This window comes from Streptomyces sp. NPDC002232, from assembly GCF_042890295.1.
In the GTDB taxonomy this organism is placed as follows: Bacteria; Actinomycetota; Actinomycetes; order Streptomycetales; family Streptomycetaceae; genus Streptomyces.
In genome coordinates this window covers 1,306,951-1,415,495 of sequence record NZ_JBIARV010000001.1, presented here as the reverse complement: position 1 = coordinate 1,415,495, position 108,545 = coordinate 1,306,951, and the positions used below count along the sequence as shown (strand labels likewise).

Here is a 108,545-nt window from a genome sequence, read left to right as displayed (position 1 = left end):
GACGCGGTGGCCGCCGTGTCCGCGCCCGCCCGCTGGTACTACCGGGGGACGGCCCCGATGCGCCGCCTCCACTGGGTCGTCACCCGGCCGGCGGGCCGCCTCGTCGGGCGGTACGGCTTCGGCACCCGGATCGACAGCGGGACCTGGGACCCGGTCCCGCTGTCCCCGGTGGAGGCGGTGCCGCTGATCGCGCCGACCCCGCTGCTGATCGTGCACGGCGACCGGGACGCGTACTTCCCGCTCGACCACCCGCGCGCGCTGGCCGCCGCGGGCGACGCGGAGCTGTGGCTGGAGCGGGGCATGGGCCACGCCGAGAACGCCGCCGACGAGGAGCTGCTCGCCCGGCTGGGGGACTGGCTCACGCGCGGATAGCCCATCATGGGGGGCGGCGCGCAGACGAACGAAGGGAGCGCCGCTATGGCAGCGGGAACCATCCGCTACTGGGCCGCGGCCAAGGCCGCCGCCGGTGTCGCCGAGGAGCCGTACACCGCGGGGACCCTGGCCGAGGCCCTCGACGCGGTCCGCGCGGAGCACCCGGGCGAGCTCGTCCAGGTGCTGAAGCGGTGCTCGTTCCTGGTCGACGGTGACCCCGTCGGGACCCGGAGCCATGAGACGGTACGGCTTGCCGAGGGCGGCACGGTCGAGGTGCTCCCCCCGTTCGCAGGAGGGTGACCCCCACAGCATGAGCAACGACCAGTACCACGGCGGGCAGCCGTACGACCCGTACGCGAACGGGCAGCAGAACCCCGCCGACGTCACGCAGACGTGGGAGGGGCAGACCTGGGACACCACGTACCAGCCGGCCGTGTCGTACGACCAGGTCCAGGCGGCCCGGGCGGCCGGGCCCCAGGAGCCGCACCCGCGGCCGTACGAGCAGCAGGCGTACGGACAGGCCCCGGAGCAGCCGCCGGAGGGGCAGGCGTACGGACACCAGCCCCCCGGGCAGCAGATGTACGGGCAGCAGCCCTACGCCGGGCAGGGGTACGGGCAGCAGCCGCCGTACGAGCAGCAGCCGCCGTACGAGCAGCAGCCGCCCTACGCGCAGCAGGCGTACGCCTCGCAGGGGGCGCCCGCCGCGTACTACGAGGAGCCGGCCGCCGAGCCCGCACCCGAGCCGGCCGCCGCCCCCGTGCCCCCGGCCGCCGCCGCCCCCGCGGCCCCGGCCGGGGAGGGGCCCGCCTACTCCTCGCCCACCACCTCCGGGAACACCCGCATCACCGACGCCCAGCGCGCCCGCGCCGAGGGCCGGTCGCCGATCATCGCGCCGGGCATGCGGCCCGCCGCCCTGACCGCCGTCCTGGGCCTGCTCCTCGCGGGCGGTGCCTCCCTCGGCCCGTACGGGCTGCTCGTCCCGCTCGTCCTGCTCCAGGGCCTCACCGCCGCCGGCTGGTTCCGGCTCAACGGCATGTGGCCCGCCCGGCAGGGCATCGCCCTCGCCTTCCTCGGCGGCCTGGTCTCCGACGCCGCGCTCCTCGCCGTCGGCCGGGAGCACGCGGCCGCCGCGATCCTCGGCACGCTCGGCGTCTGGGTGCTGCTCTGCCTGGTCCTCCAGCTGCGCAGCCACGCCGACCCCGACGAGCGCATGTACGGCCTGATGGCCACCATCGCCGCCGCGGCCCTGACGGTCGTCGCCACCGGGCACCTGGGCGCCGAACCGGACGCCGTGGTCGTCGGCGGGGCCGCCGTCGCCGCCGCCGTCCTCGCACGGGCGCTGCCGCTGCCCGGACCGGTCTCCGCGGTCGCCGCGCTGCTCGCCTCGGCGGGCGCCGGGATCGCCGCCGGCGGCGTCACCGACCTGGGCTCCTCCGGGGCGCTGCTCGGCCTCGGCGCCGGCGTCTGCGCCCTGATCGGCCTGCGGGTGGCCAGCTACGACTACCCGTCGCGCTTCGTCCACATGACCGCGGGCGTCGCGCTGCCGCTCACCGCCGCCGCACCCGCCGTCTACCTGCTGGGCCGCGCACTGGCCTGACCGGCGGTCCCTCCCGCCGCGGGAACCAACCGGCCCTCCGACACGTCGATCTTCGTGTCGGGGGGCCGGAACTGTTACAGAAGGCAAAACGGGGGGACGCTCAGCCCATGCGAGCACTGCGGATTCTGTTGATCTTGGCCGTCGTGCTGGGCGGGATCCTCGTCGGGATCGACCGGCTGGCCGTGTCGTACGCCGAGTCGGAGGCGTCGAGCCGGGTCAAGCTGTCGGGCACGCGCGCCGACGCGATCGACGTCGACATCAAGGGCTTCCCCTTCCTGACCCAGGTGGCGGACAAGCGCTTCGACGAGGTCGACGTGAAGGCGACCGGCGTCCGGGCCTCGGCGGGCGACAAGGACATCCGGGTCGGCGAGCTGACCATGGCCCTGCGGGACGTGACCGTCACCGGCGACTGGGCGGGCGCGAAGGCCGGCTCCGCGCGCGGCACGGCCCTCATCTCGTACCCGGACCTCACCGCCGCCTCCGACCGGGGCGCCACCGTCGCCTACGGCGGCGACGGCAAGGTGAAGGTCACCGGCAGCGTGAAGATCCTGGGCCGCAGTCTGACCCGCTCGGTGCTCTCCACGGTGACCGTCGTGGACGGCGACACCCTCAAGGTCCGCGCCGACGAGGTGCCGGGCGAGGGCATTCCGGGCGTGGAGGACCTGGTCCGCGAGCGGACCGACTTCCAGCGGTCGATCGGCAGGATCGCCGGCATGAAGGTGGAGAAGGTCGAGCCGCGCCCGGACGGCCTGGCGGTCACGGTGACCGGAAGCGACGTCGTCCTGGCCGGGTGACGGGGCCCGGGGACGGGTACGGGGGCCTGAGGGCCCCCGTTTTTCATATGCTGAGACATCGGCGTCCGATCCGCAGAAGACGAAGCGGACACCGGGGTGCGGAGGCGTCCGGAGCCGACGCGCACCGTGATCACGTCTCGTATCTCGGACGATCGCGTCTCAAAATACGACACACCGGTGACACGGCCGCCTGTCCGTCCCTACGATCGAGGGCATGAAGCGACAGGCGGATCTCACGAAGCGGCGGGCAGTCGACCTGTGCCGCGTCGCCGCCATGCTCTGTCGCCCGGTCTGAGCGGGACGCCCACTCCCGTATCCCGCAGGCCCTTCGACCGAGGTCGGGGCCGCCCTGTGCAGAGCCGTACGCACGTCCACCGTCCGTACGCACGCGACGACGCGTACCGGCCGCACGCACCGCACCACCGCAGCACGCCCCCGCACACTGCCCCGGAGGAGAACAGCATGGCTCGCAGCGACGTCCTGGTCGACGCGGACTGGGTCGAGGCCAACCTCGACAACCCGCAGGTCGCCATCGTCGAGGTCGACGAGGACACCTCGGCGTACGAGAAGAACCACATCCGCAACGCCATCCGGATCGACTGGACCCAGGACCTGCAGGACCCGGTCCGCCGCGACTTCATCGACCAGGAGGGCTTCGAGAAGCTCCTGTCGGCCAAGGGCATCGGCAACGACACCACGGTCGTCCTCTACGGCGGCAACAACAACTGGTTCGCCTCCTACGCGTACTGGTACTTCAAGCTCTACGGCCACCAGGACGTCAAGCTCCTCGACGGCGGCCGCAAGAAGTGGGAGCTCGACTCCCGCGACCTCGTCGTCGAGGTGCCGGCCCGCCCGGCCACGGAGTACAAGGCCAAGGCCCAGGACTCCTCGATCCGCGCCTTCCGCGACGACGTCGTGTCCGCGATCGGCGCCCAGAACCTGGTCGACGTCCGCTCGCCCGACGAGTTCTCCGGCAAGCTGCTCGCCCCGGCGCACCTCCCGCAGGAGCAGTCGCAGCGCCCCGGCCACGTGCCGAGCGCCCGCAACATCCCGTGGTCGAAGAACGCCAACGACGACGGCACGTTCAAGTCGGACGACGAGCTCAAGGCCCTCTACGAGGACGAGCAGGTCGACCTGGCGAAGGACACCATCGCCTACTGCCGCATCGGCGAGCGCTCCGCGCTGACCTGGTTCGTCCTGCACGAGCTGCTCGAGGTCCCGAACGTCAAGAACTACGACGGCTCCTGGACCGAGTACGGCTCCCTCGTCGGCGTGCCGATCGAGCTCGGCGCCAACAAGTAACTCCCCGGATCCCTCCCCTTCTCCGGACCCCTCGACCGTAAGGACAGAACGACATGTGTGGAGCGCAGCCCGGCGGCCCCGACGCCTCGACGATCAAGCCCGGTGAGACCACCATCCAGGGCTTCGTGACCAAGGACGGCGAGCCCGTCACCGGTTACGTCCGCCTCCTGGACTCGACCGGCGAGTTCACGGCCGAGGTCCCGACCTCCGCCACCGGTCAGTTCCGTTTCTACGCGGCCGAGGGCACCTGGACGGTCCGCGCCCTGGTTCCCGGCGGCACCGCCGACCGCAAGGTCGTGGCCCAGAAGGGCGGCCTGGCCGAGGTCGCCATCGCCGTCTGATCCGACGGCACCCGAACGGCCGGAGGGCCGTGCCTCCTGGGGGGTTGGACGCCTATTCCAGGACTTGAGGCACGGCCCTCCGGTCTGTCCGCGTGCGGCTTCCGGTCGTACGCTGGAGGGGTGTACGCACGACGTCGCCACGTCTACTTCTGGATGATGGGCGCCTGCCTGCTGCTCTTCGTGGGCGCCTGGGCCGTCGTGCGGCTCTTCTCGATGCCGGTCGCCGTCGGCATGTGCGTCGTCGCCATGGTCATCCCCCCGGTCGCCGCGATGGTCGCGAACCGCCGGGGCCCGGACGACCGCTGGTGGGACGATCCGTCCGGCGACCAGAAGTCGGACGAGTGGTGGGACGAACTCGACGGCAAGAAGCGCCGGGAGCGGTGAATCGGTAGCCGCGAGCGGTGAATCGGTAGCCGGTAGCCGGGACGGTGGATCAGTAGACGAGGGCCTGCGTCCCGTCGGTCATCGCCTCCTGGACGAAGACCTGGGCGCCGGCGATCCGGACGCCCTCCAGGACGTCCCCCTCCGTGATCTCCCGGCGTGCCGCGCACTGCGTGCAGAGCGTGACGCGGCCGGCCGCCAGGATCGAATCGATCAGGTCCGGCAGCGGCGCCGCGTGCGGGAGGTCGAACTCGGCCGCGCGGCCCGGCAGCGCGAACCACGAGGACTCGCCGGTCAGCCAGAGCGAGACCTCGACGCCGCTGGCGACGGCGACGGCGGCCACCGTGAAGGCCTGGGAGCAGCGTTCGGGGGCGTCGGCCCCGGCGGTCACCTTGATCACGAGCTTCTTCGCCATATGCCGAACTGTAATGCGAGCCGGCGCAACTCCCCGCGCCCCTCACGTGTCAGCTGTGTGCGCGGGTGACGGAATCCGCGCTTCAGGTCTCGTGGGGGGACTCTTGAGCATCGAAGAAAGTATCCGAAACACGGATACATCAGAACCGCCAGGGGCGGAGCCGGCTCCGGAAGCCGCACCTCCGGTCCGGCAGCCGCGCCGTGTGCTCCGCACCGTCGGGCTCCTCGCCGTCGCCGCCGTCCTCGGCCTCGTCGGCGGCACCGCCGTGGGCTACGGCATCCATGCCGACCGCGAACCCACCGCGCTCCCGCCGCTGAACCAGCCCGGCCTCGCCTACCCGGCGAAGCCGCTCGCGGTGGTCACCCAGACCCGGAAGGGCGGGACGCTCACGGTGCCCTTCCAGCAGACCGTCGCGCTCCAGGCGCAGCTGCTCGGCTGAGCCCTCGGCGATCTTCGGGAGACCCACCTCACCGAGTGGGCCGGACCCCCGCCCACTAAGCTGGGGTCCGGCCCGTTCCGCCTTCACCGCTCAGTCGAGGAGCACCCCGTGATCGTTTTCTTCGAAACCCTCCTGGTCCTGGTCGCCGTCGGCGTGATCGCCTTCGCCGGTCTGACCGTGAAGAAGCTGTACCAGGGCCAGCGGTAACCACTTCTAGAGAACGCCAGAGCTGCTCATGATCGAGATCCCGTCCGACCTCAACCCGGACCTCGTCCCCCTCGCGTTCCTGCTCGGTACGTGGGAGGGCGCGGGCGTCTCCGACTTCCCCGGCGCCGAGAAGTGCAACTTCGGCCAGTCCGTGACGTTCAGCCACGACGGCCGGGACTTCCTCGAGTACCACTCGCACTCCTGGGTCCTCGACAACGACGGCAACAAGGTCCGTCCGCTGGAGAGCGAGAGCGGCTACTGGCGGATCGACAAGGACCGCAAGGTCGAGATCGTCATGGTCCGCGACCAGGGCATCGTCGAGATCTGGTACGGCGAGCTCGCCGACCAGAAGCCGCAGATCGACCTCGCGACGGACGCCGTCGCCCGCACCGCCGCCTCGGGCGCGTACAGCGGCGGCAAGCGCCTCTACGGCTACGTGAAGAGCGACCTGATGTGGGTGGGCGAGAAGGCGACCCCCGAGGTCCCGCTCCGTCCGTACATGTCGGCGCACCTGAAGAAGGTCGTGACGCCGGAGGAGGTCGCGGAGATGGCCCGCAACCTTCCCGACATGCCGGACGACGGCATCGCCTTCTTCCGCTAGACACTCCGGGTGCCCGCCGCGTCCTCATACACTGGGGGCGTGGTGAGCACCGACTGGAAGAGCGACCTGCGGCAGCGCGGCTATCGGCTGACGCCGCAGCGCCAGCTTGTCCTGGAGGCCGTGGACGCGCTGGAGCACGCGACTCCGGACGACATCCTCGGCGAGGTCCGCAGGACGGCCTCCGGGGTGAACATCTCCACCGTGTACCGGACCCTGGAGCTCCTGGAGGAGCTCGGGCTCGTCAGTCACGCGCATCTGGGGCACGGGGCCCCGACCTATCACCTGGCCGACCGGCACCACCATCTGCACCTGGTGTGCCGGGACTGCTCCGAGGTGATCGAGGCGGACGTCGAGGTGGCCGCGGAGTTCACCGGGAAGCTCCGTGAGACCTTCGGGTTCGAGACGGACATGAAGCACTTCGCGATCTTCGGCCGCTGCCGGGACTGCTCGAACAAGGACGCGGCCGGCGGGTCGTAGGCTTTCTCCATGAAGAGCCCTCTGTTGTCCCTGCCCGGCGCCGTCCCCGCCGAAGGCCGCGACGAAGGCGTCGCCGCGCACTACGGCGATCTCTTCCGCGAGCAGCGCGCCCTCTCGGAGGGCGACGGTTTCGTCGACCTCTCGCACCGGGGCGTGATCGCCGTCTCCGGTGCCGACCGGCTGAGCTGGCTGCACCTGCTCGTCACCCAGCACATGACGGACCTGCCGCCCGGGCGGGCCACCGAGGCGCTGATCCTCTCCGCGAACGGGCACATCGAGCACGCCCTGTACCTCGTCGACGACGGCGAGACGGTGTGGGCGCACGTCGAGCCGGGGACGCGCGAGGAGCTGCTGACGTACCTGGAGTCGATGAAGTTCTTCTACCGGGTGGAGGTCGCCGACCGTACGGCGGACCTCGCGGTCGTCCACCTCCCGGCCGGCTCCATCGCCGAGGTGCCCGAGGGCGCGGTCGTCCGGGAGACCCCGCACGGCCGGGACCTGTTCCTGCCGCGCGCCGCTCTGGAGTCCTTCGCGGCCTCGCACGGTCCGGCCGCGGGGATCCTCGCGTACGAGGCGCTGCGCGTCGAGGCGCACCGGCCGCGGCTGGGCTTCGAGACCGACCACCGGACGATCCCGCACGAGGTCGGCCTCATCGGCAGTGCCGTCCACCTCCAGAAGGGCTGCTACCGGGGCCAGGAGACCGTCGCCCGGGTGCAGAACCTGGGGAAGCCGCCGCGCCGCCTGGTCTTCCTGCACCTGGACGGCAGCGAGGTGCTGCTGCCGGGCCACGGGACCCCGCTGCGGCTCGCGGCCGACGGGGAGGAGGGCCGCCAGCTGGGCTTCGTGACGACGGCGGTCCGCCACCACGAGCTGGGGCCGATCGCCCTGGCGCTGGTCAAGCGGAACGTGCCGGTGGACGCGCCGCTGATCGCCGGGACGACGGCCGCCGCGCAGGAGACGGTCGTCGAGCCGTAGGGCTACACGTCCAGGAGCACCGTGAACGGGCCGTGGTTCGTGAGCGAGACGCGCATGTCCGCTCCGAAGCGGCCCGTCTCCACGTGGGCGCCCAGCAGGCGGAGCTGGGTGACGACCTCGTCGACCAGGGGTTCGGCGACGGGGCCGGGCGCCGCGGCGTTCCAGGTGGGGCGGCGGCCCTTGCGGGCGTCTCCGTAGAGGGTGAACTGGGAGATGACGAGCAGCGGCGCGTTCACGTCGGAGCAGGACTTCTCGTCCTCCAGTACCCGGACGGACCAGAGTTTTCTGGCCAATCGGGCGGCCTTCTCCGGGGTGTCGTCGTGGGTCACCCCGACCAGGACGCACAGCCCCTCGCCGCTGATCTCGCCGACCGTCTCCCCTGCGACGACGACACGCGCGCCGTCGACCCTCTGCACCACTGCTCGCATGCGCACCAACCTACCCAGCGGGCCCGGGGCCGAAGGACGAGGGGCCGAACGGGTGCAGAGCGCCTGCACGTGCACGGGCAGGAGTGGCACCATGCGTGTGAGGCGGTGCGGTTCCGCACCGGTCGAGGGGACGATTCTCATGAGTGCACCTGGCACCGGGCCGACGCCGTCCGGCCCCGTACCGCTGATCCGCTCCGGAGCCCGGGGCGGAGGACCGGGCCAAGGGCCCGTGACGCGCCCACCCGTGCAGCGGAGCGCCGAGCCGGCGGACCGCGCGCAGCCCGATCTCGGCGCGCTGCGGCTGCCCGAACTGCGCGCGCTGCGCCGGGACGCGCAGAGCGACGAGGCCGACCTGAGCTACGTACGCCGGATGCTCCAGGGCCGGATCGACATCCTGCGCGCCGAGCTGGCGCGGCGGACCGACCCGGAGGCCCCGGTCCTGGACCGGCTCTCCGAGATCCTCGCCGACGTGCCCTCGCGGCACCGCACGTCGGCGCGGCACGTGACGCTGTCGACGCCGCGCGGCGAGGAGTACCGGCGGCTCGCGACCGAGATGCTGTCGGAGGTCGAGCTGTCGGACCTGACGGCCCGCACGGACGACGAGCTGCACGCGGCGATGGGGCGGCTGGCCGGGTACGAGCAGCAGGTCTCGCGCCGCCGCCAGCACCTCCAGCGGACCGCCGACGATTGCAGCGCGGAGATCGCCCGCCGCTACCGGGAGGGTGAGGCACAGGTCGACGACCTGCTCGCCTGAGCCGCCGGAAACCCGCGTGCGGGGCGCCGGGGGCCGTGCGTAGGGTCGGGGAATGGGTGTCGACGTGCGTACGGTGACGGAGTCCGAGTTCCGCGACTGGCAGGTCGCGCTGCGCACCGGCTTCCTCCGGACGCCGGTCGTCTCCGACGCGGAGCTCGCCGACCGGCTGGCGCACGCGGACCTCGCGCGGACCCTCGGCGCCTTCGACCGGGACCGGGTGGTCGCCACCTTCCGGTCCTTCCGGCAGGAGGTCAGCACGGTCGGCGGCGGGAGTCTCGTCGCGGACGCGATCACCCAGGTGACGGTCGCGCCGACGCACCGCAGGCGCGGGCTGCTCAGCCGGATGATGTCCGCCGACCTCGCCGCCGCGAAGGAGCGGGGCGACGCGATCGCGACGCTGATCGCCGCCGAGTACCCGATCTACGGGCGGTTCGGCTTCGGCCCGGCCAGCTGGGCCGCCGAGTGGAGCGTCGACGTGCGGCGGGCCGGTCTCGACCCGCGCCGCTCGGGCCGCCCGGAGGACGGCGGCCGGATCGATCTGACGGACGCCGAGGAGATCCGCGGGATCGGCCCCGCGCTGCACCGCCGGCTCGCCGGTGTCCGCGCCGGGGTCACCCACCGCGAACAGCGGGACTGGGAGCGGGGCACCGGCCTCGGCCACCAGAGCGATCCGTGGCGGGAGCCCTACTACGCGGTGTACCGGTCGGCGTCCGGTGAGGTCGAGGGGTACGCCGCGTACGGCGCGGACGACAAGTGGGACGACGCGAAGCAGCCGCTGAACACGGCGACGGTGCGGGACCTGATCGCCGTCACGCCGGCGGCCGAGCGCGCCCTGTGGCACTACCTCTGCTCGGTCGACTGGATCGCCACCGTCCGCTCCGGCTACCGGGCGCCCGACGATCCGCTGCCGCTGCTCCTGCCCGATCCGAGGGCGGCCAGGACGCTGACGTACGTGGACATGCTGTGGGTCCGGGTGCTGGACGTGGTCCGGGTCCTGGAGGGCCGCACCTATCCGGTGGAGGACGGTCTCGTCCTGGAGATCCGGGACGCGGACGGGCTCGCGGGCGGGCGGTTCCGGCTCGACGCCTCCCCGGCGGGCGCGTCCTGCGCGCGTACCACCGCGTCGGCCGACCTCGCCTTCGACGTCGCCGAGGCGGGCACGCTCGCGTTCGGCGACGAGTCGGCGGTGCGGCTGGCCCGGCTCGGGCGGGTCGAGGAGCTGACGCCGGGGGCGGCGGCCCGCGCGGACCTGCTCTTCCGCACGCCGCTGCGGCCGTTCTCGCCGGACATCTTCTGACCGGTCGGGCCGGACCCGGCTGCCAGGCGGGCCGCACGCGTCGCTGTGCGGACCCTGCGCGTCACTAGGATGTTCGCCGCTACTGGTGGAAGGGAAGGCCTCATGGACCGGGACGACGTGGAGCCGGGGTACGTGAAGCCCGAGTACCCGACGGGGCTGCGCGAGCGGAAGAAGGAGCGCACCCGGCAGGCGCTGTCGGACGCCGCCATCGCGCTGTTCCTGGCGAAGGGCTTCGACGGGGTGTCCGTCGCGGAGGTGGCCGCCGCCGCCGAGGTGTCGAAGCCGACGCTCTTCCGGTACTTCCCCGCCAAGGAGGACCTGGTCCTGCACCGGTTCGCCGACCACGAGGGCGAGTCCGCGCGCGTGGTGGAGGCCGGGAAGGTCTACGGCACGCCGCCGCTCGACGCGCTGTACGAGCACCTGGTCGAGGGGCTGGAGCGGCGCGACCCGGTCACCGGGCTCTGCGACGTGCCGGCGGTCCTGGCGTACCACCGGCTCCTGTACGGGACGCCGGCCCTGCTCGCCCGCGTCCACGGCTTCCAGATGAACTCCGAGGCGGCCCTCGCCGAGGTGCTCGGCGGGGACCCGCTGACCGCGCGGCTCGCGGCCGGGCAGATCACGGCCGTGCTCCGGATCCTCGCGGACGACAACGTGGCGCGCCTGGCGGCCGGGGATCCGGTCGAGGAGGTCGCGCGGGACGCGACGGCCGCGGCGGAGGGGGCGTTCCGCTCGCTGCGGCAGGGGCTGCCGTACTGAGGGGGCGGGTTCGGGTCCGTACTGAGGGAGCGGCCGTACTGAGGGAGCGGGGTCCTCTCTCGTGACTCAAGTAAAAAATGTAACCCGGTAACGTTTCCGCTAGGGTGGGCGGAATGACGTCACCGGACCTCGAGCTCGCCCGTGAACGCTCCCACCACGACGCCTGCCGCGCCGCCCTGACCCGCATGACGGAGGACGTGGCCGGCCAGGTCGTCACCGGCGAGGACGTGGCCGCGTCCGGCGCCGACGCCGAGGCGCTCGGCCGCCACCTGCGCAGCCGCATCAAGGAGATGCGCGAACAGCCGCCCGGACCGCTCTTCTTCGGGCGCCTCGACCGCGAGGACGGTCAGGTCCACCACATCGGCCGCCGCCGGATCGCCGAGCACCCGGCCGCCCCGCCGCTCGTCGTCGACTGGCGCGCGCCCGTCTCCCGCGCCTACTACCAGGCCGGCGCGCACGACCCCCAGGGCGTCCTGCGCCGCCGCCGCTTCGGCTGGGCCCCGAACAGCGCGGGCGCGACCGAGGACCTGACCGCCCTGGAGGACGAGCGCCTCGCCGACGGCTCCACCGGCACCGTCAGCGCCCTCCTCGCCGGCGAGATCGAGCGCCCCCGGGTGGGCCCCATGCGGGACATCGCCGCCACCATCCAGCCCGAGCAGGACGACCTCGTGCGCTCCGGGCCCACCACCTCCCTGTGCGTGCAGGGCGCCCCCGGCACCGGCAAGACCGCGGTGGGCCTGCACCGGGCCGCGTACCTGCTCTACACGCATCCGCAGCGCATCCGCCGCTCCGGCCTCCTCGTCCTCGGCCCCCACCGGGCCTTCCTCTCGTACATCGCCGAGGTGCTGCCCTCGCTCGGCGAGACCGGCATCCGGCAGGCCACCCTCGACGACGAGATCGCCCGCCAACCGGTCCGGGCCGAGGACGGCGAGGAGGCGGCCCGGATCAAGCACGACGTCCGGATGGCGGGGGTGCTGCACCGGGCCCTGTACGGCAGGGTCGACCCGGCCCCCGCAGAGGACCTCGCGGTCCGTGACGGCTCCAGCCACTGGCGGCTCCCGGCGACGGAGCTCGCCGCGATCGTCGCGGCGGTACGGGACGAGGCGCCGCCCTACGCGACCGGCCGCGAGCGGGTCCGCGCCCGGGTCGTCCGGGCCCTCCAGCTCCGCGCCGAGCGCCGCGCGGGGCCGCTGGGCGCGGCCTGGGCGCGGCGGACCGAGCGGGCGAGGGCGGTGACGGCCTTCCTCGACGCGTGCTGGCCGAAGGCCGCTCCCGAGGAGGTCCTCGCGGAGGTCCTGACGGACCCGGCGGCCTTCGCCACGGAGACGGAAGCGGAAGCGGCGGCGGGCCCGGGGGTCCCGGGCCTGACCGGGGCCGAGGCCGCCGCGATCCGCTGGACCAGGCCGCCGCGCTCCCACCGCTCCGCCCGCTGGACCGCCGCCGACCTCGTCCTCCTCGACGAGCTCGCGGGCCTGATCGAACGGCCCGAGGGCTACGGGCACGTCGTCGTCGACGAGGCCCAGGACCTCTCGCCCATGCAGTGCCGGGCCGTCGCCCGCCGCACCGCCTTCGGTTCGCTCACCGTCCTCGGGGACCTCGCCCAGGGCACCACCCCCTGGGCCGCCCGCGACTGGGGCGAGCAGCTGGCCCACCTGGGCAAGCCCGGGACGCCCGTCGTGCCGCTCACCCTCGGCTACCGCGTCCCGGCGGCCGTCGTGGACCTCGCCAACCGGCTGCTGCCCGAGCTCGGGGCCGACGTGCCCCCGGGGCGCTCGGTCCGCCGGGACGGCGAGGTGACGGTCCACCGCACGGCGGACCTGGCCGCCGGGGTCCGCGCGGCCGTGCGGGCCGCGCTCGCGGCGGAGGGCTCGGTGGGGGTCGTCACGGCCGACCACCTCGTCGACCGGGTGGCCGGGATGGCCGCCGAGGCCGGGGCGGTCGACGGGGGCGGGAGGCGGGTGACCGTGCTGCCCGCGTCGGTCGTCAAGGGCCTGGAGTTCGACCACGTGGTGGTGGTCGAACCGGCCGCGATCGTGGCGGCCGAGCCGCGCGGCGCGAACCGGCTCTACGTGGTGCTCACGCGGGCGGTGTCGCGGCTCGCCCTGGTGCACACGGAGCGGCTGCCGGAGTGCCTGGAGCCCCGTACAGGGCGGTGAGTTCGGCGCCGGTGCGGGCCAGTGCGGCGCGCGCCGAGGGCGGGTCGAGCAGCTCCACGCGGGCGCCGAGCCCGGCGAGGCGGGCGGCGATCACCTCGGGGGAGGGGCCGTCGGCCTCGAAGGCCGTCCAGCCGTCCGGGGTCCGCTCCCCGTACCGTACGCGGCCGCCGAGCAGGCCCTCCAGGACGGATCCGGTGTCCGGGGCGGCCCGGCCCCGGACCGTCGCGGCGACCATCCGGTCCTCCATGCGGGCGGCGAGCGCGCGCCAGGCGGTGGTGAGGTCGAAGCCCTCGGGGCGTACGGCGGCGGCGCCGGTCTCGGCGACCGAGGTGACGCGGCCGACGCGGAAGACGCGCAGGCCGTCCGCCGTGTCCGCGAGGAGGTAGCGGACCCCGGACTTCGCGGCGATCCCGAGGGGCTGGACGGTCCGCTCGCGCGGGGCGCGGCCGGGCCGGGCGTACCCGATGCGCAGCTCCCTCCGGTCGACCACGGCCCGCTGGAGCGCGGCGAGCCGGGCCTCCTCGGGCTCCGTGCCCGTCCAGTCGGCGCCGTCGACGGTCCCGGCGCCGGCGGCGGCCTCGGCGTCCGCGCGCAGCGGGGCGGGGAGGGCCCGGACGAGCTTGCGGAGCGCGGTGCGGGTCTCCGGTCTGGCGTCGGCGTCCGGCCCGGTGAGGAGGAACAGCGCGCGGATCTCGGGGGCGGTGAGCCCGGTGAGGTCGGTACGGGCTCCGCCGACGAGCGACCAGCCGCCGCCCTGCGAGTACACCGGGATCCCGGCGGCCGCGAGCGCTTCGAGGTCCCGGCGCGCGGTGCGCTCGGACACGCCCAGTTCGGCGGCGAGTTCGGCGGCGGTGACGCGCCGCCGCGTGCTCTGGAGGAAGAGCAGGGCGGCGACGAGTCGGTCGGCTCTCATGCCGCCATTGTCAGCTGCCGGGGCCGGGCGGCGGCGGGCCGCAGGACGGTGAGGGCGACGGTCAGGGCGACCAGGAGGAGTCCGGCGCCGACGCCGAAGGCGAGGTGGTAGCCGCCGGTCAGCGCCTCGGGCGCGGGCCTTCCGGCGGCCGTGAGGGTCTCGGTGCGGGCGGCGGCCAGGGTGGCGAGGACCGCGACGCCGAGGGCCATGCCGATCTGCTGGGTGGTGTTGAAGAGCCCGGAGGCCAGGCCCGCGTCCGCCTCGCGCGCGCCGGACATGGCGAGTCCGGTGAGGGCGGGGAGCGCGAGGCCGAAACCGGCGGCGAGCAGCATCACCGGGAGCAGATCGGTGGCGTACGAGGCGTGGACGGGGACGCGGACCAGCAGGCCGAGGACGCCGGTGAGCAGGACGAGACCGGTGAGCAGGACGTTCCGCTCGCCGAAGCGGGCGATGAGGGGGGCCGAGGCGCCGAGAGAGACGGCGCCGATGACGAGCGCGGCGGGGAGCATCGCGAGGCCGGTCTCGGCGGCCCCGTAGCCGAGGACCTTCTGGAGGTAGAGGGCGACGAGGACCTGGAAGGAGAAGAGCGCGGCGACCATCAGCATCTGGACGGCGTTCGCTCCGGCGACGCTGCGGGAGCGGAGGATCCGCAGCGGCATGAGCGGGTGGGCGGCCTTCGCCTGGCGGAGCAGGAAGCCGGCCAGGAGGGCGACGGCGAGGGCCCCGAGGCCGAGGGTGTGCGCCGAACCGGCCCCGTGCTCCTCGATCGTGACGACGGCGTAGATCCCGGTCATGAGTCCGGCGGTCACCAGCAGCGCCCCGGCGACGTCGGCGCCGGCCCGCAGGCCGAGGCCGCGGTCGGCGGGGAGGGCGCGGACGGCGACGAGCAGGGCGGCGACGCCGATGGGGAGATTGACGAAGAAGATCCAGTTCCAGGCGAGGGCGTCGGTGAGGACGCCGCCGAGGACCTGGCCGAGGGAGGCGCCGGCGGCGCCGGTGAAGCTGAAGACGGCGATGGCGCGGGCCCGGGCGCGGGGCTCGGTGAAGAGGGTCACCAGGATGCCGAGGCCGACGGCGGAGGACATCGCGCTGCCGACGCCCTGGAGGAAGCGGGCGGCGATGAGGACGGCGGGCGTGGTGGCGAGGCCGGCGAGGAGCGAGGCGGCGGTGAAGACCCCGGTGCCCGCGAGGAACATCCGCCTGCGGCCGAGGAGGTCGCCGAGCCGTCCGGCGAGGAGGAGGAGCGAGCCGAAGGCGATCAGGTAGGCGTTGACGACCCAGCTGAGTCCGGCGGGGGTGAAGCCGAGGTCCGCCTGGACGGCGGGCAGGGCGACGGTGACGATGCTGCCGTCGAGGACCGTCATGAGCATGCCGGTGGCGAGGACGCCGAGGGCGAGGCGGGGGCGGGTGGGCGCGGGCATGGGGACCACTCCTGTTCGTCGGAGGCGACAGGAGTGACGCTAGCAGAAGGTTTTGTTGCAGACTATTTTTTACGGGAGTAGTTCTGCCTCATCCGCGCTGCCGGGCCCGGCGGGCGGGCGTCGGGCTCTCGACGGCGGTCGCGAGATGACCGGCGGCCAGCCGCTCCAGGGCGCGCAGCAGGGCGGTGCGCTCCTGGTCGGGAAGGGCGGCCAGGGCGCTCTCGTGGACGCCGTCGACGATCTCCTGGCTCCGCCGGGCGACCGCCGCGCCCGCCTCGGTCACGGCGATGATCCGCGCCCTGCGGTCGGTGGTGGACGGCCTGCGCTCGGCGAGCCCGGCCTTCTCCAGGGCGTCGACGGTCACCACCATCGTGGTCTTGTCCATGTCCCCGATCTCGGCGAGCTGCGCCTGCGTCCGCTCCTCCTCCAGGGCGTGCACCAGGACGCAGTGCATCCGCGCGGTGAGCCCGATCTCCCCGAGGGCGGCGGCCATGCGGGTGCGCAGCACGTGACTGGTGTGATCGAGAAGAAAGGAGAGGTCGGGTTCGGTGCGGGTGGGCGCCATGGCTGTCATGTCCGCCAGGGTAAGCGGGGGTAGGTCCGTGGCGGATGGTCGGGAAGCGGACGGGTGCGCTGGGCGGGTGGCCGGGTCGGGCCCGTGGGCGGCGCGGCCGGCTCGCCCTCGGTGCGGTGCGGTGCGGTGCGGCCTGGGTCGGGCCCGCGGGTCCCGGGGCCTGGGCCTGCTGCCCCGTCCCGCCCGGGTGCGGTGCGGTGCGGTGCGGTGCGAGTCGGGCGCGCACGCCCGCACGGGCCCGTGCACCGTGGGGCCGCGCCCGCCCGTACGGGGCCTCCGCGCTGTGGGTCCGTGCGCCCGGTACGGGCCTGCGCCCGCGCCCGCCGTCCGCGTGGGCCTGCGCCCGCGCCCGCCCTCCCGTGCGGGCCTGTGCTCGCGCCCGTGTGGGCCTGCACCCCGCCCCCGTGTGGGGCCCGTCGCCCGCTGCCCGTGTGGGCAATCGTCCCGCTGGGGCGGGACGGGTGGGCACACGGGACGGCGCCCTTTCGCGGCGCCTCCGCGTTCTGCGCCCTGGCCCGCACCGCCATGTGCTGCACCTGTCGGTGCAGGTCCGGGCGCGGGAGCCTCTGGCGCCGGCAGGGCGCCGTTCCGTTGTGCCCACCCGTTCCGCCCTTGCGGAACGCCTGCCCACAACGGCCGGCGGGGGCGCGGGCCCACAACGGCCGGGCGCGGGCCCACGGCTGCCGGGCGCTACAAGCCCCTCGTGCCGTCGATCCGTTCGCGCAGCAGATCCGCGTGGCCGTTGTGCCGCGCGTACTCCTCGATCATGTGGACAAGCACCCACCGCAGCGACACCCGCCCCCGCCACTCGTCCTCGCCCGTGACGTCGAGGTCCGGCGCCTCGGCCGTGAAGCGGTCGGAGTGGGCCACCGCCGCCCGCCACGCCTCCCAGGCCTCCTCGACGGCCCCGGGCCCGGCCGTGGCGTCCTCGAAGTCGCCGTCCGGGGAGTCCGGGGAGGAGAAGAGGGGGCGTACGTCCTCGCCGGCGAGGACCTCGCGGAACCAGTGGCGCTCGACGTCGGCCAGGTGGCGGACGAGGCCGAGCAGCGAGAGGGTCGAGGGCTCCGCCGACCGCAGCGCCAACTCCTGCTCCAGCCCGGCGCACTTGAGCTCGAGCGTCGCCCGCTGGTCCGCCAGGAAACCGGCGAGCAGGGGCCGTTCGGCCCCGGTGGCCGGTCCGGCGAAGCGCCCCGGGCCCGGGGCCGCCGGCTCGTCCAGGACGTCCGATCGCCTGCGAGGAGCCGTCGTCTCGGCGTCCCGCTCGTCAACTGCCATGGTTAGCTCCCCTGTTGGACCTTCGGCTCCATGCTGGCACGGCGGCGCCCCCTGCCCCGGGCGACGGGGAGGGGGCGGGCCCGGAGGGGGCGTCAGGACTTGGGCTGGGCGAAGCGGATCATGTTGCCGGACGGGTCGCGGAAGGCGCAGTCGCGGACGCCGTAGTGCTGGTCGACCGGCTCCTGGAGCACGTCGCCGCCGGCCGCCCGGACGCGCTCGAAGGTGGCGTCGACGTCCTCGGTCGCGAAGATCACGCCGCGCAGCAGCCCCTTGGCGAGCAGGTCCTTGACGGCCTGCCGGTCGGCCTCCGAGGCGCTGGGGTCGGGGAGCGGGGTCTCCAGTACGACCGCCACGTCGGGCTGCTCGGGGGACCCGAGGGTCACCCAGCGCATCCCCTCGTAGCCGACGTCGTTGCGGACCTGGAGGCCGAGCGCGTCCCGGTAGAAACCGAGCGCCGCGTCGGCGTCGTCGACGGTGATGAAGCACTGCGAGAGCTTGATGTCGTTCATGTCCTCGACGCTACGGCGAGGTGCCCGTTCCCGCTTCTCCGATCCTGACCGCTTGCGCGGGGGCGCCGTTCCTCACCGGCCGGGTCAGCACCTTGGCGACGCAGGCGGGCATCGCGGCGCCCTCCTCGTGGCCGCCGTCGCCGTGGCCCCGGGCGCGGTAGGCGCTGGGCGTCTCGCCGACGAGCTCGGTGAAGCGCGAGCTGAAGGAGCCGAGCGAGGTGCAGCCCACCTCGAAGCAGACCTCGGTCACGCTCAGGTCTCCCCGGCGGAGCAGTGCCTTCGCACGCTCGACGCGGCGGGTCATCAGATAGCTGTACGGCGTCTCGCCGAACGCGGTGCGGAAGCTGCGGGCGAAGTGGCCCGTGGACATCAGGGCGACCCTGGCGAGGGCCGGGACGTCCAGGGGCGACGCGTAGTCGCGGTCCATCGTGTCCCGCGCGCGGCGCAGTCTCTTCAGGTCCTCCAGGTCCATGCCGCCCAGCATGGCACGTGGGGCCGTGGCGCGGGCCGGTCGTGACAGAGGGCGCGATGTCGGCTCGCGCCCCCGCCCACTTCTGGCGAAGTTCCCCCGTGACCGCTGACGGGATCGATGGACGGGATCAGTCAGCGGGACCTACGCCGGATCAGCCCGTGTGCAGGTCGGATCCGAGATGCCTGACCAGCTCGAACGCCTCGCGCCGGAGCGAGACGAGCGAGTCGATGGTCCGGTCGTCCGCGCTGCGCCAGCGGCTCTGCGCGATGCGCCACGAGGCCAGGAAGACCCCGACGCGCATGTGCGTGACGAGGCTCTCCGGGGTGCCGTTGGCGACGACCCGGTCCAGGATCGTGCACTCCATCTCGACGCAGTGGTCGAAGCTGTGCTTGGCCAGGGCCATGCTCCCCGCCGCGAGGTCGAGGGACGCGGCGAAGTCGTCGGCCCACTGCTCGCCGGCCGTCGACAGGACGTGCTCCAGGGGAGCGTTGAGGTCCTCCATGGTCGAGGCGTCGTCGGGCAGTTCCTCCAGGTAGCGGTGCCAGAGCTCGACCTCGGGGGCGAGGAACACCGACTGCTTCTCCGGGAAGTACCGGAAGAAGGTGCTGGTGCCGACACGCGCGAGCTGACAGATCTGGGCGACGGTCGTCGCGTCGTATCCGGACTGCGCGCCGAGCTCCCGCGCCGATCGCACTATCTGCTGTTTGACCTCGGCTTTCTTGATGTCACGCAGGTTCTCCACTGGGGGCTTCTGAGGGGGTTTATTCACCATGGCAGCGACCGTAACAGCACCCAAGTGGAATTGACCCCCACTAGGCAGCAGATCCTGAGTGGGTGTATAACTCATCTGGAAGTCACTTCCACTTGGGAGTTGCTCCGGTCGGTGGGGACGGGGAGGGGCGAAGACGTGGGCGGCAACCGCATGTGGGCCTTGGTGGCCGATGGCGAGGGCGGGATCGCGCCCGCCGAAGTCGATCGCCCGGCCGTCGAGGCGGGGCAGGTCCTCGTCTCCGTGCGGGCCTCCTCGGCGAACTTCGGCGAGGTCACCGACATCCTGCCGAGCGCCCCCCGAGGGGCCGTGCCCGGCTGGGAAGCCGTCGGCACGGTGCTGGAGACCGGGCGGTCCGTCTCGCGGTTACGGCCCGGCGACCTGGTCGCCACGCTCGGCGACTGGGGCGGCTGGGCCGAGTACCGGGCGGTGGACGAGCGTCTCGCCTTCCGCCTCCCGCTGCACAGCTCGCCGACGTCGATGGCCGTCGTCGGAGTCGCCGGCGGCACCGCGATCCGGGTCATCCGCCGACTGGGGTCGACGCTCGGCGCCCGCGTGATGGTGACCGGCGCCGCCTCCGCCGTGGGGGTCTTCGCCGTACAGCTGCTCGTGATGGCCGGCGCGCACGTGGTCGCCGTGGACCGCAGGGCGGAGCGGCACGCCCGCCACCGCGAGCTGGGCGCCGGGGAAGTGTTCACCACGCCCCAGGAGAACCGCGAGCCGGTCGAGGCGGTGATCGACACCGTCGGGGGCGAGGTCCTCGTCCAGGCGTTCCGGCAGCTGAGGGCCAACGGCCGGCTGATCGCGGTCGGTCACACCGCACGCGAGTGCGAGAGGTTCGAGCCGGGCGACTTCGAGGGCGACGAGGGCCGGTACGGCCGCGTCATCGAGACCATGCACCTGCTCCAGGGCGATCCGCGGCGCTCGCTGGTCGACGACATCGAGTGGCTCGCCCGGATGGTCGACCGAGGGGGCGTCCTGACCCCCGAGATCCTCGTCCAGGAGAAATCTTCTTTCGCGTCAACGGTGACGCTGACACCCAGACCGAACGGATGGATCAAGACCGTCTTCAAGGTCGGATAGCACCACACCAGCACCCCTTGGGCGGCATGGCCGGCACGTTCGGCTGCCTAAAAGCATCAATGGAGGCACCAGTGGAAACCAAGCTCAGCGAAGAAACGATCAAGCGCGTCACGCTGGAGATCGTCGTCGACGAACTCGAACTCGACGTCGAGCCGGACGAGGTGGACATGAACGCCAACCTCATAGAGGAGTACGAGGCCGACTCCCTCGGCCTGATACAGGTCCTCGCGCGGGTGAACAAGGAACTGGCGATCCGCCTGCCGCGCGAGGAGGTCGGCGACCTGCGGACCGTCGACGAGATGGTCCGGCGGATCATCCAGCTCCGCACCGACGAGGAGACCTCCGATGAGGCCTAGTGCGCGGCGCGTGGTCGTCACCGGAATCGGCTGCGTCAGCAGCATCGGAACCGGCGTCGAGGAATTCACCGAGGGAATCAAACAGGGCCGGAGCGGGATCTCGGAGATCCGCTCCTTCGACAGCGGCGACTTCGACCGCCACCTGGGCGGCGAGGTCCACGACTTCGAGCCCGGCGGGATCGTCGAGACGATCGCCCCGGCCGAGTGGGGCAGGACCGCGCAGATCGCGGCCGCCGCGGCCCGGCTCGCGTTACGGGACTCCGGGATCGAGCTGACCGACGACCTGCGGTCGGCGACCGGAGCCATCATCGGGACGACCAACGGCGAGGCGCCCACGGTCGACACCCTGACCGGCCAGTGGCTGGACCGGGGACCCGGCCTCATGGACGCCGACCTGGTCAGCCTGCTCCCCGCGGGCAACATCGCCGCCGCCGTCTCGGTCGAACTGGGCCTCCACGGCGAGACGATGACGATCCCCACGGCCTGCTCGGCGGCCAACTACGCGATCGGGAGCGCCGGGGACAAGATCGCCTCGGGCGAGGCGGACGTCATGTTCGCCGGCGGCGCCGACAGCGTGAACCGCTTCACCCACGCCGGGTTCCTCAGCCTCGGAGCCATCTCCGACGGGGTCGGCAGGCCCTTCGACCGGAACCGCACCGGCATCGTCACCGCCGAGGGCGGCGCGGTCCTCATGCTGGAGGAACTGGAGCACGCCACCCGCAGGGGCGCCCACATCTACGCCGAGCTCCTCGGATACGGCCTCTCCTGCGACGCCCACCACATCGTGCACCCGGACGCCGACAGCATCGCCGACTGCATCCGCCGGGCCCACGCCCACTCCGGGATCGACGCGGGCAGCGTCGACTACATCTCCGCGCACGGCACGGGCACGCCGACCAACGACGTCACCGAAGTCACCGCCACCCGGAGCGTCTTCGGCGCCGCGCACCCGCCGATGAGCTCCATCAAGTCGATGCTCGGGCACACCATGGGCGCGGCGAGCGGATTCGGCGCGATCGCCTGCTGCAAGGCGATCGAGGACTCCTTCCTGCCGCCCACGATCAATCTGGAGGAGGCCGATCCCGACCTCGGCCCCGACATGGACTTCGTCCCCCGGGAAGCGCGTGCCGCCCGGGTGCGGGTCGCCCAGAACCACGGTTTCGCGTTCGGCGGGAACAACGCGATCACGATCTTCGGCGCCGTCGCGGACCAGCCCGTGCCCGCCCTGGCAGGGGAGGCGCAGTGACGACCCGAACCGCAGTGACGACCCGGACCGCAGTGACGACCCGGACCCATGAACCGCGGATCACGGACATCTCCGTGCTGTCCGTCGCGGGGCTCGGCCTGGAGACCGTGCGGGAGCGCCTGGGCGCCTCCCCGTCCGAGGACCTTCCGCTGAACGAGCCGCCGCGGGCCGACGCCGCCGACTACGTCGGGATTCCCGGCTCGGTCTCGGCCGTTCCGTCCTTCGACATCACCGACTTCGTGCCCAAGAAGGGCACGAAGAACATCGACCGCACCACCGCCCTGGGCCTCGCGGCCAGCGCCCGGCTCAAGCGGACCCTGACCGAGAGCGCCGGGATCACCGACGACTCCTGGCTGTCCACCGGTGTCGCGATGGGCAGCATGGTCGGCAGTCTCCGCAGCAGCATCGAGCTGGACTCCCGGGTGATCGAGGGGGCCGGCATCGATCTGATCAACCCGGCCCAGTTCCCCAACACCACGATGAACTGCTGCGCGGCGCAGGTCGCGATCTGGCACCGCTTCCGCGGCCCGAACTCGACGCTCGCCAACGGCTCCCTGAGTGCCGTCTCGGCGCTCCAGTACGCGTCCCGGCTGATCGACCGGGGCCACGGGCAGCGGATGCTGGTCGGCGGGGTCGAGGAGCTGTCCCCGCACACCGCCTGGGGCATCCGGTCCAAGAAGATCGTGCACGACACCGTGCCCGTCGCCGAGGCCGCCGCCGTGTTCGCGCTGGAGCCCGACGGGCTCAGCGACGCGCCCGCCCTCGCGACCGTCGCCGCCTGCGCGGTGGGCTTCGCCCCCGTACGGACGGACGCCGGATACGCCGAGGCCCTGCGCCGCGTCACCGCCGGCGTGCTCCGGCGGGCCGGGGTGGACGACACCGCCGTCGGCCTCGTCCTGCCCGGTGCCGAGGGAACGGTCCTCGCGGAGGCCGAGCAGGCCGCCCTCGCCGGGTTCGCCGCCCCCCGCGTCGACGTCCGCGCGGCGTTCGGCGAGTGCGGAAGCGCCCTGGGCGCCCTCCAGGTCGCCGCCGCCCTCGCGGCCGGACGCCCCGGAGACACCGCGCTGATCACCGGCATCGACATCTCCGGTGCCGTCGGCGCAGCCGTGCTGCGGATCGGGGCCGCGGCATGAGCGCCCGGATCCTGATCGTCGGCGCCGGCCCGGCCGGTCTCGCCGCGGCCGTCTCCTTACGGCTCCAGGGCGTGCCGGTGACGGTGGTCGACAAGTCCGCCGCCCCGCACACCCACCCGAAGGCCGTGGTCCTGTGGCCGCGCGCCCTGGAGATCTTCGAGCGGCTCGGCGTCGCCGAAGGGCTGCTGGCCGCGGGCCACCCGCTCACCGGCCAGCACTACCACTCCAACGGCACCCGGGTCGCCAGCATGACCTTCCGCCGGCTCCGGCACACCAAGTACACGTACGCCCTGGCCATTCCGCAGCACGCCACGGAGCGCGTCCTGCGGGACCGGCTCGCCGAACTCGGCGGTTCGGTCCGCGCCCACACGGAGCTGACCGGTCTGCGGCAGGACGCGGGGACGGTGACCGTGACCCTCGCCGACCTGGGCACCGGGACCACGGGCGACGAGACGTACGACTGGGTGATCGGCGCGGACGGCGTCCACAGCTCCGTCCGCGCCGCCGCCGGGATCGACTTCGAGGGCCAGACGTACGAGCAGACGTTCCTGCTCTCGGACGGCCCCTGCGAGACCGGGCTCGCCACCGACTCCGCGCACTACTTCATGACCGACACCGGTGTGCTCGTCATGGTGCCGCTGCCGGACCGCCAGTGGCGCGCGTTCATCAGCGCGCCCCGCGACATCCCGGAGGGCGAGGAGCTCGTCGACACGGTGGCCCGCGTGGTGGACCAGCGGTCGCCGGTCCCCGTGCGGTTCCTCGACGGACACAAGGCCGGCCGGTTCCGGATCCACCGCAAGGCGGCGGAACGGGTCTGGCAGGACCGGGTGTTCCTCGTCGGGGACGCGGCGCACGCGCACAGTCCGGCGGGCGCGCAGGGCATCAACACCGGTGTGGAGGACGCGACCGGCCTCGCCTGGCGTCTCGGCACGATCGGCCGGACCCCGGTGTCCGCCGCGGAGACGGACCGCCTCTTCACCCAGTGGGCGGACGAGCGCCACCAGGTCGTCGAGAACGTCCTGCGCGACACCGACCTCCAGACCCGGCTGTGGGGGGTGCGCGGACTGCGCCGCCGCCTGCGGGACGTCGTGCTGTACGGGGCCGAGCGCACCGGACTGCTGGACCGCGTGGTCATCCCCCGGCAGACCCAGATCACCCAGCGGTACGAACCGGCCCCCGGGCAGGCGCGTCCGAAGGCCGTCGGGGTCCTGCGCAGCCACGCCCGGCTGCCCAACGTGGAGATCCCCACCGGCGGCGGCGGGACCCGTCTGCACGACCTGCTGCCGACGACCGGGCCGATCACCCTGGAGTTCGACCCCGCCGGCGCCTCGGGCCGCCCCACGGAGGTGCGGCACGCCGCCGCCGTCGGCGGGACCGGATCCGGCACCGTCTCGCTCACCGGTCCCGCGCTGAAGTCCGCGCTGGGCATCAGCCGCCGCGTCACCTGTGTCGTACGCCCCGACGGGATCGTGGCCGCCTTCCTACCCGACACCGCTCCCGGCAGGGGGGAGAGCACCTCATGACCACGGCTGTCGAACGCACCTCGCGCGAGCTGGTGCACCGCGCCCACCCGAGGGAGATCCTGGTCTCCCCGCCGAGCTGGGACGCCGAGCACCGCTACCAGACCACGACGGTCACCACCGACATCAGCACCTACTACCTGGACCACCACGGCCGGCACCGGCTCGACCTGCTGCTGATGACCGAGGCGTGCCGGCAGGCGGCGATCAGCGCGGCCCACCGGTTCGAGGGCCTTCCGCTGGGCGTCGCGGCGTTCTTCAACTCGATCGACGTCCGGCTGAGCGACGTCGACGTGCTGCTGAACTCCACCGGCGAGCTGGTCATCACCACCTCCATGGACGAGATGCGGCTGCGCGGCGACGGCTCGCCGAAGCAGATCGTCTACTCGCAGGAGGCCGTCGTCGACGGCTCCGACCGGCCGGTGCTGCACGCGCGGATGGCCGTCCAGGGCGTGGCCCAGGGCCGGTACCCGGACCTGCGCGCCTACCAGCGCAACGGCTCCGCCGCGCCGACCACCGCCGCGCTGCGGGCCACCTTCCGGCGCCACCGCGACATGGCCGAACCCGAGCGGGTCGGCCGTACCCAGACCGCCAACGTCGTCCTCGCCGGTCTGCGGGGGACCGGCGAGGGCGCCACCGCGATCCTGGACGCGGACCTGGCCAACGCCAGCCTCTTCGACCACGACTACGACCACTACCCCGCGATGGTGCTCATCGAGGCGGGCCGGCAGCTCGCCCTGGCGTGCACGGACCGGGCGGTCGACTGGATCATCAGCGGCTGCCGCGCCGAGTTCCCCGGCTTCGCCGAGCTCGACACCCAGACGGCGCTCGTCGCCCGGCGGTACGGCGACAACGTCGAGGTGCAGGCCCGGCAGGACGACTCCGTCGTCACCCGCATGTGGTTCGAGCTGACGAAGATGGCGAGGCCGTCGTGACGGGCCTCGCGATCTGGAGCGACTTCCGCGGCGTGTTCACCCCTCCCCTCGCCGAAGGGGTCCGGCGGTTCTGCGAGGGGCGGGAGTTCACCCCCGCGCAGATCCTCCGGTGCCTGCGCTCCATCGGCGAGCGGCACGGCTGCCCGGACGGCATGGCCGTCCTCGACTCCGGCGTCCTCGACGAGCGCCGCTGGACCGGCGAGATCGAGCGGGAGCTGCTCGACCGCTTCGGCATCGCCACCGACCTGTCCGACTTCGGCCCGCGCTGGTGGAGCGACCGGCGGGTCGACGAGGCCTGGGTGGCGGCGCTGCGGGAGTGGCGGGCGGCGGGCGCCTTCGTGGGGCTCATGTCCAACATGCCCGCCGAGTGGAGCGGCCATCTGGGTTCCTTCCCGTCCGTCGCCGACGCCTTCGACGCGGCGCTGCTCTCCTGCGACGTGGGGACCCGCAAGCCCGAGGGGGAGATGTTCCGTCTCGCCGAGGCCCGCTCGGGCCTCGCCCCCCGGTTCAACGTCCTCGTCGACGACCTGCCCGAGAACGTCGAGGGCGCCCGGCGGGCCGGCTGGAGCGGTGTGCTCTCCGGCGGGGACGCGACGCAATCCGCGATCGCGCACATCGACTCGATGGTGCGCGACGCCACAGCGAAGAGTGAGGAAGTGGCGCGATGAGCTCGCGATCGGCATTTGTCACCGGGGCCAACCGCGGGATCGGTGAGGCCATCGCCAGGGACCTGGCCAAGCGCGGCTACCGCGTCGTGGGCACCTACCGCAGCACCCGTCCCGAGGTGGACGGCGTCTCGTTCGTCCACTGCGACGTCCGCGACCCCGCGTCGGTGGCCGCCGCGGTCCGCGAGGCCCGGGAGGAGCTCGGCGAGATCGACGTCATCGTCAGCAGCGCGGGCATCACCCAGGACGGGCTGCTGATGTCCCAGGCCCCCGACGACGTGGCCGGCGTCCTCGACACCAACCTGACGGGCGCCTTCAACGTCGTCCGCGAGGCCGTGTCCGACATGGTCGCCAACAAGTGGGGACGGATCGTGTTCGTCTCCTCGGTCATGGGGATGTGGGGCTCGCCGGGACAGACCAGCTACTCCGCCTCCAAGAGCGGCCTGATCGGCCTGACCCGCTCCCTCGCCTGGGAGCTGGGCCGGGCGAAGATCACCGCCAACGCGGTCCTCCCCGGCCTCATCGAGACCGAGATGATCGCCGGCCTGACGGACAAGCGGCGCGACCAGGTCGTCTCCCAGACGCCGCTGCGCCGCACCGGCACGCCCGAGGAGGTCGCCGCCCTGGTCGGCTTCCTGATCTCCGACGAGGCCGCCTTCATCACCGGCGCCTCGATCCCCATCGGCGGCGGCATCGGCATGGGTCTCTGACCCTCCCGCCCTCCCGCGGCACCCCCGCACGCCCCGCCCGCAGCACCCCCGAACCCGTACCCAGCGAAGGGACACCCTGTCATGACCACAGCCCGGACGACCTCGTACTACCCCTGGCGCGAGGAGTACGTGACCCTGCCGGTCACCGCCGGACCCGGCACCGACGCCCGGATCGGCCTGCTGAAGATCGGCGACCCCGACGCCTCCACCGTGATCCTCTTCCTCGGCGGCAAGGAGGGCGCGGCCGCCGGTTTCACCGCCCTCGGCCGGACCGTCGCCGCGGTCGCGCCCGGCGTGCAGTTCTGGGCGATGGACCGTCGCGAGACGTTCCTCACCGACACCTCCCAGGCCGACGCGCCCCTCGAAGAGGCCGTCTCCTACTACCTCGAGGGCCGCTACCAGGGCCCCGACGCGGCGCACCTCGCCGACTACGCCGAGTGGGGCCTGGAGGTCCTCGTCGAGGACCTCCGGGTCGCGGTCGCGGCCGCCGCCGAGGGCGGGCGCAAGGTCCTGCTCGGCGGGCACTCCGTGGGCGCCGCCGAGGTCGTGCACTACGCGGCCTGGGACTTCGACGGCGTCGCCGGCCACCGCGGCGTCGACGGCCTGGTCCTGGTCGACGGAGGCGCGCTGAACGCCTTCCGCGGCGCGGGCATGGAGTTCGGCATCGACCTCGACACCGCGCGCGGCTGGCTCGCCGGCATCCGCGCGGGCGGCGTCTTCGAGACGGACACCTCGACCTCGGCCACCCTCGGCTTCGACGGGCCGCCGGAGTCCGCCGCGCTCTTCTACAAGCTGGCGTCGCGCGCCCTCCTGGAGCAGCCCACCGCCGTGTCGCCGCTCGCGGCCCATCTGCCCGACCGCTACCCGGTGCCGTCCTCGCCGACCAACCACGAGGTCTTCGCCGCCCTGGTCAACCTGGGCAACGCCAAGCCGGGATACGGGGTGACCGCCGGCCGCTTCGAGAACGGCGACTGGGTGCAGGACGGCCCGACCCGCCTCGGCACCGTCGCGCACGCCCACTCCCTGGGCGCGGGCGCCTTCCAGTGGCGCACCCTGAGCCGCACGCTGCTCGACCTCATCGCCGCGGACCCGCTGCGGCAGAGCGAGATCACCGAGCTCCTCGGCCTGCGCAACACGCACGCCGCGGAGATCGACCTCCCGGTCCTGGCCTACGCCTCCGCGTTCACCGACGGCTCCTCGTTGGAGGCCGCGAAGGAACTGGCCGAGCTGTCGGCGATCAGCCGCCTCGACCTCGTCGAGGACAAGGCGCTGAGCCACCACGACGTGCTCTTCGCCGATCTGCCCGCCAACTCCCTCGTGCGCGCCCTCGCCTCCTTCGCGAGCTCGCTCGCCGCGTAAGCCCACCCGTCACAGACAGGGAGCTCCACAGTGACCAGCACGGAGTCCGTCCTCCACACGGGCACCGACGACACCCGCGCACCCGGCACCCCCTCGTGGCTGGTGCTCGCGGTCGCGGCGGTGGCGGTCGTCATCGTCCCCCTGGGCGTCAGCGGTACGCCGCTGCTGCTGCCCGGGATCGGCACCGACCTCGGCGGCGGCCTGGCCCCGCTCCAATGGGTGGTCAACGCCTACAACGTGGCCGCGGCGAGCACCATGCTCGCCACCGGCGTGCTCGCCGACCAGTACGGAAGGCGCCGGGTCTTCCGGGTCGGCGCCGGCCTCTACCTGGTGTCGCTGCTGGTCACCGTCCTGGCGCAGGACACCCTCGTCATCGACGTGGCCAGGGCCGCCGCCGGGATCGGCGCCGGTGCCATCGTCACGTCGATGACGGCCATCGTGGCCAACGCCTTCGACGGCCCCGCCCGGGCCAAGGCCTTCGGCCTCGTCGGCGTCGTCATCGGCGCGGGCCTCGCCCTCGGCCCCACCATCAGCGGCGTGATCGCCCAACTCCTGAACTGGCGGGCCGTGTTCGGCTTCCACGCCGTGATCGTGGCGCTGGGCCTGCTCGGTTCGCTCGCCCTGCGGGAGTCCCGCAACCAGGGCGGCAGCCGGTTCGACTTCGCCGGTGCGGGCCTGTTCACCGTCGCGCTGCTGCTGCTCACGATCGGCACGATCGAGGGCCCGCAGTCGGGGTGGGCCGCCGGGACCACGATCGCCCTGTTCGCGGGTGCGGTGCTGGCCTTCGCCCTGTTCGTCGTCCACGAGCGGCGCACGGGCAACCCGATGTTCGAGATGAGCCTGTTCGCCGACCGCCAGTTCCTGACGGTGAACCTGGTCAACATCGAGTTCGCGTTCGGCTTCATCGGCCTGCTCCTGCTGCTCCCCGCCTTCCTCCTCAGCGTGGGCGGCCTGGGGAACGGCGCGGCCGGTCTGCGGATCCTGCTGCTGACCGTACCGATCTTCCTGGTGCCGATGGTGTCCGGCAGGCTGAGCGCCGCGGGGGTGCCGCTGCGGCTGATCCTGGCCGGAGGCCTCGCGCTGATCGGCGCCGGGGCGTTCGGCCTGACCTTCGCCGAGGGCGACAGCGCCCTGTGGGTGCTCGCGGTCCCGCTGATCGTCACCGGCGCCGGGGTCGGGGTGCTGAACGGGGTCATGGACGGTGCGGCGGTCGGCTCCGTGCCGAACGCCTCGGCCGGCATGGCGGCGGGGATGTTCAACACCATCCGGCTCGCCGCGGAGTCCCTCGCCTCCGTGGTCGTGGTCGCGCTGGTCGCGTCCTTCGTCCACACCCGGCTCGCGGACGCCTCCCTGCCCGCGGGCCTGGACGCCGCCCGCGCGGCCGACGAGCTCGCCGCGGGCGACGTCGGGCAGCTCTTCGCCCAGTACCCGGACCAGGCCCACACCCTGGCCTCGGCCCACGCCTCGGCGTTCCACCAGGTCATGTGGGTCTCCGTGGTGCTCGCCGCGGTGTCCGTGGTGGCCGTGCTCGTCCTGCTCCGCCGGGACGGCAAGCGGTGACGGCCGCCCGGCAGATGCCGCTGAGCGCGGTGGACGCGGTCGAGGCGAAGGACGGCGGCTGCGTCGCCCGCAAGCGGGTGCGCGCCGACGACCCGTACCTCGAAGGGCACTTCCCCACGCTGACGGTGTACCCGGGAGTGTTCCTGATCGAGGGCGTGCAGCAGATGCTCGAACTGCACCTGGACGGCGAGCTCGGAGGGATCGAGCTGGTGTCCGTCGAGTCGGCCCGGTTCAGTCTCCCGGTCCTGGCCGGGGACGAGGTGCGGTTCGACACGACGATCACCGGTGACCGCCCCCTGCTGTCCACGTCGACGCAGTGCACCGTCGGCGGCCGGCGGTGCGCCCGGATCGCGGCGACCTGGCGGTGGGCGGCGTGACCGGCCGACCGGACCGGGGTCCGGACGTCCATCCGGACCCGGCCGACCTGCTGCCGTACGGGCATCCGGCGCTCCACGTCGACCGGATCCTGGACCACCGGCCCGGCGCGCTGACGGCCGTGAAGGCCGTGTCGGGGCACGAGCTCGGCGGCCACGCCGGATCGGCGCGGCCCGCCCGGCTCCCCTCGACGCTCGTCCTCGAGTCCTTCCTGCAGGCGTGCGGCCTGCTGGCCGCGCTCGACGCCGGGGACGGCGGGCCGGGGCGGCTGCTCGTGTTCGGTTCGGCGCGCAACCTGCGCTTCGAGGGCGCGGTGCGGGCCGGCGAGCTCCTCGTGCACGAGGTGGAGCGGGGCGACACGGACGGGGACACCACGGTGTTCTCCGGGGTCTCCCGGACCGGAGACGGACGGCTCGTGCTCACCGTGGAGCGCGCGATCACCCTGAGCCGCCCCGCGGACGCGCTCGCCCCGGCGGGCAGCGGCGACTGACCTCCTCCGAAGAAAGCGAGACGTCATGTACGACTACGTGATCACCGTGCCGGGACAGGGGGCGCACCGCCCAGGCATGCTCGACTCCTGGCTGGACGGCTCGCCGCGCGCGGCGGACCTGCTCGCCGCGTGGTCGGAGGCCGCCGGGCTCGACCTGGCGGCGGCCAGCCGCGACGCCGCGGCGATGAGCGACACGGCGGTCGCGCAGCCGCTGATCACCGCGGCGGCGCTGCTGTCGCTCGACCGGCTGCGCGACCGGCTCGGCGCGGCCCCCGGCCGGGTGCTGTACGCCGGGCACTCCGTCGGCGAGCTGGCGGCCGCCGCGGGCGCCGGGTACCTCTCCCCGGAGACGGCGGTCGCCCTGGCCCGGGCCCGGGGCAGGGCCATGTCGGCGGCGTGTGCGGACGCCCCGACGGGGATGCTGGCGTGCATGCCGTCCAAGCGGGACGGCGCGCCGGACGCGGCGATCGTCGAGGCGGTGCACGCCGGGGGGCTGACCGTGGCCAACTGGAACGGCAGCCACCAGTTTGTCGCGGCCGGTCCGGTGGCCGCGACCGAGTCCTTCCTCGCGGAGCCGCCGCGCGGCGTGCGGGTAGTGGGTCTCGACGTGGCCGGGGCCTTCCACACCGAGGCGATGGCCCCGGCGCGGGAGGAGTTCGCCGAGGCCGTGGCACGGGCGCCGTGGCGGAGCCCGGACGCGGCGCTGCTGGGCAACGGCGACGGCGCGTTCGTGGCCGGTCCCGAGGACCTGCGGCGGCGGCTGGTCGCCCAGCTCACGTCGGCGGTCCGCTGGGACCTGTGCGCGGAGGCGATCGCCCGGGACTCCTCGGACCGGACGGTGCACGTCGAACTGGCTCCCGCGGGGCCGCTGACGAAGCTGGCCGAGCGGGCCCGGCCCGGGATCCCGGCGGTGGCGCTGCGGGCGGCGGACGACCTGGAGCGGGTGCCCGCCCTCGCCGGCCGTGGTGCCTGATGGCCCGGCAGGTGGTGCCCGCCAGCCATGAGGACCTGCTGACCCGGCCGCTCTTCTGCCATCTCGGGACGCTGAGGGCGGACGGAGCCCCGCAGGTCAACCCCATGTGGGTGCTGTGGGAGGACGGCGAGCTGTCGTTCTCGACGTCGACGACGCGGGTCAAGTACGCGAACGTCCGGCGGGACGACCGGGTGTCGGTGTCGGTCAACGACCCGGAGCGGCCGTACCGGTACCTGGAGGTCCGGGGCCGGGTGCTCCGGGTCGAGCCGGACACCGAGGGCGTGTTCTTCCGGCGGCTCGCCGACCGGTACGGCCGGGAGCTCGGCGGCGCGCTGCCGCCGGACGTCCTCACCCGGGTCCGGCTGGTCGTCCGGCCGGAGACGGCCCGCTGCCAGTGACGTCCCGGAAGCCCCCCGAACAGGCGCCCGCACCGTCCCCCGTACCGGTGCGGGCGCCGCTCGTGGTCCCGGCCCGGGCAGGGGAAACGGGCCCCGTGCCCGTACGAGCGCGGGAACCGGGCCCCATACCCGTACGAGCGCGGGAAACCAGCCCCGTACCGGTACGAGCGGGGGAACCGGGCGCCGTGCCGCCGCCCCCCGTACCGGAACCGGGCCCCGTGCCGCCGTCCCCTCTTCCGTCGGCGGCGCGGGGCGCGGGTCTGCTCGCGCGGATCCTGCCGGAAGGGGCGGCCGCCGCCGAGCGCTTCGACGACCGGGAGCCGGTCGCCCCGCACCCGGAGGAGGAGGCGGTGGTGGCCGGGTCGGCGGCCGGGCGGCGCGCCGCGTTCCACACGGTGCGGCTCTGCGCCCGGCTGGCCATGGCGGACCTCGGCGTTCCTCCGGTCCCGGTCCTCCCGGGCCCGAAGGGCGAGCCGCGGTGGCCGGGCGGGCTCGTCGGCAGCATGACGCACTGCGCCGGTTTCCGCGGGGCGGCGGTGGCGGCGTCCGCCGATCTGGCCGGTCTCGGCATCGACGCCGAGCCGCACGGGCCGCTGCGGCCGGGCGTCCTGGAGTACGTGGCGCTGCCCGCCGAGCGCGCGCGCCACGCGCGCCTGGCCCGCACGGATCCGTCGGTGCACTGGGACCGGCTGCTGTTCAGCGCGAAGGAGGCGGTGTACAAGGTGTGGTTCCCGCTGACCCGGTCGTGGCTGGACTTCGACGGCGCGGACATCACCCTGCTGCCCGACGGGCGGCTCACCGCGCGCCTGCTCGTCCCGGGCCCGTACGTGGCGGGCCACCGGGTGGGGACCCTGCACGGCCGGTGGCTGGTCGCCGGGGGCCTGGCCCTGACGGCCGTCGCCCTGGGAGCGGCGGGGGACACGGTCACCCCCTGGACGCCGCCCCCCGGAGACGACACTTGCAAGCAGGCTGCTTGCAATAGTTAGCAAAGGCTGGCATCGTCGGGGCATGGCATCGCTCAACGTCGGCAATCTCGGCGAGTACCTCCGCGAGCAGCGGCGTACCGCGCAGCTCTCCCTGCGGCAGCTCGCCGACGCCGCCGGCGTGTCGAACCCGTACCTCAGCCAGATCGAGCGCGGGCTGCGCAAGCCCAGCGCCGAGGTCCTCCAGCAGGTCGCCAAGGCGCTGCGGATCTCGGCCGAGACGCTCTACGTGCGGGCCGGGATCCTCGACGAGGCGGAGCGGGACGAGCTGGAGACGCGGGCCGTCATCCTGGCCGATCCCTCGATCAACGAGCGGCAGAAGCAGGTGCTGCTCCAGATCTACGACTCCTTCCGCAAGGAGAACGCCGCCGAGACGGCGGCCGCCGCACCCGATGCCACACCGCCTTCGAGCCAGTAGTCATCTCCGGGAGGAACACCAGCATGGCCATCATCGACGAACTGCGTACCCCTCTCTACTTCGCCGCCGGCACCGCCGACCTCGCCGTCCAGCAGGCCCGGAAGGTGCCCGGCCTGATCGAGCAGATCGCCGCCGAGGCGCCGGCCCGCATCGACGCCGTGCGGAAGACCGACCCGAAGGCCGTCCAGGAGAAGGTGTCCACGCAGGCCAAGGAGGCCCAGGCCACCGTGCAGTCGAAGTTCGCCGAGGTCGTCGGCAGCCTCGACACGGACCTCAAGAAGCTCGGTGAGACCGCCCAGGACCTGGCCCTGCGCGGCGTCGGCGTCGCCGCCGAGTACGCGGTGAAGGCCCGCGAGAAGTACGAGGAGGTCGCCGCCCACGGGGAGGAGGCCGTCCGCGCCTGGCGCGGCGAGGCCGCCGAGGAGATCACCGAGATCGCCGTGGCCGTCGAGCCGGAGCCCGCGCCCAAGGCCGAGGAGGAGGCCGCCCCGGCGGCCGCCAAGGCCACCCCGCGGAAGCCCGCCGCCCGCAAGACGCCCGCGAAGAAGGCGGCCGTCACCGCCGAGAAGGAGTAGGGCCGGGCACCATTCCGGGTACCCGGTGCGTTGTACCGGGTACCTTGACCGCGAGGCGCTCTCTTCCATCCCCCTAGGCGGTGCTCAGCATGTTGCGCGCGGGATTCGACTCCCTTCTCTCCCTGGTGATCTTCCTGGTCTTCACCGGCTTCGCCGTCGCCGCGCTCGTCTTCGCCGCCATGGCACGCGAGGACGCCTACCGCGCCGCCGAGAAGCAGACGAAGAAGTTCTGGCTGATCGTCCTGGGCATCAACCTCGCCCTGAACCTGCTGCTGCCGATGCTCTTCCTCCAGATCGCGGGGCTGATCGCGGCCATCGTCTTCATGGTGGACGTGCGCCCCGCCCTCGCGCAGGTCTCCGGCGGCGGCCGGGGCGGCCGAGGCGGCGGCTCCAGCAGCGACGGGCCGTACGGCCCCTACAACGGCGGCCGGTAGCCGACCGCCCCGCAGCAGAACGACGACAGGACCCGGGACTACCCCCGGGTCCTGTCCCTTTCCAGGGCCAGGACGGCCACGTCGTCCGTCAGCTCGCCGCCGTTCAGGGACCGGACCTCGGTCACGGCCGCCTGAAGCAGTTCCTCGCCGCGCAGGCCCGCGGACAGCTGCCGGTCGATCATCCCGACCATCCCGTCCTGGCCGAGCCGGGGCGAGCCGGGACCCGCGGAACGGCCCTCGATGAGCCCGTCCGTGTACATCAGCAGGCTCCACGCCCCGCCCAGCTCGACCTGGCGGCGCGGCCAGCGGGCGCGCGGCAGCAGTCCGAGGGCCGGGCCGCCGTCGTCGTACGGCAGCAGCCGGGCGGCCCGCCCCTGCCGGGCGATCAGCGGCGAGGGGTGCCCGGCCAGGCAGAGGCCGGCCCGGCGCCCGTCCGGCGCGATGTCGACGGTGCACAGGGTCGCGAAGATCTCCTCGCTCTCCCGCTCGTGCTCCAGGACCTGCTGCATCGTGGAGAGCAGCTCGTCCCCGCAGAGCCCCGCGAAGGTCAGGGCCCGCCAGGCGATCCGCAGCTCGACGCCGAGCGCGGCCTCGTCGGGACCATGGCCGCAGACGTCGCCGATCATGGCGTGGACGGTGCCGTCGGGGGTGCGCACGACGTCGTAGAAGTCGCCGCCGAGCAGGGCGCGGGAGCGGCCGGGCCGGTAGTGCGCGGCGAACCGCAGGTCGGAGCCCTCCAGGAGCGGCGTGGGGAGCAGGCCGCGCTCCAGGCGGGCGTTCTCCTGGGCGCGCAGCCGGGACTCGGCGAGCTTGACCTGGACGGCGTCGGCCCGCTTGCGCTCGACGGCGTACCGGATGGCGCGGCTGAGCAGCCGCCCGTCGAGCTCCTCGCGGAAGAGGTGGTCCTGGGCCCCGACGCGTACCGCCTCGGCCGCCAGGTCGGCGTCGGCGGAGGCCGCGAGCGCGAGGACGGCGTGGCGCGGGGCGAGGCGCAGGATGTGCCGCAGCGGGGCGAGCGGGTCGTCGGCCCGGGGGCCGGGCAGCGACAGGTCGACGAGGACGCAGTGCACGTCGTCGGTGAGGAGCCGCTCGGCCTCGGTGAGGTTCCGGGCGGTACGGATGCGGACCCGGGTGCCGGCGGCGTCGGCCGCGTCGAGCAGTTCGGGCACGGCGAGGGCACCCGCCGGGTCGTCCTCGACGACCAGGAGAGTGAGATCGGTGCGGTCGGTGCCTGTGACTGTGCCTGTCATGGGAGTGGCGTCCAGTGGAGTGGCGGCGCCGGGTCCCGCAGCGGCAGAGACGTTTCTCTGACGCGGTACGGATACGGGCATCGGTCCGGGTTTCCTTCCCTCCCCCCGAGGGTGCGCAGGGCGCCGGGTGGCGCCCCGCCCGTCCCGGACCCTAGCGGTAGGGGGGTGCGCAGCGGAATGGTGATCAGCCTGTGAGAGCGCGCGCCGCGCTTGGCATATGCCGCGGATGGGGAGGTACTCGCCCCCGCGTGCTCCACGCGGGGGCCTTCGGCCCATGAGAAAGGTCACGCGGCGGCCGGTCAGGCACCGGGGGCCGCCGGGGTGGTCCGGGCCACGCCTCCGGTGCCGCCGGGGTGGTCCGGCCCACGCCCCCGGCGCCGCCGGGGTGGTCCGGCCCACGCCCCCGGAGCCGCCGGGGTGGTCCGGGTCACGCCTCCGGTGCCGCCGGGGTGGTCCGGCTCACGCCGGGCGGACGACGCCGAGGATCTCCATCGAGCCCGCGCCCGCGAGGGTCACGTTCCGCCCGGGGCGCGGCGCGTGCACGATCGTCCCGTTCCCGACGTACATCCCGATGTGGCTCGCGTCCTTGAAGTAGACGATCAGGTCGCCCGGCCGCATGTCCTTGACGTCCACGTGCGGGAGCAGCCGCCACTGCTCCTGGGAGGTGCGCGGGATCCCCCGGCCGGCCGCGCCCCAGGCGCTCTGGGTCAGCCCGGAGCAGTCGTACGAGCCCGGTCCCTCCGCGCCCCAGACGTACGGCTTGCCGATCTGGGCCGTGGCGAACGCGACCGCCTTCTTCCCGTCGGCCGTCGCGCCCTCCTTCGGGCCGTCGAGGACGCCGGTGCCGAGCCAGGTCGTCTGGGCCCGGAGCTGGGCCTGCTCCTCCAGGCGCCGCAGCCGCTCGCGCTCCTCGGCGGCGAGCTCGGACTCCATCTTCTTCGCCGCGTCGATCCGGGCGTTGATCTCCTTCTTCGCCTTGGCCTGCTTGACGCGGTTGGCCTCCAGCTTGGTCCAGTTGGTGCCCGCGTCCTTGGCGTACGTGTCCAACTCGGCCTGCGCGCGGGTCATCTCGCCCAGCAGGTCGGTGGTCGCCTTGGCCCCCGCCTTGAGGCGTCCGGCGTTGTCGAGGAAGAGCTGCGGGTCGTTCGTGAGGACGAGCTGCGCGCCCTCCGGGAGCCCGCCGTTGCGGTACTGGGCGCGGGCCTGGGCGCCGGCCCTGGCCTTGAGGTCGTCGATCTTCTCGCGGCCGTCCACGATCATCCGGGCGAGCCGGACGATCTCGGCGGACTGCTCCTCGGTCTTCTCCTCCGCGAGGTTGTACGCGTCGGTGGCGACGGCCGCCTTCCGGTACAGGTCGTCGATCTCCGCGCGCACCTCCTCCAGGCTCTTCTTCGGCGGGGGAGGCGGGAGCGGCGAGGCCGAGGCCTGGAGGGTCAGTGCGGGGGAGGCCAGCACGGTCAAGGCGCAGATCACGGTGATCGCGGCGGTGGCGTGGCGGCGTCGGTTCACAAGCTCCCCCTTGAGCGACCCACATCTGATTTACCGTCAGTAACTTGATGCTGACCTGGCGATAGTGCCATGCGAAACCGCAAAGCGACAGGGGTGGCCGGGGTCTGTCGGCCTGATCCCCCCTCGGGTGACGAGTGAGACGTGCGGGACGTTCCCCGCGTACGGGAAATTCAGCAGGAGTTGGGGACGGAGCCGCCCGCGCGGGGCGGGGGAGGGCGGGGGCCGGACCGGCCGACGCACCGTCACCCGGGCCTCCAAAGGCCCGCCCTCACCCGGCAGTCACCCCCGAGGCGCCGGAGCCCGGCAGTCACCCCCGCGGCGCCAGCGCCTCCCACCGCACCGTCACCTCGCCCTGCCGCCACCGCCGCGGGCCGTCCGTCAGCGGCCAGTCCGCCGCCAGCTCGCGGACGGAGCGGATCCACCGCTGCCGGGCGCCGAGCGAGGCGTACGGGGCGGCCGCCGCCCACGCCCGGTCGAAGTCCCGCAGGAAGGCGTGCACCGGCTCGCCCGGCACGTTCCGGTGGATCAGCGCCTTCGGGAGCCGCTCCGCGAGGTCCGAGGGCCGGTCGAGCGAGCCCAGCCGGGTCGCGAAGGTCACCGTGCGGGGCCCGGCCGCGTCGAGCGCCACCCACACGTGCCGGCGCCCGATCTCGTCGCAGGTCCCCTCCACCAGCAGCCCGCCGGGCGCCAGCCGCCCGCACAGCCGCGCCCAGACGGCGGCGACCTGGTCCTCGTCGTACTGGCGCAGCACGTTCGCCGCCCGGATCAGCGCGACCCGGCCCGGGACCGGCACCTCGAAGCCGCCGTGCACGAAGGAGAGCCCGTCGCCCTCGTACGGCTTCGCGGCCTCGACCCGGGCCGGTTCGATCTCGATGCCGTACAGCCGGGTGCGGGGATCGGCCGTGCGCAGCCGGGCCAGGAGCTCCACGGCGGTCCAGGGGGCGGCCCCGTATCCGAGGTCGACCGCGAGCGGCGGCTCGGGGGAGCGGCGGAGGGCGGGGCCGTGGACGGCGGCGATCCAGCGGTCCATGCGGCGCAGCCGGTTCGGGTTGGTGGTCCCGCGGGTCGGGGTGCCGACGGGGCGGGTGGTGCGCGGGGCCATGCGACGAGCGTAAGGGGTACGGGGGAGCCCCCCGCCCGGGCCCGTTCGCGCCCCCGTCCGGGCCCTGCCCCGCCCGCGGCCCCTGACCGCACCCCCCGCCCGGCCCCCCACCCGGCGCCTGCCCGCCCCCCGCCCGGCAACGAATTGGCAAAGCACGCACCCGCCGGAAATGAAAGGGGTGATTCCGGCGTTGTCGCCGCTGGAGGACGTTCCGCGCCCTCCACCTGTCATGCCCGCCAGCTCAGCCCCCCGAGCGGAAGGACCGCCGACGTGAGCCAGTACGTGTCCCGGTTCGCCGGTACCCGGCACCGGCACCCGGCCCCCGCCAGGCTCCGGCTCCCCGGCCGGCACCGCACTCCCCGGCGCGTGGCCATGCTCAGCGTCCACACCTCGCCGCTGCACCAGCCCGGCACCGGTGACGCGGGCGGCATGAACGTCTACATCGTCGAGCTGGCGAAGCGGCTCGCCGCCATCGACATCGAGGTGGAGGTCTTCACCCGGGCCACCACCGGCGGCCTCCCGCCGGTCGTCGAGCTGGTCCCGGGCGTCCTCGTCCGGCACGTGGACGCCGGTCCGTACGAGGGCCTCGCCAAGGAGGAGCTGCCCGCGCAGCTCTGCGCCTTCACCCACGGCGTGATGCAGGCGTGGGCGGGCCACCGCCCCGGCCACTACGACCTGGTGCACTCCCACTACTGGCTCTCCGGCCACGTCGGCTGGCTCGCCGCCGAACGCTGGGGCGTCCCGCTCGTGCACGCCATGCACACCATGGCGAAGGTCAAGAACGCGGCGCTCGCCGAGGGCGACACGCCCGAGCCCGCGGCCCGGGTCATCGGCGAGACCCAGATCGTCTCCGCCGCCGACCGCCTGATCGCCAACACGGCCGAGGAGGCCGACGAGCTCGCCCGCTTCTACGAGGCGGACCCCGGCAAGATCGCGGTCGTGCACCCGGGCGTCAACCTCGACCACTTCCGCCCGGGGGACGGCAGGGCCGCCGCCCGCGCCCGCCTCGGCCTCCCGCAGGACGCCTTCATCCCCGTCTTCGCGGGCCGGATACAACCGCTGAAGGCCCCGGACATCCTGCTGCGCGCCGCCGCCCGGCTCCTGGAGCAGGACCCCTCGCTGCGCACCCGCATGGTCGTCCCGGTGGTGGGCGGGCCGAGCGGCAGCGGTCTGGCGAAGCCGGAGGAGTTGCAGAAGCTGGCGGCCCGGCTCGGCATCGCCGACATCGTGCGCTTCCACCCGCCGGTGGGCCAGGAGCGCCTCGCGGACTGGTTCCGCGCGGCGAGCGTGCTCGTCATGCCCTCGTACAGCGAGTCCTTCGGCCTGGTCGCCATAGAGGCGCAGGCGGCCGGCACCCCGGTCGTCGCGGCGGCGGTCGGCGGGCTGCCGGTGGCCGTGCGGGACGAGGTGACCGGTCTCCTCGTCCAGGGCCACGACCCGGCGGACTACGCCCGCGCCCTCGGCCGGTTCGTGGCGGACCCGTCGCTGTCGGCCCGGATGGGCGAGGCGGCGGCGCTGCACGCCGGTTCCTTCGGCTGGGACACGGCGGCCTCGGGCACGGCGGACGTGTACACGGCGGCGATGCACGACCACCGGCTGCGGGAGCCACGTCGTCGCGTACGCTCGCACCATGGCTGAGGACGTTCGGCGGATCATCGAGGAGACGTTCGACGACGCCGAGCTGGACTGGGAGTCCCCGGAGCCCGGCTCGTACGTCGTCAAGCTCCCGGGCACGCGCAAGCTGTTCACCACCCTGTCGCTGCGGGTGGGCCGCCACTCCCTCTCCCTCAACGCCTTCGTCATCCGGCACCCCGACGAGAACGAGGCGGGCGTCCACCGCTGGCTGCTCGAACGGAACCTGAAGCTGTACGGGGTCGGTTACGCGGTCGACGGCCTCGGCGACGTCTACCTCGCCGGCAAGCTGCCGCTGGCCGCCGTCACGCCGGAGGAGCTGGACCGGCTGCTCGGCTCGGTCCTGGAGGCCGCGGACGGCGACTTCAACACGCTCCTGGAGCTGGGCTTCGCGTCGGCGATCCGGCGGGAGTACGAGTGGCGGGTCTCGCGCGGCGAGTCGACGCGCAACCTCGACGCGTTCAGGAACCTGACGCAGAAGCCGACCCGGCAGCGGGAGCGGGAGTCGGAGCCGACGCCTGAGCAGGAGTCGGCGCCGCGATCGGAGGGGAAGCCGGCGCAGACGCGGGCGCCCCGATCGGACCGGAAGCAGGCGCGCTGACGGCGCCGTCCCGGTAGCGCCCCGGCGTCGTGCCGAACTCGCGGCGGAAGGCGTGGGACAGGGCGTACGGCGAGGCGTAGCCGACGCGCCGGGCGACCGTCGCCAGCGGCGCCCCGGTGTCGCGGAGCAGCGCGGCGGCGCGGGTCAGCCGCCACCAGGTGAGGTAGGCCATCGGCGGGCGGCCCACCAGGGCGGTGAACCGGCGGGCCAGGGTGGGGCGGGAGACGCCCGCCTCGGCCGCGAGCCGGGCGATGCTCCACGGCGCGGCCGGATCGGAGTGCAGCGCGCGCAGCGCGGCGGCCGTCACCGGGTCGCCCAGGGCCGTCGGCCACGTCCCGGCCGTGCCCCCGGCCGTCCAGGCGCGGATCATGTAGACGAGGAGCAGGTCGAGCAGGCCGGGGAGGGCCAGCGAGGAACCGGGGCGCCGTTCGTCCAGCTCGCCCTCCAGGAGCCCGATGGCGGCCCGCAGTTCGGGAGGGGCGCCCTCGTGGGCCGGCAGGTGGACGAGCGCCGGGAGCTCCGCGAGCAGGGGGTGCGCGTGGCGGCGGTCGAGACGGTACTTGCCGCACAGCAGGCTGACTTCCGTCCCGGGCGGGCCGGCCGGGCGCGCCGAGCGGCCTCCGTCGGCCCAGCGGCCGAAGGGCATCGCCCCCGCCAGGGTCTCCGCGTCGGCGGGCGCGTCGGCGATGACGTGCCCGGTGCCGTGCGGGAGCAGCACCGCGTCGCCCGGGCCGAGCGCGACCGGGTCGCCGTCGTCGGGGAGCACCCAGCAGCTGCCGTCGAGGACGACGTGGAAGCCGGCCCCTTCGTACGGGTCGAGCCGCACGCACCAGCGTCCGGCGACCCGCACCCGGTCGGAGGACGGCCGCCCGACGCGTACGGCCGCGATCGCGTCGCTCACCACGTCCATGCCGGGGAGCGTACCCCCGCAGTGAGCCTCTCGCGCATGCGGAGGAGCGGATCGGGCATTGAGCGGCTCACCGGCCCCGCCCTACTGTCGGTCGCATGACGTACGAGAGCGCGCAGAGCATCGTCCTGGGGGACGTCGAGGTCCTCCGGGTCGTCGAGTGGCAGGGGCCGTTCGGGCCCGCCCGCACGCTGGTCCCGGACGCCGGGGCCGAGGTGTGGAAGGACAACGAGGAGTGGCTGGCGCCGGACCACTGGGATCCGGACGGCGACAGCGCGGTGATGGCGCTGCAGACCTGGGTGCTGCGCAGCGGCGGGCGGACCGTGCTGGTCGACACCGGGGTGGGCGACGGGCGGGAGCGGCCCGGGATGCCGCTGTTCCACCGGCGCCGGGACGGTCTCCTCGGGCGTCTGGAGCGGGCGGGCGTCCGGCCCGAGGACGTCGACGTCGTCGTGAACACGCATCTGCACGCCGACCACGTCGGCTGGAACACGTACGACGCCGACGGGTCGGGGGAGTGGGCGCCGGCCTTCCCGAACGCCCGGTACCTCCTGCCGGCCGCCGACGACTTCCACTTCGGCCCGGCGAACGGGTACGGCGGGGGCCTGCGGGAGGACGACCGGCTGATCTACGAGGACAGCGTGGCGCCCGTGCACCGCGCGGGACTCGTGACGCTCTGGGACGGCGAGCACCGCATCGACGAGAACCTCGTCCTGGAGTCCGCGCCCGGCCACACGCCGGGCTCCGCCGTGCTGCGGCTCGCCTCCGGGGGCGACCGGGCGGTCTTCGTGGGCGACCTGCTGCACAGTCCCCTCCAGATCCTCGACCCGGGGCGCGCGAGCTGCTTCTGCCTGGACGCGGCGGGCGCGGCGGCCAGCCGCCGGCGGATCCTCGAACGGGCCGCCGACACGCGGGAACTGGTCGTCCCCGCGCACTTCGGCGGGGCGGGCGCGGCCGAGGTGCGCAGGGACGGGACGGGGTTCGAGGTGGCCGCGTGGGCGGCCTACGGGACGGGGTGAGTCAGGCGCCGACGGCGTCCTTGGCGGCGGTGGCGCCGGAGGCCGGTTCGACGGGCGCGACGGTCGCCGCGGGCTCGGCCGCCGCGACGGTCACGCCGGGTTCGACGGCGGCGACGGCGTCGGCGGTGGTGACGGGCTCGGCGGCGCCGGTGACCGCGGCCTCGTCCGTCAGCGCCTTCCGCAGCCGCGTGAAGTACCCGACCGCGGCGACGACGCCGATCGCGGCCGTCGCCGCCCACAGCACGTCGGGCCCCGGACCGTCGACGATCGCGCCCGCGCCGATCGGGGCGACGAAACCGGCGACGGCCCAGGACATGCCCATCACGCCCTGGTAGCGGCCCCGGGCGTGCTCGGGGGCGAGGCGCGCGGTGGCGGCGGCGTTCGTCGGGACGTGGATCATCTCGCCGACCGTCCAGACGACGACGGTCGCGGCGAAGGCGACGGAGGACCCGGCGAGGGCGGTGGCACCGGTGCCGAGGGCGAAGAGGAGCGCGGAGAGGGACAGCAGGAGGACCGGGGAGCGCTGGTCGGTCAGCTTGTTGACGAGCAGCTGGAAGCCGACGATCACGATGCCGTTGACGGCGATGACGACGCCGTACGAGGAGGGGGACAGGCCCTGGTCCGCCATGGTGAGCGGCAGGCCGATCCACGGGGCCGTGAAGACGAGGCAGACGAGGAGGTTGAGGAGGACGAGGGTGCGGAAGGGCGCGTCGCGCAGCACGGTGAGCATGCTGACCTTCGCCTCGGCGACCGGGGCGCCCTGCTGGTCGACGGCGGCCTCGGGGCGGGTCTCGGGGAGCCGGAGGAAGACGATGACGGCGCAGAGGGTGGTCGCGACGGCGTCGACGACGAAGAGGGTGCGGTAGCCGAGGAAGGCCGCCGCGCCGCCGCCGATGGAGGCGATGGCGAAGCCGAGGTTGAGGGCCCAGTAGTTGAGGGCGTACGCCCGGCGCACGTCGTGGGCGGGGACCATGTCGGCGATGGTCGCGTTGATGGAGGGGCGGACGGCCTGCATGGCGACGCCCATGAGGAGGACGACGGTGGCGATGGCCCAGGCGCTGGTGACGACGGCGAGGGCGGCGGCGCAGGCGGCGGCCGCGAGGTGCATGGTGACCATGGTGGGGCGGCGGCCCCAGCGGTCGGTGAGCGCGCCGCCGAGCGGGGAGCCCGCGACGCCGCCGAGGCCGTGGAGGGCGACGACGAGTCCGGCGAACCAGGCCGAGTGCCCGAGCTCCACGGTCAGATAGAGGGAGAGGAAGGTCAGGACGAAGGCGCCCGTCCGGTTCACCAGGGTGGACAGCCACAGCCACCAGAATCCCGGGGGGAGCCCGGAGACCGTCTCGCGAGCCGATCTTCTGAGCGCGTCGATGGACATGTGAGGCCGCCCCCTGCTGTACGTAAGCCCTGCTTCCGGCTTCCGTAACTTACGCATCTCATACGTCGGACGCCAGCGAATTGACGACGCGCGTCAATCGTCGGCGGTCTATTAGGCTCGGACGCATGGCCGACGCACCGTACAAGCTGATCCTCCTCCGCCACGGCGAGAGCGAGTGGAACGAGAAGAACCTGTTCACCGGATGGGTGGACGTGAACCTCACCGCCAAGGGCGAGAAGGAGGCGACGCGCGGCGGCGAGCTGCTCAAGGACGCCGGCCTGCTGCCCGACGTGCTGCACACCTCGCTCCAGAAGCGCGCCATCCGCACGGCGCAGCTCGCGCTCGAGTCCGCGGACCGCCACTGGATCCCGGTCAACCGCTCGTGGCGCCTCAACGAGCGTCACTACGGCGCCCTCCAGGGCAAGGACAAGGCCCAGACGCTCGCCGAGTTCGGCGAGGAGCAGTTCATGCTGTGGCGCCGCTCGTACGACACCCCGCCGCCGGCCCTGTCGGACGACAGCGAGTACGCGCAGGCCCACGACGCCCGCTACCAGACGATCCCGCCGGAGCTGCGCCCGCAGACCGAGTGCCTCAAGGACGTCGTCGAGCGGATGCTCCCGTACTGGTACGACAACATCGTCCCGGACCTCCTGGCCGGCCGCACGGTCCTGGTCGCCGCCCACGGCAACAGCCTGCGCGCGCTGGTGAAGCACCTGGACGGCATCTCGGACGAGGACATCGCGGGCCTGAACATCCCGACGGGCATCCCGCTCTCGTACGAACTGGACGAGAACTTCAAGCCCCTCAACCCGGGCGGCACGTACCTCGACCCGGAGGCCGCGGCGTCGGCCATCGAGGCGGTCAAGAACCAGGGCAAGAAGTAGCCCTCACCCACGAAAGAGCCCCCGCCCCGCGGTTTCTCCGCGGGGCGGGGGCTTCTTCGCGCGCGGGGGCCGTCAGGGGGGGAAGCGGCACCGGCCGCGGCGGGCGCGGGCTTCGACAGGTCGTGGAGGCTCCAGCCCAGCCGCTCCATGACCTCGGATACCCTCGGCCCACGCCGGGGTTCGGGCTGTGTGGAACGGAGGCCGGCTGTGTCGGTGCGTGAGAACCTCGCCAGGCTCTTCCGGCGGACGGCCGAAGACTCCGACGGCGAGCTGTTCGCCGTGGAACGGCCTTGCGTGTGCTCGCCGGAGTGGCCCGGCCTGGAGTCGACGGCGAACGGGCACCCGCTTCCGGCCCAGCCCTCCCTTCACTACAGCGTGCTGACGAACCCGGAGGTCGGTCCGTTCGTCGCGCGGTGCACCGGCTGCCGGGCGCGCTATCCGCACCCGTGGGTCGTGCCGCAGGGCGCACCGATGCCCTTCGACTGGGCTCGCGAATGAGAGGGAGCGGCGTCGCGCGGCTGCCTCAGGGTCCTCAGTTCTCGCAGGCCCGCGTGCGGAAGTCCGTCAGCGTCGTCGTCCGGACCTCGTCGCCGTCCGTGTAGGCGACCTGGTCCGGGCGCAGCCTCTTCAGGTCCGCGAGGGTGAAGGAGTGGGCGTCCGTCGACCAGGAGTTGTCCCGGGTCGTGCCGTACACCCGGTAGAGCCGGTCCGGTTCCAGGGCGTGCGGGGCCGCGTCCCGGGTCAGGCCGCCGCCCCCGGCCGGCGCCGTCAGAGGCCAGGTCGTGTACGCGGTCACCGGCTCCTCCGCGGTCCACGAGTCCGTCCACTCCGGCTCCCCCGCGTCCTCCGTGTCCCGCTCCGCCGGGTCGTCGGGGTGGAGCACCGCCGTGTCGATCCGGTCGTGGCAGACCAGCAGCACCCCCAGCGGCTCCCCCCGCGCGGACACGGTGACGCCCGTGACGCCCGCGACCGGGACGGTGCATCCGGTGAGGGCGAGCAGACAGACGGCGGTCGGGAGCGCGCGGCGCGGCCAGGTGATCATGAGCCTCATCGTCGTACGGTCCGACAATCCCGCACGGTGATCCCGTCGAATCGTTACCGTCCTGCCCATGAGCACGTCACTCCGCCTGGAGCAGATCACCCCCGCCAACGTCGACGCCGCCCTCGCCCTGCGCGTCCACCCCCATCAGGAGCGGAACGTCGCCCCCGTCGTGCGCTCCCTCGCGCAGGCGTACGCCTTCGGGGACCACGCCTGGCCCCGGCTGATCTTCGACGGCGACGAGCTCGTCGGGTTCCTCATGGCCTTCCTCGACCTCCCCTGGAACGAGGAGAAGGACCCCGCCGACCGCCGCAGCGGCCTCTGGCGCCTCAACGTCTCCGCCGACGCCCAGGGCAAGGGCTACGGACGCTTCGCCGTCGAGGCCGTGCGTGAGGAACTGCGCCGGCGCGGCGAGCAGCGCTTCCACGTGACCTGGGAGCCCGGCGAGGACGGCCCCGGCGCCTTCTACGACAAGCTCGGCTTCCGCCCGACCGGCGAGCTCAGCGGCGGTCAGACCGTCGCCGTGCTCGACGTCTGACAGCGGTACGGGGCGGGGGCGCGGCTGTCGCCCCCGCCCGCTCACCGGTCAGCCGGAGCAGCCCCCGCACTGGCACGGCGCGCCCGACTGGCAGCCGCAGCCGCAGCCCGAGCCGCAGCCGCAGGCGCCGAGCACGGGCAGGAACACCGCCTCGCGCGGCTCCTCCGCCCCGGATTCGGTCGTCATGGGGGATTCGGCCATGGGGGTCCCTCCCTTTCGAGGCGAGCTTCGCCTCCCCCCATTGCATGCCCACTCGGACCGGCGCATCAACGGCGCATCGGCGCCCGTGCGCCTACGCGCCCTCCACCGGCGCGTCCGCGGCCTGGAGCTCGTCCGCGTGCTCGCCCGTCACCAGGTACACGACGCGCTTCGCCACCGACACCGCGTGGTCCGCGAACCGCTCGTAGTACCGGCCGAGCAGCGTCACGTCCACGGCCGTCTCGATGCCGTGCCTCCACCGGTCGTCCATCAGGTGCTGGAAGAGCGTCCGGTGCAGCAGGTCCATCTCGTCGTCGTCCTGCTCCAGCTGGAGCGCCAGGTCGACGTCCTTCGTGATGATGACCTCCGCCGCCTTCGCCATCAGGCGCTGCGCCAGCTGACCCATCTCCAGGATCGTCGCGTGCAGGTCCCTCGGCACCGCCGTGTCCGGGAACCGCAGCCGCGCCAGCTTCGCCACGTGCTGCGCCAGGTCGCCGGAGCGCTCCAGGTCGGCGCTCATCCGCAGCGAGGTCACCACGATCCGCAGGTCCGTCGCCACCGGCTGCTGACGGGCGAGCAGCGCTATCGCCCGCGCCTCCAGGTCGTGCTGGAGGTCGTCGACCTTCTGGTCCGCCGCGATCACGCTCTCCGCGAGCTTGAGATCCGCGTCGAGCATGGCCGTCGTGGCGCGCCCGATCGCCGACCCGACGAGCCGGGCCATCTCGACCAGGCTCTCGCCGATCGAGTCCAGTTCCTCGTGGTACGCGTCCCGCATGGTGTCCCTCTCTCCGCAAAGCTCCGGGGGTCCGGGTGGGGCATCGGACCCCCACGCTCCCACGTTCGGCCCCCTGTGCGTCCGGTTCCACCCCCTGATGTGAACCGGCACTTTCCCCCAGGTGAACTCTGGGCGACACGCGCCACCTCGGCCGCCGGGGCAAATGAACCAACCCCGTCTCCACGGTGAACTCTGGGCGACGACTGTTCGAGGAGCCACTCGGACGGCTGGGAGAGTGTCGTCGACGCCGCATAACCTTGGAGCCATGGACGTGAACGCGGCGGTCGCCGCATTGGCAGCGATCGCCGGAGTGTGCACCGGCGTGATCGCCATGCTGGCGTTCCGCTGGAGCGAACGCGACCAGGCGCGACCCACCCGTACCTCACTGCACACCGACGCCGTGCTCCCGCCCGGCGTCGACACCGTGCTGTCCGTGCTGCGCTCCTCCGCGGTCGTTCTCGACGAGAGCGACTCCGTGGTGAAGGCCAGCTCGGCGGCGTACGCCCTCGGCCTGGTCCGCGGCGGCAAACTGGCCGTCGAACCCATGCTCAACATGGCCCGCGACACCCGGCGCGACGGGGAGATACGGCAGGTCGAACTGGACCTGGCCCGGCGCGGCACAGGACGCGGCGAGGCCCTCGCGGTCTCCGCCCGGGTCGCCCCGCTGGGCTCACGGCTCGTACTGCTCCTGGTCGAGGACCTCACCGAGGCCCGTCGCATCGAAGCGGTACGGCGCGACTTCGTCGCGAACGTGAGCCATGAGCTCAAGACACCCGTGGGCGCGCTCTCGCTGCTCTCCGAGGCCGTCATGGACGCCTCGGACGACCCCGAGGCGGTCACCCGCTTCGCCGGCCGGATGCAGATCGAGGCGACCCGCCTGACCAACCTCGTACAGGAGCTCATCGACCTCTCCCGCGTCCAGAACGACGACCCGCTGGAGGACTCCGAGCCGGTGTCCGTGGACGAGCTCGTCGCCGAGGCGATCGACCGCTCCCGCCAGCCCGCCTCCACCAAGCAGATCACCATGGTCTCCGGCGGCGCCGCCGACCTCCACGTCTGGGGCAGCAGGGGCCAGCTCGCCGCGGCCCTCGGCAATCTCGTCGAGAACGCCGTCAACTACTCCCCGGCCCGCACCCGGGTGGGCATCGCCGCCCGCCACATCGCCGCGCCCGGCGGGGACCTGATCGAGATAGCCGTGACCGACCAGGGCATCGGCATCTCGGAGAAGGACCGCGAGCGGATCTTCGAGCGCTTCTACCGGGTCGACCCGGCCCGCTCCCGTGCCACCGGCGGTACGGGTCTCGGCCTGGCCATCGTCAAGCACGTGGCCGCCTCCCACGGTGGCGAGGTCACCGTCTGGAGCACCGAGGGCCAGGGCTCCACCTTCACCCTGCGGCTGCCCGAGGCGGGCGCCGTACGGGACCGCCGGCCCGCCTCCTCCCCCACCCCAGATCTCATGACCGAACCGCTTCCCGCCCCGGAGGTCCTTCCGTGACCCGAGTGCTCGTCGTCGAGGATGAGGAATCCTTCAGCGACGCCCTGTCGTACATGCTCCGCAAGGAGGGCTTCGAGGTCGCCGTCGCGGCGACCGGGCCCGACGGCCTCGACGAGTTCGAGCGCAACGGAGCCGACCTCGTCCTCCTCGACCTGATGCTTCCGGGTCTGCCCGGTACCGAGGTGTGCCGCCAGCTGCGCGGCCGCTCGAACGTCCCGGTGATCATGGTGACCGCCAAGGACAGCGAGATCGACAAGGTCGTCGGCCTGGAGATAGGAGCCGACGACTACGTGACCAAGCCCTTCTCCTCGCGTGAGCTGGTCGCCCGCATCCGCGCGGTGCTCCGGCGCCGCGGGGAGCCGGAGGAGGTCACCCCGGCGGCCCTGGAGGCCGGCCCGGTCCGCATGGACGTCGACCGCCACGTGGTGACGGTCTCGGGCGGCAAGGTCGACCTGCCGCTGAAGGAGTTCGACCTCCTGGAGATGCTGCTGCGCAACGCGGGCCGCGTGCTGACCCGTATGCAGCTCATCGACCGGGTCTGGGGCGCGGACTACGTCGGCGACACCAAGACCCTCGACGTCCACGTCAAGCGCCTCCGCGCCAAGATCGAGCCGGACCCGGGCGCGCCGCGCTACCTGGTGACGGTCCGCGGCCTGGGCTACAAGTTCGAGCCGTAGGCCGTACCGACCCCACAACCCCGAAGGGGCGGCCCCTCCCAGCTGGGAGGGGCCGCCCCTTCGGCGTGGTGCTCGTGGAGCGCGCGGCGGGCGTCAGTGGCCGGCCGGCGTCGTCTCGCCCGCGGCCGGGGTCTCCGCGCCGTGCTCGGCGCCGTGCTCGGCGTCGCCCGACGGGGACGCGGTGGCGCTCGGAGTGGTGCCCGGGGCGGCCGGCGGGGCCGGGACGACGGTCGGGCCGTACTCCTTGAAGTAGCTCTTCGCCGGGACGACGAAGGCGCTCAGGGCGACCTCGCCGGTCCGGCTGAGCTGGAAGACGACCTTCTGGGCGTCGCCGTCACGGGCGGACGCGGCGCCGTTCTCGATCACGGCGGACGCGTTGCCCGCGCCGCCGATGACGACCGAGCCGTGGGCGGGGACGACGACCGGACCGGAGCCGCCGGCCGCCTGGAGCTTCACGACGGAGGCGGTGCCGGGCAGGCGGATCGCGTCGAGGGTCTGCGGCAGGCCGCCGTTGTTGAAGACGGTGGCCGAGACGGCGGCCGGACCCTTGACGCCGGGCTCGGGCTGCGTGATGACCAGCGCGTTCTGGATCTTGACGTCATCCACGGTGACGGCGGCGTTGTCCGGCCGGATCTCGAGCGTCTGCGCGTCGTTGCCGGCGCCACAGGCGGAGAGGGCGGCGACGGAGAACACGATGGCGGTGGCGGCGAGGGCGCCGCGTCGAAGGCTGCGGCTCACGGCGGCGGCATCTCCTAGGACGTACGGACGGGCGTGGGAACTAAGGGACAGCTAAAGGTGTGTCAGCGCGCTTAGGTTACCGAGCCTCACTCCGCGTCCCGCACCCGACCCGCCCCTAACCGGTCACGGCCGTCCCCGGGTGGGCCCACGGGGCGCCCGGCGGCGGCCCTCCGGTCGACGGAGACGCGCCGGTTCATGTGGCTGGATCACGACCCATTGACCTGTTGTTCACATAACCGCCTTGATCAATTCGGAGGTGCCGCCGCATTCCGCCGAGCCGCCCCCGCGGAAAACCCCGCACGCGTGTCGGTTGATGTCCACTGATCAATTTCGGGAATCACCCCGACATGCGTCCGTACGAGGGGTCGATCCTCGAACGGAGTAGGCGAAGAAGCCCCCTCCGAACCAGACAAAACGGGACATCGAGCCATCCTGGAGGGGCTCCTGGTACGTGTAACGTGCGCGTTTCTCTCCGTCCGCGCAGCGGCTCCGACCTGCGAATACCGCCCTCCGGAGGCCCTCCGCAGCACGTCCGTGTCACCGTTGTCAAGCCCCGAGATATGCCCTGACCTGCGAAAACGTCATTCAGAAGAAGCCGAATCCGTGTTACCCTGGATAGCCACGGAAGGGGTACCTGTCACATGACGTTCAAGGTTGGCGACACCGTGGTCTATCCCCATCACGGGGCCGCGCTGATCGAGGCCATCGAAACTCGCCAGATCAAAGGCGTGGACAAGACCTACTTGGTGCTCAAGGTCGCGCAGGGCGACCTGACGGTTCGTGTGCCGGCGGACAATGCGGAGTTCGTCGGTGTTCGCGACGTGGTCGGTCAGGACGGGCTGGACCGGGTCTTCGAGGTGCTGCGCGCGCCGTACGCCGAAGAGCCGACGAACTGGTCCCGTCGCTACAAGGCAAATCTCGAGAAGCTCGCCTCCGGCGATGTCATCAAGGTCGCCGAAGTAGTGCGCGACCTGTGGCGTCGGGAGCGCGAGCGCGGTCTCTCCGCAGGTGAGAAGCGCATGCTCGCCAAGGCTCGCCAGATCCTGGTGAGCGAGCTGGCTCTCGCGGAGAACACGAACGAGGACAAGGCCGAGGCCCTCCTCGACGAGGTCCTCGCGTCCTGAGCGCGAAGCCCAAGTGAAGCAGTGAAGCGATGCCGCGGTGCCCGCTGGCGTGCTGTGATCCACACAGTGCTGCCGTCGGGCGCTGCGGCATGTCCGCGTACGTCCGCGGAGCGTACGCGCGCGTCGCACCGGAATACACCGCACCGCTGAAGTAACCCGCACCCCCTGTACTTCTCTCCACCCGAACCCCTGTGCCCACGCGGCCACGCCTCGACCGTCGTCACGGAAAGGGCCCGGTCAAGGCGGTGCGTCCGGCACGGTGAAGCCCCTACCCATGTCGGCCGCGGAAACAAACCTGCCGGAGTGCAACCGATGTCAGACGAAGTGCGTCCCCGTCGTACCGCCGTGGTGATCCCGGCCGCCGGACGGGGCGTACGCCTCGGCCCGGGCGCCCCCAAGGCGCTCCGCGCGCTGAACGGCACCCCCATGCTGATCCACGCCGTCCGCGCGATGGCCGCCTCCCGCGCGGTCTCGCTGGTGGTGGTGGTCGCCCCTTCCGACGGCGCCGCCGAGGTCAAGAACCTCCTCGACGCCCACGCCCTGCCCGAGCGGACCGACTACCTCGTCGTCCCCGGCGGCGACACCCGCCAGGAGTCCGTCCACCTCGGGCTCAAGGCGCTCCCCGGGGGCATCACGACGGTCCTGGTCCACGACGCGGCCCGCCCCCTGGTGCCGGTCGAGACCGTGGACGCCGTCATCGAGGCCGTACAGGCCGGTGCCGTCGCCGTCGTCCCCGCGCTGCCCGTCGCCGACACCGTCAAGGAGGTCGAGCCGGCCGAGGAGCCCGGCGGCCCCGAGCAGGTCGTCGCCACCCCGGTCCGGGCCCGCCTCCGGGCCGTCCAGACCCCGCAGGGCTTCGACCACGACACCCTGGCCGACGCCCACGCCACCATCGCCCTCGCCGGTGACGGTGCCACCGACGACGCCGGCATGGTCGAGCGGCTCGGCGCGCCCGTCGTCGTCGTGCCCGGCCACGAAGAGGCGTTCAAGGTGACCCGCCCTCTCGACCTCGTCCTCGCCGAGGCCGTACTCGCCCGCAGGAGGGCCAACGATGGCTTCTGACCGACCCGTGCTTCCCCGCACCGGCATCGGCACCGACGTCCACGCCTTCGAGAAGGGCCGCGAACTCTGGTGCGCGGGCCTGCTCTGGGACGGCCGCGACAGCGACGGGTACGGCCTCGCCGGGCACTCCGACGGCGACGTCGCCGCGCACGCCGCCTGCGACGCCCTCTTCTCCGCCGCCGGAATCGGCGACCTGGGCGCCCACTTCGGCACCTCGCGCCCCGAGTGGTCCGGTGCCTCCGGCGTCACCCTGCTCGCCGAGGCCGCCCGGATCGTCCGCGCCGAGGGGTACGAGATCGGGAACATCGCCGTCCAGGTCGTCGGCGTGCGCCCCAAGGTCGGCAAGCGGCGCGACGAGGCGCAGAAGGCGCTGAGCGAGGCGGCGGGCGCACCCGTCTCCGTCTCCGGCACCACCACGGACGGACTCGGCCTCACCGGCCGGGCCGAGGGGCTCGCGGCCCTCGCGACCGCCCTCGTCTACCCCGTCGGTACGCCGTAGTGCGCCGGGCGCGGTGAAAAACGTCATCGGTGACCCCGATCAGGTCGCGGGGCACTACCACACGCCCACTACCCTGGAGTGGTGACTATTCGCCTGTACGACACCAGCGCCCGGCAGATCCGTGACTTCACCCCGCTCACGCCGGGCTGCGTCTCGATCTACCTCTGTGGTGCCACCGTGCAGGCGGCCCCGCACATCGGTCACATCCGGTCGGGGCTGAACTTCGACATCATGCGCCGCTGGTTCGACTACCGCGGCTACGACGTCACGTTCATCCGGAACGTCACCGACATCGACGACAAGATCATCAGGAAGGGAGCCGAGCAGGACCGCGCCTGGTGGTCCATCGGTTACGAGAACGAGCGCGCGTTCAACGCCGGTTACGAGGCACTCGGCTGCCTCCCGCCGAGCTACGAGCCCCGCGCCACCGGTCACGTCCCCGAGATGATCGAGATGATGCGGGGTCTGATCGAGCGCGGCCACGCCTACGAGGCGGACGGCAGCGTCTACTTCGACGTGCGCTCCTTCCCGGGCTACCTGGAGCTGTCCAACCAGGACATCGACGACCTCCGCCAGCCCGCCGAGGACGGCATCACCGGCAAGCGCGACCCGCGCGACTTCGCCATGTGGAAGGCGACCAAGCCGGGCGAGCCCGACTGGGAGACCCCGTGGGGCCGCGGCCGTCCCGGCTGGCACCTGGAGTGCTCGGCGATGGCCCACAAGTACCTGGGCTCCGCCTTCGACATCCACGGCGGCGGCCTCGACCTGATCTTCCCGCACCACGAGAACGAGATCGCCCAGGCCAAGGCCTTCGGCGACGAGTTCGCGCGGTACTGGGTGCACAACGCCTGGGTCACCATGAGCGGCGAGAAGATGTCGAAGTCGCTGGGCAACAGCGTCCTCGTCTCCGAGATGGTGAAGAACTGGCGCCCCATCGTCCTGCGCTACTACCTGGGCACCCCGCACTACCGCTCGATGATCGAGTACAGCGAGGAGTCCCTGCGCGAGGCCGAGTCGGCGTTCGCCCGCATCGAGGGCTTCGTCCAGCGCGCCACCGAGAAGGCCGGGACGACCGTCGCCCCCGCCGCCGAGGTGCCGCCGGCCTTCGCCGAGGCCATGGACGACGACCTGGGCGTGCCGCACGCGCTGGCGATCATCCACACCACCGTCCGCCAGGGCAACAGCGCCCTCGCCGCGGACGACAAGGACGAGGCCATCGCCCGCCTCGCCGAGGTCCGCGCCATGCTCGGCGTCCTCGGCCTCGATCCCCTCGACCCGCACTGGGCCGAGGAGACCGGTGGCGGCGAGGAGCTCCACGGCGTCGTCGACACCCTCGTACGGCTCGTGCTCCAGCAGCGGGAGTCGGCGCGCGAGCGCAAGGACTGGGCGACCGCGGACGCGATCCGCGACCAGCTCGCCCAGTCCGGCCTCGCCATCGAGGACAGCCCCGACGGCCCCCGCTGGACGCTGGGCAACCGTTAGAAGACGTGCCGCTCGGGACTCCGGGCGGCACACTTCAGTTACAGACTTTGTACGTCAGCAGAGGAAACAGGTAGTCATGGCCGGGAACAGCCAGCGCAGGAACCGTCGCACGTCGAACAAGAAGGGTGCGACGGTCGGCAGCGGTGGCCAGCGGCGCAAGGGCCTCGAAGGCAAGGGCCCGACCCCCAAGGCCGAGGACCGCAAGGGCCACAAGGCGTACCGCGTCTCCAACGCGATGGCCCGGCAGGCGGCCAAGCGCCGTCCCGCGCCCCGCCGCGGCGGCCCCAAGGGCGCCAGCGAGATGGTCGTCGGCCGCAACCCGGTCTTCGAGGCGCTGCGCGACGGCGTGCCCGCGACCACGCTGTACGTGCAGCAGTTCATCGACAACGACGAGCGCGTGCGCGAGGCCCTCCAGCTCGCCGGCGCGCGCGGCAACATCCACCTGATGGAAGCCCCGCGCCCCGAGCTCGACCGCATGACCAACGGGCTGAACCACCAGGGTCTCGTCCTCCAGGTCCCGCCGTACGAGTACGCGCACCCCGAGGACCTCGCCGCCGCGGCCTACGACGACCACGAGGACCCGCTGATCGTCGCCCTCGACGGCGTCACCGACCCGCGCAACCTCGGCGCGATCGTCCGCTCCGTCTCCGCCTTCGCGGGCCACGGCGTGGTCATCCCCGAGCGCCGCGCCGCCGGCATGACCGCCGGTGCCTGGAAGACCTCCGCCGGCACCGCCGCGCGCACCCCGGTCGCCCGCGTCACCAACCTGACCCGCGCCCTCCAGGAGTACAAGAAGGCCGGCATCGCGGTCGTCGGCCTCGCCGCCGAGGGCACGCACGAGGTGCAGGACCTGGAGGCGCTCGGCGGCCCGGTCGTCATCGTCGTGGGCTCCGAGGGCAAGGGACTGTCCCGCCTGGTCGGCGAGACCTGCGACTACCTCGTCCGCATCCCGATGCCGGGTGGCGCCGAGTCGCTCAACGCCGGTGTCGCCGCCGGTGTCGTGCTCTACGAGGCCGCCCGCCGCCGCCGGGGCTGAGCCCGCACCACCGTCCCCGCGCCCGCCCCCGGCCGTCAGGCCCCTCGGGCGGGCGCGGGCCGCTTCGTTGATCTTGACGGGTCTCGGACATTTGGCAACCGTCAAAGCAGTGTCCTAACCGCGCGTCACTCGGTTAGATGAGTGTGGACACCAGAACGCCCCGGCCGGGGTTCGACGATCAGCCCGCGCTGAGCATGGTCAAGGTGGATTCCGATCCCGCCCAGGTGATCGTGAACCACGCCAGCTTCCGTGTGCGGCTCGCGCCGGCCCCGCAGCCGAAGTTCGCGGCCCGTACCGCCGCCCTGTCCGGAGTGGGCGGGGGCGGCCCGCGCCGCCGGCCCGTCGTGTGGACCGGGAAGTCCTCGCCGGGCGCGACCGGCCTCCTTCAGGCGGTGCGCGAGTCCTCCGTCTCCACGCTGGAGCCCGTCGGGCACGGCGGCCACGGCGTCGGCGACACCCAGGCCATCCCGCGCATCGACAGCACCATGGCCCACCCCGTGGTGCCCGGCGAGGCGCCCCCGCCCCTGCTGCCGCCGATGCGCCGCGCCGAGGGCGCCTACGACGAGCTGTACGAGCTGCGGCCGGAGCCCGTCGAGACGTACGACGAGACCGACGAACCGCGGGGGCGCGCGCAGCGCCACGGGCAGGACAACGTCCGGCACGCCTACTACCCCGGGCGCCGGATGAACCTCGGTGTCGTCCTCCTCCCGCTCCGCGTGTTCCTCGGCTTCATCTCCATCTACGCGGGCATGGGCAAGCTCTGCGACCCCGTCTACTTCGACGGCGGCGAGCGCGGCTCCATGGTGAAGTGGCTCAACTCGCTGCATCCCTGGGCCCTCGCCGAACCGCTGCGCGACTTCGCCCTCCAGCACCCCGTGGGCGCCGGGCTCACGGTCGCCTTCCTCCAGGTCGTCGTCGGCGTCCTCACCGTCCTCGGACTCTGGCAGCGCGTGGCGGCCGTGGTCGGCGGCCTGCTCTCCGCCGCCCTGCTCCTGACCGTCAGCTGGAAGACGGTCCCGGTCTACGACTCCGCCGACATCATCTACCTCGCCGCCTGGTCCCCGCTGATCATCGCCGGCGCCCCGGTCTACTCCCTCGACGGCCGTCTCGCCGGGGAGGCCTGGCGCACCCTCGGCCCCCGCGCCGAGCTGTGGGACCTCCGCCGCCGCGTCACCCGCCGCAGCACCCTCCTGGCCGCCGTCGTCGTCGGCCTCACCCTGCTCGTCGGCTCCGTCCTCGGCGGCGCCGTCCGCTCCACCGAGATGGTCACCGTCCCGGGCCCCAACGACGACCCGATCAACCACCTCCCCGGGCAGCCGCTGCCGCAGGAGCCGACCCGCCGCGCCCCCTCGAAGGCGGCCTCCACCGCGCCCGAGCGCGCCGCCGCGACGACCGAGCCGCCGGCGCGGCGCGAGGAGACGCGGGAGGAGACCACCAAGCCCACCGAGACGACCCGCGAGTCCACCCGGACCCAGGAGCGGCGTCCGACGGCCACGCAGGGAGCGAGCGGCACCGGCGGCGGCGGTGGCGGCGGCAGCCGGAAGCCCACGCAGTCGAAGCCGGCGCCCCCGCCGTCCACCAGCGACACGCCGAGCACCAGCGGCGGCACCTCGGGCGACGGTTCGACCGGCTCCACCAGCACCCCGTCGGAGGGCGGTTCGACCTCGGGCGGCGCCCGGAACCCGATCGGCGGCCTGCTGGGCTGATCCCCGGGCACGCACCAGGGCGGCACCGCTTCTCCGGCGGTGCCGCCCTTCGCGTACTTCGGAGCACGCCCTTCCCGTATGTCGGAGCACGGCCTTCGCGGGTGGCGGGGCGCCGTCCTTCGCGTGTGCCTGTCCCGTCAGGCCTTCTGGGCGGCCAGCTCCCGCGCGGCCTCCGTCAGGTCCTTGGCGGTGTCGATGGCCCTCCAGTAGGCGCCCTGGGGCAGCGGGAAGCCCGCCAGGCGGCGTTCGCGCGCGAGCCGGGGGAAGGTGGTCCGCTCGTGGTCGCCGAGGTCGGGGAGGAGCTCCGTGAAGGCCGCGGAGAAGACGTAGACGCCCGCGTTGATCAGGAAGGGCGAGGGCGGCGCCTCGATGAAGTCGGTGATGTGCCCGAAGGTGTCGGTCTCGACGGCGCCCCACGGGATCCGGGGGCGGGCCAGGGCGAGCGTCGCGAGGGCGTCCCGCTCGGCGTGGAAGGCGGCCATCTCGCGCAGCGAGAAGCGGGTCCAGATGTCGCCGTTGGTGGCGTACCAGGGCTGGTCCGGGGCGGGCAGGTGCGCGGCGGCGTACTTGAGGCCGCCGCCGCGGCCCAGGGGCTCGGTCTCGACGACCGTGGTCACCTTCAGGGGCAGGTTCGCGGAGTCAAGCCACTCCTGGAGCACCTCGGCGAGGTGTCCGCAGGAGACGACGGCGTCGGTCACGCCCTCGGCGGCCAGCCAGGAAAGCTGATGGCCGATGATCGGGGTCCCGGTGCCCGGGATCTCGACCATCGGCTTGGGGCGGTCGTCGGTGTACGGGCGGAGCCGTGAGCCCTGGCCGCCCGCCAGGACCACGGCCTGCGTCGGAGTGGTGTGCATACGGGGAACGATAGGTGCCCGGTACGCGGCGGGGCGTTCAGCTCGCGGCCCCTCCCTCGTGAACCGGTCAGCTCGCGCGCATCACGCCGGTCGCGTACGAGGTGTCGCAGACCGGGCGGGAGAAGGACTGCGCGCGGGACGGGCCGTACTGCTCGACGGCGGCGCGGCCGAGGGCGCGGGCGATGGAGAAGCAGTGCTGGGCGAGCGAGGGCCGGTTCTCCACCTCGCGCTGGAGGTGGGTGAGGGCCGTGCCGGGGTCCTTCTCCTGAAGCTCGGCGAGGAGCTGGTCGCGGAGAATATCCTGGGGGGCACGGGACTTGGCCCGGACGGAGACCTCCGTGGAGGACGCCGTCAGCTGGGTCCCGGAGTCCTGACCGGCCCACGGAACGGCGGACACCGCGAGCGTTCCCGAGAGCACCAGGACGACGGGCAGGACGAGGGCGAGAGAGCGGCCGATTCGGCGGGCAGTGTGCGTCACGCAGGCGAGCGTAGCGGCCGGTAGTGATATGGCGACATTTAGTCACTCTCGCGGGGGATGGTTCGAGGCGGCTTTTCGAATCCCGTGTTGACGCGGGGACCGGTTCGCGGCCCCGAATGCCGGGGTTTCACGGGGAAAGACCGTGGTTCGCCCTTTTAAACGAACGGCCCCGCGTCTGCGAGGGACGCGGGGCCGTACGGCTGTGCTCGGGGGCGGTCTCAGTCGCTGAGGCGGGCGCCCGTCGAGGTCGAGAAGACGTGCAGCTCGGCGGCGCGCGGCACGACGTGCAGCGTGGTGCCCTTGGCGGGCACGTCACGGCCGCCGACGCGGACCACCAGGTCCTTGTCCTCGCCGCCGACGCGGGTGGAGCCGTACACGAAGCCGTCGGAGCCGAGCTCCTCGACGACGTTGACGGTGACGGCCAGGCCGTCCTTCGAGGTCGCGCCGTGCACGTCGAAGTGCTCGGGGCGGACGCCGACGGTCACGGTGGTGTCGCCGGCGGCCGAGGCGGCGGCGATGGCGTCGCGGGTCACCGGGACGACGCTGCTGCCGAACTTCACGCCGCCGTCGACGATCGGGACCTCGATCAGGTTCATGGCCGGGGAGCCGATGAAGCCGGCGACGAAGAGGTTGGCGGGCTTGTCGTACATGTTGCGCGGCGAGTCGACCTGCTGGAGCAGACCGTCCTTGAGGACGGCGACGCGGTCGCCCATGGTGAGGGCCTCGGTCTGGTCGTGGGTGACGTAGACCGTGGTGATGCCCAGGCGGCGCTGGAGACCCGCGATCTGCGTACGGGTCGAGACGCGGAGCTTGGCGTCGAGGTTCGACAGCGGCTCGTCCATGAGGAAGACCTGCGGCTCGCGGACGATGGCGCGGCCCATCGCGACGCGCTGGCGCTGACCGCCGGAGAGCGCCTTCGGCTTGCGGTCCAGGAACTCGGTGAGGTCGAGCATCTTCGCGGCCTCTTCGACCTTGGCGCGGATGTCGGACTTGTTCACACCGGCGATCTTGAGGGCGAAGCCCATGTTGTCGGCGACGGTCATGTGCGGGTACAGCGCGTAGTTCTGGAACACCATCGCGATGTCCCGGTCCTTCGGCGGCAGGTGCGTGACGTCGCGGTCGCCGATGCGGATGGAGCCGGCGTTGACGTCCTCCAGGCCCGCGAGCATGCGCAGGGAGGTCGACTTGCCGCAGCCGGAGGGGCCGACGAGGACGAGGAACTCGCCGTCCGCGATCTCGATGTCGAGCTGGTCGACGGAGGGCGTGGTGGCACCCGGGTAGACCCGGGTGGCCTTGTCGAACGTGACGGAAGCCATGGTGATGTGTCCCTTCACCGGCAGGAACGTGCCGGACGATCCGAGTAAAGGAAGGATTGAGGTCTAGTCCACCTGGGTGAACTGGGGGTGACGCTACCGTCCGGTGCCCGATCTGTCAGCATGCGCGGGGCCGTGAGATTTCCGACCGCCGCCGGGGCCGGGTTGGTTACACTTCACTCGCTGCCGCCTTAGCTCAGTTGGCTAGAGCGCTTGACTTGTAATCTTGAGGTCGTCGGTTCGATTCCGACAGGCGGCTCTGTGACGGAGGGCCCCGGACGCGCGAAGCGTCCGGGGCCCTCCGTCGTCACCGGGGAGATCTGGGGAGGGGTGCGCGGATGAGTCGGCGTTCCGGTGGGCTGATCGGGGTGTGGGCCGAGCAGCAGCGGGTGGCGCAGCGGGAGCGGGAAGGGCAGCACCAGGCACTGCTGCGGCAGCAGCGGGACGCCGAGCGGGCGCAGCGGGCGCGGGAGCGGGACGTCGCCCGGATGCGGCGCGAGCAGCGGGCCGCGTACCGGCAGGCGCGGGACGCCGACGCCCTGCGGCGGACCCAGCAGATCGACCGGCGGGTCGCGCTCCTGGAGTCACTGCTCGCGACGGGTTGCCGGGCGCCCGCCTTCGCGGTGGAGTCGCTGCGGCGGGAGGAGGGCGTCGAGCCGTTCTCCCCCGGGCCGCTGGGGGAGCCCGTCGCCCTGCCGGACCAGCGGCACTACCAGCCGCAGGGGGCCTGGACGGCGTCCGGGCGGGCACAGGCCGAGCGGGACGCGCGGGCCAGGTTCGAGCACGACTGGTACGCGGCGCAGGCCGCCGAGGCGCGGCGGGTCGAGCAACTCGCCGCGTACCGGCGCGCGTACGACGAATGGGCCGCCGCCCGCCGGGCCGAGATACGCGCCCAGAACAGCGGGATCGACGGGACCGTGGCCGCCCTGCGGGACGGGGACCCCGACACCGTCGTCGAGTACTTCACCGCCGTGCTCTTCGCGTCGACCGCCTGGCCCGACGGCTTCCCCCGGGAGGTGTCGGCCGCCTACGACCGGGCCGGGCGGGCGCTCGTCCTCGACTGGGACCTGCCGGGGTACGAGGTCGTTCCCGAGGCCAAGGGCGTCAAGTACCTGCCGAGCACCGACCAGGACAAGGAGGTCCCGAGGCCGGTGACGCAGCGGCGGGCGCTGTACCGGGACGTGCTGGCGCAGAGCGTACTGCTCGCGGTGCGGGAGCTGTTCGCCGCCGACCGGTTCGGGGCGCTCGACGGGGTGGCGCTGAACGGGTACGTCGGCGGGGTCGATCCCGCCACCGGGCGCGCCGCGCGCGTGTGCGTGGCGTCGGTCGTGGTGGAGCGGCCGGCGTTCGACCGGCTGCACCTGGAGCGGGTGGGGGCCGTCGAGTGCCTGACCGGGGCGCTTGCCGGACGCCTGTCGGCCAGGCCGGACGAGCGGACGGCGGTCGCGCCGCTGCGGGAGCCGGGACAGGTCGGCTCCGACGTGGTGGTGCAGGGGGACGGGGAGGAGCCCGACCTGCTCGCCATGGACCCGATCGCCTTCGAGGGGCTGGTGGCCGAGCTCTTCCGGGCGCGGGGGCTCCAGGCGGTGACCACGCAGCGGTCGGGGGACGGCGGGGTCGACGTCCACGCGCTCGACCCGGACCCGATCAGCGGCGGGTCGATCGTGGTCCAGGTCAAGCGCTACCGGAACACCGTGCCGCCGAGCGCGGTGCGGGACCTGTACGGGACCGTGCAGGACCAGGGGGCCAACAAGGGGGTGCTGGTCACCACCTCGAAGTTCGGGCCCGGTTCGTACACCTTCGCCAACGGCAAGCCGCTGACGCTGATCCCCGGGACCGAGCTGGTGGACCTGCTGCACCAGCACGGACTGCGGGGCCGGCTGGGCGGGCCCGCCCGCGGGGCGGCGGCGCCCGCGCCCGTCCCGGTCTCCCCGCCGGCCGAGGCCTCCGAGGACTTCAACCTGCTGGGGATGGTGTGGTCGGGGTCCGCGGCCCTGGACGTCTGCGCGCTCGTCTGCGCCGGGAACCGGGTCCTGGGCGACGAGTGGTTCGTCTTCTTCAACAACCCGGCGACGCCCGACGGTTCGGTGGCCATGGTGGCGGCGGCGCCCGGTGACCGGGCCGCCGTGCGGGTCGGCTTCGACGCGCTGCCCGCCCGCGCGGACCGGCTGGTCCTGGTGGCGGCCGTGGACCCGGAGGTGAATCCGGACGCGGACCTCGGCGGCTTCACGGAGGCCGGGATCAGGCTGCGGGACGACGCGGGCACGGAGCTCGACCGGCTGGAGGTGTCGGACGGGCGGCCGGGGGAGACGGCGCTGGTCCTCGGCTCGTTCCGGCGCCGGGCCGGCGGCGACTGGGACTTCGTCCTCGGCGGGAAGGGGTACGGGGGCGGCCTGGAGGAGCTCGTGGGGGACTTCGGCATCGAGGTGGAGTAGGGGAGACGGCGGGGTGGGGGGCGCGGCCCGGCGCTCGGCGGACGCTCAGGCGGTTCGCCCAGCGTCCGGCCGGGCGGGGCGCGGCGGACGGGCCCCGGCATGGTGCGTCCGGGCGGGGCCCCGCCCCGAAGCGTCCGGACGGGGCCCCGCCCCGATGCTCAGCGGCCGCTCAGCCGGTTCGCCAGGACCGCCACGCGGTCCGTCTCCGCCGAGCGCCCGGCCGCCTCGCGGCGGTCGGCGCCCCGGAAGGCCGCGTACATGGTCTGGACGCCGAGCCAGCGCAGCGGCTCCGGCTCCCACTTGCGGACCTTGTGGTTCACCCACGGCAGGGCGGTGAGGTCGGTGGGGCCCGACTGACCGGAGTCCTGCTGGATCAGGTCGCGCAGGGTGCGGGCGGCCAGGTTGGCGGTGGCGACCCCGGAGCCGACGTAGCCGCCGGCCCAGCCGAGGCCGGTGCTGCGGTCGAGGGTGACGGTGGCGCACCAGTCGCGGGGGACGCCCAGGACGCCGGACCAGGCGTGGTCGATCCGTACGCCCGCCAGCTGGGGGAAGAAGCGGATCAGGATCTCGCGGAGCGCCTCGATCGTCTGCGGCTGGGTCCGGCCGTCGTTGTCGGTCTTCGAGCCGAAGCGGTACGGGACGCCCCGGCCGCCCAGCGCGATGCGGCCGTCGGCGGTGCGCTGGGCGTACATGTAGGCGTGCGCCATGTCGCCGAGGGTCTCGCGGCCGTTCCAGCCGACGGACTCCCACTGCGCCTCGGTGAGGGGCTCGGTGGCGATCATCGAGGAGTTCATGGGGAGCCAGGTGCGGCGCTGGCCGGCCAGGGAGGCGGTGAATCCCTCGGTGCAGCGCAGCACGTACGGGGCGCGGACGGTGCCGTACGGGGTGATCGCGTGCTTGGGCCGGATCTCGGTGACGGGGGTGGACTCGTGGACGGTGACGCCGAGCGCCTCCACGGCGTCCGCGAGGCCCTGGACGAGCTTCACGGGGTGCAGCCGCGCGCCGTGCGGCGTCCACGAGGAGCCGACGGCTCCGGCGACGCGGACGCGCTCGGCCGTCTCGCGGGCTCCGTACAGCTCCCGGTCGGTCTCGCCGAAGGCGGCCTCGGCGGCGTGGAAGGCCTTGAGGCGGGCGAGCTGGGCGGGGGAGAGCGCCACCTCCAGGACGCCGCCGCGGTGCTGGTCGGCGTCGATCTTCTCGGTCGCGCAGACGTCGAGGACCTCGGTGACGGTGGCGTTCATGGCCTGCTGGAGGCGGACCGCGGCCTCGTGGCCGTGGAGCTTCGCGTAGCGGTCGCGGCCCGCGATGCCGTTGTAGAGCCAGCCGCCGTTGCGGCCGGAGGCGCCGTACCCGCAGAACTTCGCTTCGAGGACGGTGATGTTGAGGAAGGGGACGGCCTTCTTGAGGTAGTAGGCGGTCCACAGGCCGGTGTAGCCGCCGCCGACGACGCAGACGTCGGCGGTGGTGTCGCCGGGGAGCGGTTCGCGGGGCGCGGGGGCGCCCTCCTGCGCGTACCAGAACGATATGCCGCCGTTGACCGTGCTCATGTGTACCCCTGGATTCCGGATGCGTGGGCGGGACGTTACCGGTGGCCTCGCCTCCTGGATACAGCCGTCGCGGCGGACCCGCGCGCCGAATATCCCAGGCGCCGCTCGGTGCCGGTGTCTAGGGTCGTCGGGTGATCGACGTACCGGAGGAACTGGCCCAGTCGCAGGCGAAGTACAACGGTGAGGCGGGGCGGGCGTTCGTCGCCGGGCTGCCCGCGCGCGCCGAGGAGTTCCTCGGCCGGTGGGGGCTGCGGGTCACCGGGCCCTCGATGTACGGGGTGGCCTCGCTGGTGCTGCCGGTGGTGCGGGACGCCGACGGCACGCGCGCCGCGCTGAAGATGCAGCTCCTCGACGAGGAGTCGGAGGGGGAGCCCGTCGGCCTGCGCGTCTGGGACGGGGCGGGCGCGGTCCGGCTCCTCGACCTGGACGACGCGACCGGGACGATGCTCCTGGAACGCCTCGACGAGGCCCGGCCGCTGTCCTCCGTCGCGGACACCGACGAGGCCCTCGGGATCGTCAGGGACCTCCTCGCCCGGCTCGTGGCCGTCCCGGCGCCGCCGGGGCTGCGGACCCTCGCGGACATCGCGGCGGGGATGCTCGCGGACGTCCCCGAGGCGGCGGCGCGGCTCGGCGCGGACGACGCGGCGGTCCTGCGGGACTGCGCCTCGGCCGTACGGGAGGTGGCGGGCGAGCCGGGCGACCGGCTGCTCCACTGGGACCTGCACTTCGGGAACGTCCTGGCGGCCGACCGGGAACCCTGGCTGGCCATCGACCCGAAGCCGCTCGCCGGGGACCCGGGCTTCGACCTGCTGCCGGCCCTGATGGACCGCTTCGACCCGGACCGGCTCCTGTGGCGGTTCGACCTGCTCGCCGAGGTCGTCGGGGACCGGCGGCGCGCCGTGGCCTGGACGCTGGGGCGGGTCCTGCAGAACGGGCTCTGGGACGTCGAGGACGGCGAGCCGCGCCTCGACCCCGAGCAGGTCGCCGCCGCGCGGATCCTGCTGGCGGGAAGGGCCTGATCCGGGGCAGGGTGGGCGTCATGATCCGTACCGCCACGCCTGCCGACGTCCCCGTCCTCCACGCCCTGATCCGTGACCTCGCCGCGTACGAGAAGGCCCTCGACGAGGTCCGGGCCACCCCTGAGCAGCTTCACGAGGCCCTGTTCGGGGAGCGCCCCGCCGCCTACGCGCACCTCGCCGAGACGGACTCGGGCGAGCCCGTGGGCTTCGCGCTCTGGTTCCTGAACTTCTCGACCTGGCGCGGTGTCCACGGCATCTACCTGGAGGACCTGTACGTCCGCCCGGAGGCCCGAGGCGGCGGCCACGGCAAGGCCCTGCTGCGCGAACTGGCCCGGATCTGCGTCGAGCGCGGCTACGAGCGCCTGGAGTGGTCGGTCCTGAACTGGAACCAGCCCTCGATCGACTTCTACGAGTCCCTGGGCGCCCGCCCGCAGGACGAGTGGTCGGTGTACCGGCTGACGGACGGGGCGCTGGCGGAGCTCGGCGGGGCGACGGTGTAGGAAAGGGGCATGGATGACATCGAGCAGCGGTTCCAGCGGATCACCGGCTTCATCGAGGCGCGGCTGACGCCCCTCTTCGACCCCGCCAACGGGAGCGACCACGGATTCGGCATGGACGACACGTCGCGGGCGCTGCGGGCCCTGCGCTACACCGTGCAGGCCGCGTCGGCGGTGAACGGACTCGTGGAGAAGCGGGAGACGGCGCCGGAACTGCGCCAGGTCGTCGACCAGGCCCTGGAGCACAACTGGGACGTGCTGCGCTCCGCCGCCCGGATGTGGGAGGACCACCCGGACTTCCTGAAGGAGTTCAAGGCGCACTCCTGGGACGTCCTCGGGGTGTGACCTTCGGGGCCTTCACGGTCCCTCCCGGGCCCGCCGGGGGTCCCTCGCGGTCCCTGCCTCTCCCTTCCTCCAGGGGATGAGGACCACTCCCTTCTTCTAGGGGATGAGGACCACCTTGCCCGTCGTGCCCCGGGTCTCCAGGGCGCGGTGGGCGCGCGCCGCCTCCGCGAGCGGGAAGCGCTGGACGGCGGGGCGCAGCGCCCCGGTGGCCGCCGCGTCGAGGGCGGCGAGTTCGAGCGTACGGATGTCCCCGCCCGCCTTCTGGATCATGACGGGGCCGAGGACGGACTCCGAGGTGATGCCGCGCGCGGCGAGCTCCTCGGGGGTGAAGGTGAGCGGCTCGCCGTCGTGGAGTCCCGCGCCGCTCCAGCCGAAGACCAGGTGCTGGCCGCCCTTGCCGAGCAGGTCGACGGCGGCGCGTCCGGTGTCGCCGCCGACCGAGTCGAAGACGACGGTGGCGCGGCGGCCGGTCGGGTCGAGGTGGGCGCGGACCTCCGCCGGCCAGTCGGGCCGCGTGTAGTCGACGGCCAGGTCGGCGCCGTTGGCCGCGACGAGCGCGGTCTTCGCGGGGCCGCCGGCGAGGCCGACGACGGTGGCGCCGGCGTTCTTGGCGTACTGGACGAGCAGGGTGCCGATGCCGCCGGCGGCGGCCGGGACGATCGCGACCGAGTCGGGGCCGAGCTCGGTGAAGCCGAGGATGCCGAGGGTCGTGCGGCCGGTGCCGATCATCGCGACGGCCTCCGCCTCGCCGAGGTGGTCGGGCAGGGCGTGCAGCCGGGCGGCGTCGGTGACGGCCCGCTCGGCGTAGCCGCCGGGGTTCATGCCGAGGTGGGCGACGACCCGCCGCCCGAGCCAGGACGGATCGGTGCCCTCGCCGAGGGCGTCCACGATGCCGGCGACCTCGCGGCCCGGGATCGTGGGGAGCGCGACGGGCGCGGGGAACGGGCCCGTGGCGCCCTCCCGGAGGGCGGTGTCGAGGAGGTGCACGCCGGCCGCCGCGACCCTGATGCCGACCTGGCCGGGGCCGGGCACCGGGTCGGCGGTCTCCTCGTAGGTGAGGTTCTCGGCGGGACCGAAGGCGTGGAGGCGGATGGCGCGCATGACGTTTCCCCTGTCGTCGTCGTACGGGTGGGCTCGCGGCTCCACCCTCCGACCTCAACCGCGCTTGAGGTCAAGGCCGTGCCGGTGGTGGTGCTCCAGCCGGTCCGCCCGCAGGGCCAGCGACACCGCCTCGACCGCGCTCGTGAACGACACCTCCGACAGCACGCCCGGCGCCGCCACCTGATCGCCCACCAGATAGACCCCGTCGCCCCGGTCGACGGCCGGCCGGTCGCGCCAGGTGGTGCCCGGGAGGTCCACCGCGCCCGTCCGGCCCTGCGAGACGGACTCCCGCCGCCACACCGTCCGCTCGCGCCAGCCGGGGAACCCGGCGTCGAGCAGCCGCTCGGCGTGGGCGACGCCGTCCGCCTTCGACGCGCCGGGGCCGATCGGCAGCTGTGCCTGGACCAGCTGCTGCCCGGCCGGGGCCAGCGAGGGGTCCTGCGCCGTGTACCGCTCGATCCAGCCGGGCACGTCCAGGTCCGAGACGACGAAGGGATCGCCCTTCCGGGTCCGCAACGCCAGGTCGAACAGGACCGTACGGCCGCTCTCCCAGGTCAGCGACGGCTCGCCGAGGAGCCGGGCGGCGGCGGGCAGGGCGGTCGCGACGATCACCGGACCGCCGCCGAGCGGCAGGGTGTCGACGCGGGACGAGGTCTCGATCCGTGCGCCCAGCTCACGCGCGCGCGTGGCCATCCGGTCGATGAGCCGCCCCCAGCCGCCCCGCGGATAGTGCGCCTCGGGCGGCAGGCACGCGGCCCGGTGCAGGCGCTCCTGCACGAAACGGGCGGAGAGGGAGCCGGGGTCGTGGTGGAAGAGCGCGACCCCGACGTACGCCGAGGCCACGCGCGCGGTGCGCTCGCCCGCGAGTCCGGTGACCCAGGTGCGGAAGTCGAGGTCGACGGGGGCCTGTTCGGCGGTACGGCGGGCCTGACGGAACAGGCCCAGCGGCGGGGTGCGGCGCAGGGCGCCGTCGAGGTGGACCCGGAACCGGAGGGCCTCGGCGGGCGGCAGTGCGGCGAGCTCGCCGAGGAGCCCGCGCTGCTTGAGCCAGGTCCAGTGCGGGCCGCCGCTGTAGAGCGCGTGCGGACCCTCGTTGGTCCGGTACGGGCCCTCGGCCGTGCGCGCCCGGCCGCCGAGCGTCCGGTGCGCCTCGTGGAGGGTCACCTCGGTGCCGGCCTCGGCGGCCGTGATGGCGGCGGTCAGTCCGGCGAAGCCGCCGCCGATGATCGTGAGCTTCCGCATGTCCGTCTCCCTCGTGTGGGTCTCGTACGGGGGACGGACGGCGGGCCCTCGGATGTGACACGGGGGGCGCTGTCAGTGGCGTACCTCACGATGGGGGCATGGCGACACAGCGCAAGAAGAAGGTGGCGGGGGCGCGGCGGCCGGAGCTCCGGCTGCCGCCCCTGGAGGAGTACGGGGGCGGGCTCGAACCGGACGGGGACTACGACGGCCTCGAACTGGCCGGGCTCGACCTGTCCGGCCAGTCCGGCGAGGGGGCCCGGTTCCTCGACTGCGCGCTCCGGGAGTGCGGGCTCGACGGGGCGCGGCTGACGGCGGCGCGGTTCCTCGACTCGGTCCTCACGGGGGTACGGGGTGTGGGCATCGAGCTGGCCGGGGCGCAGCTGCGGGACGTGGAGGTCGTGGAGGCGCGGCTCGGCGGGGCGCAGCTGCACGGGGCGGTGCTGGAGCGGGTGGTCTTCCGGGGCGGCAAGAGCGACTACCTGAACCTGCGGGAGGCGAAGCTGAAGGACGTCGTCTTCGAGGGCTGTGTGCTGAGCGAGCCGGACTTCGGGGGCGCGGTCCTGGAGCGGGTGGAGTTCGTGGACTGTGTGCTGACGGGGGTGGACTTCACGGGGGCGCGGCTCACGGACGTGGACCTGCGGGGGGTGGCGCGCCTGGAGATCGCCCGCGGCGTGGAGTCCCTCGCGGGCGCGGTGATCTCCCCACCCCAACTCCTGGACCTGGCACCGGTCCTGGCGGCGAGACTGGGGGTGAGGGTGGAGCCTTGACGCGCGGCGGCGCGGGGGCTTGTGCGGGGCGGCGCCGGCGCCTGGGTGGGCCTGCGCCTGGGTGGGCCCGCGCTCGCGGCGGGAGCGGCGCCCGCGCCCGGGTGGGCCTGCACCTCCCGCCGTTGTGGGCCGGCGCCCACGCCCGTGTGGGCCCGCGCCTCCCGCCGTTGTGGCCCGTCACCCCCGCCCGTGTGGGCCGCGCCCGGTGTCCGCTGCCGGTGCGGGCCTTCGCCCGCTGCCCGTGTGGGCAATCGTCCCGCTGGGGCGGGACGGGTGGGCACACGGGACGGCGCCCTTCGCGGCGCCTCCGCGTCCTGTGCCCTGACCCGCACCGCCCGGTGGCCGTGCACGTGGGTGCGGGTTCGGGCGCAGGAGCCTCTGGCGCCGGCAAGGGCGCCGTTCCGTTGTGCCCACCCGTTCCGCCCCTTGCGGAACGCCTGCCCACAACGGCGGGGCGCCGCCCACAACGGGCGCGGCGCGGCCCACAACGCGCAGGTTTGTCCCAGGGGTTACTTCACGCGAGGGAAGCGGGACTGGAGCGTCCAGATCGTCGGGTTGTCGGCCAGCCCCTCGTGCATGTCCGTGAGGTCCGCGATCAGATCGTGCAGAAAGTCCCGCGCCTCACGCCGCAGCTCCGCGTGGTTGAACGTCACCGGCGGCTCGTCCCCCGGCATCCAGTCCGCCTCGACGTCCACCCACCCGAAGCGCCGCTCGAAGAGCATCCGGTCCGTGGACTCGGTGAAGTCGAGCTCCGCGTACTGCGGCTGGGAGGCCCGGCTGCCCCGGGGGTCCCGGTCGAGCTGCTCGACGATGTCGCACAGCGCCCACGCGAAGTCGAGCACCGGCACCCATCCCCAGGCTGTGGACACCTCGCGGTCCGCCTCGGTGTCGGCGAGGTACACGTCCCCGCAGAACAGGTCGTGCCGCAGCGCGTGGACGTCCGCGCGGCGGTAGTCGGTCTGCGGGGGGTCGGGGAAGCGACGCGAGAGGGAGTAGCCGATGTCGAGCACGGCACCGATGGTGTCACGGGACCGGACCCGCCCCGCACGCGCGGCCACCCGTCCCGGCTCCGGGTCCGGGCCGGGAACCCCGTCGCTCGGTGCCGGCACACCACCCGATGCGACGGCCCCGGCCCGGACCGGCGCCACGGCTGCCCGCCCGGGCGGGCTCAGCGGCGGCCGTGCACCGCTCGGGCGACCCGGGGGCCGAGCCAGCGCTTGAGCCGCCGCAGGGCCTCCAGCCGTTCGGCGGCCCGGTCGATCCGGTAGTACAGCTGCGGCGGGATGTGCGGCAGCAGCGGCGAGTGGCGCTGCCCGAGCAGCGCGAACATCTGCGCGGGCTCCAGGCTCATGTAGCGCGGCAGGTTCTCGTACCACTGGGCGCTGTAGCGGGCGGCGCTCTGCGCGGAGAGCAGCTCGGCGCGGCGGCGCTTCCCGTACGAGGTGAGGGCGGCGTCCAGGCCGCCGGGGGTGCTCGTGGCGCCGGGTGCTCCCAGGGCGTCCGCGAGGGCGAGCGCGTCCTCCAGGGCCAGGGTGGTGCCCGCGCCGATCGAGTAGTGCGTGGTGTGGGCGGCGTCGCCGAGCAGGACGAGGTTGCCGCGGTGCCAGACCCGGTTGGTCAGCGTGCGGAAGGTCAGCCACTGGGCGGTGTCGTCGGCCCGGTCGCGGCCGATCAGCTCGTGCCCGTCGAGGAGGTCGTGGAAGAGCTTCTCCAGCAGGTTCAGGCTGTCGGCCTCGCCGCGCGCGTCGAGCCCGAGGCCGGTCCACGTCTCCGGGGAGCACTCGACGACGCAGGTGGACCGCTCGCCGCTGAAGCCGTACGCGTAGCACCAGATCCAGCCGTGCTCGGTCTCCTTGAACGCGAAGCTGAAGGAGTCGAAGACCTTGGTGGTGCCGAGCCAGATGTACGGGTTGCGGCCGCTGGCGACCTCGCTGCCGAAGTGCCCGGCGTGCGCCTCGCGCAGCACGCTGTTGACGCCGTCGGCGGCGACGACCAGGTCGGCCCCGGCCAGTTCGGGGGCGTCCGGCCCGGTGATGTCGTGCTCGAACTCCACGCGGACGCCGAGGTCCTCGGCGCGCTCGGCGAGCAGCGCGAGCATCCGCCGCCGCCCGATGCCGAAGCCCGCGTCGCCCCGGTGGACGGTCCGCTCGTCGCGCACGATCGCGACGCCGTCGGTCCAGGTGACGGAGGCCTCGGCGACGGCGGCCGCGGACTCGGGGTCGCCGGCGCGCAGCTTGCCGAGGAGCCCGGCCCAGTAGGTGACGCCCCAGCCGTACGTGGAGCCCTCCGGGTTCCGTTCGTACACGGCGATCTCGTGGGACGGGTCCTGCCGCTTCAGCAGGATCGAGAGATACAGGCCGGCGGGGCCGCCGCCGACGATCGCGAGCTTCACGTGCGCTCCCACTGAGACATGACACCGTGCGGTCGAATGACGACGCAGGGTAGCAGCGGGGGCGGTGCGACGCCGGGGAACCGCACCCCGGACCAGCCCAACGGATGAAGGCGGCGGCCGGACGGGGCGGCGGGGGAGGGAGAGAGGGCCCCAGCGGCGGACCGGCCACAGCGGCGGCAGGCCGACGCACCGGCCCGGCCCGGGGACGGCTGGGTCACGACACCGGCCCCGCCACGGCGGCCGGGCCACGGCCTCACGCACCGGCCCGCCCCCCGCCCCGCTACGGCAGCAAACGGCGTTCCTTCGCCACGGCGACCGCTCCCGCTCGGGTGTCGACGCCGAGCTTGGCGTAGATCCGGCCCAGGTGCGTCTTCACCGTCGCCTCGCTGATGAACAGCGCCCGCGCGATCTCCCGGTTGCCCAGGCCCCGCCCCAGCTGCCCGAGGATGTCCCGCTCCCGGTCGGTGAGCGACGGGCCCGCCGCGCCGCGCATGCGGTCCATGACCCGGCTGGCGACCGGCGGGGAGAGGGCCGTGCGGCCCTGCGCGGCGGCGTGGATCGCGGCGAACAGCTCCTCGGGCCGCTCGGCCTTCAGCAGGTAGCCGGTGGCGCCCGCCTCGATCGCCCGCGTGATGTCCGCGTCCGTGTCGTACGTGGTGAGGACCAGGACGTGGACGCCGGTCGGCGCGATCCGCCGGGTCGCCTCCACGCCGTCGATGCCCGGGCCGAGCTGGAGGTCCATGAGGACGACGTCCGGCGTCAGTTTCGCGGCCATGGCGACGGCCTCCTCGCCGCTGCCCGCCTCGCCCACCACCTCGATGTCGGGGGTGCTGCCGAGCAGCGCGAGCAGGCCGGCCCGGACGACCACGTGGTCGTCGCACAGGAGGATCCGTACGGACATCAGGACTCCAGGGAGAGCGGGATCGCGGCGGAGAGCACCGTGCCCTCGCCGGGGGTGGACTCGACGGTCAGGGTGCCACCGAGCTGCTGGGCGCGCACCCGCATCGCGGGCAGCCCGTGCCCGCGCTCGGCCTGCTCCCGCGCGAGCGCCGGATCGAAGCCCCGGCCGTCGTCGGCGATGTCCAGGACCACCTGGTCGTCGAGGTAGGTGAGGGTGAGCGCGGCGGAGTCGGCGCCGGCGTGCTCCCGGATGTTCGCGAGGGCGCCCTGCGCGATCCGCAGCAGGGCCGCCTGCACGCGGTCGGGCAGCGGCACCGCGATCCCGTCGACCCGGAAGGCGGCCGACTCGCGGGCGGCGAGCCCGCGCAGGGCCTCCTGGAGGCCGCCGCCCCCGGCCAGGTCGGCGGGGGCGAGGTCCTGCACGAAGCGGCGGGCCTCGGCGAGGTTGCGCTCGGCGATGGCCTCGGCGGTGCGGACGTGGCGGCGGGCGGTGCCCGGGTCGCTGTCCCAGGTGCGGTCGGCGGCCTGGAGCAGCATCTGCTGGCTGGACAGGCCCTGCGCGAGGGTGTCGTGGATCTCCATGGAGAGGCGCTGGCGCTCGGCGAGGGTGCCCTCGCGGCGCTCGATCGCGGCGAGTTCGCGCCGGGTGCGGATGAGGTCGTCGATCAGCGCGCGCTGGCGGGCGGCCTGCCGCTCCGCGTACACGAAGACGCCGGTGGCGAGGGCGGCGACGGCCGGCGGGGCGACGATCAGGTTCGGGTCCCAGCCGCCGTGCGAGAGCTGGACCTGCGCGAAGACCACGAAGGCGGTGAGCAGGGCGACGAGGCCGAGGGCGGCGCGTGCCGGGAGGGTGCGCAGGCCCGTGTAGAAGAGCGGCACCGCGCACCAGGCGAAGCTGGGCGCGAGGACGACGAGGAGGACCCAGACGGCGACGACCGTGCCCAGCCAGGCGATCCGGCGCGGGGTGGCGCGGGTGCCGAGCACCGGCCCGAGCACGTAGAGGGAGGCGAGCGCCCCGGTCAGGGCGATGATCCAGGGGCTGCGGGCCTCCCAGTCGTGCCGCAGCAGGAAGCGGGCGAGGGAGGCGCCGAGCAGCAGGAAGAACGCGATGTGCATGACCCGCGCGAGCCAGCGGGCGTCCGGGTCGTGTTCCGTGGGCCGGGTCACCGTGCCGCCTCCCTGCCTGTCCGACCTGGGTGTACGTGTCCATGGTGGCCCGGAGGGGCCAGGGCGGCATCAACCGATCGGCTGACGGTCCCGTCGTCCGGTGTGCGCGCGGAGGGCAGCCGGACCGTGGACCGTCCGGTGCCGGTTCCGGCCGGAGGATCGATGCAGAGCGACGGAACGGACCGCTCGAAGGCTTCCCCCTCCTCATCCCTCACGGAGTCAGTCATGAAGAAGATCCTCCTCGGTGCCACCGCTGCCGCCGTCGTCGCCGCCGGTACTTTCGGCGTGGTCTCCGCGAACGCCGCGGCCCCGGCCGCCGCTCCCGCCGCCGTCACGGCCGACGCGGACCACGGCAACACCACGACGTCGACGCACCTGACGATCGAGGCCGCGACGAAGGCGGCGCGGGCGACCCTGGACGCCGCCGAGAAGGAGAACCAGCGCGTCTCCGTCGCGGTCGTCGACCGCAACGGCAACACGATCGTCACGCTGCGCGGCGACGGCGCCGGCCCGCAGTCCTACGAGTCGGCCGAGCGCAAGGCCTTCACCGCCGTCTCCTGGAACGCCCCCACCTCCGTCCTCGCCGGCCGCCTGGCCAACGCCCCCACCCTGAAGGACATCCCCGGCACCCTCTTCCTCGCCGGCGGCGCCCCGGTCACGGCGAAGGGCGCCCCGATCGCCGGCATCGGAGTCGCCGGAGCCCCCTCGGGCGACCTCGACGAGAAGTTCGCCCAGGTCGGCGTGGCCTCCCTCGCGAAGTAAGACCCTCACGAGGCACGCCCTCACGAGGCAACCCCTTCGCGAAGCGGCACCCTCGCGAAGCACCGCCCTCGCGGGGCACCCCCCTCGCGAAGCGGCACCGCCCTCGTGACGTAGCGCCCCAGCCGGTGGCGGCGCCCGGATCCCCCGCCGGGCGTCGCCGCCTTTTTCGTTTTTGACCTTTTAAGATCGGTACGTGTCACAACGCAGCCGTTCCGGAGCCCTCGCCCTCGCCGCGGCCCTCACCGCCCTCGGGCTGCTCGCGGGCGGCTGCTCCGATGTCGGCGGCGGCGTCCGAGGCACCCCCGGCGCCTCCGGGCTGCGCGACCCGCTCTTCCCGAAGCTCGGGAACGGCGGGTACGACGTCGGCCACTACGGCCTGACCCTCGCCTACGACCCCGCCTCCGGCCGCCTCGACGGCACCGTCGAGATCACCGCCCGCGCCACCCAGGACCTCAGCGCCTTCAACCTCGACCTGGCCGGCCTCACCGTCGGCGGAGCCACCGTCGACGGCGCCCCCGCCGCGTACAACCGGGCCGGGAACGAGCTCACCCTCCGCCCCCACGAGGAGATCCACGAGGGCAGGGAGTTCCGCGCCACCGTCACCTACACGGGTGTGCCCGAGCCGCTCACCGACGCCGACGGCTCCAAGGAGGGCTGGATGCGCACGGCCGACGGGGCGGTCGCGGTCGGCGAACCGGCCGGGTCCATGACCTGGTTCCCCGGCAACCACCATCCCTCCGACAAGGCCGCCTACGACCTGACGCTCACCGTCCCCGCCGGGCTCGAAGCCCTCTCCAACGGCGTCAGGACCGCACGCCGCACCGAGGCCGACGGGCGCGTCACCACGGTCTGGCACACGGCCGAGCCGATGGCGAGCTACCTCGCGACGGTCGCGATCGGCCGGTACGCGACGGGGACGGGGACCGCACTCGGCTCCGTGCCCGTCCTCACCGCCGCGGCGGCCCCCGTCGCGAAGGCGAGCGCGGCCCTGCGGGCCCAGATCCCCGAGCTCCTCGCCCGCCAGGTGAAGCGCTTCGGGCCGTACCCCTTCTCCGCCACCGGGGCGATCGTCACCGAGGACGGGACCCTCGGGTACGCCCTGGAGACCCAGGGCCGGCCCATCTTCCCGGCCGGCTCCTTCGACCGCCCGACCCTCGTCCACGAGCAGGCCCACCAGTGGTTCGGCGACTCCGTCACGCCCGCGAGCTGGCGCGACATCTGGCTGAACGAGGGCTTCGCGACGTACGCGGAGTGGCTGTACGGGGAGGAGTACGAACACGTCCCGGCGAGCACCCGGTTCGCGGAGGCCTTCGACCAGGACGCCAACTGGGCCTTCCCGCCGGCCGCCCCGCCCACCGCCGAGAACCTCTTCGACCCGCCCGTCTACCAGCGGGGCGCGATGGTCCTGCACCAGCTGCGCGGGGCCGTCGGCGACCGGGTCTTCGACGAGATCCTGCGCGGCTGGGCCGCGAAGTACCGCCACGCGAACGCCACCACCGACGACTTCACGGCCTACGCGGAGAGCGTCTCGGGACGCGACCTCGGCACGCTGTGGGACGTCTGGCTGTACGGCGACGGCAAGCCGCCGAAGCCCTAGGGGTCCTGGGAGCCCTAGGAGCCCTAGGAGCCCTAGGAGCCCTAGGAGCCCTAGGAGCCCTCGGGGCCCTAGGAGTCCTGAGAGTCCTCGGGGCCCCGGAGGCTCTTCCGCAGGACGACGCACGCCCGCCCGTGCGCGAGGTCCGGGCGGCGGGCCGTCTCCCGGTAGCCCAGGGCGGTCCAGAAGGCGAGCGCCTTCGGGTTGTTCTCCAGGACGGCGAGCCGCAGCCCCGTCCGGCCGGCGGAGCGGAAGCGGTCCTCGACGTACGCGGCGAGCCGGCGGCCGTGGCCCGCGCGCCGCTCGTCCGCGTGGACCATCAGCAGCCCGAGCCACGGATCGGGATCGGCCGGGTCGGGGTGGCGGCCCAGGGTGACGGCGACGGCGACGAGCCGGCCGCCGGAGCGGGCGAGGAGGACCTCGGCGGTCGGCTGCGCGAGCTCCTCGGCCAGCGCGGCAGCGACCTGCTCCGGCCGGACGTCGGACGGGTCCGGGAAGTCGCCGCTGAGCTGATGGAACTCCTCGTTCGAGGCGTAGAGGGCGGTGAGCTCGGTGAGCAGTGCGCCGGGGAGGGCGACGCCGTCCTCCAGGGCCTGGGGGGCGAGGGTCTCGACGATCACGCGCACAGGCTAGGGGGTGTCTGGTCGATCAGGCCGGACCGGCGGGACACGGCCCGGGGCCCCGGCCCGGGAAACCCGGCCGGGGCCCTGGGGACGCGCGACGGGTCAGAGGTTGACGCCGAAGTCGCGGGCGATGCCCTCCAGGCCCGAGGCGTAGCCCTGGCCCACGGCGCGGAACTTCCACTCGGCGCCGTTGCGGTACAGCTCGCCGAAGACCATGGCCGTCTCGACGGCCGCGTCCTCGGAGAGGTCGTAGCGGGCGAGCTCGGCGCCGCCGGCCTGGTTCACGATGCGGATGTACGCGTTGCGCACCTGGCCGAAGTTCTGCGAGCGGGACACCGCGTCGTAGATGGAGACCGGGAAGACGATCTTGTCGACGTTCGGCGGGAGGGCCGCGAGGTTGACGTTGATCTGCTCGTCGTCGCCGCCGCCCTCGCCGGTGCGGTTGTCACCGGTGTGGACGATGGTCTGGTCGGGCGTCGACTTGTTGTTGAAGAAGACGAAGTGGGCGTCCGAGGCGACCTTCCCGGCGGCGTCCACGCCGATCGCCGAGGCGTCGAGGTCGAAGTCGGTGCCGGTGGTGGTGCGGACGTCCCAGCCGAGGCCCACGGTGACGGCGGCGAGGCCCGGGGCCTCCTTGGTCAGGGAGACGTTGCCGCCCTTGGACAGGCTCACAGCCATGGAAAGTCCCTTTCGTCGTGATGTCGTCGCTCGCCTGGAGAAACGCACCGGAGTCGCCGCCGGTTCCCGCCCGCGGCCGCGGGAAAACAGGATGACTCGCGCGGTCCCGGACGGGGAACATGGGGGGCATGTCCGGTCCCTATCCCATCCGCGGCTCCGTCTCGCTGCCCGAGGCCGAGCTCCAGTGGCGTTTCTCGCGGTCGTCGGGGCCGGGCGGTCAGCACGTGAACACCAGCGACTCGCAGGTGGAGCTCCGCTTCGACCTCGCGGCCACTGACGCGTTCCCCGAGGTGTGGAAGGCCCGCGCCCTGGAGCGCCTCGCCTCCCGCCTGGTCAACGGCGTCGTCACGGTCCGCGCCTCGGAGCACCGCTCCCAGTGGCGCAACCGGGAGACGGCGGCGGTCCGCCTGGCGGCCCTCCTGGCCGAGGCGACGGCCCCGCCCCCGAAGCCCCGCCGCCCGACGAAGATCCCCCGCGGCATCAACGAACGCCGGCTCCGCGAGAAGAAACAGCGCTCGGAGACCAAGCGCACCCGCCGCTCGGGCGACTGGGGCTAGGCCCCGCGCCCGTGGGCATCGGGCGGCGCCGTCACTCCACCGGCAGCCTGTAGCGCATCCGGTACCGGTGGGCCGCCTTCGTCATCAGGGTGACCTCGATCGGGCGCCGGTCGTCCGAATAGACCACCCGGAAGGCCACCAGGACCGGCATGTCCTTGGGGAGCTCCAGGGCAACTACCTCTTCCTCCGTCGGGATCTCGGACGACAGCTCGTCGACGAACTCTCGTGGTGGAAAGCCCATCGAGTCGAGCAGCGCGGGCGTCCCGCCTCGAATCCGCTTCTTCTCCAGCACGGCCGTGCCCTCGACCAGGCTCAGCGGGTAGTACGACCGCGTTAGTTCCGTCGGCTCCTCGTCCAGGAAGAGGATCTGTTTCCTCAGGACCGCCGGCTCGCCGGCCTCCAAATGGAGGGCTTCGGCCACTTCCTTCGGCGGGACGGCGACTTCGACGGCCAGGAGCTGAGACCTGCCGACCTGGTGCCGCTTCGCGGCCTCGGACATCCAGGGGTAGGGCTCGTCCGGCCCGGCGGGCTTCATGTACGCGATCGGCTCGACCGACTGTTGCGCGTGCTGCCGTACGTACACGCCCTTGCCCGGCAGCCCTTCGAGGAGCCCCTCGGCCTTCAGGGCCTGGAGTGCCTTCTGGACCGTCGTGTTCGCCACGCCCCCGTACTGCTCCATCAGCTCGGCGGTGGAGCCCACCTTGCTTCCCGGAGGGAGGTCTCCGCGGGTGATCTGCCGCCGCAGCTCTGCCGCGATCTTCTGGTGCGGTGACCTCGGGTCCTTGAACTCCTTCGCCATCACGCGTCCCGCTTCCCGATCCGATACGTGAGGTGCCTGCCCGCGGGCATGGTCATCAGGGAGGCCTCCATCGGCGTTCCGTCGGCGGTCGACGTCAGGCGCAGCAGGCGGAGGACGGCGCTGCCCTCGGGCAGGCCCAGGTACTGGCTCTCTTCCGCAGTGGCGAGGGCGGCGCTCACGTCCTCCACGACCTCTGCTCCGGTATATCCAAGCTCCTCGAGGAGAGTCACGGCGCCGCCGGGCACCTTGCGCGGCTCGGCCAAGGGCGTGCCTCCGGCGATGGCGACGGGGTAGTAGGAGTCGGCCAGTTCCACGGGTTGCTCATCGAGCAGGATCAGCCGGCGCCTGACGACCACGCGCTCGCCGGCGGACAACCGCAGGGCGTTGCGGATGTCCTCGGGGGCGTCCGTCTCGCCTGCCTGGAGGAGCCGCTGGCCGCCTCGGCGTCCGCGGAGGGCGGCCTCATCGGTCCACGCGTCGCTCTGGCCGGGCTTGCGCGGGGCCAGGTACGGGGCGGTCTCGCTGATCCATGCATCGCCCGCCATGTTCCTACCTCCGGCTCGCTGTTGCCAGCGACCCTACTTCCTCGCTCCCTACCGGTGCCGTTCCTTTAAGCGCTTGCCGCTTTAAGTGGGATGCGCTTAAGGTAGGCCCCATGGAAGCGACGGATGCTGACGAAGCTCAGCACGGTGTTCCCGTACCGCCGGAGGGCTTGAGTCCGGCTCTTCGCGCGCGTGCCGAGGCCAGGTGGCAGACGTTCCTCGACCGGTGGCTGGACAGCGCCCCTGACGAGCCCGATCGGTGAGCGCCCCGGAGGTCACGGGTGAGGAGGAACACCCCCTCCTCCGTCAAGAGGTTCGCGACATCGCGAGCGGGGGTGAAGGGGTGCTCACCGCCGTCGTCCAGGAGTGGCACGGCGGGCGGCTCCTGCGCATCGCCTTTGTGCAACCCGCCACCGGCATGGGCTGGACCACGGCGGCCGACAACATCAGGCCCGCTCCGGGGTGCGGCGCGACGCCCTCCGGGGGTCCGGGAGAAGCCGCCGAGGGGCGCACGTAGACGGTGTGCCGCCGTCCAGGCGGGCTGGCGGGTCCGGGGCGCCGTATGGCGGGCGCCGGCGCCCCTCAGTCCGGCAGGGTCGCCGTGAGGTCCACCTCGACGAGCTGGCCGGGGAAGCCCAGCTGGGCCACGCCCAGGAGCGTGCTGGCGGTGGTGAGGGCCGGGGCCAGGGCGGAGGCGGTGAGGCGGGTCCACACGGCCGCCAGGGCCTCCCGGTCGTCGCTCCGCACGTAGATCACCGACCGCACCACGTGGTGCGGCCCGGCGCCGACGGCGGCCAGGGCGGTGAGGGCGTTCGCCGCCACCTGGTCGGTCTGCTCCTCGAAGGACCCGGCGCCGACCAGTCCGCCGTTCCGGTCCAGGGGGCACTGTCCCGCCAGATGGGCGGTGCGGCCCGACTCCACCACGGTGACGTGGTGGTACCCGGGCGTCGCGTGCAGTTCCCCGGGGTTGATGCGGGTGATCTTCTCGGTCATCGCGCGAGTCTGGCCGGTGCCCGGGCCCCCGCGCACCGCATTTACGACAGCCGGCGGTACTTCCCCTGGTAGTACGTCAGGGGACCCCCGCCCCCGCCGGGCAGGCCGACCGTCAGGACCCGGCCCACCACCAGGGTGTGGTCGCCGGCCACGACGCGGCTCTCCGTGCGGCACTCCAGGACCGACAGCGCGCCGCCCATCAGCGGGGCGCCGCTCTCCTCGCCGCGGGTGTACGGCAGGTCGGCGAAGAGGAGCCGGTCGCTGACCCGGTTCTTCATCGCGAAGCGCCCGGCGACGTGCCGCTGGTCCTCCGCGAGGACCGACACCGCCCAGACCGGGACCTCGGCGAGCAGGTCGTCCATGCGGGAGCCGTTGCGGAGGCTGACGAGGACCAGGGGCGGGTCGAGGGAGACCGACACGAAGGCGGTGGCCGTCATGCCGACGTCCTCGCCGCGCGGGCCGTCGTCGGGGTCGTGCGCCGTCACCAGGACCACGCCCGCCGCGAGGCGGGACATCGCCGCCCGGAACTCGTCGTTGCTCACCCCCTCAGCATGAGGGACGGCCGGATCGGACACGGGGGGCGAGGTCGGGGTCTTCAGCACACCCGCACGCTAGTCCCGGTGCCCCGCGGCCCGCATCGGGCCGGGGGACCAGCCCGGCGGGGGTCCGCGGACCTAGGACCCCGTGCCCCGAGAGCCACGCGGTACCCCTCGTGACCTGCTGTGACTTGAGTCACACGGGGCAGTATTTGCTGACCCTGTGTACCGGGGGCGCAGCTCGCTGTGATTCAGTGGCGGTGACAGTGCAACACGAAGCCGATGAGAACCCTGGAGTTGCTGTCGAGGTCTCGGGGAGAGCGAGCGATGGAGACCGAGTCGGAGCCGTACGTCCGTCTCTCGACCCTGCGGCAGCTGCATCAGGTCGTGGCGGATCTCAACACTGCGCGCAGCCTGGCGGACACCCTTCAGACCGTCGCCGACGGTGTGGTGGCCGGTCTCAACTACGAGCTGGCCTGCGTCAACCTCGTCCGCCCCGACGGTGACCTCGTCGTCGCCGCCTTCGCCGGAAGCTCCGCCGCGGAGGCCCTCATCACCGGCCGCGTCGGCTCCCGCGCCTCCTGGGAGCGCCGTCTGACCATGGGCGCCGCCTGGGGCGACCTGCGGTTCATCCCGCACACCGAGGGCTGGGTCCTCATGGAGGACGACGTCCCCCAGTGGCACACCGACGGCCCCGCGCCCCGCTTCGAGGACGAGTGGCACCCGCACGACCGGCTCTACGCCCCGATGTACGCCTCCGGCTCCGGCCGTGAGCTCCTCGGCGTCATATCCGTCGACCGCCCGCGCAACGGCCGGCACCCCGGCCCCTGGGGCCAGGAAGCGCTCCAGATGTACGCCTCGCAGTCGGCGATCGCGATCAGCAACGCCCGGCTCCGCTCCAACATGCAGCGCGCCCTGGTCCGCCTGGAGCGCGAGCAGCAGGCCCTGCGGGCCTCGGAGGAGTCCTTCCGGCAGGCCTTCGAGTACGCCCCCTCCGGCATGGCCATCGCCGAGATGGGCGGCGACCAGCACGGCCGGCTCCTCCGCACGAACGACGCCCTGTGCCGGCTCCTGGGCCGCCCCGCCTCCGTCATGCGGCGCTACTCCTTCGCCGACCTCGTCCACCCCGAGGACATAGGGACACTGCTGCGGACCTCCGCCGAGGGCGGCCGGGCCGAGCTGCGCCTCGGCCGCCGGGACGGCACGTACGTCTGGGTCTCGCTGCGCAACTCCGTCGTGGCCGACACGGCCGACGGGCCCCGCTTCCTGCTCACGCACGTCGAGGACATCGAGGAGCGCAAGCGGCACGAGCTCCAGCTCGCCCACCGCGCCTCGCACGACGCCCTCACCGGCCTCCCCAACAGCGCCGAGCTGCGCGCGCGCCTGTCGGCCCGGATCTGCGAGCGGCCGTCGGCGCCGGGGGACGAGGCCGCGTACGGCGGGTACGGGGCGGGGCACGGCGGCGGCGGGTACGAGCCCGCGCACGACCCGGCGTACGACCCCGGGCACGAGCCGCAGACCTTCGAGTACGACCACGAGCACGAGCACGGCTTCGGGTTCGAGCCGGCGGGCGGCGCCGGGCCCTACGACCACCACGTCCACAGCGTCGCGCCGACCGGCGGGGACGTCGACGACGGCACCAAGGGGCTCGCGGTCCTCTTCTGCGACCTCGACGGCTTCAAGTCGATCAACGACCGCTTCGGGCACCACACGGGGGACGCGGTGCTCATCGAGGTCGCGCGCCGGCTCACCACCGGAGTGCGGGACGGCGACACGGTCGCCCGGCTCGGCGGTGACGAGTTCGTCGTCCTCGCCGACGGCCTCGGTTCCGCCGACGCCGCCGACCTGGCCGTACGCCTGCGCAACGCGATCATTCCGCCGATCCGGGTGGACGGCCGGGCGGTCCGCGTCGGGGCGAGTTTCGGCATCGGCTGGGCCGAGTGCGGGATGACCGTGGAAGAGGTCCTGAACTCGGCCGACCAGCGGATGTACATCGAGAAGCGCTCCCGCGCGAAGGTCCACCGGAGGGCGGGCTGAGTCGCGCGCTGGTCCGTTCGGGGTAGGCTCGGCCGGTCGGCGACGGCTGGCGAGCATGGAAAGGGTGACCCGGATGGCTGCCGGTAACGACGGCACGAACAAGCCCGAGGACGACGACCCGTTCGGCTATCTGTACGCGGACGGTCAGGCAGCGGGCGCCCAGCCCCCGCAGGGCGGCGGCTACGGCTACCCCGGCCCCGCCGCGGCGCAGCCGGGTGTGCCCCGGACGTCGTACAACCAGGTCAGAACGGTCGGCGAGCGTCAGTACGGCCACCACCAGCAGCAGTCGTACGTGCCGCCGCAGCAGCAGGCCCCGTACGGCCAGCCGCAGGCGCAGTACGCGGCGCCGGAGACGTACGGCGCCCCGCCGCAGAACCGCCCGGCCCCGCAGCAGCGCGGCGGCTCGGGCCGCGGCCCGAACACGAAGGGCCTGCTGATCGGCGCGGTCGCGGTCGTCGCGGTCGTGGTGATCGGCATCACGGCGGCGGTCATCAGCAACTCGGGCGGCGACAAGGACAAGGACCCGAACGCGGGCGGCGGCCCCGCCCCGACGGCCTCGTCGGAGGTCTCGGAGTCCCCGAGCACCGCGCCGAGCGACGACAAGACGCCCGAGAAGCTCCCCAAGCAGGACGCGGCGACGCTGACGCTCGGCGGCCAGGCCGCGGCGGAGAAGACCGTCCCGGGCGCCGAGGGCGCCGGCGGCGTGTACGTCTCGGGCTTCAACGCGCCGGGCGCCTCGGTGACCTGGAAGGCGAACATGCCGTCGGGCGGCAAGTACCGCCTGACCGTGCGCTACGCGATCCCGGCGGTCGACGCCAACGCGACCCTGACGGTCAACGGCAAGGCGAACTCCCAGCCGCTGGGCCTGAAGAACTTCGTCCACTCCTCGGACCCGAACCTGGAGAAGAACTGGCAGACCACCTGGGCGCCGGTGGACCTCCAGAAGGGCGAGAACGAGATCAAGATCTCGTGCGAGCAGGGCAACCAGTGCAACGTGCTGCTCGACTGGCTGGAGGTCACGCCCGCGCCGGGGGGCTGAGCCCCGGCGTACTAGGGGTGGGGGCGAGGGTGGAGGCCGGGGCCGAGCCCCTGGCCGGCCAAGGGGGTGGGGGAGAGGTCGGTGGGCTCTTCCCCGGATTCCAGGAGGGTGTCGGCGGCGCCGATGACGAGGGGGTCGGGGTGGCCGACCGCCTTCTCGTCCTTGCGGTCGTAGTCGACGCGCCACAGCAGGCTGCGCATGGCTTCGAGCCGGCCGCGCTTCTTGTCGTTGGTCTTGACCACCGTCCACGGCGCGTGGCTCGTGTCGGTGGCCCGGAACATCGCGACCTTCGCTTCGGTGTAGGCGTCCCACAGGTCCAGTGAAGCCAGGTCGGTGGGGGAGAGCTTCCACTGCCGCACCGGGTCGACCTGGCGGATGGCGAAGCGGGTCCGCTGCTCGGCGCGGGAGACCGAGAACCAGAACTTGACCAGCAGGATCCCGTCCTCGATGAGCATGGTCTCGAAGGACGGGCACTGGCGCAGGAACAGGTCGTACTCCTCGGGGGAGCAGAACCCCATCACCTTCTCGACGCCGGCGCGGTTGTACCAGGACCGGTCGAAGAAGACGATCTCACCCGCGGCCGGCAGGTGGGCGACGTACCGCTGGAAGTACCACTGCCCCGCTTCCCGCTCGGTCGGCTTGTCCAGCGCCACGATGTGCGCGCCGCGTGGATTGAGGCGCTCGGTGAACCGCTGGATCGTGCCGCCCTTGCCCGCGGCGTCCCGCCCCTCGCACACCACCACGATCCGTGCGCCGGTCCGCTTGGCCCAGTGCTGGAGCTTGAGCAGTTCTATCTGAAGGATCCGCTTGGTCCGCTCGTACTCCGCACGGCGCATCTTGCGGTCGTAGGGGTAGTTCTCCTGCCACGTCCTGATGGGAGCACCGCCGGAGTCCAGCAGCACAGGATGTTCGGGCCGACGGGCGTCCACGCTCAGCCCGGCCAGCAGATCGTCGTTTGCCCTTCGCGATGATTCCGGTGCGCTCACGCTTCCGCGTCTACCCGTCACCTGCCGCACCTAACGGCGCCCGACCCGCCGACCGGGGTGCCCGCGGCGCGGGACGCGCCTTCTCCGTCCCCCACGGCTGCCGCTTCCCCGGCACGCGATCAGGCCCCGACCGGGCGAGCGGTCGGGGCCTGACGGCGCAGCGGGAGTGCCTTCAGTGCTTGAAGGTGTCCTTGATGTCTTCCTTGGCCTCGCGGGCGTTGCCCTTGGCCTGGTCGGCGTGGCCTTCGGCGGTCATCCGCTCGTTGCCCACCGCACGGCCGACGCTCTCCTTGACCTTGCCCTTGGCCTGCTCGACCTGCGCCTTGGTCTTCTCCGTGCCCGACATCAGGACCTCCTCGTGTTGCACCGGTTTTGCCGTTGACCGTCATCTGCTCCCCATCCCCGCCGGTAAACGCGGAAATTTTCGTGAGTCCCGAGGGAGGGGACGGGCGCCACTGCTGCGCGGGGAGAAAAAGATGCCCGTGATCAAGCGAATTCGCTTGCCCGCCTGCACGGATAAGAAACAGGTAAGTTTCGCACGCATGACCGGCAGGGTCTGGGGAACCTTTTGCTGCGGAGGTTGATAACTATGGTTCCCCTGCTTCTCGTTCTTCTGCTCATCCTGATCCTCTTCGGCGGCGGTTTCGCTGTACAGGCCCTGTGGTACGTCGCGATCGCGGTCCTGGTCCTGTGGCTCATCGGCTTCGTCGCCCGTCCGAAGGGCAGTAGCGGTCGCTGGTACCGCTGGTAGACAGCCGCTCCTGGCACAGGTCAGAGGATGGTCCGACGGTGGCCTTCCACCCCCGCGAGGGGTGGAAGGCCACCGTCATGTCGCCACAGGGATTTCGTTCCGCCTTCGCGGATGAGAACGGAGGGCGCGGGTAGCCGTACGCGGGTCGGGGCGGCGGCCGTGACGCAGCAGGGACCTGCTCACCTCCAATGATCGGCGGCCGTCCCGGCCCGGATCGAAATCTCGGATGTGTGGCGGTGTGAATGCGGGGCAAGCGGACTTCAGGAAGAAACGCGAGTTTCGCCGCAGACGTAAGGTGCAAGGAGAGAACGGCCGGGAAATTCTTCCCCGACTGTTTCCGTTATTAGCGGAGGGTTTTGTCTGATGACTGAGAACGTGTGGGGCTACCGTGAGACGTCCGGCCGTGTGGCCGGTGGCGATCTGACCGGTTACAAGGTCGAGGCGACCGACGGCAGCATCGGCAAGGTCGACAAGCACTCCGACGAGGTGGGCTCCGCGTACATCGTGGTGGACACCGGTCCGTGGATCTTCGGCAAGGAGGTCCTCCTGCCCGCCGGTACGGTCAGCCGTGTCGACGTCGAGGACAAGAAGATCTTCGTGGACCGTACGAAGGAGCAGATCAAGAGCGCTCCGGAGTTCGACAAGGACAAGCACCTGGGCAACGCGGAGTACCACGACCAGGTGGGCGGCTACTACGGCGGCCCGCACGGCGTCTGACACGCGCGCAACCGACGGTGCACGGGGCGGGGCGGCAGCCACACGGCTGCCGCCCCGCCCCGTTGCGTGTACCCGACACGCCCTAGGACGCCTCCTCGACGACCTTCACCCGGGGCAGCAGCTCCTCGTACGCCGCGGGGTCGAACTCGCCGGCGACCGGGGAGAGGACCGTGGCCGCCGAGAGGGCGACCGCGCGGGTGAGGCGGTCGGGCCAGGAGGTGCCGTCGACCAGGCCCGAGAGGAGTCCGGCGACGGCGGAGTCGCCCGCGCCCGTGGGGTTGCCCCGCACGGCGGCGGGCGGCGCCGCGCGCCACAGGCCCTCGGGGGTGGCGGCGAGGAGGCCCTCGGGGCCGAGCGAGGAGATCACCGCGTGGGCGCCCCGGCGGCGGGCGTCGCGGGTGGCCCGGTGGGGTTCGCGGGCGCCGGTGAGCTGGGCGAGTTCCTCGGCGTTCGGCTTGACCAGGTCGGGGCGGGCGGCGATGCCCCGCCGGAGCGGTTCGCCGCTGGTGTCGAGGAGGACCGGGACTCCGGCCGTGCGGGCGAGGCGGATCAGTTCCGCGTACGCGCCGACGTGGATGCCCGGCGGGAGGCTCCCGCAGAGGGCGACCGCGGCGGCTCCGCCGAGGAGCTCCGAGAACCGGGCGCGGAAGGCGGTCCACTCCGCGGCGGTGACGGACGGGCCCGGTTCGTTGAGCTGGGTGGTGTCGCCGCTCGCGGTGTCGACGACCGCGACCGTGCGGCGGGTGGGCCCCGCCGTCCCGACGAGTTCGTCCCGTACCGGCGTCTGGGCCAGCAGGTCCCGCAGGGTCGCGCCGGTCGCGCCGCCCGCGAAGCCGGTGGCGACCGTCTCGTACCCGAGGGCCGCGAGGACGCGGGCGACGTTGAGGCCCTTGCCGCCGGGCCGTTCGATGACCTGGGTGACGCGGTGGGAGGCGTGCGGGACCAGCGCGGGGACCCGGTAGGTCAGGTCCAGCGCCGTGTTGAGGGTGACCGTGAGGATCATGACCTGTCCGCCCCCCGTACTCCCGGTGAAGTCGTGCGGAACAGGCGTTCCGACGGGCACCGATCATGCCAAACGAAAGGCGGTTGGCCCAGCCCCCGGGCCGACCGCCCTGCCGCATGACTCCTGATCAGGCCGCCAGGGGGTCCACGATCCACTCGCCCTTGCGCATGACGCCCTTGAGGTCGAACTCCGCGTCCAGGACCACGATGTCGGCGTCCTTGCCGGGCTCCAGGGAGCCGACGCGGTCGTACACGCCGAGTAGCCGGGCGGGGTTGGCGGAGATGGCCTGGACGACCGACTCGACGGGGAGGCCGTCGACGGTGGCGGCGCGCTTAAAGGCGCGGTCCAGGGTGAGGGTCGAGCCGGCGATGGAGCCGCCCTCGACGAGCCGGGCCACGCTGTCCTTCACCTCGACCGCGAGCGGGCCGAGCATGTAGCGGCCGTCGCCGAAGCCGGCCGCGTCCATGGCGTCGGTGATGAACGCGACGCGCTCGGGTCCCGCGTGGTGGAAGGCGAGTTCCAGGGCGGCGGGGTGGAGGTGGGTGCCGTCGTTGATGAGCTCGACGGTGATCCGCTCGTCCTCCAGGAGGGCGGCGATCGGGCCGGGGGCGCGGTGGCCGAGCGCGGGCATCGCGTTGTAGAGGTGGGTGGCGACGGTGGCGCCCGCGTCGATGGCCGCCTGCGTCTGCTCGTATGTGGCGTCGGTGTGGCCGATGGCGGCGATCACGCCGTGCTCGGCGAGCAGCCGTACGGAGTCGATGCCGCCGGGCAGCTCGGTGGCGAGGGTGACCATCCTGGCCTGCCCGCGGGCGGCGTCGATCAGCTTGCGGACCTCGGCGGGGTCGGGGTCGCGGAGCAGCGTCTCGTCGTGGGCGCCCTTGCGGCAGGGGGAGATGAAGGGGCCCTCGAAGTGGATGCCGGCGATCTCGCCCTGCTCGGCGAGCTCGGAGAGCAGCCCGGCGCGGCGGCTCAGGAAGTCCATCTCGCCGGTGACGAAGGAGGCGACGACGGTGGTGGTGCCGTGCAGGCGGTGGGTGTGGACGCCCTTGAGGATCTCGTCGACGGTGCCGGAGGTGAAGGACGCGCCGCCGCCGCCGTGGTTGTGCAGGTCGACGAAGCCGGGGACGAGCCAGTGCCCGGCGAGGTCGACGACCTGGGCGTTCTCGGGTGCGGAGCCCGCGATGCGGTCGCCGTCGACGATCACGCGTCCGTTCTCGACCGTTCCGGTGGGCAGCACGACGTGTGCGCCGGCGAGAACCTTGTGATCGGCCATCAGGCGGAAACCTCCGAGTCGAGGGAGAGAAGGTCCCAGGCGAGGAGGCCCGCGCCCAGGCATCCGGCGGTGTCCCCGAGGGCCGCCGGGACGATGGCGGGCAGCTTCTGGAACGTGACGCGTTCCTCCACGGCGGCCCGGAGGGGTGTGAACAAGGTTTCCCCGGCCTCGGCGAGACCGCCACCGATGATGAGCGTGCGGGGGTCCAGGAGGGTGAGCGCGGTGACGAGCCCGTCGGCGAGGGCGTCGACGGCGTCCTGCCAGACCCGTACGGCCGTGGGGTCGCCGGACTCGACGGCCTTGGCGCAGTCGGCCGCGTCGGCGTCGGGGTCGCCGCTGGCCCCGGCCCAGGCGAGGGAGACGGCGGAGGCGGAGGCGTACCGCTCCAGGCAGCCGCGCTGGCCGCAGCCGCAGTCGGTGCCGCCGGGGCGGACGACGATGTGGCCGATCTCGCCGGCGTAGCCGTGGGCGCCGGCCTCGATGCGGTCGCCGATGCCGATGGCGCCGGCGATGCCGGTGCCGAGGGGGACGAAGAGGAAGCGGTCGGCGCCGTTGCCCGCGCCGATGCGGCCCTCGGCGAGGCCGCCGGTGCGGACGTCGTGGCCGAGGGCGACGGGGATGCCGTCGAGCCGGTCGCTGAGGAGTTCGCGCATGGGAACGTCGCGCCAGCCGAGGTTGGCGGCGTAGACGGCGATGCCGTTCTCCGCGTCGACGATTCCGGGGACGGCGACGCCCGCGGCGGCGGCGGGCTCTCCGTACCGCTCCTGGCCGAGGGCGCGGAGGTCCTCCGCGAAGCCGAGGATCGTCTCCACGACGGCCTCGGCGCCGCGCTCGCGCCCGGTCGCGCGGCGGGCCTCGTGCAGCAGGGTGCCGTCCGCCCCGACGAGGGCGGCCTTCATGCCGGTGCCGCCCACATCCAGGGCGATGACGTGTCTCACGGGGGACAGTCTGACGCGGGACCGCCCAAAAGGTCTAGTCCACTGAGCAGGATTGTTGCGCTCGGATACAAATTCGAGGCCAGGCATGGGGCCATGGTCCCGCCGCAGTTGCGGAAGTGATACCCGAGTGGTGTAGACCTCACGCCCGGACGCGGGGCACACTTACGGCCCTGAGAAGAGCAAACACGCAGCTCAGTGCAGTGAGAATCCTGGCAGAACGACAGCTCAAAGATGAGCAAAAGGTGGATGAAGACGTGGAGCGGCGACGATTCCTTGGACTGACCGCGGCCGCCGCCCTCGGGCTGACCGCCACGGTCGCCGGCTGCGGCTCCCTCGGCGGCGACTCCGGCGACGTGACCCTCAGGCTGGTCGCCGCCGACTACGACCTGACCGGCGGCGACACCACCAAGAAGTACTGGGCCGACCTCGTCGCCGCCTTCGAGGCCAAGCACCCCGGCGTCAAGGTCGACGTCCAGGTCGTGTCCTGGGACGACGTCGACCGCAAGGTCGCCGAGATGGTCAAGGCGGACGAGGCCCCCGACATCGCGCAGATCGGCGCCTACGCCGACTACGCCGCCGCCGGCCAGCTCTACGCCGCCGACGACCTCCTCTCCATCCCCGTCCAGGCCAACTTCCTCGGCCCGCTCGTCGCCGCCGGAGAGTACAAGCGCACCCAGTACGGCATGCCGTTCGTCGCCTCCACCCGGCCGCTCTTCTACAACAAGGAGCTCTTCGAGAAGGCCGGCGCCGAGGCCCCCACCACCTGGGACGAGCTCGCCGAGGCCGCCGCCAAGCTCAAGGCCAAGGGCGTCCGCACCCCCTTCGCGCTGCCGCTCGGCCCCGAGGAGGCCCAGGCCGAGGCCCTCATGTGGCTGCTCAGCGGCGGCGGCGGCTGGACCGACGCGTCCGACCGCTACGCCATCGACTCCGACGCGAACGTGCGCACCTTCGAGTGGCTCCGCAAGAACCTGGTCGGCGAGGACCTCACCGGGCCGGTCGCCCCCGGCAAGCTCAACCGCAAGGCCGCCTTCGCCGCCTTCGCGAACGGCGAGGTCGGCATGCTCAACGGCCACCCCTCGCTCCTCAAGGAGGCCGCGAAGAAGGGCGTCAAGGTCGGGCAGGTCCCCCTCCCCGGCGCGGACGGCGCGCCCAAGACCTCCATGGGCGTGGCCGACTGGATCATGGGCTTCAAGCAGAACGGTCACCGCAAGGAGATCGGCGACTTCCTCAACTTCGTCTTCAGCGACGAGAACGTCCTGAAGTTCGCCGGCGACAACGACCTGCTGCCGGTCACCGTCACCGCCTCCACCCGCATGGAGACCGACCCCGCCCACGCCAACCTGCGCGTCTTCCTCAAGGTCCTCCCCGACGCCCAGCTCCCGCCGGTCGGCAAGACGTCCTGGGCCAAGGTCAGCGAGGACGTCAAGCAGAACATCGGCAAGGCCGTCACCCCGGGCGGCCGCCCGGCCGACGTCCTCGGCCGGATAGGCCGGGACGCGACGGCGGCCGAGAACGCGGAGTAATAGGTTGGTCGTATGACCGAAGAGGAGACGGCCGACGGCGGCGGGCTCACGGAGCGCGCGGCCGACGGTGCCGGGTCCGGGGAGCGCGCCGACGACGGCTCCGGGCTCGGGGCGCGCGCGTCCGACGGCTCAGGGTCCGGGGAGCGAGCGGCTGACGGCTCCGGGCCGGGGGAGCGCGCCGACGGCTCCACGCTGGGGAAGCGCGAGCGGGACCTGCTGGCCGTCGAGCGGCGGTCCTGGCCCGGGCCCGGAGCGAAGGAGCGGGCCGTGCGCGAGCGGCTCGGACTCTCGCCGACCCGCTACTACCAGCTCCTCAACGCCCTCCTCGACGACCCGCGCGCCCTGGCCCACGACCCGGTGACCGTCAACCGGCTGCGGCGGGTCCGCGAGAAGAAGCGACGCCGCCGGGAAGGGTGAGCCCGGTCGCGTGACCCCGGCCACGCTGACGCGGCCGCCGTACGTCGGTAGGGTCGGGAGCATGGTCAGCAGCCTCTCGCACCCGACCACCTCCGCCGGCCGCGACGGTCTGGCCGCGCTTCTCGCGCGGCCCGGTGAGGCCGTCGTCGCCCTCGACTTCGACGGCACCCTCGCCGAGATCGTCCCCGACCCCGAGCGGGCCCGCGCCCACCCCGGTGCCGTGGCCGCCCTCGCCGCCCTCGCCCCGCGGGTCGCCTCCGTCGCCGTCGTGACCGGCCGCCCCGCCGGGGTCGCCGTCCGTTACGGCGGCTTCGCGGGCGTCCCCGGTCTGGAGCACCTCGTCGTCCTCGGCCACTACGGCGCCGAGCGCTGGGACGCCGTCACCGGCACGGTCAGGGCCGCCGCTCCGCACCCCGGCGTGGCCACCGTCCGCGCCGAGCTCCCCGGTTTCCTGGACCGGGCCGGGGCCTGGCCGGGCGTCTGGATCGAGGAGAAGGGCCGCGCGGTCGCCGTCCACACCCGCCGCGCGCTCGACCCCGAGGGCGCCTTCGAGGCGCTCAAGGGCCCGCTGGGCGACCTGGCCGTCGCCCACGGCCTCGTCCTGGAGCCCGGCCGCATGGTCCTGGAGCTGCGGCCGCCCGGCATGGACAAGGGCGTCGCGCTCGCGGAGTACGTACGGGAGGTGGGAGCCGGGTCGGTGCTCTACGCGGGCGACGACCTGGGCGACCTGCCCGCCTTCGCGGCGGTGGAGAAGCTCCGCTCCGACGGCACCCCGGGCGTCCTGGTGTGCAGCGGTTCGACCGAGGTCCCGGAGCTGGCCGGCCGGGCCGACCTGGCCGTGCAGGGCCCCGCGGGCGTGGTCACCTTCCTGACGGAGCTGGCGGAGGCGCTGGGGGAGGGCTGAGGTCCCCCACGGGTCTTGGCGGAGGCGTCGGGGGAGGGGCGAGGTCCTCTACGGGCCCTGGCGGAGCAGCAGGTCCACCACGCCCGTCAGGTCCTCCTCCCCGCTGCCCTCGGCGAGCCGGCGGCGCATCAGGTCGAAGTACGGCGCGAGGAGTTCCGGGCTGACGCCCTGCTCCTCGGCGGTGGCCAGGAACGTCGGCGTGCCCGCCACCTGCATGGAGAGATTGGACACCACGCCCCCGGTGTACTCGCCGGACCGCAGCCGGGCGGCGGTCCCGTGGACGCTGCCGGACATCGCGGTGAGCCAGTCGGCGAGCAGCGGGGCGAAGGCGACGGGATCGACGGCCTCCCGGCGGATCAGCGCGAAGGCGTGCGCGGCCCCGGCGAACATCCCGTACATGGCGCTGAGCAGGGCCACGTCGTGCAGGGCCGCGAAGCCCGCGTCCGCGCCGACGTACGTCGTGTCCGCCGGCACGGCCAGGGTGGCCCCGTGTGCCGCGAACAGCTCGGCCGAGCCGCTGTAGAGGACGTAACCGCCGGCCTCCGGGACGCCGATCATCGGCGGGACGGCCATGATGCCGCCGTCCAGGTAGCGGGCGCCCCGCTCCTCGGCCCAGGCGGCGCGGGCCCGGGCCTGGGCGGGCGTCGTGGTGGTGAGGTTGACGAGGTCCCTGCCGGTGAGGTCGACGCCGTCGAGGGCGGCGCCGACGGAGTCGTCGTCGAGGAGGCAGAGCACGACGAGGGCGTTCGCCGCGACGGCCCCGGCCGCGGTGTCGGAGGTCTTCGCGCCCAGGGCGGCGAGGGAGTCCGCACGGGCCGGGGTGCGGTTCCAGACGGTGAGCGGGTGTCCGGCGGCGAGCCAGGTCCGGGCGAGGGCGCTGCCCATGGCGCCGAGTCCGAGGAGGGAGAGGGAGGTGGGCGGGTTCGCTGTCATGCCCACCAGGCTGCGCCGGGCCTCCGGCCCGCTCAAGTACCCACTTCCAGGTGGGTGGTTACCCTGAGGTGAGCGAACAGGTCAGGAGGGTGGGGCGGATGGCGACACTGAACCGGCCGGGCGCCGGGGACGGCCACGTCTGCGGGATCGACGCGGCCATGGAGGTGATCGGCGGCAAGTGGAAGGTGCTGATCCTCTGGGCGCTCCACGAGCAGCCGCACCGCCGCTTCGGCGAACTGCGCCGGCTGGTCCCGGGCATCACGGAGAAGGTCCTCGCCTCCCACCTCCGCGAGCTGGAGGCCGACGGCATCGTCGACCGCGTCTCGTACGACGAGGTCCCGCCCCGCGTCGAGTACGCCCTGACGAAGGACGGCATCCGCCTCAACGACGCCCTCGAACCCCTGGCGGCCTGGGGCCGGGAGCGGCGCGGGACGCCCGTCAGTCCCTGAGCGCGTCCAGTTGGGCCAGGAACCAGCGCTGCGGGGGAAGGGCCGTGGCCGCGGCGGACAGGCGTTTCGTGCGGTCCGCGCGGTCCGTCGGGGGCATGGTCAGGGCCGTGTGCAGGGCCTCGGCCGTCTCCGTGACGTCGAAGGGGTTCACCGTGAGGGCGTCCTCGTGGAGCTCCTCGTGGGCGCCCGCCTCCCGGGAGAGGACGAGGGCGCAGCCCTGCTCCGAGACGACCGGTATCTCCTTCGCCACCAGGTTCATGCCGTCCCGCACCGGGTTCACCAGGGCCACGTCCGCCAGGCGGTAGGCGGCCAGGGAGCGGGTGAAGTCGTCCTCGACGGAGACCAGGACCGGCTGCCAGTCGGCCGTGCCGAACTCCGCGTTGATCTCCGCCGCCAGGTCCGAGACCGCCGCCGTGTAGGCGCGGTACGACTCCAGGTCCTGGCGGGAGGGGTACGCGGAGGCCAGGTGGACCACCCGGTCGCGCCACTCGGGGCGGGTGGTGAGGAGCTCGCGGTAGGCGAGGAGACCCCGCAGGATGTTCTTCGAGAGTTCCGTACGGTCCACGCGGACGATCGTCTTCCGGCCGCCGGTCTCCTCCCGCAGCCGTGCCACGCGCTCGTCCACCTCCGGCCGGTACGCCAGGGCCCTCAGCTCCTCGCCGTCCACGCCCAGCGGGTACGTCGCCACCCGGGTCCGGCCGAGGTCGCCCGCGCCGCCCTCGAAGGCCTCCGCCCACGCGCGCGTGTGGAAGCCGAGGCGGTCGGCGCCGAGCATCCCCCGCAGGAGCTCCTCGCGCACGTCCGTCGGGAGCATCCCCAGGTAGGCGGGCGAGGCCCAGGGGGTGTGGGTGAAGTGGGCGATCCGCAGGTCCGGGCGGAGCTCGCGGAGCTGCCCCGGGACCAGCGCCAGGTGGTAGTCCTGGACCAGGACCGCCGCGCCCGGGGCGGCCTCGGCGGCCAGGGCCTCGGTGAAGGCCAGGTTGTAGGCGCGGTAGGAGTCCCAGAGGCGGCGGAACTCCGCGTCGAAGACCGGTTCGCGCGGGATGTCGTACAGGTGGTGGTGGAGGAACCACAGCACCGAGTTCGCGATGCCGTTGTACGCGTCCGCGTACACGGACGGATCGATGTCCAGCATCCGCACGCCCGGCTCGGCCGTCCCGCGCCGCACCGCCTCGCGGTCGCCCGCGCCGAGCGCCGCGCACACCCAGAGGCTCTCCCGCGCGTCGATGGTGCTCAACGCCGACGCCAGGCCGCCGCCGCCCTTGCGGGCGTCGAGCGAGCCGTCCTCGCCGAGCGCGTACGAGACCGGGCCCCGGTTGGATGCGACGAGCACAGTAGCCATGTGGCGAACCTAGCCCGTCTCGTAAACGCTCAAACGTACGTATACGAGACGGGTCGATTCGGCCACGGCCAGTCATCGCAGGTCAGTCGCGTCGGCCGCGCATCGCCGCCTTCGCCACCAGGCCCGTCGCCGCCAGGGCCACCGCGAGCGCGCCGAGCAGCCAGAGGCGCTCGCCGCTGCTTCCCGTCTCGGCCATGGAGCCGGCGTGACGGTCTCCCCGCGGGCCCGGGGCCGGGGCGGCGGGGGGCTGCGGGGAGGAGGGAGCGGTGGCCGGGGCCGCGGGGGAGCCCGGGGCGGATGCCGGGACGCCGCGCGGGGCGCTCGGCTTCGGGGAGGGGTTCTTCGGGTCCGGCTCGGGCTCCTCGCGGGCCGGGCCGGGGCCCGTCGGGGTCGGGACCGGGGCCGCCGGCCGGGGCGGGGCGGGCAGGGCGCTCTCCCGCTCCGTGGGCGCCGTCCGGGGGGTCTCCAGGTCCGGGACCGGCACCGAGAGGGCGAGCGCGGTCGGCACGTACGGGTCGCCGCCGGTCGTGAAGGCGAGGTCGGCCGTGGTCGCGCCGGGCTCCACCACGCCGGCCGGGACGTCGAAGGTCTTGGCGTCGACGCTCAGGTTGTGCGCGAGCCGCGGGGAGAGCGCGCCGTCGTTCTCGCCGGAGAAGAAGTTGTCGGTGTCGCCGGTGCGGGGCGCGAGCACGGTGCGCCCGTTCACGAGGAAGCGGTCGCCCGGCGTGCTCCGGTCGCCCCCGTACGCGGTCACGCCCGCCCGCACCGTGCCGGGCGCCCGGTGGAAGCCGTCCACGGTGATCGTGGTCGCCGGGGACTCCGGGCGCTGGAGGACGTGCCCGCCGTAGAGGCGGACGTCGCGCCGCTCGGGGGCCTTCACCGGGTCCGGGCCCGGGAAGGCGTGGACGACCGTCAGGGACCAGCCCGCCGCGCAGCCCTTGCCGCTGGGCGCCCACACGTTGCCGACCGCCACCCGCACGTCCGTCCCCGAGACGCCCGCGAAGGCGGCGGTCACGTCGGACTCGCCCGTGTAGTAGTGCGGGCCGGCGGTGTCGGCCGGGTCGGCGACCACGCTGTCGAGGGAGACCGGGACCGCCGCCCCGGACCCCACCCGGAGCACCGGAGCCGTCGTCGTCGGGTCGCCGGGGGACCGCCCGGCGTCCGCGCCGGAGGAGCCGCAGCGCTTCAGCGGCGCGCCGCCCGGGCCCCGGTACGTGCCGTCGTTGCCGCCCCAGGAGAGGCGGGCGTACGCGACCCGGGCGCCCGCCGGGATCCGCACGTGCCCGGTGCTGGAGCCGAACGCGGTGCTCCCGGTGCCGGCCGCGTCGATCCGCCGCGTCACGAAGGTGTCCTCGCCGTCCGGGCCCCGGCCCGAGGTCGCCGCCGCGCAGCGCGCCGCCGGGCCGGCCGGGGCGTCCGGACAGCCCACGACCGTGTTGCCGATCGTGGTGAAGTCGCCGTACAGCGACGCGGCGTACCGCAGGCCGAAGGGCTCGATCACGTCCGCCGCGGCCGGGACGGTCGCGGCGGACACGAGCGAACCCGCCGTGAGCCCGAGGGCCGCGAGCACCCGGCCCGGGTGAGGAAGTCTGAAGCGCATAAAAGGGCAATTTATGCAAAACAGATCATCACAGGACGTTACGCCACGCGGCGCCGCGCGTACTCCGTGACCTCGGCCATCGGCGGCCGCTCCTCGGTGTCCACGGGGTACGTCGTCGGCTCGAAGCCCTTCTCGCCCCGCTCGAACTGCGTCAGCACCGGCCGAACCAGATGCCCCCGGGAGAGCCGCAGCTGCGCCGTCCGGTAGATCGCCGCCGCCATCCGGCCCAGCGCCAGACCGTCCTGGTGCCGGTGCTTGCGCACCCCCACGTCCACCTGGGCCAGCGCGTCCAGGCCCACCGTGTGCAGGGCGTCCACGAGCAGTCCAAGCTCCACCCCGTAACCGACCGGGAAGGGCAGCCGTTCCAGCAGCGAGCGCCGCGCCGCGTACTCGCCGCCCAGCGGCTGCACGAAGCCGGCCAGCTGCGGCCAGTGCAGATTGAGCAGCGGCCGGGCCACCAGCTCCGTCACCCGGCCGCCCTGGCCGGGGGGCCTGCCGGAGGCGGGCCCGTCGATGTCCGGGCCGAAGGGGCGGTCGTACATCGCCTTCACGAAGTCCACGTCCGGGTCGGTGAGCAGCGGGCCCACGATCCCCGTCACGAAGTCCGCCGAGAAGTCCCGCAGGTCCGCGTCCACGAAGCACACGACGTCCCCGCTCGTCACCATCAGCGACCGCCAGAGCACCTCGCCCTTGCCGGGCACCGCCGGTATGCGGGGGAGTATCGCGTCCCGGGCGACCACCCGGGCGCCGGCCGCCGCCGCGACCTCCGCCGTGCGGTCCGTGGAGCCCGAGTCGATCACCACCAGCTCGTCGACGAGCGGCACCGCCTCCGTCATCAGCTCGCGCCGGATCACGGAGACGATCTCCCCGACCGTCGCCTCCTCGTTCAGCGCGGGCAGGACGACGCTGACCGTCGTGTTCCGCTTGGCGGCGAGCACCCGGTCGAGCGGGCGGTCGGACACCGACCAGGACCGCCGGGCCAGCCAGCGCTCCACTTCCTCCAGCACGTGATCTCCATCTCGCGGTTCGGACGGCCGGTCCAAGGTTCCGGGCCTTCGGTTACAGTCTTGAACAACGCGGATGCCCGATGCACGTCGGGGTGCCGACCGCGTCGGAGCGCAGGAACGAAAGTCCACCACGCTTCACAATCGAATACCGCTCATCCAGAGGGGCAGAGGGAAACGGCCCGTTGAAGCCCCGGCAACCCTCCAGTCGGTTCGTCTCGTACTCCATCGAGGCCCCCGGCTAGGGAAGGTGCCAAATCCGTCTCATGGCGAAAAATTCGTCATGGGAAAGATGAGGAGAAAGGGCCTCGCCTCCATGGCTGTTCAGACCGTCGCACCCACCAACGTCGACCTCGGTCCCGCGTCCGGGCTCTCCTGTCGCGAATGCGGTGAAGTCTTCCCGCTCGGCCCGATCTTCGCCTGCGAGCTCTGTTTCGGACCGCTCGAAGTCGCGTACGACCTCCCCACCGGTGACCCCGAGGCGCTGCGCAAGCAGATCGAGGCCGGCCCCGCCAACATCTGGCGCTACGCCCCGCTGCTGCCCGTCCCGGCCGACGTCGCCGAGAAGCCGAACCTGAACCCCGGCTGGACCAAGCTCGTCCAGGCCGACAACCTCGCCGCCGAGATCGGCGTCGCCCCCGGCAAGCTCTTCGTCAAGGACGACTCCGGCAACCCGACCCACTCCTTCAAGGACCGGGTCGTCGCCCAGGCGCTCGAAGCCGCCCGCGCCTTCGGCTTCACCACCCTCTCCTGCTCCTCCACCGGCAACCTGGCCGGCGCCGTCGGCGCCGCCGCCGCCCGCGCCGGATTCCGCTCCTGCGTGTTCATCCCGCACGACCTGGAGCAGGGCAAGGTCGTCATGGCCGGCGTCTACGGCGGTGACCTCGTCGCCATCGAGGGCAACTACGACGACGTCAACCGCTTCTGCTCGGAGCTCATCGGCGACCCGCTCGGCGAGGGCTGGGGCTTCGTGAACGTCAACCTCCGCCCGTACTACGGCGAGGGCTCCAAGACGCTCGCGTACGAGATCTGCGAGCAGCTCGGCTGGGTCATCCCCGACCAGCTCGTCATCCCGATCGCCTCCGGCTCCCAGCTGACCAAGATCGACAAGGGTCTCCAGGAGCTCATCAAGCTGGGCCTCGTCGAGGACAAGCCGTACAAGATCTTCGGCGCCCAGGCCGAGGGCTGCTCCCCGGTCTCCGCCGCCTTCAAGGCCGGGCACGACGTCGTCCGCCCGCAGAAGCCGAACACGATCGCCAAGTCGCTGGCGATCGGCAACCCGGCCGACGGCCCGTACGTCCTGGACATCGCCCGCCGCACCGGCGGCGCCGTGGAGGACGTGAACGACGAGCAGGTCGTCGAGGCCATCAAGATCCTCGCCCGCACCGAGGGCATCTTCGCGGAGACCGCGGGCGGCGTGACCGTCGGCGTCACCAAGAAGCTCGTCGAGGCCGGTCTCCTCGACCCGGACCTGACCACCGTCGTACTCAACACGGGCGACGGACTCAAGACCCTGGACGCGGTGGCCGACACCTCTCAGGCGACCGTCACCATCCGCCCGAGCCTGGACGCGTTCCGCGACGCCGGCCTGGCCGTCTGAGTCCGTCCGCCCCCTGGCCCACCGAAAGGTTTCCGAACATGGCCGTGAACGTCCGCATCCCCACCATCCTCCGCACCTACACGGGCGGGCAGTCCGAGGTCCAGGCCGAGGGCGCGACCCTCGCCGAGGTCATCGCGGACCTGGAGAAGAACCACACGGGCATCGCCGCCCGCGTCCTGGACGACCAGGGCAAGCTGCGCCGCTTCGTGAACGTCTACGTCAACGACGACGACGTGCGCTTCGAGCAGGGCCTGGAGACGGCCACCCCGGCCGGCGCGGGCGTCTCGATCATCCCGGCCGTCGCCGGCGGCTGCTGAGCCGCACCGGCTGTCCCGTCTTTCTCGAATTGCCCCTTCCGCGTCAATAAGCGGAAGGGGCAATTCTGCATGGTTGAGCGCGGTAGAGTTGGGGAAGTCCCCTCCGCTGCTCATGCCGGTCGCATATGAGAATGCGTCCCCGCACGACAAGAAGCAGCCAAAGTACCTGCGCCTTGTGTACGTTCTGCGCGCTTTGCCGGGCCCGACTTGCCCCGTAATTCCGGGGATTATCCCCAATTCCCCTTTCCAGGGCGCCCAGAATTCTCGGTCGAATGACCTGTTGCAGAGGGCAGTTGGGCAGATACATTCAGCGGCGGTCGACGCGTTCCGGCGCAGGGTCTGACCCGGGTCCGCGAGGTGCGGTTCCCGCGCAAGGGCCAGTAATAGGGGAGTTAGGCATGGCTCAGGGCACCGTCAAGTGGTTCAACGCGGAGAAGGGCTACGGCTTCATCGCGGTAGACGGTGGTGCGGATGTTTTCGTCCACTACAGCGCGATCCAGATGGATGGCTACCGCAGCCTCGAAGAGGGCCAGCGGGTCGAGTTCGAGATCTCGCAGGGCCAGAAGGGTCCGCAGGCGGACATGGTCAAGCTCGCCGTCTGAGCGCGGCGCGATCGGCCACCGACGCAACGCCGTCGAGGGGTCCGCATCCCTGAGGGGATGCGGACCCCTCGTGCGTTCCCGAACCTCGGCGGAGAGGTGCCCGATCCACGAGAGTCGCTTGCACTCGCATGGGTCGAGTGCTAATCATTGGCGTTAGCACTCGGAAGGTGAGAGTGCTTACGAGGATCGGGCAGACGAGGCCCGCGGCCAGGTGGGGCAAGGAACCATCGGGCACGCAGGCCGTCCGTCGCGGGCGTCGGCGCGGTCCTGGAGCGTTATCCACCCCATGTCCGGGAGGACCACTTCACATGGCCAAGATCATCGCGTTCGACGAGGAGGCCCGGCGCGGTCTCGAGCGCGGCATGAACCAGCTCGCTGACGCCGTCAAGGTCACCCTCGGCCCCAAGGGCCGCAACGTCGTCCTCGAGAAGAAGTGGGGCGCCCCCACGATCACCAACGATGGTGTCTCCATCGCCAAGGAGATCGAGCTCGAGGACCCGTACGAGAAGATCGGCGCCGAGCTGGTCAAGGAAGTCGCCAAGAAGACGGACGACGTCGCCGGCGACGGTACGACCACCGCCACCGTTCTCGCCCAGGCGCTCGTCCGCGAGGGCCTCCGCAACGTCGCCGCCGGCGCCAACCCGATGGCCCTCAAGCGCGGCATCGAGAAGGCCGTCGAGGCCGTCTCCGGCGCCCTGCTGGAGCAGGCGAAGGATGTCGAGACCAAGGAGCAGATCGCTTCCACGGCCTCCATCTCCGCCGCCGACACCCAGATCGGCGAGCTCATCGCCGAGGCGATGGACAAGGTCGGCAAGGAAGGCGTCATCACCGTCGAGGAGTCGCAGACCTTCGGTCTGGAGCTCGAGCTCACCGAGGGCATGCGCTTCGACAAGGGCTACATCTCGGCGTACTTCGCCACCGACATGGAGCGCATGGAGGCGTCGCTCGACGACCCCTACCTCCTGATCGTCAACTCCAAGATCTCCTCCGTGAAGGACCTCCTTCCGCTCCTGGAGAAGGTCATGCAGTCGGGCAAGCCGCTGCTGATCATCGCCGAGGACGTCGAGGGCGAGGCCCTGTCGACCCTGGTCGTCAACAAGATCCGCGGCACCTTCAAGTCCGTCGCGGTCAAGGCCCCGGGCTTCGGCGACCGCCGCAAGGCGATGCTGAACGACATCGCCATCCTCACGGGCGGCACGGTCATCTCCGAGGAGGTCGGCCTCAAGCTCGAGAACGCGGGCCTCGACCTGCTCGGCCGCGCCCGCAAGGTCGTCATCACCAAGGACGAGACCACCATCGTCGACGGTGCCGGTGACAGCGAGCAGGTCGCCGGTCGCGTGAACCAGATCCGCGCCGAGATCGAGAACTCCGACTCGGACTACGACCGCGAGAAGCTCCAGGAGCGCCTCGCGAAGCTGGCCGGCGGCGTGGCCGTCATCAAGGCCGGTGCCGCGACCGAGGTCGAGCTCAAGGAGCGCAAGCACCGCATCGAGGACGCCGTTCGCAACGCGAAGGCGGCCGTCGAGGAGGGCATCGTCGCCGGCGGCGGCGTGGCCCTGCTCCAGGCCTCCTCGGTCTTCGAGAAGCTCGAGGCTGACCTGGCGGGCGACGAGGCCACCGGTGCCAACATCGTCAAGCTGGCGCTCGAGGCCCCGCTGAAGCAGATCGCGGTCAACGCCGGTCTCGAGGGCGGCGTCGTGGCGGAGAAGGTCCGCAACCTGCCCGTCGGCCACGGCCTGAACGCCGCGACCAACGAGTACGTCGACCTCATCGCCGAGGGCATCATCGACCCGGCGAAGGTCACGCGCTCCGCGCTCCAGAACGCCGCGTCGATCGCCGCGCTGTTCCTCACCACCGAGGCCGTCATCGCCGACAAGCCGGAGAAGGCCGCTGCGCCGGCCGGCGGCGGCATGCCGGGCGGTGACATGGACTTCTGATCCCCCGGGATCGGCGGTTCATCGCTGAACGCGAACGAGGGCGGCACCCCCACCGGGGGGTGCCGCCCTCGGGCGTTGCGGGGGCCGGGCCTGCCGCGCGCGCACGCGGGGGTCCCGGCGTACGCGCTCACGGGGTCCCGCGTCCGTGCTCAGGCGGGGTCCGTCGTCCGTGCTCACGCGGTCCGGCGCACGCGCCAGGGCGGAGGTCTCGGCGTACGCGCGCTCACGCCGCTCCGGCGCACGCCGCTCATTCGCTTTATGGGGGTACCGGGGCGATCCTGGAAACGCGCCCCCGCGCGAAGGGAACGGAGCCATGGTCACCCTGCTCACCACGCCGGCCGACCGGGAACTGGTCATCACCCGCACCTTCGGCGCCCCGCCGGCCCGCGTCTGGGAGGCCTGGACGCGGCCCGAGCACGTGCGGGCCTGGTACGGGGTGGCGGCGCTGACCACCACGGTCGTCGACATGGACCTGAGGGCGGGCGGGGCCTGGCGCTGGGGACAGCGCGCACCGGACGGCCAGGAGATCGTCTTCTCCGGGACGTACGTGGAGGTCGTCCCGGTGGAGCGGCTGGACTACACGGAGCTCTTCGAGCAGATGCCGGGCGCCGAGCCGGTCCGCGTGACCCTGACCTTCGACGCGACGCCCGACGGCGGCACGGCCCTGACCAGCACGTCCCTCTGGCCCTCGAACGAGTCGAGGGACCAGGCGCTGGCGGCGGGCATGGAGGCGGGGGTGCGGGAGCAGTACGACCGGCTGGCGGAGCACCTGGCGGGGATGTAGCCCCCGGGGCTACGGGCGGCGGAAGAGGCCCGTCCAGAGGAAGGACTCGCCGAAGGCGGGGGAGTCCGCGTCCTGGGCGCGCATGCGGCGGAGTTCGATCTCGGTGAGGCCGGCCCCGGCCGGGTCGGCGAAGAGCGCCCGGAGCGCGGTGTCGGTGTAGGCGAGTCCGCCTTGCAGCCCGCCCCGCCGGTAGAACTCGGCGTCGGGGAGCTCGGAGCCCATGCCGCCCTCGCCGGCCGCGAACGCGGTGAGCGCGAGGTGGCCGCCGGGGGCGAGCGCCCGGTCGAGCAGGGCGAGGTAGCTGACGCGGCGGTGCGGCGGCAGGTGGTGGAAGCAGCCGGAGTCGTGGATCAGGTCGTACGGCCCGTCGAGAGGGGCCGTGAAGGCGTCCGCGCACAGGAAGCGGACGTTCTCGGCGCCCGTCGCGGCGGCCCGTTCCTCCGCCCAGGCGACGGCCGTGGGCGAGAGGTCGACGCCGGTCACGTGGAAGCCGGCCGACGCGAGGTGGAGGGCGTTGCGGCCGGGCCCGCAGCCGAGGTCGAGGACCTTGCCGCCGGCCGGGAGCAGTCCCCGCTCGACGTACGAGAGGAGGTTCTCGTCGGGCTTCGCGACGAAGAACGGCACGGGCTTGTCCCGGTCCGCGTAGAACCCGTCCCACCACGCGGCCCCGCCCTCCGTCCACCGGTCGGCGCCGGGCGGGAACAGGCCGTCGAGCAGGGTGAGTACGTCGTCGATCGTGCGGATGTCGCGGTGCGTGGCGTCCAAGTGGATCTCCCCTCCGAGTCCCTCAAGATTACCGGCAGTTGAGATAAAAGCCCAGGTCAGAGATGGTGTGCGGAGGTTCCGTGCGGGCGCTGGGCGGGCCGTGGCGGGGCGCCTGGCGCCCTGGGGCGGAAGGGGCGCGCGACGGCCCCGGAGCGTGCCCCCAGGACCGGGAAGGCCCCTTCCCGGCGTTCGCCGAGCCCGGTTTCCGCACCCGCGAGGAGGCCGTCAGGCCTGCGGGGCCAGGAGTTCCGGGTCCTGGCCCGAGCGGCGCAGGGCGTTCGCGACGAAGCCGTTCGCCTTCAGTTCCTCCACCGTGGCGCGGAGGAACGCGACCGTCTCCGGGCGGCGGTCCACCGTCGTCCCGACGGCCTGCCGGATCTCCATGAACCGGCCCTCGATCAGCCGGACGTCGGGGTGCGCGGCGGCGTACGCGGTGAGCGGCTGCCGGATCCCCGCGCCGGCCTCCAGGTCCTCCGCCCGGAAGGTGTCGACGCCCTCCTCGCCGCGCACCACGGTCGCGTGGGCGAGGCTCCGCGACAGGAACAGGTCGTAGGCGGAGCCCTTCTTGACCCCGATCCGTACGCCCGGCGCGTCCACCTCCTCGACGGTGGTGAGCGCCGAGTCGCGCGGCACGGCGTACACGCCCTCGATCACGACGTACGGGGCGGTGAACGCGACCTCCGTCTCCCGCGCCGGGTCCACGGCGAGGAAGCAGAGGTCGGCCCGGCCCTCCGCCATGGCCTCGAAGGACTTCCGCGCCGCGTCGAAGCAGAGCAGCTCGACGGGGAGGCCGAGCCGCGCCCCGAACTCCCGCGCCAGGTCCACGGTGATCCCGCCCGGCGCCTCGGGGGTGCCCTGCGCGAGCACCGGGTTCCCGAGGTTGACGGAGGCCCGGAGGACGCCGGTGGGGGCGAGGTCGGCGGCGACGGCGGGGTGCGGTGTCGTGGTGGTCGTCATGGTCGGAGTCTAGGCAGGGGGAGGGACGGGGGCGGGTGGGGTGTTCGGCCCGGGGCGGTCGGCCGGGACCGGGCGGGGGTGCTCCGCCCGGGCGGTCGGCCGGGGCGGTCGCCGTCCTCCGGGGGACGCGGTGAACACCCCCCGTCCGGCCGGGGGTTGGCCCCAGCTCCGACCCGCCTGTCTGCCGGATGGGGCCCGGGTGCCGGGTCCGCGAGGCTGTGCGCATGACGACGAACCGTGGACGCAAGGCCCTGATGCTCACCCTCTCCGCCGCCGCCGTGGCCGGTGTCGCCCTCGCCGGCGGCGGGGCCGCCCCCGCCGCCGCTGCCGACGGACTGCGCTGGGCCGCCTGCGACCCCGCCGTGAAGCCGCTGCCGGGCCAGCAGTGCGCCACGCTCACCGTCCCCCTCGACTACGCCGCCCCGGACGGCGAGCGGATCGGGCTCGCCGTCGCCCGGCTGCCCAGCACCCGGCCCGAGGCCCGCCGCGGGACGCTCATGGTGATCCCGGGCGGCCCGGGGAGCTCCGGCGTGCAGCGGCTCGGGCAGAAGGGGGCCGCCCTCGCGAAGGAGACGGACGGCGCCTACGACCTGGTCGCCTTCGACCCGCGCGGGGTCGGCGGCTCGGCGAAGGCCCGGTGCGGCTTCGACGAGGGCGACCGGCGGCTGGTCACCCTGCGGTCCTGGCCGGCCGCCGACGGCGGCATCGGCGAGAACGTGGCCCGCTCGCGGCGGATGGCCGAGGACTGCGCGCGGAACGGGGGCGCGATGGTCCGCGGCCTCACCACGGCGAACCAGGTCCGGGACCTCGACCGGCTGCGGCAGGCGCTCGGCGAGCGGAAGCTGTCGGCGTGGAGCGTGTCGTACGGGACGTACGTGGCCGCCGCGTACGCCCAGAAGTTCCCGGAGCGCACCGACCGCTGGGTCCTCGACAGCAGCGCCGACCCGGACCCGAAGCGCGTCGCCCGGGGCTGGCTCGCGGGCATGGCGCGCGGCGTCGAGGACCGCTTCCCGGACTTCGCGGCCTGGGCCGCCCACCCCGACCGGGCGGCGGAGGGCCTGCGCCTCGCCGCCCGCGCCGAGGACGTCCGGCCGCTGTTCCTGGAGCTGGCCGCCCGGCTCGACCGCGCGCCCCGGCCGTCGACGACCCCCGGGACGCCGCTGACGGGCACAATCCTGCGGCAGGCGCTCCAGCAGGCCCTCTACTCCGACGCCGCCTTCCCGGGCCTCGCCCGGCTGATCTCCCAGGCCCTCGACCCGGCGGGCGTGCCGGTGCTGCCGCCCGAGCTGGCCGGTCCGATGCCCGACGAGGCGGCCACCGTGAGCGTCGGCGTGATCTGCAACGACGTCGACTGGCCCCGCTCCGTACCGGCGTACGAGCGGGCCGTCGCGGCGGACCGGGCGCGGTACCCGCTGACGGCGGGCCTGCCGGCGAACATCACGCCCTGCTCCTTCTGGAAGGGCGGCGCCGTGGAGAAGCCGGCCCGGATCACCGACCGGGGCCCGTCGAACGTGCTCATGATCCAGAACCTCCGCGACCCGTCGACCCCGCACTCCGCCGGCCTGCGGATGCGCGCGGCCTTCGGCGACCGGGCCCGCCTGGTCTCCGTGGACGCGGGCGGCCACGGGGTCTACCTGGGCAACGGGAACGCGTGCGGCGACCGTGCGGTGACCCGCTTCCTGACGGAGGGCGTGCGCCCGGCGCGGGACGTGCTCTGTGGCTGAGGGTGGCTGAGGGTACGGAAGAGGGGGCCCGCCCGGATCGCTCCGGGCGGGCCCCCTCTCCGTACCGGCCCTCAGGCCTTCACCAGCTCCGGTTCCGGGGCCGGGGCGTCCGCCCGTACCCCTTCCTCGTCCGTCTCGACGTCGAACTCCTCCAGGAGCTCCTTGCTGAAGCCGAAGAAGTACGTCGCCGCGAAGCCGGCCAGGTAGCCGACGAGCAGACCGCCCGCGTAGATCGCGATCGTCTCGCCCAGGCCCTTGTTGCCGTCGAGGAGCGGGAAGAGCGCCCAGCCGGACGGCCCGATCGCCGTCGAGCCGACCTTGTCGCCCAGCATGCTGAAGAGGCCGACGAAGCCGCCGCCGAACGCGCCGCCGACGCAGGCCGTGACGAACGGGCGGCCCAGGGGCAGCGAGACGCCGTAGATCAGGGGCTCGCCGACGCCCAGGAAGCCGGCCGGGAGGGCGGACTTGATGGTGCGGCGGAGGGAGCCGTTGCGGGGGAGCTTCAGGTAGACCGCCATGGCCGCGCCGACCTGGCCCGCGCCCGCCATCGCGAGGATCGGCAGCAGGACCGTGTATCCCTGCTGCTCGATGAGGGTGGTGTGGATCGGGATGAGCGCCTGGTGCAGGCCCAGCATGACGAGCGGCAGGAAGAGGCCGCCGAGGAGGAAGCCGGCTCCGGCGCCCGCGTTCGCGAGGAGCCAGTCGGCGGCCTCGCCGATGGCCCGGGAGATCTCCCCGGCCACGAACATCAGGCCGAAGATCGTGACCAGGCCGGAGATCAGGACGGTCAGCGTCGGGGTGACCAGGACGTCCAGGGCCTCGGGGACCCAGCGGCGGCACCACTTCTCCACGTACACGGCGAGGACGGCCGCGCCGAGTGCGCCGAGGACACCGCCCTGGCCGGGGGAGAGCGTCTGGCCGAAGGCGTCGATCTTGGCGACGCCGGGGAAGACGATGATCGCGGCGACCGCGCCGCCGAGGATCGCGGTGCCGCCGAACTCCTTCGCGGTGTTGTAGCCGACGAAGACCGCGATGAGGGCCATGAAGCCGCTCGCCATCGCGGCGAGCGCGGGGGTGACGGACGGCAGCCAGCCCAGGTTCACCAGCAGGCCGTTGAGGCCGGCGATGATGCCGCAGCCGATGAGCGCGGGGATCAGCGGGACGAAGATGTTCGCGATCCGGCGGAGGAAGAGCTTGAACGGGGTCGCGTTCTTCGCCTTCTGCGCGGCCTTGATCGCCGCGCCCTGGCTCGCGAGGTCCTCCGCGGAGTGCTGCGGGGCCGTCTCGGCCACCAGGGCCTCGAACTCGGGGGTCACGCGGGCGACGGTGCCGGGGCCGAGGACGATCTGGTACGTGTCGTCCTCGACGACCCCCATCACGGACGGCAGGGCCTTGAGGTCCTCGTCCCGGACGAGCGAGCGGTCCCGCAGACCGAGCCGGAGGCGGGTCATGCAGTGGGCCACGGAGCTGATGTTCCCGGCGCCGCCGACGAGGGGGAGGATCGCGGCGGCGATGGCGCGGTTCTTGTCGTCTGTGCTCATGGTGCGGTGGTGCCTTGCTGTGAGGGGGGCGTTGCGCGGGGGGCTTTACGGGTGCAGGGCCGTGCGCAGGTGACCCTCGGAGGCGGTCAGCCGCTGCTCGGCGGTCGGGGCGTCGATGTCGGCGAGGATCATGAGGATGGCGTTCTTCACCTCGCCGTCGGCGGCGGCGAGCGCCGTCTCGATCTGTTCGTCGGGCGCGCCGGTGGCCAGCGCGACGATGCGGCGCGAGCGGGCCTGGAGCTTCTCGTTGGAGGCGCGGACGTCGACCATCAGGTTTCCGTAGGTCTTGCCGAGGCGGATCATCGTGATGGTCGAGATCATGTTGAGGACGAGCTTCTGGGCGGTGCCGGCCTTGAGCCGGGTGGAGCCGGTGAGCAGCTCGGGCCCGGGGACGACCTCGATGCCGTGCTCGGCGGCGGCGGCGAGCGCGCTGTCCTCGTTGCAGGAGAGGCCGATGGTGAGGGCGCCGAGGGCGCGGGCGTGCTCGACGGCGCCCACGGCGTACGGGGTGCGGCCGGAGGCGGAGATGCCGACGACGGTGTCGTCGGTGGTGAGCCCGAGTGCGGTGAGGTCGGCGACGGCGAGGTCCTTGGAGTCCTCGGCCCCCTCGACGGCCTTGACCATGGCGGACGGGCCGCCCGCGATGAGGCCGACGACCTGCGCGGGGTCGGTGTTGAAGGTCGGCGGGCATTCGCTGGCGTCGAGGACGCCGAGGCGGCCGGCGGTGCCCGCGCCCATGTAGATCAGCCGGCCCCCGCGGGACATCCGCGCGGCGGTCGCGTCGATGGCGGCGGCGATCGCGGGCAGCTGCCGGGCGACGGCCTCGGGGACGGTCCGGTCCTCGCCGTTCATGGTGCGGGCGATGTCCAGGGTGGGGAGCTGGTCGATCTCGGCGAGCTCGGGGCGGAAGGCCTCGGTGGTGAGGGTGGCCAGCTGGGCGCGGAGTTCGGAGTACGTGGTGGGCACGGGGCGGGCTCTTTCGGTACGGCGGCGTCGTCGGCGCCGGTTCCTGGCGGGTGTGCGGTTCAGCGGGTGCGGGGTGAGTGGCGGTGGGCGAGGGCTTCGTACGAGGCGGCGAGGGCAGGGGCCGCCGTCTCGTACGTGCGCTGGGTGACGCAGGTGAACAGACAGTCCACGACCAGCAGCTGGCTGGTGCGGGACGACATGGCCGCGGG

The 108,545-nt window shown here is 73.3% G+C and carries 117 protein-coding genes, 1 tRNA gene, 1 pseudogene and 1 riboswitch (2 of these 120 only partly in view); of the genes and pseudogenes, 71 read left to right on the top strand and 48 right to left on the bottom strand.

All coding sequences use genetic code 11. From position 1 onward, the window contains the following. The 8 genes from ACFYXU_RS06575 to ACFYXU_RS06540 all read left to right on the top strand — a co-directional run. A protein-coding gene (locus ACFYXU_RS06575) for an alpha/beta fold hydrolase (protein ID WP_361392651.1) crosses the window boundary here: on the top strand, positions 1-372 show its final stretch. Its footprint begins 447 nt before the window's first position; 372 of the gene's 819 nt are visible here — the last part of the coding sequence; its start codon lies beyond the left edge, outside the window; the stop codon is at positions 370-372. Between the two features lie 45 nt (positions 373-417). Beyond that, on the top strand, positions 418-672 hold the full coding sequence (locus tag ACFYXU_RS06570) for a MoaD/ThiS family protein (RefSeq protein ID WP_329849796.1): 255 nt from the start codon (positions 418-420) through the stop codon (positions 670-672). A 10-nt stretch (positions 673-682) separates the two neighbouring features. Continuing rightward, the gene (locus ACFYXU_RS06565) at positions 683-1,969 is read left to right on the top strand and encodes a hypothetical protein (protein WP_389407623.1); all 1,287 of its coding nucleotides are present in this window, start codon (positions 683-685) and stop codon (positions 1,967-1,969) included. A 107-nt stretch (positions 1,970-2,076) separates the two neighbouring features. Further along, a complete protein-coding gene (locus ACFYXU_RS06560; RefSeq protein ID WP_376509754.1) occupies positions 2,077-2,763 on the top strand; it encodes a DUF2993 domain-containing protein in 687 nt (228 codons plus the stop codon). Between the two features lie 214 nt (positions 2,764-2,977). Further along, positions 2,978-3,058 (top strand): Ms5788A family Cys-rich leader peptide, encoded by an 81-nt coding sequence (locus tag ACFYXU_RS06555; RefSeq protein ID WP_351229977.1) that lies wholly within the window; start codon positions 2,978-2,980, stop codon positions 3,056-3,058. A 167-nt stretch (positions 3,059-3,225) separates the two neighbouring features. Next, the gene (locus tag ACFYXU_RS06550; RefSeq protein ID WP_329849800.1) at positions 3,226-4,065 is read left to right on the top strand and encodes a sulfurtransferase; all 840 of its coding nucleotides are present in this window, start codon (positions 3,226-3,228) and stop codon (positions 4,063-4,065) included. Between the two features lie 53 nt (positions 4,066-4,118). Further along, positions 4,119-4,406 (top strand): DUF1416 domain-containing protein, encoded by a 288-nt coding sequence (locus ACFYXU_RS06545; RefSeq protein ID WP_030220952.1) that lies wholly within the window; start codon positions 4,119-4,121, stop codon positions 4,404-4,406. A gap of 120 nt (positions 4,407-4,526) precedes the next feature. Next, a complete protein-coding gene (locus tag ACFYXU_RS06540) occupies positions 4,527-4,790 on the top strand; it encodes a DUF3099 domain-containing protein (protein ID WP_389407622.1) in 264 nt (87 codons plus the stop codon). 49 nt (positions 4,791-4,839) lie between these two features. Here ACFYXU_RS06540 and ACFYXU_RS06535 read toward each other — a convergent pair whose 3' ends face one another. After that, positions 4,840-5,202: a DsrE family protein gene (locus tag ACFYXU_RS06535; RefSeq protein WP_389407621.1), complete on the bottom strand. Its 363-nt coding sequence runs from the start codon at positions 5,200-5,202 to the stop codon at positions 4,840-4,842. A gap of 202 nt (positions 5,203-5,404) precedes the next feature. Here ACFYXU_RS06535 and ACFYXU_RS06530 point away from each other — a divergent pair, with 202 nt between their 5' ends. From ACFYXU_RS06530 to ACFYXU_RS06515, 4 genes are all read left to right on the top strand, one after another. Beyond that, the gene (locus ACFYXU_RS06530; RefSeq protein ID WP_389407620.1) at positions 5,405-5,641 is read left to right on the top strand and encodes a hypothetical protein; all 237 of its coding nucleotides are present in this window, start codon (positions 5,405-5,407) and stop codon (positions 5,639-5,641) included. A 235-nt stretch (positions 5,642-5,876) separates the two neighbouring features. Continuing rightward, on the top strand, positions 5,877-6,449 hold the full coding sequence (locus ACFYXU_RS06525; RefSeq protein ID WP_329849808.1) for an FABP family protein: 573 nt from the start codon (positions 5,877-5,879) through the stop codon (positions 6,447-6,449). 39 nt (positions 6,450-6,488) lie between these two features. Further along, positions 6,489-6,926 (top strand): transcriptional repressor, encoded by a 438-nt coding sequence (locus ACFYXU_RS06520; RefSeq protein ID WP_329849809.1) that lies wholly within the window; start codon positions 6,489-6,491, stop codon positions 6,924-6,926. Between the two features lie 9 nt (positions 6,927-6,935). Further along, positions 6,936-7,901, top strand: coding sequence for a YgfZ/GcvT domain-containing protein (locus tag ACFYXU_RS06515; RefSeq protein ID WP_376509743.1), 966 nt, complete (start codon positions 6,936-6,938; stop codon positions 7,899-7,901). Between the two features lie 2 nt (positions 7,902-7,903). On the opposite strand, the gene dtd is transcribed toward ACFYXU_RS06515, so the two are convergent. Beyond that, entirely contained in the window at positions 7,904-8,329 is a 426-nt protein-coding gene (gene dtd / locus ACFYXU_RS06510) for a D-aminoacyl-tRNA deacylase (protein ID WP_376509741.1), read from the bottom strand. A gap of 139 nt (positions 8,330-8,468) precedes the next feature. Between dtd and ACFYXU_RS06505 the strand changes: the two genes are divergently transcribed. The 4 genes from ACFYXU_RS06505 (at position 8,469) to ACFYXU_RS06490 (ending at position 13,292) form a co-directional block, all read left to right on the top strand. Beyond that, complete coding sequence (locus tag ACFYXU_RS06505; RefSeq protein WP_361392684.1) at positions 8,469-9,083, top strand: ABC transporter substrate-binding protein; 615 nt, start codon at positions 8,469-8,471, stop codon at positions 9,081-9,083. Between the two features lie 52 nt (positions 9,084-9,135). Further along, a complete protein-coding gene (locus tag ACFYXU_RS06500; protein WP_389407619.1) occupies positions 9,136-10,380 on the top strand; it encodes a GNAT family N-acetyltransferase in 1,245 nt (414 codons plus the stop codon). 102 nt (positions 10,381-10,482) lie between these two features. Next, positions 10,483-11,136 (top strand): TetR/AcrR family transcriptional regulator, encoded by a 654-nt coding sequence (locus tag ACFYXU_RS06495; protein WP_329849819.1) that lies wholly within the window; start codon positions 10,483-10,485, stop codon positions 11,134-11,136. 113 nt (positions 11,137-11,249) lie between these two features. Continuing rightward, entirely contained in the window at positions 11,250-13,292 is a 2,043-nt protein-coding gene (locus ACFYXU_RS06490; RefSeq protein WP_389456694.1) for a HelD family protein, read from the top strand. On the opposite strand, the gene ACFYXU_RS06485 is transcribed toward ACFYXU_RS06490, so the two are convergent. From ACFYXU_RS06485 to ACFYXU_RS06455, 7 genes are all read right to left on the bottom strand, one after another. Next, complete coding sequence (locus ACFYXU_RS06485) at positions 13,213-14,205, bottom strand: helix-turn-helix transcriptional regulator (RefSeq protein ID WP_389407617.1); 993 nt, start codon at positions 14,203-14,205, stop codon at positions 13,213-13,215. The genes ACFYXU_RS06490 and ACFYXU_RS06485 overlap by 80 nt on opposite strands. Beyond that, positions 14,202-15,626: an MFS transporter gene (locus ACFYXU_RS06480; protein ID WP_389456692.1), complete on the bottom strand. Its 1,425-nt coding sequence runs from the start codon at positions 15,624-15,626 to the stop codon at positions 14,202-14,204. The genes ACFYXU_RS06485 and ACFYXU_RS06480 overlap by 4 nt, the downstream gene beginning before the upstream one ends. An 88-nt stretch (positions 15,627-15,714) precedes the next feature. Further along, positions 15,715-16,200, bottom strand: coding sequence for a MarR family winged helix-turn-helix transcriptional regulator (locus tag ACFYXU_RS06475; protein ID WP_384562303.1), 486 nt, complete (start codon positions 16,198-16,200; stop codon positions 15,715-15,717). 690 nt (positions 16,201-16,890) lie between these two features. Then, on the bottom strand, positions 16,891-17,475 hold the full coding sequence (locus tag ACFYXU_RS06470; protein WP_376509729.1) for a DinB family protein: 585 nt from the start codon (positions 17,473-17,475) through the stop codon (positions 16,891-16,893). A 92-nt stretch (positions 17,476-17,567) separates the two neighbouring features. After that, positions 17,568-17,984 carry a VOC family protein gene (locus ACFYXU_RS06465; RefSeq protein ID WP_329849827.1) on the bottom strand — a complete coding sequence of 139 codons (417 nt, stop codon included), beginning with the start codon at positions 17,982-17,984 and terminating at the stop codon, positions 17,568-17,570. A gap of 10 nt (positions 17,985-17,994) precedes the next feature. Beyond that, on the bottom strand, positions 17,995-18,456 hold the full coding sequence (locus tag ACFYXU_RS06460; RefSeq protein WP_329849829.1) for a helix-turn-helix transcriptional regulator: 462 nt from the start codon (positions 18,454-18,456) through the stop codon (positions 17,995-17,997). Between the two features lie 151 nt (positions 18,457-18,607). After that, positions 18,608-19,198 (bottom strand): helix-turn-helix domain-containing protein, encoded by a 591-nt coding sequence (locus ACFYXU_RS06455; protein WP_361392707.1) that lies wholly within the window; start codon positions 19,196-19,198, stop codon positions 18,608-18,610. 165 nt (positions 19,199-19,363) lie between these two features. On the opposite strand from ACFYXU_RS06455, the gene ACFYXU_RS06450 reads away from it, so the two are divergent. From ACFYXU_RS06450 to ACFYXU_RS06365, 18 genes are all read left to right on the top strand, one after another. After that, a complete protein-coding gene (locus ACFYXU_RS06450) occupies positions 19,364-20,308 on the top strand; it encodes a zinc-binding dehydrogenase (RefSeq protein ID WP_361392710.1) in 945 nt (314 codons plus the stop codon). 71 nt (positions 20,309-20,379) lie between these two features. Continuing rightward, positions 20,380-20,664 (top strand): acyl carrier protein, encoded by a 285-nt coding sequence (locus ACFYXU_RS06445; RefSeq protein ID WP_389456689.1) that lies wholly within the window; start codon positions 20,380-20,382, stop codon positions 20,662-20,664. After that, a complete protein-coding gene (locus ACFYXU_RS06440) occupies positions 20,654-21,910 on the top strand; it encodes a beta-ketoacyl-[acyl-carrier-protein] synthase family protein (protein ID WP_376509724.1) in 1,257 nt (418 codons plus the stop codon). The genes ACFYXU_RS06445 and ACFYXU_RS06440 overlap by 11 nt, the downstream gene beginning before the upstream one ends. Next, a complete protein-coding gene (locus ACFYXU_RS06435) occupies positions 21,907-23,043 on the top strand; it encodes a beta-ketoacyl synthase N-terminal-like domain-containing protein (protein WP_361392719.1) in 1,137 nt (378 codons plus the stop codon). The genes ACFYXU_RS06440 and ACFYXU_RS06435 overlap by 4 nt, the downstream gene beginning before the upstream one ends. Next, a complete protein-coding gene (locus ACFYXU_RS06430) occupies positions 23,040-24,566 on the top strand; it encodes an FAD-dependent monooxygenase (RefSeq protein WP_389407615.1) in 1,527 nt (508 codons plus the stop codon). Before ACFYXU_RS06435 ends, ACFYXU_RS06430 begins: the two co-directional genes overlap by 4 nt. Then, the gene (locus ACFYXU_RS06425; protein WP_376509722.1) at positions 24,563-25,498 is read left to right on the top strand and encodes an AfsA-related hotdog domain-containing protein; all 936 of its coding nucleotides are present in this window, start codon (positions 24,563-24,565) and stop codon (positions 25,496-25,498) included. Before ACFYXU_RS06430 ends, ACFYXU_RS06425 begins: the two co-directional genes overlap by 4 nt. Next, complete coding sequence (locus tag ACFYXU_RS06420) at positions 25,495-26,166, top strand: HAD-IA family hydrolase (protein WP_376509720.1); 672 nt, start codon at positions 25,495-25,497, stop codon at positions 26,164-26,166. Before ACFYXU_RS06425 ends, ACFYXU_RS06420 begins: the two co-directional genes overlap by 4 nt. Beyond that, positions 26,163-26,873, top strand: coding sequence for a 3-oxoacyl-ACP reductase FabG (gene fabG, locus ACFYXU_RS06415; protein ID WP_361392731.1), 711 nt, complete (start codon positions 26,163-26,165; stop codon positions 26,871-26,873). Before ACFYXU_RS06420 ends, fabG begins: the two co-directional genes overlap by 4 nt. A gap of 81 nt (positions 26,874-26,954) precedes the next feature. Beyond that, positions 26,955-28,232, top strand: a complete 1,278-nt coding sequence (locus tag ACFYXU_RS06410; protein ID WP_361392732.1) for a hypothetical protein — start codon at positions 26,955-26,957, stop codon at positions 28,230-28,232. A 30-nt stretch (positions 28,233-28,262) separates the two neighbouring features. After that, positions 28,263-29,792 (top strand): MFS transporter, encoded by a 1,530-nt coding sequence (locus tag ACFYXU_RS06405; protein ID WP_376509716.1) that lies wholly within the window; start codon positions 28,263-28,265, stop codon positions 29,790-29,792. Then, positions 29,789-30,169, top strand: a complete 381-nt coding sequence (locus ACFYXU_RS06400; protein ID WP_376509714.1) for a 3-hydroxyacyl-ACP dehydratase FabZ family protein — start codon at positions 29,789-29,791, stop codon at positions 30,167-30,169. Before ACFYXU_RS06405 ends, ACFYXU_RS06400 begins: the two co-directional genes overlap by 4 nt. Then, positions 30,166-30,657: a hypothetical protein gene (locus ACFYXU_RS06395; protein ID WP_361392736.1), complete on the top strand. Its 492-nt coding sequence runs from the start codon at positions 30,166-30,168 to the stop codon at positions 30,655-30,657. The genes ACFYXU_RS06400 and ACFYXU_RS06395 overlap by 4 nt, the downstream gene beginning before the upstream one ends. A 25-nt stretch (positions 30,658-30,682) precedes the next feature. After that, positions 30,683-31,630: an ACP S-malonyltransferase gene (locus ACFYXU_RS06390; protein WP_389456687.1), complete on the top strand. Its 948-nt coding sequence runs from the start codon at positions 30,683-30,685 to the stop codon at positions 31,628-31,630. Beyond that, positions 31,630-32,028, top strand: coding sequence for a PPOX class F420-dependent oxidoreductase (locus ACFYXU_RS06385; RefSeq protein ID WP_384562270.1), 399 nt, complete (start codon positions 31,630-31,632; stop codon positions 32,026-32,028). The genes ACFYXU_RS06390 and ACFYXU_RS06385 overlap by 1 nt, the downstream gene beginning before the upstream one ends. A 260-nt stretch (positions 32,029-32,288) precedes the next feature. Continuing rightward, positions 32,289-33,014, top strand: a complete 726-nt coding sequence (locus ACFYXU_RS06380; RefSeq protein ID WP_389456753.1) for a 4'-phosphopantetheinyl transferase — start codon at positions 32,289-32,291, stop codon at positions 33,012-33,014. Between the two features lie 22 nt (positions 33,015-33,036). After that, positions 33,037-33,429: a helix-turn-helix domain-containing protein gene (locus tag ACFYXU_RS06375; protein ID WP_389456685.1), complete on the top strand. Its 393-nt coding sequence runs from the start codon at positions 33,037-33,039 to the stop codon at positions 33,427-33,429. 23 nt (positions 33,430-33,452) lie between these two features. Then, positions 33,453-34,004 carry a hypothetical protein gene (locus ACFYXU_RS06370; protein WP_376509706.1) on the top strand — a complete coding sequence of 184 codons (552 nt, stop codon included), beginning with the start codon at positions 33,453-33,455 and terminating at the stop codon, positions 34,002-34,004. Positions 34,005-34,093: 89 nt separating this feature from the next. Further along, positions 34,094-34,438, top strand: coding sequence for a DUF2516 family protein (locus tag ACFYXU_RS06365; protein WP_361392744.1), 345 nt, complete (start codon positions 34,094-34,096; stop codon positions 34,436-34,438). 38 nt (positions 34,439-34,476) lie between these two features. Here ACFYXU_RS06365 and ACFYXU_RS06360 read toward each other — a convergent pair whose 3' ends face one another. From ACFYXU_RS06360 to ACFYXU_RS06350, 3 genes are all read right to left on the bottom strand, one after another. Further along, on the bottom strand, positions 34,477-35,688 hold the full coding sequence (locus tag ACFYXU_RS06360) for a PP2C family protein-serine/threonine phosphatase (protein WP_376509704.1): 1,212 nt from the start codon (positions 35,686-35,688) through the stop codon (positions 34,477-34,479). Positions 35,689-36,147: 459 nt separating this feature from the next. Then, on the bottom strand, positions 36,148-37,197 hold the full coding sequence (locus ACFYXU_RS06355) for a C40 family peptidase (protein WP_361392748.1): 1,050 nt from the start codon (positions 37,195-37,197) through the stop codon (positions 36,148-36,150). 307 nt (positions 37,198-37,504) lie between these two features. Beyond that, entirely contained in the window at positions 37,505-38,299 is a 795-nt protein-coding gene (locus ACFYXU_RS06350; protein ID WP_376509702.1) for a class I SAM-dependent methyltransferase, read from the bottom strand. Between the two features lie 270 nt (positions 38,300-38,569). Here ACFYXU_RS06350 and mshA point away from each other — a divergent pair, with 270 nt between their 5' ends. Both mshA and ACFYXU_RS06340 read left to right on the top strand, forming a co-directional pair. Beyond that, the gene (gene mshA, locus ACFYXU_RS06345; RefSeq protein ID WP_389456682.1) at positions 38,570-39,937 is read left to right on the top strand and encodes a D-inositol-3-phosphate glycosyltransferase; all 1,368 of its coding nucleotides are present in this window, start codon (positions 38,570-38,572) and stop codon (positions 39,935-39,937) included. Next, positions 39,930-40,415 (top strand): annotated as a pseudogene (locus tag ACFYXU_RS06340) (YbjN domain-containing protein); the annotation flags it as partial. The gene mshA and the pseudogene ACFYXU_RS06340, both read left to right, overlap by 8 nt. Here ACFYXU_RS06340 and ACFYXU_RS06335 read toward each other — a convergent pair. Beyond that, entirely contained in the window at positions 40,393-41,442 is a 1,050-nt protein-coding gene (locus ACFYXU_RS06335; RefSeq protein ID WP_389456680.1) for an AraC family transcriptional regulator, read from the bottom strand. The pseudogene ACFYXU_RS06340 and the gene ACFYXU_RS06335 sit on opposite strands and share 23 nt — an antisense overlap. Positions 41,443-41,537: 95 nt before the next feature. On the opposite strand from ACFYXU_RS06335, the gene ACFYXU_RS06330 reads away from it, so the two are divergent. After that, positions 41,538-42,458 carry an MBL fold metallo-hydrolase gene (locus tag ACFYXU_RS06330; RefSeq protein ID WP_376509696.1) on the top strand — a complete coding sequence of 307 codons (921 nt, stop codon included), beginning with the start codon at positions 41,538-41,540 and terminating at the stop codon, positions 42,456-42,458. Position 42,459: 1 nt separating this feature from the next. On the opposite strand, the gene ACFYXU_RS06325 is transcribed toward ACFYXU_RS06330, so the two are convergent. Beyond that, positions 42,460-43,833, bottom strand: a complete 1,374-nt coding sequence (locus ACFYXU_RS06325) for an MDR family MFS transporter (protein ID WP_389456677.1) — start codon at positions 43,831-43,833, stop codon at positions 42,460-42,462. Positions 43,834-43,958: 125 nt separating this feature from the next. Between ACFYXU_RS06325 and ACFYXU_RS06320 the strand changes: the two genes are divergently transcribed. Both ACFYXU_RS06320 and ACFYXU_RS06315 read left to right on the top strand, forming a co-directional pair. Next, positions 43,959-44,717 (top strand): phosphoglyceromutase, encoded by a 759-nt coding sequence (locus ACFYXU_RS06320; protein ID WP_329849847.1) that lies wholly within the window; start codon positions 43,959-43,961, stop codon positions 44,715-44,717. Between the two features lie 207 nt (positions 44,718-44,924). Next, positions 44,925-45,215 (top strand): hypothetical protein, encoded by a 291-nt coding sequence (locus tag ACFYXU_RS06315; RefSeq protein WP_376509692.1) that lies wholly within the window; start codon positions 44,925-44,927, stop codon positions 45,213-45,215. A gap of 34 nt (positions 45,216-45,249) precedes the next feature. Here ACFYXU_RS06315 and ACFYXU_RS06310 read toward each other — a convergent pair whose 3' ends face one another. Further along, positions 45,250-45,768, bottom strand: coding sequence for a hypothetical protein (locus ACFYXU_RS06310; protein ID WP_389456674.1), 519 nt, complete (start codon positions 45,766-45,768; stop codon positions 45,250-45,252). Between the two features lie 58 nt (positions 45,769-45,826). Between ACFYXU_RS06310 and ACFYXU_RS06305 the strand changes: the two genes are divergently transcribed. Continuing rightward, entirely contained in the window at positions 45,827-46,294 is a 468-nt protein-coding gene (locus tag ACFYXU_RS06305) for a GNAT family N-acetyltransferase (RefSeq protein WP_389407606.1), read from the top strand. Positions 46,295-46,342: 48 nt separating this feature from the next. On the opposite strand, the gene ACFYXU_RS06300 is transcribed toward ACFYXU_RS06305, so the two are convergent. Together ACFYXU_RS06300 and phoU are read right to left on the bottom strand one after the other, a co-directional pair. Then, a complete protein-coding gene (locus ACFYXU_RS06300; RefSeq protein ID WP_361392768.1) occupies positions 46,343-46,495 on the bottom strand; it encodes a hypothetical protein in 153 nt (50 codons plus the stop codon). A 91-nt stretch (positions 46,496-46,586) separates the two neighbouring features. Beyond that, positions 46,587-47,267 (bottom strand): phosphate signaling complex protein PhoU, encoded by a 681-nt coding sequence (phoU, locus tag ACFYXU_RS06295; RefSeq protein ID WP_024756335.1) that lies wholly within the window; start codon positions 47,265-47,267, stop codon positions 46,587-46,589. Between the two features lie 265 nt (positions 47,268-47,532). On the opposite strand from phoU, the gene ACFYXU_RS06290 reads away from it, so the two are divergent. After that, entirely contained in the window at positions 47,533-48,762 is a 1,230-nt protein-coding gene (locus ACFYXU_RS06290; RefSeq protein WP_376509686.1) for a sensor histidine kinase, read from the top strand. Next, entirely contained in the window at positions 48,759-49,439 is a 681-nt protein-coding gene (locus ACFYXU_RS06285) for a response regulator transcription factor (RefSeq protein ID WP_017242433.1), read from the top strand. Before ACFYXU_RS06290 ends, ACFYXU_RS06285 begins: the two co-directional genes overlap by 4 nt. A 93-nt stretch (positions 49,440-49,532) precedes the next feature. On the opposite strand, the gene ACFYXU_RS06280 is transcribed toward ACFYXU_RS06285, so the two are convergent. Continuing rightward, on the bottom strand, positions 49,533-50,177 hold the full coding sequence (locus tag ACFYXU_RS06280; protein WP_384574758.1) for a DUF461 domain-containing protein: 645 nt from the start codon (positions 50,175-50,177) through the stop codon (positions 49,533-49,535). Positions 50,178-50,818: 641 nt separating this feature from the next. Here ACFYXU_RS06280 and ACFYXU_RS06275 point away from each other — a divergent pair. The 6 genes from ACFYXU_RS06275 to ACFYXU_RS06250 all read left to right on the top strand — a co-directional run bounded on the left by ACFYXU_RS06275 (position 50,819) and on the right by ACFYXU_RS06250 (position 57,086). Then, positions 50,819-51,301 carry a CarD family transcriptional regulator gene (locus ACFYXU_RS06275; RefSeq protein WP_003953493.1) on the top strand — a complete coding sequence of 161 codons (483 nt, stop codon included), beginning with the start codon at positions 50,819-50,821 and terminating at the stop codon, positions 51,299-51,301. A 312-nt stretch (positions 51,302-51,613) separates the two neighbouring features. After that, positions 51,614-52,363: a 2-C-methyl-D-erythritol 4-phosphate cytidylyltransferase gene (gene ispD / locus ACFYXU_RS06270; protein WP_389456672.1), complete on the top strand. Its 750-nt coding sequence runs from the start codon at positions 51,614-51,616 to the stop codon at positions 52,361-52,363. Next, positions 52,353-52,862, top strand: coding sequence for a 2-C-methyl-D-erythritol 2,4-cyclodiphosphate synthase (ispF, locus tag ACFYXU_RS06265; protein WP_389407603.1), 510 nt, complete (start codon positions 52,353-52,355; stop codon positions 52,860-52,862). Before ispD ends, ispF begins: the two co-directional genes overlap by 11 nt. 81 nt (positions 52,863-52,943) lie before the next feature. Then, the gene (gene cysS, locus ACFYXU_RS06260; RefSeq protein ID WP_376509680.1) at positions 52,944-54,344 is read left to right on the top strand and encodes a cysteine--tRNA ligase; all 1,401 of its coding nucleotides are present in this window, start codon (positions 52,944-52,946) and stop codon (positions 54,342-54,344) included. Between the two features lie 76 nt (positions 54,345-54,420). Further along, positions 54,421-55,380, top strand: a complete 960-nt coding sequence (rlmB, locus tag ACFYXU_RS06255) for a 23S rRNA (guanosine(2251)-2'-O)-methyltransferase RlmB (protein WP_329849867.1) — start codon at positions 54,421-54,423, stop codon at positions 55,378-55,380. Between the two features lie 137 nt (positions 55,381-55,517). After that, on the top strand, positions 55,518-57,086 hold the full coding sequence (locus ACFYXU_RS06250; RefSeq protein WP_389456669.1) for a DoxX family membrane protein: 1,569 nt from the start codon (positions 55,518-55,520) through the stop codon (positions 57,084-57,086). Positions 57,087-57,223: 137 nt separating this feature from the next. Here the strand turns inward: ACFYXU_RS06250 and ACFYXU_RS06245 are convergent, their stop codons facing one another. The 3 genes from ACFYXU_RS06245 to ACFYXU_RS06235 all read right to left on the bottom strand — a co-directional run bounded on the left by ACFYXU_RS06245 (position 57,224) and on the right by ACFYXU_RS06235 (position 59,734). Continuing rightward, on the bottom strand, positions 57,224-57,940 hold the full coding sequence (locus ACFYXU_RS06245; protein WP_361392779.1) for a nucleotidyltransferase family protein: 717 nt from the start codon (positions 57,938-57,940) through the stop codon (positions 57,224-57,226). Positions 57,941-58,007: 67 nt separating this feature from the next. Then, positions 58,008-58,418: a hypothetical protein gene (locus tag ACFYXU_RS06240; protein WP_329849871.1), complete on the bottom strand. Its 411-nt coding sequence runs from the start codon at positions 58,416-58,418 to the stop codon at positions 58,008-58,010. Positions 58,419-58,636: 218 nt separating this feature from the next. After that, the gene (locus ACFYXU_RS06235; protein WP_376509675.1) at positions 58,637-59,734 is read right to left on the bottom strand and encodes an ABC transporter ATP-binding protein; all 1,098 of its coding nucleotides are present in this window, start codon (positions 59,732-59,734) and stop codon (positions 58,637-58,639) included. A 182-nt stretch (positions 59,735-59,916) separates the two neighbouring features. Between ACFYXU_RS06235 and ACFYXU_RS06230 the strand changes: the two genes are divergently transcribed. Both ACFYXU_RS06230 and ACFYXU_RS06225 read left to right on the top strand, forming a co-directional pair. Beyond that, positions 59,917-59,990: transfer RNA gene (locus tag ACFYXU_RS06230), tRNA-Thr, on the top strand. Positions 59,991-60,069: 79 nt separating this feature from the next. Then, the gene (locus ACFYXU_RS06225; protein WP_389456667.1) at positions 60,070-62,166 is read left to right on the top strand and encodes a restriction endonuclease; all 2,097 of its coding nucleotides are present in this window, start codon (positions 60,070-60,072) and stop codon (positions 62,164-62,166) included. Positions 62,167-62,324: 158 nt separating this feature from the next. On the opposite strand, the gene ACFYXU_RS06220 is transcribed toward ACFYXU_RS06225, so the two are convergent. Further along, on the bottom strand, positions 62,325-63,713 hold the full coding sequence (locus tag ACFYXU_RS06220; RefSeq protein ID WP_376516433.1) for an NAD(P)/FAD-dependent oxidoreductase: 1,389 nt from the start codon (positions 63,711-63,713) through the stop codon (positions 62,325-62,327). Positions 63,714-63,844: 131 nt separating this feature from the next. On the opposite strand from ACFYXU_RS06220, the gene ACFYXU_RS06215 reads away from it, so the two are divergent. The 3 genes from ACFYXU_RS06215 to ACFYXU_RS06205 are packed head-to-tail and all read left to right on the top strand — an operon-like array spanning position 63,845 to position 65,574. After that, entirely contained in the window at positions 63,845-64,732 is an 888-nt protein-coding gene (locus ACFYXU_RS06215; RefSeq protein ID WP_389456664.1) for an aminoglycoside phosphotransferase family protein, read from the top strand. A gap of 20 nt (positions 64,733-64,752) precedes the next feature. Continuing rightward, positions 64,753-65,232 (top strand): GNAT family N-acetyltransferase, encoded by a 480-nt coding sequence (locus ACFYXU_RS06210; RefSeq protein ID WP_376516430.1) that lies wholly within the window; start codon positions 64,753-64,755, stop codon positions 65,230-65,232. A gap of 9 nt (positions 65,233-65,241) precedes the next feature. Continuing rightward, positions 65,242-65,574 (top strand): hypothetical protein, encoded by a 333-nt coding sequence (locus ACFYXU_RS06205; RefSeq protein WP_361392791.1) that lies wholly within the window; start codon positions 65,242-65,244, stop codon positions 65,572-65,574. A gap of 96 nt (positions 65,575-65,670) precedes the next feature. Here ACFYXU_RS06205 and ACFYXU_RS06200 read toward each other — a convergent pair whose 3' ends face one another. Beyond that, the gene (locus tag ACFYXU_RS06200) at positions 65,671-66,675 is read right to left on the bottom strand and encodes a zinc-binding dehydrogenase (protein ID WP_389456662.1); all 1,005 of its coding nucleotides are present in this window, start codon (positions 66,673-66,675) and stop codon (positions 65,671-65,673) included. A gap of 54 nt (positions 66,676-66,729) precedes the next feature. Beyond that, entirely contained in the window at positions 66,730-67,917 is a 1,188-nt protein-coding gene (locus ACFYXU_RS06195) for an FAD-dependent oxidoreductase (RefSeq protein ID WP_389456660.1), read from the bottom strand. Positions 67,918-68,015: 98 nt separating this feature from the next. Here ACFYXU_RS06195 and ACFYXU_RS06190 point away from each other — a divergent pair, with 98 nt between their 5' ends. Then, positions 68,016-68,684, top strand: a complete 669-nt coding sequence (locus ACFYXU_RS06190; protein WP_361392797.1) for a pentapeptide repeat-containing protein — start codon at positions 68,016-68,018, stop codon at positions 68,682-68,684. 509 nt (positions 68,685-69,193) lie between these two features. On the opposite strand, the gene ACFYXU_RS06185 is transcribed toward ACFYXU_RS06190, so the two are convergent. From ACFYXU_RS06185 to ACFYXU_RS06170, 4 genes are all read right to left on the bottom strand, one after another. Continuing rightward, positions 69,194-69,694, bottom strand: a complete 501-nt coding sequence (locus tag ACFYXU_RS06185; RefSeq protein ID WP_329849884.1) for a hypothetical protein — start codon at positions 69,692-69,694, stop codon at positions 69,194-69,196. Between the two features lie 158 nt (positions 69,695-69,852). Continuing rightward, positions 69,853-71,076: an FAD-dependent monooxygenase gene (locus tag ACFYXU_RS06180; protein ID WP_389456658.1), complete on the bottom strand. Its 1,224-nt coding sequence runs from the start codon at positions 71,074-71,076 to the stop codon at positions 69,853-69,855. 280 nt (positions 71,077-71,356) lie between these two features. Beyond that, on the bottom strand, positions 71,357-71,977 hold the full coding sequence (locus tag ACFYXU_RS06175; protein WP_329849888.1) for a response regulator transcription factor: 621 nt from the start codon (positions 71,975-71,977) through the stop codon (positions 71,357-71,359). Next, positions 71,977-73,143 (bottom strand): sensor histidine kinase, encoded by a 1,167-nt coding sequence (locus ACFYXU_RS06170; protein ID WP_376516421.1) that lies wholly within the window; start codon positions 73,141-73,143, stop codon positions 71,977-71,979. The genes ACFYXU_RS06175 and ACFYXU_RS06170 overlap by 1 nt, the downstream gene beginning before the upstream one ends. 225 nt (positions 73,144-73,368) lie before the next feature. Here ACFYXU_RS06170 and ACFYXU_RS06165 point away from each other — a divergent pair, with 225 nt between their 5' ends. Beyond that, positions 73,369-73,905 (top strand): heme-binding protein, encoded by a 537-nt coding sequence (locus ACFYXU_RS06165; RefSeq protein ID WP_389456656.1) that lies wholly within the window; start codon positions 73,369-73,371, stop codon positions 73,903-73,905. A 193-nt stretch (positions 73,906-74,098) separates the two neighbouring features. Next, on the top strand, positions 74,099-75,502 hold the full coding sequence (locus ACFYXU_RS06160) for a M1 family metallopeptidase (RefSeq protein ID WP_376516417.1): 1,404 nt from the start codon (positions 74,099-74,101) through the stop codon (positions 75,500-75,502). A gap of 68 nt (positions 75,503-75,570) precedes the next feature. On the opposite strand, the gene ACFYXU_RS06155 is transcribed toward ACFYXU_RS06160, so the two are convergent. Together ACFYXU_RS06155 and ACFYXU_RS06150 are read right to left on the bottom strand one after the other, a co-directional pair. Further along, positions 75,571-76,119 (bottom strand): GNAT family N-acetyltransferase, encoded by a 549-nt coding sequence (locus tag ACFYXU_RS06155; RefSeq protein ID WP_389456654.1) that lies wholly within the window; start codon positions 76,117-76,119, stop codon positions 75,571-75,573. Positions 76,120-76,224: 105 nt separating this feature from the next. Further along, a complete protein-coding gene (locus ACFYXU_RS06150) occupies positions 76,225-76,800 on the bottom strand; it encodes a TerD family protein (protein WP_073911578.1) in 576 nt (191 codons plus the stop codon). Positions 76,801-76,919: 119 nt separating this feature from the next. Here ACFYXU_RS06150 and arfB point away from each other — a divergent pair, with 119 nt between their 5' ends. Beyond that, entirely contained in the window at positions 76,920-77,357 is a 438-nt protein-coding gene (arfB, locus tag ACFYXU_RS06145; protein ID WP_361392810.1) for an alternative ribosome rescue aminoacyl-tRNA hydrolase ArfB, read from the top strand. Positions 77,358-77,388: 31 nt separating this feature from the next. Here arfB and ACFYXU_RS06140 read toward each other — a convergent pair whose 3' ends face one another. The 4 genes from ACFYXU_RS06140 to ACFYXU_RS06125 form a co-directional block, all read right to left on the bottom strand. Further along, positions 77,389-78,156, bottom strand: coding sequence for a GntR family transcriptional regulator (locus ACFYXU_RS06140; protein WP_389456652.1), 768 nt, complete (start codon positions 78,154-78,156; stop codon positions 77,389-77,391). After that, the gene (locus ACFYXU_RS06135) at positions 78,156-78,701 is read right to left on the bottom strand and encodes a GntR family transcriptional regulator (protein WP_389456650.1); all 546 of its coding nucleotides are present in this window, start codon (positions 78,699-78,701) and stop codon (positions 78,156-78,158) included. Before ACFYXU_RS06135 ends, ACFYXU_RS06140 begins: the two co-directional genes overlap by 1 nt. A gap of 579 nt (positions 78,702-79,280) precedes the next feature. Beyond that, positions 79,281-79,691 carry a RidA family protein gene (locus ACFYXU_RS06130; protein ID WP_389456648.1) on the bottom strand — a complete coding sequence of 137 codons (411 nt, stop codon included), beginning with the start codon at positions 79,689-79,691 and terminating at the stop codon, positions 79,281-79,283. A 41-nt stretch (positions 79,692-79,732) separates the two neighbouring features. Then, complete coding sequence (locus tag ACFYXU_RS06125; RefSeq protein WP_376516409.1) at positions 79,733-80,293, bottom strand: flavin reductase family protein; 561 nt, start codon at positions 80,291-80,293, stop codon at positions 79,733-79,735. A gap of 261 nt (positions 80,294-80,554) precedes the next feature. Between ACFYXU_RS06125 and cdgB the strand changes: the two genes are divergently transcribed. Together cdgB and ACFYXU_RS06115 are read left to right on the top strand one after the other, a co-directional pair. Then, the gene (cdgB, locus tag ACFYXU_RS06120) at positions 80,555-82,264 is read left to right on the top strand and encodes a diguanylate cyclase CdgB (protein ID WP_389407592.1); all 1,710 of its coding nucleotides are present in this window, start codon (positions 80,555-80,557) and stop codon (positions 82,262-82,264) included. Positions 82,265-82,337: 73 nt separating this feature from the next. Next, the gene (locus ACFYXU_RS06115; RefSeq protein ID WP_376516405.1) at positions 82,338-83,303 is read left to right on the top strand and encodes a CBM35 domain-containing protein; all 966 of its coding nucleotides are present in this window, start codon (positions 82,338-82,340) and stop codon (positions 83,301-83,303) included. 11 nt (positions 83,304-83,314) lie between these two features. On the opposite strand, the gene ppk2 is transcribed toward ACFYXU_RS06115, so the two are convergent. Both ppk2 and ACFYXU_RS06105 read right to left on the bottom strand, forming a co-directional pair. Then, complete coding sequence (ppk2, locus tag ACFYXU_RS06110; RefSeq protein WP_389407591.1) at positions 83,315-84,289, bottom strand: polyphosphate kinase 2; 975 nt, start codon at positions 84,287-84,289, stop codon at positions 83,315-83,317. A 172-nt stretch (positions 84,290-84,461) separates the two neighbouring features. Next, a complete protein-coding gene (locus ACFYXU_RS06105; RefSeq protein ID WP_361392822.1) occupies positions 84,462-84,635 on the bottom strand; it encodes a CsbD family protein in 174 nt (57 codons plus the stop codon). Positions 84,636-84,878: 243 nt separating this feature from the next. Between ACFYXU_RS06105 and ACFYXU_RS06100 the strand changes: the two genes are divergently transcribed. Together ACFYXU_RS06100 and ACFYXU_RS06095 are read left to right on the top strand one after the other, a co-directional pair. Then, entirely contained in the window at positions 84,879-85,040 is a 162-nt protein-coding gene (locus tag ACFYXU_RS06100; protein ID WP_361392824.1) for a hydrophobic protein, read from the top strand. A gap of 363 nt (positions 85,041-85,403) precedes the next feature. Continuing rightward, a complete protein-coding gene (locus ACFYXU_RS06095) occupies positions 85,404-85,757 on the top strand; it encodes a PRC-barrel domain-containing protein (protein ID WP_329851430.1) in 354 nt (117 codons plus the stop codon). Positions 85,758-85,839: 82 nt separating this feature from the next. On the opposite strand, the gene ACFYXU_RS06090 is transcribed toward ACFYXU_RS06095, so the two are convergent. From ACFYXU_RS06090 to ACFYXU_RS06080, 3 genes are all read right to left on the bottom strand, one after another. Beyond that, entirely contained in the window at positions 85,840-86,760 is a 921-nt protein-coding gene (locus ACFYXU_RS06090; protein ID WP_389456646.1) for a 1-phosphofructokinase family hexose kinase, read from the bottom strand. Positions 86,761-86,887: 127 nt separating this feature from the next. Then, a complete protein-coding gene (nagA, locus tag ACFYXU_RS06085) occupies positions 86,888-88,033 on the bottom strand; it encodes an N-acetylglucosamine-6-phosphate deacetylase (protein ID WP_376515135.1) in 1,146 nt (381 codons plus the stop codon). Continuing rightward, complete coding sequence (locus ACFYXU_RS06080) at positions 88,033-88,971, bottom strand: ROK family protein (RefSeq protein WP_376515137.1); 939 nt, start codon at positions 88,969-88,971, stop codon at positions 88,033-88,035. Before ACFYXU_RS06080 ends, nagA begins: the two co-directional genes overlap by 1 nt. A 254-nt stretch (positions 88,972-89,225) precedes the next feature. On the opposite strand from ACFYXU_RS06080, the gene ACFYXU_RS06075 reads away from it, so the two are divergent. From ACFYXU_RS06075 to otsB, 3 genes are all read left to right on the top strand, one after another. Continuing rightward, positions 89,226-90,494, top strand: coding sequence for an extracellular solute-binding protein (locus ACFYXU_RS06075; protein WP_376638922.1), 1,269 nt, complete (start codon positions 89,226-89,228; stop codon positions 90,492-90,494). 192 nt (positions 90,495-90,686) lie between these two features. Beyond that, positions 90,687-90,911 (top strand): DUF3263 domain-containing protein, encoded by a 225-nt coding sequence (locus ACFYXU_RS06070; RefSeq protein ID WP_389456751.1) that lies wholly within the window; start codon positions 90,687-90,689, stop codon positions 90,909-90,911. Between the two features lie 61 nt (positions 90,912-90,972). Then, entirely contained in the window at positions 90,973-91,815 is an 843-nt protein-coding gene (gene otsB, locus ACFYXU_RS06065) for a trehalose-phosphatase (RefSeq protein WP_389456643.1), read from the top strand. A gap of 48 nt (positions 91,816-91,863) precedes the next feature. Here otsB and ACFYXU_RS06060 read toward each other — a convergent pair whose 3' ends face one another. Continuing rightward, positions 91,864-92,748 (bottom strand): NAD(P)-dependent oxidoreductase, encoded by an 885-nt coding sequence (locus ACFYXU_RS06060; RefSeq protein ID WP_376515142.1) that lies wholly within the window; start codon positions 92,746-92,748, stop codon positions 91,864-91,866. A gap of 98 nt (positions 92,749-92,846) precedes the next feature. On the opposite strand from ACFYXU_RS06060, the gene ACFYXU_RS06055 reads away from it, so the two are divergent. Continuing rightward, positions 92,847-93,197 (top strand): winged helix-turn-helix transcriptional regulator, encoded by a 351-nt coding sequence (locus tag ACFYXU_RS06055; RefSeq protein WP_389456641.1) that lies wholly within the window; start codon positions 92,847-92,849, stop codon positions 93,195-93,197. Here ACFYXU_RS06055 and ACFYXU_RS06050 read toward each other — a convergent pair. The 3 genes from ACFYXU_RS06050 to ACFYXU_RS06040 form a co-directional block, all read right to left on the bottom strand. After that, the gene (locus ACFYXU_RS06050; RefSeq protein ID WP_389456639.1) at positions 93,187-94,539 is read right to left on the bottom strand and encodes a trehalose-6-phosphate synthase; all 1,353 of its coding nucleotides are present in this window, start codon (positions 94,537-94,539) and stop codon (positions 93,187-93,189) included. The two genes, ACFYXU_RS06055 and ACFYXU_RS06050, sit on opposite strands and share 11 nt — an antisense overlap. 82 nt (positions 94,540-94,621) lie before the next feature. Further along, positions 94,622-96,139 carry a hypothetical protein gene (locus ACFYXU_RS06045; RefSeq protein ID WP_389456637.1) on the bottom strand — a complete coding sequence of 506 codons (1,518 nt, stop codon included), beginning with the start codon at positions 96,137-96,139 and terminating at the stop codon, positions 94,622-94,624. 38 nt (positions 96,140-96,177) lie between these two features. Continuing rightward, positions 96,178-97,146 carry a glucosyl-3-phosphoglycerate synthase gene (locus ACFYXU_RS06040; protein WP_361392853.1) on the bottom strand — a complete coding sequence of 323 codons (969 nt, stop codon included), beginning with the start codon at positions 97,144-97,146 and terminating at the stop codon, positions 96,178-96,180. Between the two features lie 149 nt (positions 97,147-97,295). Next, positions 97,296-97,442, top strand: a riboswitch (SAM riboswitch). Between ACFYXU_RS06040 and thrC the strand changes: the two genes are divergently transcribed. The 5 genes from thrC to ACFYXU_RS06015 all read left to right on the top strand — a co-directional run bounded on the left by thrC (position 97,436) and on the right by ACFYXU_RS06015 (position 102,383). Further along, the gene (thrC, locus tag ACFYXU_RS06035; protein WP_361393335.1) at positions 97,436-98,743 is read left to right on the top strand and encodes a threonine synthase; all 1,308 of its coding nucleotides are present in this window, start codon (positions 97,436-97,438) and stop codon (positions 98,741-98,743) included. It overlaps the preceding riboswitch by 7 nt. Before the next feature lie 38 nt (positions 98,744-98,781). Next, positions 98,782-99,060: a MoaD/ThiS family protein gene (locus ACFYXU_RS06030; RefSeq protein ID WP_017238235.1), complete on the top strand. Its 279-nt coding sequence runs from the start codon at positions 98,782-98,784 to the stop codon at positions 99,058-99,060. A 398-nt stretch (positions 99,061-99,458) separates the two neighbouring features. Beyond that, the gene (locus ACFYXU_RS06025) at positions 99,459-99,662 is read left to right on the top strand and encodes a cold-shock protein (RefSeq protein ID WP_015035246.1); all 204 of its coding nucleotides are present in this window, start codon (positions 99,459-99,461) and stop codon (positions 99,660-99,662) included. A gap of 308 nt (positions 99,663-99,970) precedes the next feature. Then, positions 99,971-101,599, top strand: coding sequence for a chaperonin GroEL (groL, locus tag ACFYXU_RS06020; protein ID WP_015035247.1), 1,629 nt, complete (start codon positions 99,971-99,973; stop codon positions 101,597-101,599). A 313-nt stretch (positions 101,600-101,912) separates the two neighbouring features. Beyond that, positions 101,913-102,383, top strand: coding sequence for an SRPBCC domain-containing protein (locus tag ACFYXU_RS06015; protein WP_389456635.1), 471 nt, complete (start codon positions 101,913-101,915; stop codon positions 102,381-102,383). Positions 102,384-102,392: 9 nt separating this feature from the next. Here the strand turns inward: ACFYXU_RS06015 and ACFYXU_RS06010 are convergent, their stop codons facing one another. Both ACFYXU_RS06010 and ACFYXU_RS06005 read right to left on the bottom strand, forming a co-directional pair. Continuing rightward, complete coding sequence (locus ACFYXU_RS06010) at positions 102,393-103,148, bottom strand: class I SAM-dependent methyltransferase (RefSeq protein ID WP_376515153.1); 756 nt, start codon at positions 103,146-103,148, stop codon at positions 102,393-102,395. Positions 103,149-103,373: 225 nt separating this feature from the next. Beyond that, a complete protein-coding gene (locus tag ACFYXU_RS06005; RefSeq protein ID WP_376515157.1) occupies positions 103,374-104,105 on the bottom strand; it encodes a transporter substrate-binding domain-containing protein in 732 nt (243 codons plus the stop codon). Positions 104,106-104,329: 224 nt separating this feature from the next. Between ACFYXU_RS06005 and ACFYXU_RS06000 the strand changes: the two genes are divergently transcribed. Further along, positions 104,330-105,829, top strand: a complete 1,500-nt coding sequence (locus ACFYXU_RS06000) for an alpha/beta hydrolase (protein ID WP_389456632.1) — start codon at positions 104,330-104,332, stop codon at positions 105,827-105,829. Between the two features lie 71 nt (positions 105,830-105,900). Here ACFYXU_RS06000 and ACFYXU_RS05995 read toward each other — a convergent pair whose 3' ends face one another. The 3 genes in view from ACFYXU_RS05995 to ACFYXU_RS05985 are tightly spaced (at most 59 nt apart) and all read right to left on the bottom strand, a layout consistent with a single transcriptional unit that may run on beyond the window. Continuing rightward, positions 105,901-107,370: a PTS transporter subunit EIIC gene (locus tag ACFYXU_RS05995; protein ID WP_376515162.1), complete on the bottom strand. Its 1,470-nt coding sequence runs from the start codon at positions 107,368-107,370 to the stop codon at positions 105,901-105,903. Between the two features lie 45 nt (positions 107,371-107,415). Further along, positions 107,416-108,336 (bottom strand): N-acetylmuramic acid 6-phosphate etherase, encoded by a 921-nt coding sequence (murQ, locus tag ACFYXU_RS05990; protein ID WP_389456630.1) that lies wholly within the window; start codon positions 108,334-108,336, stop codon positions 107,416-107,418. Positions 108,337-108,395: 59 nt separating this feature from the next. Continuing rightward, positions 108,396-108,545 carry the 3' portion of a MurR/RpiR family transcriptional regulator gene (locus ACFYXU_RS05985; protein WP_361392868.1) on the bottom strand. Its footprint extends 768 nt past the window's final position, so only the last 150 of its 918 coding nucleotides appear in the window; the start codon falls outside the window, past its right edge — the gene reads right to left on this strand; it ends in the stop codon at positions 108,396-108,398.

Excerpts from the sequence above, each read along its gene's own strand:
- ACFYXU_RS06570 (WP_329849796.1), top strand. The coding sequence starts at position 418 with ATGGCAGCGGGAACCATCCGCTACTGGGCCGCGGCCAAGGCCGCCGCC.
- ACFYXU_RS06565 (WP_389407623.1), top strand. The coding sequence starts at position 683 with ATGAGCAACGACCAGTACCACGGCGGGCAGCCGTACGACCCGTACGCG.
- ACFYXU_RS06560 (WP_376509754.1), top strand. The coding sequence starts at position 2,077 with ATGCGAGCACTGCGGATTCTGTTGATCTTGGCCGTCGTGCTGGGCGGG.
- ACFYXU_RS06555 (WP_351229977.1), top strand. The coding sequence starts at position 2,978 with ATGAAGCGACAGGCGGATCTCACGAAGCGGCGGGCAGTCGACCTGTGC.
- ACFYXU_RS06550 (WP_329849800.1), top strand. The coding sequence starts at position 3,226 with ATGGCTCGCAGCGACGTCCTGGTCGACGCGGACTGGGTCGAGGCCAAC.
- ACFYXU_RS06545 (WP_030220952.1), top strand. The coding sequence starts at position 4,119 with ATGTGTGGAGCGCAGCCCGGCGGCCCCGACGCCTCGACGATCAAGCCC.
- ACFYXU_RS06535 (WP_389407621.1), bottom strand. The coding sequence starts at position 5,202 with ATGGCGAAGAAGCTCGTGATCAAGGTGACCGCCGGGGCCGACGCCCCC.
- ACFYXU_RS06525 (WP_329849808.1), top strand. The coding sequence starts at position 5,877 with ATGATCGAGATCCCGTCCGACCTCAACCCGGACCTCGTCCCCCTCGCG.
- ACFYXU_RS06515 (WP_376509743.1), top strand. The coding sequence starts at position 6,936 with ATGAAGAGCCCTCTGTTGTCCCTGCCCGGCGCCGTCCCCGCCGAAGGC.
- dtd (WP_376509741.1), bottom strand. The coding sequence starts at position 8,329 with ATGCGAGCAGTGGTGCAGAGGGTCGACGGCGCGCGTGTCGTCGTCGCA.
- ACFYXU_RS06505 (WP_361392684.1), top strand. The coding sequence starts at position 8,469 with ATGAGTGCACCTGGCACCGGGCCGACGCCGTCCGGCCCCGTACCGCTG.
- ACFYXU_RS06500 (WP_389407619.1), top strand. The coding sequence starts at position 9,136 with ATGGGTGTCGACGTGCGTACGGTGACGGAGTCCGAGTTCCGCGACTGG.
- ACFYXU_RS06495 (WP_329849819.1), top strand. The coding sequence starts at position 10,483 with ATGGACCGGGACGACGTGGAGCCGGGGTACGTGAAGCCCGAGTACCCG.
- ACFYXU_RS06490 (WP_389456694.1), top strand. The coding sequence starts at position 11,250 with ATGACGTCACCGGACCTCGAGCTCGCCCGTGAACGCTCCCACCACGAC.
- ACFYXU_RS06485 (WP_389407617.1), bottom strand. The coding sequence starts at position 14,205 with ATGAGAGCCGACCGACTCGTCGCCGCCCTGCTCTTCCTCCAGAGCACG.
- ACFYXU_RS06480 (WP_389456692.1), bottom strand. The coding sequence starts at position 15,626 with ATGCCCGCGCCCACCCGCCCCCGCCTCGCCCTCGGCGTCCTCGCCACC.
- ACFYXU_RS06475 (WP_384562303.1), bottom strand. The coding sequence starts at position 16,200 with ATGACAGCCATGGCGCCCACCCGCACCGAACCCGACCTCTCCTTTCTT.
- ACFYXU_RS06470 (WP_376509729.1), bottom strand. The coding sequence starts at position 17,475 with ATGGCAGTTGACGAGCGGGACGCCGAGACGACGGCTCCTCGCAGGCGA.
- ACFYXU_RS06465 (WP_329849827.1), bottom strand. The coding sequence starts at position 17,984 with ATGAACGACATCAAGCTCTCGCAGTGCTTCATCACCGTCGACGACGCC.
- ACFYXU_RS06460 (WP_329849829.1), bottom strand. The coding sequence starts at position 18,456 with ATGGACCTGGAGGACCTGAAGAGACTGCGCCGCGCGCGGGACACGATG.
- ACFYXU_RS06440 (WP_376509724.1), top strand. The coding sequence starts at position 20,654 with ATGAGGCCTAGTGCGCGGCGCGTGGTCGTCACCGGAATCGGCTGCGTC.
- ACFYXU_RS06430 (WP_389407615.1), top strand. The coding sequence starts at position 23,040 with ATGAGCGCCCGGATCCTGATCGTCGGCGCCGGCCCGGCCGGTCTCGCC.
- ACFYXU_RS06425 (WP_376509722.1), top strand. The coding sequence starts at position 24,563 with ATGACCACGGCTGTCGAACGCACCTCGCGCGAGCTGGTGCACCGCGCC.
- fabG (WP_361392731.1), top strand. The coding sequence starts at position 26,163 with ATGAGCTCGCGATCGGCATTTGTCACCGGGGCCAACCGCGGGATCGGT.
- ACFYXU_RS06410 (WP_361392732.1), top strand. The coding sequence starts at position 26,955 with ATGACCACAGCCCGGACGACCTCGTACTACCCCTGGCGCGAGGAGTAC.
- ACFYXU_RS06390 (WP_389456687.1), top strand. The coding sequence starts at position 30,683 with ATGTACGACTACGTGATCACCGTGCCGGGACAGGGGGCGCACCGCCCA.
- ACFYXU_RS06385 (WP_384562270.1), top strand. The coding sequence starts at position 31,630 with ATGGCCCGGCAGGTGGTGCCCGCCAGCCATGAGGACCTGCTGACCCGG.
- ACFYXU_RS06375 (WP_389456685.1), top strand. The coding sequence starts at position 33,037 with ATGGCATCGCTCAACGTCGGCAATCTCGGCGAGTACCTCCGCGAGCAG.
- ACFYXU_RS06370 (WP_376509706.1), top strand. The coding sequence starts at position 33,453 with ATGGCCATCATCGACGAACTGCGTACCCCTCTCTACTTCGCCGCCGGC.
- ACFYXU_RS06365 (WP_361392744.1), top strand. The coding sequence starts at position 34,094 with ATGTTGCGCGCGGGATTCGACTCCCTTCTCTCCCTGGTGATCTTCCTG.
- ACFYXU_RS06360 (WP_376509704.1), bottom strand. The coding sequence starts at position 35,688 with ATGACAGGCACAGTCACAGGCACCGACCGCACCGATCTCACTCTCCTG.
- ACFYXU_RS06350 (WP_376509702.1), bottom strand. The coding sequence starts at position 38,299 with ATGGCCCCGCGCACCACCCGCCCCGTCGGCACCCCGACCCGCGGGACC.
- ACFYXU_RS06335 (WP_389456680.1), bottom strand. The coding sequence starts at position 41,442 with ATGGACGTGGTGAGCGACGCGATCGCGGCCGTACGCGTCGGGCGGCCG.
- ACFYXU_RS06330 (WP_376509696.1), top strand. The coding sequence starts at position 41,538 with ATGACGTACGAGAGCGCGCAGAGCATCGTCCTGGGGGACGTCGAGGTC.
- ACFYXU_RS06325 (WP_389456677.1), bottom strand. The coding sequence starts at position 43,833 with ATGTCCATCGACGCGCTCAGAAGATCGGCTCGCGAGACGGTCTCCGGG.
- ACFYXU_RS06320 (WP_329849847.1), top strand. The coding sequence starts at position 43,959 with ATGGCCGACGCACCGTACAAGCTGATCCTCCTCCGCCACGGCGAGAGC.
- ACFYXU_RS06310 (WP_389456674.1), bottom strand. The coding sequence starts at position 45,768 with ATGAGGCTCATGATCACCTGGCCGCGCCGCGCGCTCCCGACCGCCGTC.
- ACFYXU_RS06305 (WP_389407606.1), top strand. The coding sequence starts at position 45,827 with ATGAGCACGTCACTCCGCCTGGAGCAGATCACCCCCGCCAACGTCGAC.
- ACFYXU_RS06300 (WP_361392768.1), bottom strand. The coding sequence starts at position 46,495 with ATGGCCGAATCCCCCATGACGACCGAATCCGGGGCGGAGGAGCCGCGC.
- phoU (WP_024756335.1), bottom strand. The coding sequence starts at position 47,267 with ATGCGGGACGCGTACCACGAGGAACTGGACTCGATCGGCGAGAGCCTG.
- ACFYXU_RS06290 (WP_376509686.1), top strand. The coding sequence starts at position 47,533 with ATGGACGTGAACGCGGCGGTCGCCGCATTGGCAGCGATCGCCGGAGTG.
- ACFYXU_RS06275 (WP_003953493.1), top strand. The coding sequence starts at position 50,819 with ATGACGTTCAAGGTTGGCGACACCGTGGTCTATCCCCATCACGGGGCC.
- ispD (WP_389456672.1), top strand. The coding sequence starts at position 51,614 with ATGTCAGACGAAGTGCGTCCCCGTCGTACCGCCGTGGTGATCCCGGCC.
- ispF (WP_389407603.1), top strand. The coding sequence starts at position 52,353 with ATGGCTTCTGACCGACCCGTGCTTCCCCGCACCGGCATCGGCACCGAC.
- rlmB (WP_329849867.1), top strand. The coding sequence starts at position 54,421 with ATGGCCGGGAACAGCCAGCGCAGGAACCGTCGCACGTCGAACAAGAAG.
- ACFYXU_RS06250 (WP_389456669.1), top strand. The coding sequence starts at position 55,518 with ATGAGTGTGGACACCAGAACGCCCCGGCCGGGGTTCGACGATCAGCCC.
- ACFYXU_RS06245 (WP_361392779.1), bottom strand. The coding sequence starts at position 57,940 with ATGCACACCACTCCGACGCAGGCCGTGGTCCTGGCGGGCGGCCAGGGC.
- ACFYXU_RS06235 (WP_376509675.1), bottom strand. The coding sequence starts at position 59,734 with ATGGCTTCCGTCACGTTCGACAAGGCCACCCGGGTCTACCCGGGTGCC.
- ACFYXU_RS06225 (WP_389456667.1), top strand. The coding sequence starts at position 60,070 with ATGAGTCGGCGTTCCGGTGGGCTGATCGGGGTGTGGGCCGAGCAGCAG.
- ACFYXU_RS06220 (WP_376516433.1), bottom strand. The coding sequence starts at position 63,713 with ATGAGCACGGTCAACGGCGGCATATCGTTCTGGTACGCGCAGGAGGGC.
- ACFYXU_RS06210 (WP_376516430.1), top strand. The coding sequence starts at position 64,753 with ATGATCCGTACCGCCACGCCTGCCGACGTCCCCGTCCTCCACGCCCTG.
- ACFYXU_RS06205 (WP_361392791.1), top strand. The coding sequence starts at position 65,242 with ATGGATGACATCGAGCAGCGGTTCCAGCGGATCACCGGCTTCATCGAG.
- ACFYXU_RS06200 (WP_389456662.1), bottom strand. The coding sequence starts at position 66,675 with ATGCGCGCCATCCGCCTCCACGCCTTCGGTCCCGCCGAGAACCTCACC.
- ACFYXU_RS06195 (WP_389456660.1), bottom strand. The coding sequence starts at position 67,917 with ATGCGGAAGCTCACGATCATCGGCGGCGGCTTCGCCGGACTGACCGCC.
- ACFYXU_RS06190 (WP_361392797.1), top strand. The coding sequence starts at position 68,016 with ATGGCGACACAGCGCAAGAAGAAGGTGGCGGGGGCGCGGCGGCCGGAG.
- ACFYXU_RS06175 (WP_329849888.1), bottom strand. The coding sequence starts at position 71,977 with ATGTCCGTACGGATCCTCCTGTGCGACGACCACGTGGTCGTCCGGGCC.
- ACFYXU_RS06165 (WP_389456656.1), top strand. The coding sequence starts at position 73,369 with ATGAAGAAGATCCTCCTCGGTGCCACCGCTGCCGCCGTCGTCGCCGCC.
- ACFYXU_RS06150 (WP_073911578.1), bottom strand. The coding sequence starts at position 76,800 with ATGGCTGTGAGCCTGTCCAAGGGCGGCAACGTCTCCCTGACCAAGGAG.
- arfB (WP_361392810.1), top strand. The coding sequence starts at position 76,920 with ATGGGGGGCATGTCCGGTCCCTATCCCATCCGCGGCTCCGTCTCGCTG.
- ACFYXU_RS06140 (WP_389456652.1), bottom strand. The coding sequence starts at position 78,156 with ATGGCGAAGGAGTTCAAGGACCCGAGGTCACCGCACCAGAAGATCGCG.
- ACFYXU_RS06135 (WP_389456650.1), bottom strand. The coding sequence starts at position 78,701 with ATGGCGGGCGATGCATGGATCAGCGAGACCGCCCCGTACCTGGCCCCG.
- ACFYXU_RS06130 (WP_389456648.1), bottom strand. The coding sequence starts at position 79,691 with ATGACCGAGAAGATCACCCGCATCAACCCCGGGGAACTGCACGCGACG.
- cdgB (WP_389407592.1), top strand. The coding sequence starts at position 80,555 with ATGGAGACCGAGTCGGAGCCGTACGTCCGTCTCTCGACCCTGCGGCAG.
- ACFYXU_RS06115 (WP_376516405.1), top strand. The coding sequence starts at position 82,338 with ATGGCTGCCGGTAACGACGGCACGAACAAGCCCGAGGACGACGACCCG.
- ACFYXU_RS06105 (WP_361392822.1), bottom strand. The coding sequence starts at position 84,635 with ATGTCGGGCACGGAGAAGACCAAGGCGCAGGTCGAGCAGGCCAAGGGC.
- ACFYXU_RS06100 (WP_361392824.1), top strand. The coding sequence starts at position 84,879 with ATGGTTCCCCTGCTTCTCGTTCTTCTGCTCATCCTGATCCTCTTCGGC.
- ACFYXU_RS06095 (WP_329851430.1), top strand. The coding sequence starts at position 85,404 with ATGACTGAGAACGTGTGGGGCTACCGTGAGACGTCCGGCCGTGTGGCC.
- ACFYXU_RS06090 (WP_389456646.1), bottom strand. The coding sequence starts at position 86,760 with ATGATCCTCACGGTCACCCTCAACACGGCGCTGGACCTGACCTACCGG.
- nagA (WP_376515135.1), bottom strand. The coding sequence starts at position 88,033 with ATGGCCGATCACAAGGTTCTCGCCGGCGCACACGTCGTGCTGCCCACC.
- otsB (WP_389456643.1), top strand. The coding sequence starts at position 90,973 with ATGGTCAGCAGCCTCTCGCACCCGACCACCTCCGCCGGCCGCGACGGT.
- ACFYXU_RS06060 (WP_376515142.1), bottom strand. The coding sequence starts at position 92,748 with ATGACAGCGAACCCGCCCACCTCCCTCTCCCTCCTCGGACTCGGCGCC.
- ACFYXU_RS06055 (WP_389456641.1), top strand. The coding sequence starts at position 92,847 with ATGGCGACACTGAACCGGCCGGGCGCCGGGGACGGCCACGTCTGCGGG.
- ACFYXU_RS06050 (WP_389456639.1), bottom strand. The coding sequence starts at position 94,539 with ATGGCTACTGTGCTCGTCGCATCCAACCGGGGCCCGGTCTCGTACGCG.
- ACFYXU_RS06045 (WP_389456637.1), bottom strand. The coding sequence starts at position 96,139 with ATGCGCTTCAGACTTCCTCACCCGGGCCGGGTGCTCGCGGCCCTCGGG.
- thrC (WP_361393335.1), top strand. The coding sequence starts at position 97,436 with ATGAGGAGAAAGGGCCTCGCCTCCATGGCTGTTCAGACCGTCGCACCC.
- ACFYXU_RS06030 (WP_017238235.1), top strand. The coding sequence starts at position 98,782 with ATGGCCGTGAACGTCCGCATCCCCACCATCCTCCGCACCTACACGGGC.
- ACFYXU_RS06025 (WP_015035246.1), top strand. The coding sequence starts at position 99,459 with ATGGCTCAGGGCACCGTCAAGTGGTTCAACGCGGAGAAGGGCTACGGC.
- groL (WP_015035247.1), top strand. The coding sequence starts at position 99,971 with ATGGCCAAGATCATCGCGTTCGACGAGGAGGCCCGGCGCGGTCTCGAG.
- ACFYXU_RS06015 (WP_389456635.1), top strand. The coding sequence starts at position 101,913 with ATGGTCACCCTGCTCACCACGCCGGCCGACCGGGAACTGGTCATCACC.
- ACFYXU_RS06005 (WP_376515157.1), bottom strand. The coding sequence starts at position 104,105 with ATGACGACCACCACGACACCGCACCCCGCCGTCGCCGCCGACCTCGCC.
- ACFYXU_RS06000 (WP_389456632.1), top strand. The coding sequence starts at position 104,330 with ATGACGACGAACCGTGGACGCAAGGCCCTGATGCTCACCCTCTCCGCC.
- ACFYXU_RS05995 (WP_376515162.1), bottom strand. The coding sequence starts at position 107,370 with ATGAGCACAGACGACAAGAACCGCGCCATCGCCGCCGCGATCCTCCCC.